The organism is Pseudochrobactrum saccharolyticum, assembly GCF_008801715.1.
Classification (GTDB): domain Bacteria; phylum Pseudomonadota; class Alphaproteobacteria; order Rhizobiales; family Rhizobiaceae; genus Pseudochrobactrum; species Pseudochrobactrum saccharolyticum.
The window spans coordinates 634388-748633 of sequence record NZ_VZPG01000002.1 but is presented as its reverse complement, the minus strand read 5'-3'; the positions used below and the strand labels follow the sequence as shown (position 1 = coordinate 748633).

Annotated in this window: 111 protein-coding genes and 6 tRNA genes (1 of these 117 running past the window's edge); 73 read left to right on the top strand and 44 right to left on the bottom strand. The window is 50.5% G+C overall.

Features of this window, described 5'->3' with window-relative positions; all coding sequences use genetic code 11:
• The first annotated feature begins 105 nt into the window (after positions 1–105).
• The 17 genes from F7P81_RS10045 to F7P81_RS17200 all read left to right on the top strand — a co-directional run bounded on the left by F7P81_RS10045 (position 106) and on the right by F7P81_RS17200 (position 17529).
• A tRNA-Gln gene (locus F7P81_RS10045) sits at positions 106–179 on the top strand.
• 141 nt (positions 180–320) lie between these two features.
• Positions 321–713 (top strand): hypothetical protein, encoded by a 393-nt coding sequence (locus F7P81_RS10040; protein WP_151159347.1) that lies wholly within the window; start codon positions 321–323, stop codon positions 711–713.
• A gap of 659 nt (positions 714–1372) precedes the next feature.
• Positions 1373–1864 carry a terminase small subunit-like protein gene (locus tag F7P81_RS10035; protein ID WP_151159346.1) on the top strand — a complete coding sequence of 164 codons (492 nt, stop codon included), beginning with the start codon at positions 1373–1375 and terminating at the stop codon, positions 1862–1864.
• Entirely contained in the window at positions 1827–3134 is a 1308-nt protein-coding gene (locus F7P81_RS10030) for a PBSX family phage terminase large subunit (protein WP_170265236.1), read from the top strand. The genes F7P81_RS10035 and F7P81_RS10030 overlap by 38 nt, the downstream gene beginning before the upstream one ends.
• Complete coding sequence (locus F7P81_RS10025) at positions 3131–3631, top strand: hypothetical protein (protein WP_151159344.1); 501 nt, start codon at positions 3131–3133, stop codon at positions 3629–3631. The genes F7P81_RS10030 and F7P81_RS10025 overlap by 4 nt, the downstream gene beginning before the upstream one ends.
• Positions 3621–3824, top strand: a complete 204-nt coding sequence (locus F7P81_RS10020; protein ID WP_022710425.1) for a hypothetical protein — start codon at positions 3621–3623, stop codon at positions 3822–3824. Before F7P81_RS10025 ends, F7P81_RS10020 begins: the two co-directional genes overlap by 11 nt.
• A gap of 1 nt (position 3825) precedes the next feature.
• Positions 3826–5541, top strand: coding sequence for a portal protein (locus tag F7P81_RS10015; RefSeq protein ID WP_151159343.1), 1716 nt, complete (start codon positions 3826–3828; stop codon positions 5539–5541).
• Positions 5538–5846, top strand: coding sequence for a Bbp19 family protein (locus F7P81_RS10010; RefSeq protein WP_116088206.1), 309 nt, complete (start codon positions 5538–5540; stop codon positions 5844–5846). The genes F7P81_RS10015 and F7P81_RS10010 overlap by 4 nt, the downstream gene beginning before the upstream one ends.
• 15 nt (positions 5847–5861) lie before the next feature.
• The gene (locus F7P81_RS10005) at positions 5862–6716 is read left to right on the top strand and encodes a scaffold protein (RefSeq protein WP_022710428.1); all 855 of its coding nucleotides are present in this window, start codon (positions 5862–5864) and stop codon (positions 6714–6716) included.
• A 32-nt stretch (positions 6717–6748) separates the two neighbouring features.
• On the top strand, positions 6749–7768 hold the full coding sequence (locus F7P81_RS10000; RefSeq protein ID WP_151159342.1) for a major capsid protein: 1020 nt from the start codon (positions 6749–6751) through the stop codon (positions 7766–7768).
• Between the two features lie 45 nt (positions 7769–7813).
• Positions 7814–8014, top strand: coding sequence for a hypothetical protein (locus tag F7P81_RS09995; RefSeq protein ID WP_151159341.1), 201 nt, complete (start codon positions 7814–7816; stop codon positions 8012–8014).
• Positions 8015–8018: 4 nt separating this feature from the next.
• Positions 8019–8141, top strand: a complete 123-nt coding sequence (locus tag F7P81_RS17220) for a hypothetical protein (RefSeq protein ID WP_281348906.1) — start codon at positions 8019–8021, stop codon at positions 8139–8141.
• Positions 8138–8713, top strand: a complete 576-nt coding sequence (locus F7P81_RS09990; RefSeq protein WP_151159340.1) for a phage connector family protein — start codon at positions 8138–8140, stop codon at positions 8711–8713. The genes F7P81_RS17220 and F7P81_RS09990 overlap by 4 nt, the downstream gene beginning before the upstream one ends.
• On the top strand, positions 8713–11103 hold the full coding sequence (locus F7P81_RS09985) for a phage tail protein (RefSeq protein WP_151159339.1): 2391 nt from the start codon (positions 8713–8715) through the stop codon (positions 11101–11103). Before F7P81_RS09990 ends, F7P81_RS09985 begins: the two co-directional genes overlap by 1 nt.
• Positions 11104–11150: 47 nt before the next feature.
• Positions 11151–11624, top strand: coding sequence for a hypothetical protein (locus tag F7P81_RS09980; protein ID WP_151159338.1), 474 nt, complete (start codon positions 11151–11153; stop codon positions 11622–11624).
• A complete protein-coding gene (locus F7P81_RS09975) occupies positions 11624–14428 on the top strand; it encodes a lytic transglycosylase domain-containing protein (protein WP_151159337.1) in 2805 nt (934 codons plus the stop codon). Before F7P81_RS09980 ends, F7P81_RS09975 begins: the two co-directional genes overlap by 1 nt.
• On the top strand, positions 14428–17529 hold the full coding sequence (locus F7P81_RS17200; protein WP_246176086.1) for a hypothetical protein: 3102 nt from the start codon (positions 14428–14430) through the stop codon (positions 17527–17529). Before F7P81_RS09975 ends, F7P81_RS17200 begins: the two co-directional genes overlap by 1 nt.
• On the opposite strand, the gene F7P81_RS09965 is transcribed toward F7P81_RS17200, so the two are convergent.
• Positions 17526–17828, bottom strand: coding sequence for a hypothetical protein (locus F7P81_RS09965; RefSeq protein ID WP_151159336.1), 303 nt, complete (start codon positions 17826–17828; stop codon positions 17526–17528). The two genes, F7P81_RS17200 and F7P81_RS09965, sit on opposite strands and share 4 nt — an antisense overlap.
• 141 nt (positions 17829–17969) lie before the next feature.
• Here F7P81_RS09965 and F7P81_RS09960 point away from each other — a divergent pair, with 141 nt between their 5' ends.
• The gene (locus F7P81_RS09960) at positions 17970–19964 is read left to right on the top strand and encodes a right-handed parallel beta-helix repeat-containing protein (RefSeq protein WP_151159335.1); all 1995 of its coding nucleotides are present in this window, start codon (positions 17970–17972) and stop codon (positions 19962–19964) included.
• Here the strand turns inward: F7P81_RS09960 and F7P81_RS09955 are convergent.
• On the bottom strand, positions 19918–21066 hold the full coding sequence (locus F7P81_RS09955; protein WP_151159334.1) for an acyltransferase family protein: 1149 nt from the start codon (positions 21064–21066) through the stop codon (positions 19918–19920). The genes F7P81_RS09960 and F7P81_RS09955 overlap by 47 nt on opposite strands.
• A 533-nt stretch (positions 21067–21599) precedes the next feature.
• Here F7P81_RS09955 and F7P81_RS09950 point away from each other — a divergent pair.
• From F7P81_RS09950 to F7P81_RS09940, 3 genes are all read left to right on the top strand, one after another.
• Complete coding sequence (locus tag F7P81_RS09950) at positions 21600–22352, top strand: glycoside hydrolase family 108 protein (protein WP_246176085.1); 753 nt, start codon at positions 21600–21602, stop codon at positions 22350–22352.
• Positions 22349–22609 (top strand): hypothetical protein, encoded by a 261-nt coding sequence (locus F7P81_RS09945; protein ID WP_151159333.1) that lies wholly within the window; start codon positions 22349–22351, stop codon positions 22607–22609. Before F7P81_RS09950 ends, F7P81_RS09945 begins: the two co-directional genes overlap by 4 nt.
• A 96-nt stretch (positions 22610–22705) precedes the next feature.
• Entirely contained in the window at positions 22706–22999 is a 294-nt protein-coding gene (locus tag F7P81_RS09940; RefSeq protein ID WP_151159332.1) for a hypothetical protein, read from the top strand.
• Here F7P81_RS09940 and F7P81_RS09935 read toward each other — a convergent pair.
• From F7P81_RS09935 to F7P81_RS09910, 7 genes are all read right to left on the bottom strand, one after another.
• Positions 22986–23273, bottom strand: a complete 288-nt coding sequence (locus tag F7P81_RS09935) for a hypothetical protein (RefSeq protein ID WP_151159331.1) — start codon at positions 23271–23273, stop codon at positions 22986–22988. The genes F7P81_RS09940 and F7P81_RS09935 overlap by 14 nt on opposite strands.
• Before the next feature lie 58 nt (positions 23274–23331).
• Positions 23332–23541, bottom strand: a complete 210-nt coding sequence (locus tag F7P81_RS09930) for a cold-shock protein (RefSeq protein WP_028233511.1) — start codon at positions 23539–23541, stop codon at positions 23332–23334.
• Between the two features lie 242 nt (positions 23542–23783).
• A complete protein-coding gene (locus F7P81_RS09925; protein ID WP_151159330.1) occupies positions 23784–23981 on the bottom strand; it encodes a hypothetical protein in 198 nt (65 codons plus the stop codon).
• Positions 23982–24199: 218 nt separating this feature from the next.
• Positions 24200–24403: a CsbD family protein gene (locus F7P81_RS09920; RefSeq protein WP_122009143.1), complete on the bottom strand. Its 204-nt coding sequence runs from the start codon at positions 24401–24403 to the stop codon at positions 24200–24202.
• 96 nt (positions 24404–24499) lie between these two features.
• On the bottom strand, positions 24500–24661 hold the full coding sequence (locus F7P81_RS17050; protein WP_170265235.1) for a hypothetical protein: 162 nt from the start codon (positions 24659–24661) through the stop codon (positions 24500–24502).
• Positions 24658–24912 carry a hypothetical protein gene (locus tag F7P81_RS09915; RefSeq protein WP_075656814.1) on the bottom strand — a complete coding sequence of 85 codons (255 nt, stop codon included), beginning with the start codon at positions 24910–24912 and terminating at the stop codon, positions 24658–24660. Before F7P81_RS09915 ends, F7P81_RS17050 begins: the two co-directional genes overlap by 4 nt.
• Complete coding sequence (locus F7P81_RS09910; RefSeq protein WP_151159329.1) at positions 24912–26186, bottom strand: Y-family DNA polymerase; 1275 nt, start codon at positions 26184–26186, stop codon at positions 24912–24914. Before F7P81_RS09910 ends, F7P81_RS09915 begins: the two co-directional genes overlap by 1 nt.
• Positions 26187–26487: 301 nt before the next feature.
• Here F7P81_RS09910 and F7P81_RS09905 point away from each other — a divergent pair.
• Together F7P81_RS09905 and F7P81_RS09900 are read left to right on the top strand one after the other, a co-directional pair.
• Positions 26488–26564: transfer RNA gene (locus tag F7P81_RS09905), tRNA-Pro, on the top strand.
• Positions 26565–26779: 215 nt separating this feature from the next.
• Positions 26780–27064, top strand: a complete 285-nt coding sequence (locus F7P81_RS09900; protein ID WP_151159328.1) for a hypothetical protein — start codon at positions 26780–26782, stop codon at positions 27062–27064.
• Positions 27065–27137: 73 nt separating this feature from the next.
• On the opposite strand, the gene F7P81_RS09895 is transcribed toward F7P81_RS09900, so the two are convergent.
• The 3 genes from F7P81_RS09895 to F7P81_RS09885 form a co-directional block, all read right to left on the bottom strand.
• A complete protein-coding gene (locus F7P81_RS09895; RefSeq protein ID WP_151159327.1) occupies positions 27138–27656 on the bottom strand; it encodes a DUF3060 domain-containing protein in 519 nt (172 codons plus the stop codon).
• 40 nt (positions 27657–27696) lie between these two features.
• Positions 27697–28041 (bottom strand): DMT family protein, encoded by a 345-nt coding sequence (locus F7P81_RS09890; protein ID WP_028233603.1) that lies wholly within the window; start codon positions 28039–28041, stop codon positions 27697–27699.
• Positions 28042–28288: 247 nt separating this feature from the next.
• Positions 28289–28588: an XRE family transcriptional regulator gene (locus F7P81_RS09885; protein WP_151159326.1), complete on the bottom strand. Its 300-nt coding sequence runs from the start codon at positions 28586–28588 to the stop codon at positions 28289–28291.
• 446 nt (positions 28589–29034) lie between these two features.
• Here F7P81_RS09885 and F7P81_RS09880 point away from each other — a divergent pair, with 446 nt between their 5' ends.
• Positions 29035–30669, top strand: a complete 1635-nt coding sequence (locus F7P81_RS09880) for a phosphoethanolamine transferase (RefSeq protein WP_151159325.1) — start codon at positions 29035–29037, stop codon at positions 30667–30669.
• 64 nt (positions 30670–30733) lie between these two features.
• Here the strand turns inward: F7P81_RS09880 and F7P81_RS09875 are convergent, their stop codons facing one another.
• Positions 30734–31027, bottom strand: a complete 294-nt coding sequence (locus F7P81_RS09875) for a hypothetical protein (protein ID WP_022710787.1) — start codon at positions 31025–31027, stop codon at positions 30734–30736.
• Between the two features lie 53 nt (positions 31028–31080).
• Entirely contained in the window at positions 31081–31332 is a 252-nt protein-coding gene (locus F7P81_RS09870; RefSeq protein ID WP_022710788.1) for a GlsB/YeaQ/YmgE family stress response membrane protein, read from the bottom strand.
• Positions 31333–31683: 351 nt separating this feature from the next.
• Here F7P81_RS09870 and F7P81_RS09865 point away from each other — a divergent pair, with 351 nt between their 5' ends.
• Complete coding sequence (locus tag F7P81_RS09865; RefSeq protein ID WP_151159324.1) at positions 31684–32820, top strand: GGDEF domain-containing protein; 1137 nt, start codon at positions 31684–31686, stop codon at positions 32818–32820.
• 165 nt (positions 32821–32985) lie between these two features.
• Here F7P81_RS09865 and F7P81_RS09860 read toward each other — a convergent pair whose 3' ends face one another.
• The 4 genes from F7P81_RS09860 to F7P81_RS09845 form a co-directional block, all read right to left on the bottom strand.
• Complete coding sequence (locus tag F7P81_RS09860; protein ID WP_246176084.1) at positions 32986–34332, bottom strand: O-antigen ligase family protein; 1347 nt, start codon at positions 34330–34332, stop codon at positions 32986–32988.
• Positions 34329–35873, bottom strand: a complete 1545-nt coding sequence (locus F7P81_RS09855; protein WP_151159323.1) for an undecaprenyl-phosphate glucose phosphotransferase — start codon at positions 35871–35873, stop codon at positions 34329–34331. The genes F7P81_RS09860 and F7P81_RS09855 overlap by 4 nt, the downstream gene beginning before the upstream one ends.
• A 243-nt stretch (positions 35874–36116) precedes the next feature.
• Positions 36117–37256, bottom strand: a complete 1140-nt coding sequence (locus F7P81_RS09850; protein ID WP_246176083.1) for a glycosyltransferase — start codon at positions 37254–37256, stop codon at positions 36117–36119.
• A 46-nt stretch (positions 37257–37302) separates the two neighbouring features.
• On the bottom strand, positions 37303–37866 hold the full coding sequence (locus F7P81_RS09845) for a polysaccharide biosynthesis/export family protein (RefSeq protein ID WP_151159322.1): 564 nt from the start codon (positions 37864–37866) through the stop codon (positions 37303–37305).
• A gap of 437 nt (positions 37867–38303) precedes the next feature.
• Here F7P81_RS09845 and F7P81_RS09840 point away from each other — a divergent pair, with 437 nt between their 5' ends.
• Positions 38304–40526: a Wzz/FepE/Etk N-terminal domain-containing protein gene (locus tag F7P81_RS09840; protein ID WP_151159321.1), complete on the top strand. Its 2223-nt coding sequence runs from the start codon at positions 38304–38306 to the stop codon at positions 40524–40526.
• 7 nt (positions 40527–40533) lie between these two features.
• Here the strand turns inward: F7P81_RS09840 and F7P81_RS09835 are convergent, their stop codons facing one another.
• Positions 40534–41679, bottom strand: coding sequence for a GNAT family N-acetyltransferase (locus tag F7P81_RS09835; protein ID WP_151159320.1), 1146 nt, complete (start codon positions 41677–41679; stop codon positions 40534–40536).
• 2 nt (positions 41680–41681) lie between these two features.
• Complete coding sequence (locus tag F7P81_RS09830; protein ID WP_075655607.1) at positions 41682–41894, bottom strand: DUF2842 domain-containing protein; 213 nt, start codon at positions 41892–41894, stop codon at positions 41682–41684.
• A 264-nt stretch (positions 41895–42158) separates the two neighbouring features.
• On the opposite strand from F7P81_RS09830, the gene F7P81_RS09825 reads away from it, so the two are divergent.
• Complete coding sequence (locus F7P81_RS09825) at positions 42159–43172, top strand: COX15/CtaA family protein (protein ID WP_374828082.1); 1014 nt, start codon at positions 42159–42161, stop codon at positions 43170–43172.
• A 29-nt stretch (positions 43173–43201) separates the two neighbouring features.
• Here the strand turns inward: F7P81_RS09825 and F7P81_RS09820 are convergent, their stop codons facing one another.
• The 3 genes from F7P81_RS09820 to speB form a co-directional block, all read right to left on the bottom strand.
• Positions 43202–44053, bottom strand: a complete 852-nt coding sequence (locus F7P81_RS09820) for an aminoglycoside phosphotransferase family protein (protein WP_151159318.1) — start codon at positions 44051–44053, stop codon at positions 43202–43204.
• An 18-nt stretch (positions 44054–44071) separates the two neighbouring features.
• Positions 44072–45004 (bottom strand): N-acetyl-gamma-glutamyl-phosphate reductase, encoded by a 933-nt coding sequence (gene argC, locus F7P81_RS09815; RefSeq protein WP_121992749.1) that lies wholly within the window; start codon positions 45002–45004, stop codon positions 44072–44074.
• A 191-nt stretch (positions 45005–45195) separates the two neighbouring features.
• Entirely contained in the window at positions 45196–46146 is a 951-nt protein-coding gene (gene speB / locus F7P81_RS09810) for an agmatinase (RefSeq protein WP_151159317.1), read from the bottom strand.
• A 178-nt stretch (positions 46147–46324) separates the two neighbouring features.
• Between speB and F7P81_RS09805 the strand changes: the two genes are divergently transcribed.
• Complete coding sequence (locus F7P81_RS09805; RefSeq protein ID WP_151159316.1) at positions 46325–47131, top strand: 5'-nucleotidase, lipoprotein e(P4) family; 807 nt, start codon at positions 46325–46327, stop codon at positions 47129–47131.
• A gap of 11 nt (positions 47132–47142) precedes the next feature.
• Here F7P81_RS09805 and F7P81_RS09800 read toward each other — a convergent pair whose 3' ends face one another.
• From F7P81_RS09800 to rplM, 4 genes are all read right to left on the bottom strand, one after another.
• On the bottom strand, positions 47143–47601 hold the full coding sequence (locus tag F7P81_RS09800) for a GNAT family N-acetyltransferase (protein ID WP_151159315.1): 459 nt from the start codon (positions 47599–47601) through the stop codon (positions 47143–47145).
• Positions 47598–47957, bottom strand: coding sequence for an antibiotic biosynthesis monooxygenase family protein (locus F7P81_RS09795; RefSeq protein ID WP_151159314.1), 360 nt, complete (start codon positions 47955–47957; stop codon positions 47598–47600). Before F7P81_RS09795 ends, F7P81_RS09800 begins: the two co-directional genes overlap by 4 nt.
• A gap of 167 nt (positions 47958–48124) precedes the next feature.
• A complete protein-coding gene (rpsI, locus tag F7P81_RS09790; RefSeq protein ID WP_022710804.1) occupies positions 48125–48604 on the bottom strand; it encodes a 30S ribosomal protein S9 in 480 nt (159 codons plus the stop codon).
• The gene (gene rplM, locus F7P81_RS09785; RefSeq protein WP_022710805.1) at positions 48604–49068 is read right to left on the bottom strand and encodes a 50S ribosomal protein L13; all 465 of its coding nucleotides are present in this window, start codon (positions 49066–49068) and stop codon (positions 48604–48606) included. The genes rpsI and rplM overlap by 1 nt, the downstream gene beginning before the upstream one ends.
• 367 nt (positions 49069–49435) lie before the next feature.
• Between rplM and F7P81_RS09780 the strand changes: the two genes are divergently transcribed.
• The 3 genes from F7P81_RS09780 to F7P81_RS09770 all read left to right on the top strand — a co-directional run bounded on the left by F7P81_RS09780 (position 49436) and on the right by F7P81_RS09770 (position 51677).
• Complete coding sequence (locus F7P81_RS09780) at positions 49436–49852, top strand: CoA-binding protein (protein ID WP_225687627.1); 417 nt, start codon at positions 49436–49438, stop codon at positions 49850–49852.
• A 194-nt stretch (positions 49853–50046) separates the two neighbouring features.
• A complete protein-coding gene (locus tag F7P81_RS09775; RefSeq protein ID WP_151159312.1) occupies positions 50047–51333 on the top strand; it encodes an O-acetylhomoserine aminocarboxypropyltransferase in 1287 nt (428 codons plus the stop codon).
• Complete coding sequence (locus tag F7P81_RS09770) at positions 51333–51677, top strand: cupin domain-containing protein (RefSeq protein WP_151159311.1); 345 nt, start codon at positions 51333–51335, stop codon at positions 51675–51677. The genes F7P81_RS09775 and F7P81_RS09770 overlap by 1 nt, the downstream gene beginning before the upstream one ends.
• Before the next feature lie 57 nt (positions 51678–51734).
• Here the strand turns inward: F7P81_RS09770 and F7P81_RS09765 are convergent, their stop codons facing one another.
• The 8 genes from F7P81_RS09765 to F7P81_RS09730 all read right to left on the bottom strand — a co-directional run bounded on the left by F7P81_RS09765 (position 51735) and on the right by F7P81_RS09730 (position 59812).
• Positions 51735–52991, bottom strand: a complete 1257-nt coding sequence (locus F7P81_RS09765) for a cytochrome P450 (protein ID WP_151159310.1) — start codon at positions 52989–52991, stop codon at positions 51735–51737.
• 306 nt (positions 52992–53297) lie between these two features.
• Positions 53298–53489, bottom strand: coding sequence for a Flp family type IVb pilin (locus F7P81_RS09760; RefSeq protein WP_151159309.1), 192 nt, complete (start codon positions 53487–53489; stop codon positions 53298–53300).
• Positions 53490–53814: 325 nt separating this feature from the next.
• Positions 53815–54789, bottom strand: a complete 975-nt coding sequence (gene nrdF / locus F7P81_RS09755; protein ID WP_022710811.1) for a class 1b ribonucleoside-diphosphate reductase subunit beta — start codon at positions 54787–54789, stop codon at positions 53815–53817.
• Between the two features lie 69 nt (positions 54790–54858).
• Positions 54859–56964 (bottom strand): class 1b ribonucleoside-diphosphate reductase subunit alpha, encoded by a 2106-nt coding sequence (gene nrdE, locus F7P81_RS09750; RefSeq protein WP_116088138.1) that lies wholly within the window; start codon positions 56962–56964, stop codon positions 54859–54861.
• 257 nt (positions 56965–57221) lie between these two features.
• A complete protein-coding gene (nrdI, locus tag F7P81_RS09745; RefSeq protein ID WP_022710813.1) occupies positions 57222–57632 on the bottom strand; it encodes a class Ib ribonucleoside-diphosphate reductase assembly flavoprotein NrdI in 411 nt (136 codons plus the stop codon).
• A gap of 271 nt (positions 57633–57903) precedes the next feature.
• The gene (nrdH, locus tag F7P81_RS09740; protein WP_022710815.1) at positions 57904–58125 is read right to left on the bottom strand and encodes a glutaredoxin-like protein NrdH; all 222 of its coding nucleotides are present in this window, start codon (positions 58123–58125) and stop codon (positions 57904–57906) included.
• Positions 58126–59559: 1434 nt separating this feature from the next.
• Positions 59560–59635: transfer RNA gene (locus F7P81_RS09735), tRNA-Val, on the bottom strand.
• Positions 59636–59736: 101 nt separating this feature from the next.
• A tRNA-Val gene (locus F7P81_RS09730) sits at positions 59737–59812 on the bottom strand.
• A gap of 411 nt (positions 59813–60223) precedes the next feature.
• Here F7P81_RS09730 and F7P81_RS09725 point away from each other — a divergent pair.
• Positions 60224–60300 (top strand) — tRNA-Asp (locus F7P81_RS09725).
• Positions 60301–60499: 199 nt separating this feature from the next.
• Positions 60500–60576: transfer RNA gene (locus F7P81_RS09720), tRNA-Asp, on the top strand.
• Between the two features lie 115 nt (positions 60577–60691).
• On the opposite strand, the gene F7P81_RS09715 is transcribed toward F7P81_RS09720, so the two are convergent.
• A complete protein-coding gene (locus tag F7P81_RS09715; protein WP_151159308.1) occupies positions 60692–60913 on the bottom strand; it encodes a hypothetical protein in 222 nt (73 codons plus the stop codon).
• A gap of 483 nt (positions 60914–61396) precedes the next feature.
• On the opposite strand from F7P81_RS09715, the gene F7P81_RS09710 reads away from it, so the two are divergent.
• The 17 genes from F7P81_RS09710 (at position 61397) to F7P81_RS09630 (ending at position 79700) form a co-directional block, all read left to right on the top strand.
• Complete coding sequence (locus tag F7P81_RS09710; RefSeq protein WP_022711745.1) at positions 61397–61762, top strand: NADH-quinone oxidoreductase subunit A; 366 nt, start codon at positions 61397–61399, stop codon at positions 61760–61762.
• Between the two features lie 35 nt (positions 61763–61797).
• A complete protein-coding gene (locus F7P81_RS09705; RefSeq protein ID WP_033316155.1) occupies positions 61798–62367 on the top strand; it encodes a NuoB/complex I 20 kDa subunit family protein in 570 nt (189 codons plus the stop codon).
• A 12-nt stretch (positions 62368–62379) separates the two neighbouring features.
• Positions 62380–62988: an NADH-quinone oxidoreductase subunit C gene (locus F7P81_RS09700; RefSeq protein ID WP_028233835.1), complete on the top strand. Its 609-nt coding sequence runs from the start codon at positions 62380–62382 to the stop codon at positions 62986–62988.
• Positions 62989–63016: 28 nt separating this feature from the next.
• Entirely contained in the window at positions 63017–63457 is a 441-nt protein-coding gene (locus tag F7P81_RS09695) for a GFA family protein (RefSeq protein ID WP_022711742.1), read from the top strand.
• Positions 63450–64640: an NADH-quinone oxidoreductase subunit D gene (locus F7P81_RS09690; protein WP_022711741.1), complete on the top strand. Its 1191-nt coding sequence runs from the start codon at positions 63450–63452 to the stop codon at positions 64638–64640. The genes F7P81_RS09695 and F7P81_RS09690 overlap by 8 nt, the downstream gene beginning before the upstream one ends.
• Positions 64640–65269, top strand: a complete 630-nt coding sequence (nuoE, locus tag F7P81_RS09685; RefSeq protein WP_022711740.1) for an NADH-quinone oxidoreductase subunit NuoE — start codon at positions 64640–64642, stop codon at positions 65267–65269. The genes F7P81_RS09690 and nuoE overlap by 1 nt, the downstream gene beginning before the upstream one ends.
• Positions 65270–65272: 3 nt before the next feature.
• Positions 65273–66580 carry an NADH-quinone oxidoreductase subunit NuoF gene (nuoF, locus tag F7P81_RS09680; protein ID WP_075655572.1) on the top strand — a complete coding sequence of 436 codons (1308 nt, stop codon included), beginning with the start codon at positions 65273–65275 and terminating at the stop codon, positions 66578–66580.
• Between the two features lie 127 nt (positions 66581–66707).
• Positions 66708–68789, top strand: coding sequence for an NADH-quinone oxidoreductase subunit NuoG (gene nuoG / locus F7P81_RS09675; RefSeq protein ID WP_151159307.1), 2082 nt, complete (start codon positions 66708–66710; stop codon positions 68787–68789).
• A 225-nt stretch (positions 68790–69014) separates the two neighbouring features.
• Positions 69015–70061 carry an NADH-quinone oxidoreductase subunit NuoH gene (gene nuoH, locus F7P81_RS09670; RefSeq protein ID WP_075655568.1) on the top strand — a complete coding sequence of 349 codons (1047 nt, stop codon included), beginning with the start codon at positions 69015–69017 and terminating at the stop codon, positions 70059–70061.
• A gap of 11 nt (positions 70062–70072) precedes the next feature.
• The gene (gene nuoI, locus F7P81_RS09665) at positions 70073–70564 is read left to right on the top strand and encodes an NADH-quinone oxidoreductase subunit NuoI (protein ID WP_022711736.1); all 492 of its coding nucleotides are present in this window, start codon (positions 70073–70075) and stop codon (positions 70562–70564) included.
• A 314-nt stretch (positions 70565–70878) separates the two neighbouring features.
• Positions 70879–71499: an NADH-quinone oxidoreductase subunit J gene (locus F7P81_RS09660; protein WP_022711735.1), complete on the top strand. Its 621-nt coding sequence runs from the start codon at positions 70879–70881 to the stop codon at positions 71497–71499.
• 13 nt (positions 71500–71512) lie between these two features.
• On the top strand, positions 71513–71821 hold the full coding sequence (gene nuoK / locus F7P81_RS09655; protein ID WP_022711734.1) for an NADH-quinone oxidoreductase subunit NuoK: 309 nt from the start codon (positions 71513–71515) through the stop codon (positions 71819–71821).
• A gap of 7 nt (positions 71822–71828) precedes the next feature.
• A complete protein-coding gene (gene nuoL, locus F7P81_RS09650; protein WP_075655566.1) occupies positions 71829–73811 on the top strand; it encodes an NADH-quinone oxidoreductase subunit L in 1983 nt (660 codons plus the stop codon).
• Positions 73811–75316, top strand: coding sequence for an NADH-quinone oxidoreductase subunit M (locus tag F7P81_RS09645; RefSeq protein WP_022711732.1), 1506 nt, complete (start codon positions 73811–73813; stop codon positions 75314–75316). The genes nuoL and F7P81_RS09645 overlap by 1 nt, the downstream gene beginning before the upstream one ends.
• Positions 75317–75333: 17 nt before the next feature.
• On the top strand, positions 75334–76770 hold the full coding sequence (nuoN, locus tag F7P81_RS09640; RefSeq protein WP_151159306.1) for an NADH-quinone oxidoreductase subunit NuoN: 1437 nt from the start codon (positions 75334–75336) through the stop codon (positions 76768–76770).
• A gap of 64 nt (positions 76771–76834) precedes the next feature.
• Positions 76835–77614, top strand: coding sequence for a biotin--[acetyl-CoA-carboxylase] ligase (locus F7P81_RS09635; RefSeq protein ID WP_246176082.1), 780 nt, complete (start codon positions 76835–76837; stop codon positions 77612–77614).
• Positions 77615–77981: 367 nt separating this feature from the next.
• Positions 77982–79700, top strand: a complete 1719-nt coding sequence (locus F7P81_RS09630) for a ribonuclease J (RefSeq protein ID WP_075655558.1) — start codon at positions 77982–77984, stop codon at positions 79698–79700.
• 55 nt (positions 79701–79755) lie between these two features.
• On the opposite strand, the gene F7P81_RS09625 is transcribed toward F7P81_RS09630, so the two are convergent.
• Positions 79756–80565: a hypothetical protein gene (locus F7P81_RS09625; protein ID WP_210307597.1), complete on the bottom strand. Its 810-nt coding sequence runs from the start codon at positions 80563–80565 to the stop codon at positions 79756–79758.
• A gap of 295 nt (positions 80566–80860) precedes the next feature.
• Here F7P81_RS09625 and F7P81_RS09620 point away from each other — a divergent pair, with 295 nt between their 5' ends.
• A complete protein-coding gene (locus tag F7P81_RS09620) occupies positions 80861–81127 on the top strand; it encodes a DUF1467 family protein (RefSeq protein WP_151159305.1) in 267 nt (88 codons plus the stop codon).
• A 58-nt stretch (positions 81128–81185) separates the two neighbouring features.
• Here the strand turns inward: F7P81_RS09620 and F7P81_RS09615 are convergent, their stop codons facing one another.
• A complete protein-coding gene (locus F7P81_RS09615) occupies positions 81186–81887 on the bottom strand; it encodes a hypothetical protein (protein ID WP_151159304.1) in 702 nt (233 codons plus the stop codon).
• 147 nt (positions 81888–82034) lie between these two features.
• Here F7P81_RS09615 and F7P81_RS09610 point away from each other — a divergent pair, with 147 nt between their 5' ends.
• The 7 genes from F7P81_RS09610 (at position 82035) to map (ending at position 92597) form a co-directional block, all read left to right on the top strand.
• The gene (locus F7P81_RS09610) at positions 82035–83105 is read left to right on the top strand and encodes an AraC family transcriptional regulator (protein WP_151159303.1); all 1071 of its coding nucleotides are present in this window, start codon (positions 82035–82037) and stop codon (positions 83103–83105) included.
• Between the two features lie 737 nt (positions 83106–83842).
• On the top strand, positions 83843–85171 hold the full coding sequence (gene proS, locus F7P81_RS09605) for a proline--tRNA ligase (protein WP_022711724.1): 1329 nt from the start codon (positions 83843–83845) through the stop codon (positions 85169–85171).
• A gap of 143 nt (positions 85172–85314) precedes the next feature.
• Positions 85315–86541: a lipoprotein-releasing ABC transporter permease subunit gene (locus tag F7P81_RS09600; RefSeq protein ID WP_225688404.1), complete on the top strand. Its 1227-nt coding sequence runs from the start codon at positions 85315–85317 to the stop codon at positions 86539–86541.
• An 8-nt stretch (positions 86542–86549) separates the two neighbouring features.
• Positions 86550–87254 carry an ABC transporter ATP-binding protein gene (locus F7P81_RS09595; RefSeq protein WP_075655849.1) on the top strand — a complete coding sequence of 235 codons (705 nt, stop codon included), beginning with the start codon at positions 86550–86552 and terminating at the stop codon, positions 87252–87254.
• 756 nt (positions 87255–88010) lie between these two features.
• On the top strand, positions 88011–91514 hold the full coding sequence (gene dnaE, locus F7P81_RS09590) for a DNA polymerase III subunit alpha (RefSeq protein ID WP_151159302.1): 3504 nt from the start codon (positions 88011–88013) through the stop codon (positions 91512–91514).
• Positions 91515–91590: 76 nt separating this feature from the next.
• On the top strand, positions 91591–91803 hold the full coding sequence (locus F7P81_RS09585; RefSeq protein ID WP_022711719.1) for a ParD-like family protein: 213 nt from the start codon (positions 91591–91593) through the stop codon (positions 91801–91803).
• The gene (gene map, locus F7P81_RS09580; protein ID WP_151159301.1) at positions 91800–92597 is read left to right on the top strand and encodes a type I methionyl aminopeptidase; all 798 of its coding nucleotides are present in this window, start codon (positions 91800–91802) and stop codon (positions 92595–92597) included. Before F7P81_RS09585 ends, map begins: the two co-directional genes overlap by 4 nt.
• Before the next feature lie 45 nt (positions 92598–92642).
• Here map and F7P81_RS09575 read toward each other — a convergent pair whose 3' ends face one another.
• Positions 92643–93284, bottom strand: a complete 642-nt coding sequence (locus F7P81_RS09575; RefSeq protein WP_151159300.1) for an NAD(P)-dependent oxidoreductase — start codon at positions 93282–93284, stop codon at positions 92643–92645.
• 190 nt (positions 93285–93474) lie between these two features.
• Here F7P81_RS09575 and F7P81_RS09570 point away from each other — a divergent pair, with 190 nt between their 5' ends.
• Entirely contained in the window at positions 93475–93927 is a 453-nt protein-coding gene (locus F7P81_RS09570; protein ID WP_246176081.1) for a winged helix-turn-helix transcriptional regulator, read from the top strand.
• A gap of 146 nt (positions 93928–94073) precedes the next feature.
• Here F7P81_RS09570 and F7P81_RS09565 read toward each other — a convergent pair whose 3' ends face one another.
• On the bottom strand, positions 94074–94469 hold the full coding sequence (locus tag F7P81_RS09565) for a BspC domain-containing protein (protein ID WP_075655544.1): 396 nt from the start codon (positions 94467–94469) through the stop codon (positions 94074–94076).
• Positions 94470–95352: 883 nt separating this feature from the next.
• On the opposite strand from F7P81_RS09565, the gene rpsD reads away from it, so the two are divergent.
• Positions 95353–95970 (top strand): 30S ribosomal protein S4, encoded by a 618-nt coding sequence (gene rpsD / locus F7P81_RS09560; protein ID WP_022711609.1) that lies wholly within the window; start codon positions 95353–95355, stop codon positions 95968–95970.
• 157 nt (positions 95971–96127) lie between these two features.
• Complete coding sequence (locus F7P81_RS09555) at positions 96128–96673, top strand: single-stranded DNA-binding protein (protein ID WP_151159299.1); 546 nt, start codon at positions 96128–96130, stop codon at positions 96671–96673.
• A gap of 284 nt (positions 96674–96957) precedes the next feature.
• On the opposite strand, the gene F7P81_RS09550 is transcribed toward F7P81_RS09555, so the two are convergent.
• Positions 96958–97590, bottom strand: coding sequence for a MarC family protein (locus F7P81_RS09550; protein ID WP_022710390.1), 633 nt, complete (start codon positions 97588–97590; stop codon positions 96958–96960).
• Between the two features lie 326 nt (positions 97591–97916).
• Here F7P81_RS09550 and gyrA point away from each other — a divergent pair, with 326 nt between their 5' ends.
• Positions 97917–100718 carry a DNA gyrase subunit A gene (gene gyrA / locus F7P81_RS09545; RefSeq protein ID WP_075655536.1) on the top strand — a complete coding sequence of 934 codons (2802 nt, stop codon included), beginning with the start codon at positions 97917–97919 and terminating at the stop codon, positions 100716–100718.
• A 202-nt stretch (positions 100719–100920) separates the two neighbouring features.
• On the opposite strand, the gene F7P81_RS09540 is transcribed toward gyrA, so the two are convergent.
• On the bottom strand, positions 100921–101100 hold the full coding sequence (locus F7P81_RS09540) for a hypothetical protein (protein WP_022710388.1): 180 nt from the start codon (positions 101098–101100) through the stop codon (positions 100921–100923).
• A gap of 291 nt (positions 101101–101391) precedes the next feature.
• On the opposite strand from F7P81_RS09540, the gene coaD reads away from it, so the two are divergent.
• The 5 genes from coaD (at position 101392) to tgt (ending at position 105597) form a co-directional block, all read left to right on the top strand.
• Positions 101392–101886 carry a pantetheine-phosphate adenylyltransferase gene (gene coaD, locus F7P81_RS09535; protein ID WP_151159298.1) on the top strand — a complete coding sequence of 165 codons (495 nt, stop codon included), beginning with the start codon at positions 101392–101394 and terminating at the stop codon, positions 101884–101886.
• 26 nt (positions 101887–101912) lie between these two features.
• On the top strand, positions 101913–102512 hold the full coding sequence (locus F7P81_RS09530) for a peptidylprolyl isomerase (protein WP_151159297.1): 600 nt from the start codon (positions 101913–101915) through the stop codon (positions 102510–102512).
• A 163-nt stretch (positions 102513–102675) separates the two neighbouring features.
• Positions 102676–103182, top strand: coding sequence for a peptidylprolyl isomerase (locus tag F7P81_RS09525; RefSeq protein WP_022710385.1), 507 nt, complete (start codon positions 102676–102678; stop codon positions 103180–103182).
• 134 nt (positions 103183–103316) lie between these two features.
• Complete coding sequence (gene queA / locus F7P81_RS09520) at positions 103317–104393, top strand: tRNA preQ1(34) S-adenosylmethionine ribosyltransferase-isomerase QueA (protein ID WP_151159296.1); 1077 nt, start codon at positions 103317–103319, stop codon at positions 104391–104393.
• A gap of 70 nt (positions 104394–104463) precedes the next feature.
• Entirely contained in the window at positions 104464–105597 is a 1134-nt protein-coding gene (gene tgt, locus F7P81_RS09515) for a tRNA guanosine(34) transglycosylase Tgt (RefSeq protein ID WP_116088114.1), read from the top strand.
• A 34-nt stretch (positions 105598–105631) separates the two neighbouring features.
• Here the strand turns inward: tgt and F7P81_RS09510 are convergent, their stop codons facing one another.
• Both F7P81_RS09510 and F7P81_RS09505 read right to left on the bottom strand, forming a co-directional pair.
• Complete coding sequence (locus F7P81_RS09510; protein WP_151159295.1) at positions 105632–106441, bottom strand: class I SAM-dependent methyltransferase; 810 nt, start codon at positions 106439–106441, stop codon at positions 105632–105634.
• A 22-nt stretch (positions 106442–106463) separates the two neighbouring features.
• Positions 106464–107180 carry an HAD family hydrolase gene (locus F7P81_RS09505; protein WP_151159294.1) on the bottom strand — a complete coding sequence of 239 codons (717 nt, stop codon included), beginning with the start codon at positions 107178–107180 and terminating at the stop codon, positions 106464–106466.
• A 273-nt stretch (positions 107181–107453) separates the two neighbouring features.
• Here F7P81_RS09505 and rpiA point away from each other — a divergent pair, with 273 nt between their 5' ends.
• The 6 genes from rpiA to F7P81_RS09475 form a co-directional block, all read left to right on the top strand.
• On the top strand, positions 107454–108152 hold the full coding sequence (gene rpiA / locus F7P81_RS09500) for a ribose-5-phosphate isomerase RpiA (RefSeq protein WP_151159293.1): 699 nt from the start codon (positions 107454–107456) through the stop codon (positions 108150–108152).
• A 94-nt stretch (positions 108153–108246) separates the two neighbouring features.
• Complete coding sequence (locus tag F7P81_RS09495; protein WP_022710379.1) at positions 108247–108774, top strand: DUF2059 domain-containing protein; 528 nt, start codon at positions 108247–108249, stop codon at positions 108772–108774.
• Positions 108775–109029: 255 nt separating this feature from the next.
• Complete coding sequence (gene gor / locus F7P81_RS09490) at positions 109030–110424, top strand: glutathione-disulfide reductase (RefSeq protein ID WP_075655521.1); 1395 nt, start codon at positions 109030–109032, stop codon at positions 110422–110424.
• A 260-nt stretch (positions 110425–110684) separates the two neighbouring features.
• Positions 110685–112064, top strand: a complete 1380-nt coding sequence (locus F7P81_RS09485; protein ID WP_075655519.1) for a class II 3-deoxy-7-phosphoheptulonate synthase — start codon at positions 110685–110687, stop codon at positions 112062–112064.
• Positions 112065–112144: 80 nt separating this feature from the next.
• Entirely contained in the window at positions 112145–112510 is a 366-nt protein-coding gene (locus tag F7P81_RS09480; RefSeq protein WP_028233502.1) for a diacylglycerol kinase, read from the top strand.
• Between the two features lie 82 nt (positions 112511–112592).
• Positions 112593–114246, top strand: partial view of an NAD+ synthase gene (locus F7P81_RS09475; protein ID WP_151159292.1) — the 5' portion only. The gene runs 29 nt beyond the window's last position; only the first 1654 of its 1683 coding nucleotides appear in the window; its start codon is at positions 112593–112595; the stop codon falls past the right edge of the window.

Here is a 114246-nt window from a genome sequence, read left to right as displayed (position 1 = left end):
GGCTGTGTGAATTGCTGTGAGTGATTAATGAGGCCGTACGGCGCTTAAAATAGGAATAGGGGGATTTCTATATTTGTTCTTTTCTTTGGTGAGACGATCTTATTTTCCGCCTTCGCCTAAAGGTAGGGCAGCGCACTTTGAATGCACCGGTCGTGGTTCGATCACATGAGGCGGAACCAGTTCAACTCTGTCAACAACGACGGTTTTTGTTATTCAATATAATGCTATAAAATTACACAATAATTTATTGAAAACATAAGTTTAGCAGATCGTATTGACGCCGTTAAAATGAGTGTTAATGATTATCACGCTCGTTTTTTATGAGCTATGACAGCATTAAACGAACCCTGACAGTTTACCCCCTGTCGGGGTTTTTTATTGCCCAAAACCTGAAAGGAAAACACATGAAGCTTATGCGAAGTATGTTCTTCGGCTGCATTGCTATGCTTGCTGCCGCCTTCTGCCTAAGTACACCAGCCGCTGCACTTGATGTCAGTCCAGCCGTGTATGCTGTGAAGCTCACCATTGCTGACTATGATGTGCCGGACGTTTTCAAGGCAAATCCGATCACTGTAGGCATCACATCGCTGCCTGACCGAAGTACCAACTCCCATGCGGTTGAGTACAATATCCAGAACCAGCCACACTCGGCCTTCCGGCTTGCCGTCGATGCTCACAAACATATCGACCCGCACATCGCGGTAAAGCGTTGAGCTTTTGATTTGCCGGTTTCACCCCGCCGTTCCTCGCGGTTCGGCGCGGGTGCTCATTTCTATCTTCTCAGAAGAGGGGATTGATGTGAGTTTAGATCATATTGCCAGAGCTTGATTTTAAAGGCTGGATGCAACTGTTGCTGCGCCTGCTGCTACAGCTCCGATTACAGCGACTGTACCAACTGTTTTAGCTGTTGTGGTTGTTGTTGTAGCTGCTGTGTCGGTGACCTTGTTGACCGTTCCACATGCACTGAGGGCTGCGACGATAGACAAGAGGAATATAGGTTTCATTTGCTGTTGATTCTCATACGGTTAATACAGCTTACAGCAACTGAACTGTTTTATTCATCGTTACAACAACGAAAACAGCCCATATGAATAATTAGCAAATTCTAACGATAGTTATAAAATTAAAATGATAAGTATTACACTCTATAATACGTATTCTGGCGCTTTAGCGGCAGGGGCATTTTCACGAAGACTATTTTGCTCTGTATCGCATGGATTGCCGCTGCAGCAAGGGGTAAATGATGGCAGTTAAATACACGCGGAACAATCGTGACGTCGAAATCGGATTTTCAGGTTGGCATGCCACGCTGATAATCTGTGTTGTGTTCATTCTCGGTATTGCTTTTGGTTGGAGCCTATAAGGTGAACGCATGAGCATCCCACCGGATCGCGTTAAACAGATAGCGGATAAGGCAGAGGCAAGAGCAGGGCAGCAACCAAAGATTGGGCGCCCTTCTGATTATACAGAGGCAATGGCAAGTCATATATGCGCTGAGATGTCAGCGGGGCGTTCTTTGCGCTCAATCTGTGAAGATACCGGCATGCCTGATCGGGTTACTGTGTTCCGATGGCTTGCTCGTCATGAAGAGTTTCGCAACCAATACGCGCGAGCACAAGAAGACCGTGCCTCTGCAATGGCTGAAGATATCCTTGATATCGCTGATGATGAAGAATGCTCAGACGTTCAGAAAGCCAAACTCCGTATCGATACACGCAAATGGCTTATGTCAAAAATGGCGCCTAAAAAATACGGTGACAAGGTAATGAATGAGCATTCTGGCCCCGGTGGTGGGCCAATTCCTGTAAGACGTTTTGAGGTTGAATTTGTCGAGCAATCTAAACCATCGGATACGGATACCTGAGGTATTCAAGCCGCTCTTTCGTTCCGGCGCTCGCTACTATGGCGCATGGGGTGGTCGCGGCTCAGGTAAATCCCATGCATTCGCAACCCGTCTTGTGCTTGAGTGTGCGAACCAGCAAATCCGTGCTGTGTGTCTTCGTGAAGTGCAGAACTCAATCAAGGATTCCGTTAAGCAGCTGATTGAGGATAAGATTGCTGAATATGGCCTTCTTGATGACTTCGATATCACTGATCAGGAAATACGCGGGCCAAATGATAGTCTGATAATTTTCCGTGGCCTAAAGAGCCATAATGCTGCATCCATCAAATCGCTGGAAGGCTTCAATCGTGCGTGGGTAGAAGAAGCACAGACGGTTTCCCAAAAATCGCTTGATCTGCTCATTCCTACTCTTCGCGCGGCCGGTTCGGAATTGTGGTTCTCGTGGAACCCTGACCAGCCGACAGATCCGATTGATAAACTGTTGCGCAACTCAGCGAATGACAATGCTGTTGTTGTTCGCGCAAATTACTCAGATAATCCGTTTTTCCCGCCCGCTCTCCGCGAGGATATGGAGCGCGATAAACGTGCTGATCCTGCAAAATATGCTCATGTCTGGCTTGGCGAGTACCAGACGCTTGCCGATATGCAGTTTATCTCATGGGATGATGTGAACGCGGCGCAGCAACGACAGTTTCGACGCGGTGCAAAGCCCGTTCTGTTTGGCATCGATGTTGCGCGATTTGGTGATGACCGTTCAGTGCTGGCAATCCGTGAAGGCGATGTTCTCACAGACCTAATGAAATGGGAACGATTGGATACGCAGCAACTATCCGGCTATATCGTTGAAGTTGCCCGCAGCAGAAGCCCGCAGGCGATATTCGTTGATGGCGTCGGCGTTGGTGGCGGTGTTGTTGACCGATTGCGTGTTCTCGGCCTCAATGTGATTGAGGTGAATGGCGGCGCGAAAGCGGGGCAAGACAACCGCTATTTCAACAAACGCGCTGAGATGTGGGGGCGCATGCGGGAATGGCTACGGGAGCGCGGTGTTCTGCATGGCTCTGATATTGATCTCGCCGCTGAATTAACGGGGCCACAATACAAGTTTGATCCATCCAACCGCATTATGCTGGAAAAGAAGGATGATATGAAGAAGCGCGGTCTACGTTCTCCTGATCTGGCTGACGCATTGTCACTCACATTCGCGGAGCCTGTGGCAGCACCACATCAAAATGTGGGCTATTATGAGCCTCAGTTCGTAGCCGCTGACGAAAACATACTGGATAACTGGTGAGCGTTGAAATCAGAGCTGGAACGCTGCGAGACATTTGTTTCGTGGCGGCGAACCTGCGTGAGCAAGACAGACGCGAGATATTCGCTACTGCAATATTGGAAAGCGGTACGCAGGCAGGCGCAACGTCTTATCTCTCATCGCCTAACTGGTGCTGGACTGCTTGGATTGATGGGCAGCCGGTCGCTGCCTTTGGTGTATCCATTGGCAATTACATATACCAGCCGCATCTGCGATATGCGTGGGCTTACGGCACAGAAAAGTTCAAGCGGGCAACGCCTGCAATCACACGATTTTGCTTAAATGAATGGCCTGAGCAGTTAATCGCTGAGGGCGTAACGCGCGTTGAGATCAGATCATTAGCTGATCATGACTTCGCGCATAAATGGTTATCCAGCATCAGAGCGCGAAAAGAAGCTGACATGCTAAATTATGGCGTGAACGGTGAGGCTTTCGAGCTTTGGGCGTGGTTGAAAGAGGACTGGCAAGATGTGCTTTAAACCTGATACCCCGAAAATCCCTGATGCACCGGCAGTGCCTGACGCGGATGCAGAGGCAGCAAAGTCTCGTCGTGCCAATGAAATGGCCGCTGCAGAGCAACAGCAGGGACGTGCAGCAACAATCATTACCACGCCGCTCGGTGCGCAGGATTATGGCAAGAACCTGAAGCGCACAACAATCGGCGGTATGTAATATGGGTATTGCTGACGACATCATGCGTATGCAGCAGCAAATGGCTGTTGAGCGCTATTATTGGGAAGCCACATGGCGCGATGTTGTCACTCTGTGCATGCCTTATGCCTCCCATAAATACGAATTGAACGGGATGAACATTGCTTCATCGCTGACCGGTACAGCGCAGCAACCGCAAGCAGCTCAGCGCAGCAAAGAAATATTCGATGCAACCGCTGCATGGTCTCTCGACCGGTTGAATGCTGGAATGGAAAGCCTGATTGCACCGCGTGCCCAGAAATGGCACGCGTTCTCGCTTGATGATCCGTTTTCACCAGATCCGACTGATCTTGAAGAGGAATGGCTTGACCGGCTGCGGGATTACCATTTCACAGCGCGGTATGATGCGAAGAGCAATTTCGCGCTGGCTAATCAGAAGGCAATTCGCGGGGCGTGCGGACTTGGCACAGGTATTCTGTATCTGGAAGAGAATATCGGCCGCCGTGGCATTGATCCGGTCAAAGTACCGTTTTTCTACCGCTCTATACCGGTGGTTGAAACATATCTGGGCATTGATGCTTACGACGATGTTGATAAGTGTATCCGCGTCTTTGAACTGACAGCGCGGGCTGCTGAGGGCTATTTCTCACAAGAAGGCGACAGCCTGCCGGAAAAGGTGAAATCCGCTCTCACCAACAAACCAGACCAGCCATTCACGTTCATTCATTGTGTTATGCCGCGTGAGGAAGCAGGAGAGCATAAAGACAAGCGTCGTCATCAGCCATATGCCTCATTCTGGTTAGAGGTTGAAAGCCGTCATCTGATCCGGTCGAGCGGCTTCTTCACATTCCCGTATCAGGTGATGTGGTGGGATCAGACGGACGGTTCGCCTTATGGCCAGTCTCCTGTCATGGCTGCGCTCTCTGAAATCAAAATGCTGCAGGTGATGGGCAAGACTGTTGCTCAAGTCTCGCAGCAGATGATTAAACCGCCGATGGCAACTATGCGGGGTATTTATAATCAGCGTCTCAATCTGAATGCTGGGGCAGTTAATGCCGGTATGCTGGATGAACAGGGGCGCTTGCTGGCACAGCCAATTATTCAGGCGCAAAACCCGACATTTGCCGAGCGATTGATCGAAGCCAAACGCCTGTCCGTCCGTGAGAGCATGTACATTAACCTTTTCCAGACAATGGTTGATAACCCTCAGATGACAGCGACAGAGGCATTGCTTCGTGCGAATGAGAAGGGTGAATTGCTCGGCCCTGCTGGTGCAAAGATCGAAACAGGTATTGCTGGTGCGATTGATCGTGAGGTTGATATTGTTCAGCGCAAGGGCGCGTTTGAACAAGGCTCACCACTTGAGCCGCCTTCATCTGTTGGTGGCAAGAATGTGGGTGTGAAATTCACTGGCCCTCTAGCTCGTATGCGTCGCATGGCAGAAATGCAGGGCATCGAACGTGTTTTGCAAATGGCAACTGTTGTCGGGGAATACGATCGTTCAACGCTCATGAAAATCGATGGTGACGAAACACTCGAACTGACCCGTGAAATCAACGGCGCACCACGTAAGATGTTTAAACATGATGAGGAAGTGGCTGAGCAGCGCCAAGCAATGGCACAGCAGCAGGAAAGCCAAGCAGCCCTTGCCATGATGCAGGGAGCTGCAACAGCTGCCAAGGATGCAACGCCAGCGATGCAGGCGATGGCGCAAGCTAAAGGGATGATGCCAGCATGACGTGGCGCAACGTTTCCAAAACCCGCCAAATACTTCCGGCACAAACAGAGCAGCAACTTCATGCCGCTTATCTTGAAGTGTTCGGAAAACACACTGAGGCAGCCCAAATTGTGTTGGCTGATCTGGCCGCGCAGACCGGTTTTTATATGGTTGAGCCGCCTGATGCCGATCTCTCACTTTACCAAGCCGGTTATAGCGCCGGACAGCGAGCCGCCTTCGGGCGGCTTTTTCATTTCCTGTCTCTCAGTGATGAACAATTGAGAGCTTTGGAAGAAGCCGCTCGCGCAGAAGCCGAGCACCTCTAAACAAGGATAATCATTATGGCAGACGAGAATGGGCAGGTGGAAACATCTACAACCGCTCCGAACGCAACCGTTGTTACTGATCAAGGGTCAAATGGTAACAGCGTTGACTGGGTGGCTGGCCTTCAATTTGAAGATAACCGCACTTTAGTCGAAGCGAAACAGTGGAAGACGGCAGATGATGCGATCCGTTCGTATCGTGAGCTGGAAACCCACGCAAGCAAGGCCTTGAAAGTGCCGGAGGCAGATGCCTCGGCTGATGATTGGAACGCGTTCTACGGCAAGTTGGGACGACCTGAAACGCCGGATAAGTACGAGCTTAAGCTCAACACTGAAGCTGTGCCGGAAGGTTTCCCTTATGACGAAAAGAGCGCGATTGAATTCCGTACATGGGCGCATGAGGCCGGTTTAACGCCTGCGCAAGCCCAGACATTGCATGACAAATTCGTTGGGATGCAAGCCGGAGGGTTTACTGCGGCACGCGATGCCATGGCAAAAGCCGAAGGCGATACCCACCGTGAAATCGTTATGCAGTGGGGCGATCCGGATACTGACGGCTACAAGCAGAACCTCGAATATACGAGCCGAGCTATTGGCCAGCTAGGTCTAAAGGATGAACTTACCCGCCTTGGAGCTTTGTCGGCCGATGGAGCTGTTCTCAGCCCGAAGATCGCCTTTGCACTCTCCAAAGTTGGCAAGGAAATGTACGGTGAGGACACAACCGTTCTCAATGCTGGTGGCACAATCAGCAATCCATTCTCAGCGGAGCATGAAAACCTGACGCAACAGGGGCAGCTCGTTCGTGACGACCCGTCAAAAGCCAGATCACTAATCCGTGCAGCAGGTGGTAACCCTGCTGATTACGGACTGTAAGTGACGGCAGCCATTCAGGAAAGGTTATAGCAATGGCTACTACCCGCATTTCGGACGTTATCGTCCCAGAAGTTTTCTATCCATACATGATCAAGCGCACAAAAGAGCGTGGCGCAATCTTCCAGTCCGGTATTCTTCGGAACGATGCCAATATGGCTAAATTCCTGATCGGTGGTGGCAAGACGTCGAACGTGCCTTTCTGGCGTGATCTGACCGATGTTGACAGTGATATTGGTTCTGATGATCCGACACAGCTCAGCGTTCCGGGCAAAATCGAAGCCGGTAAAGATGTGGCTGCTCGTCATGTCCGCACCAAGTCGTGGTCATCTATGCGCCTGTCTGGTGTATTGGCTGGTGACGACCCAATGAAGGCGATTGGCAATCTTGTCTCAGACTGGTGGGTCCGCAATCTGAATACGCTGTTGGTTGCCTCACTCCATGGTGTGTATCTGGACAATGTGGCCAACGACTCCGGCGATATGGTCAATAATATCGGGCTCACAACTGGTACACCTACAGACGCAAATCTGATTTCTGCTGAAGCTATTCTTGATACAAAGCAGACAATGGGCGATGCAGCTGAAGATTTGTCGACACTGATTATGCACTCGGCAATTTACACCCGCCTGCAGAAACAGAACCTCATCGACTTTATCCCTGATGCGCGCGGAGAGGTTCGCTTCCCGACATATCTCGGCTATCGTGTTGTTGTGTCTGATACTGCAAAGATCATCAACAACGGTGCCGGCAACCCAACAAGCTATGTGACGTATCTGCTGGGGAATGAAGCAATCTGCTTCAACGAACAGGCGATGAGCACAAGTCCGAATATCGAAATTGACCGTAAGCCAGAACAGGGTAACGGCGTTGGCGGGGATATTCTCTATACGCGCCGTCAGTTTGTTCTGCACCCTTATGGCATCAAATGGACTGATGCCAGTGTGGCGGGAGAGTTCCCGACAACCGCAGAAATGGCAACGGCTGCGAATTGGGATCGTGTTTATCCAGAGCGCAAGCAGATTCCGATCAGCTTCCTCGTCACCAACGGCTAATCGAACTGGAGGGCAATTGCCCTCCTTTTCTTTTTGGAGATTTCCATGAGCAAAGATATCGAGCCTCAGCGCGAAAAGACGTTGCACGAATTAAATTTGGAGCAGCGCGAGATCGACCGTTCTATTCGTGAAACGAATATCGAAGCGGCTAATGCAGCAGGCAAAGCCACTCTCGATGTTTTGAACAGACACAGACCAGACGGTAAGCGCATGCAGAAACCCGTCCGTTCACCTGTGACGGAATAGAGCAATGGCTGCATATAGCCCTCCGTTATCATGGTGGTATCTGAAAAAGCAGAAGCAGCGTCGTGACGCACAGCAGACACAGGCGCCACCGCCTCCTGAACCAGAGCCAGAAGGTGAGGAAGCATGACCCCCACTGATATCTGCAATCAGGCTCTCGACATTCTCAAAGAGGCTGAGATTACCAGTCTTGAGAATGATAATCGGCCAATTGTTCGCTGGATGAAGCGCAACTTTGATACATCACGAGATAGCTTGCTTTCTCGTTATGATTGGAATTTCGCACTTCAGCGTGTGGCACTGGCTGCGGATACGGTTGCACCTGCGTTCGGCTGGCGACATGCTTTCACAGTTCCTCACGACTGCCTGCGGGTGCTGCCGGTAACAGCTTGCGGGAAGTCAGAAGGTTCACCGATCCGCCATGAGGTTGAAGGCCTTCGGATACTCACCGATGCGCAAGGCCCGCTCAAGGTTCGGTATGTTCGACGTACCGAGGATTATGATCGGTATCCAACCGCATTCGTTGAGGCGCTGGCAGCTTACATCGCGATGAAATGCGGCCACTGGGTCACTGGGAAAGTGTCCTATGTGCAAGTAGCCCAAGGCCTCTACCGTGAAGCGATTGATGCAGCATGGCGCATAGATGCAATAGAAGGCACCAGTCCGCGTGCCGCTGATGATGATTGGGTGGCACAGCGCTAATGGCTTATTATTCACATACGGCTACATTTGATAAAGGCTGGACGACCCCACTTCTAGGGTCTCGCTCTGACGTTGATTTCTGGCTATCGTCACTGTCGTACTGTGTGAATTTTAATGTACTGACACATGGCGGGCTTCGTCGTCGGTCTGGTACAGTATTTATTGCAGAAGTAGCCGACAGCAACCAGTTAACGCGCTTACTGCCATTCCGTTTTTCAGAAGATCAGGCATATGTCCTTGCGTTAAACGGAAACGGGACGATGCGCTTCCTGTCTGAAAGAGCACAGTTATATTCTGGCGCTTCTCCGTACTCCATTTCGCACCCGTATTCCGCTTCGAACCTGCAGAGAGTGAGCTATGATCAGTTCAATGATGCTGCATATTTTGCGCACAAAGATGTAAGCCCGAAAAAACTGCTCCGCGCCGGTGATGTGAACTGGTCAATGGAGGATGTCGTTTTCAATGATGGCCCTTATATGGAGGCTGAAGATGTTTCAACGACTTTACGCCCAAACGGTACTGGTTCATTAAGTATTAGTGGATCATCCAGCAGTGGATCTGCGACAGGGGCTTTTTATCAAGTAGATTTAACATCAGCACAAACACTGGATAGTTATTGGGTGAAAGCGCCAGATAAAGAGCCAGGGCATAGTCCGAGCGGGTGGGATTTACTTGGGTGGGATGGCCTTGCATGGGTAGTGCTGGATACAGTTGAGGGTCAGGGCGGCTGGAGGAACAATCAGAGATACTACTTTCAAGTCAATAATAAGCGAGCGTTTACAAAGTATCGACTTAATTTCGTCGGCACTCAAAGTTCATTTGACGGTGATAACAGTGTTTGGTGGGGAGGTTTCGGCTTTCATCAATATGGAGGTGAGCAGTCACCCGTAACTATGACTGCCTCCTCAACTGCTGGAATTAATAATGGAGCCGGCTTCCAACCATCAGATATTGGTCGATCTATCAGAATAATGGGGCCATCATCCAAATGGATGTGGGCGAAAATTGCATCATATTTCTCAGCTACTCAGGTTAGTGTGCGGTTATACGGTCATGCTTTGTTAAATACTTCACCGATATCGATGTGGCGTATGGGCGCTTTTTCACAAGAGTCCGGTTGGCCTGCCACAGTTCGACTGTTCAATGAGCGATTGATGTGGTCTAGGACGAATAGCCAGCCGGTAACTGTCTTTGGCTCTAAGCAAGGTCAATTTGAGGATTACGGGATCAGCGATCCCAATGTAGAAACAGACGGCCTTTCAATTACATTGCTCTCATCAAATCAGAATGAAATCCTATGGTTGGCCGACGACGAGGATTTGGTAACAGGCTCAGCAGGTCAAATTCGAACCGTTGGCCCTGCTGATCTGAATAAAACATTCTCGGCAGTGAATATATCTCAACGCAAAGGCCCCACGAGCGGCGCTGCGGCTCTCAAACCTCTGTCGATTGGTGGCGTTACAATTTATGCCGGTATAGGTGCGACGAAGATTCGTGAACTCGTTTTGGGTGACCAAAACCGTTATGTCGCACCGGAATTATCTCTGCTTGGGGAGCATCTGTTTAAAAGCGGGATAATCGATTGGGGATATTGTGAGCGCCCTGATCCGCAAATTTACTGTGCGATGGCAGACGGCTCTCTCGTTTCCGTCACTTATGACAGGGAGCAGAAAGTTGTCGGTTTTGCAAAACATGAAATCTCTGGCGGCGCCGTTGAAAGCTTAGCAATTATTCCGGGGGAGGAAGAGGGCTTTGACGATGTTTATCTCTGCGTCCGCCGGTCAATCAATGGGCAACTAAAGCGTTATATCGAAGTTCTTGAACGACCGTTTGATGGCGATATTGATACTGTCGAAAATGCATTTCATGTCGATTGCGGGGCCAAGTATAACGGCTCTGAGATCAGTACGATTTCCGGTCTGGGACACCTTGAGGGTGAAGCAGTTGTGGCTCTGGCTGATGGCAGCGTGGTCAACGACTTGCAGGTTGTAGGCGGGAGCGTAACGCTTCCTTTTCCCGCTGCGAAAATTAGCATTGGCCTTAAATATCAGAGTCGAGCGATCACACAGCCTATAGCAGGACCTCAACAAGATGGCACGTTATTCGGACGTAACCGCACCATTATTGCGGCAAGCATTGATGTTTTGAACTCAGGCGCGGCAAAAGTCAGAGCTGCTGGCGGTGAGAATTGGCAGCCGAGTTTACATGAGCAGCTGCTGAAAACAGGTGATAGCCTTTTCGGAAGCGCGAGTGAACTCCGCACGGGCTTTGTGCCTTGCGACTTATCCGGATCATGGATGGAGGGTGGGGGCAAACTTATCTTTGAAACAGATGAGCCGCTGCCTTTGCTCGTCCGATCTTTGGTCTTGCAATTGGAGAGTACCCCTTAATGTGCTTCGACCCACTCTCAATGACGCTCATAGGTGCAGGTGTCTCCATGGCGGGACAGGTAGCCGGAGCCAGCGCGCAATCTGCCTCATATAAATCACAAGCAGCATATGCTGACCGTCAGGCGCAAATGGCAGCGGAGAAGGGGAACTATGATGCGAACCTTCAAAGCCGCTCCAGTGACCGGCAACTCGCATCTATGCGGGGGCAATATCTATCAAACGGTATCGCGCTTTCCGGCTCCGCGATAGATGTGCTGCAGGACAGCGCAACTGAGGCAAGCCTAGATGAGCAGGCTATTCGCTACGGCGCTCAGGTACAAAGCGACAATTACCGGTTCCAATCAGGTCTCGCTCGGTCAAATGCAAAGAGCGCGATGACAGGCGGGTATATGGGGGCATTAGCGACCGGTGTGAATGCTTTCACAGGAGTAAGCCAGACGAACCAGCAGCGCACAATGATTTCAAATCCTTATACTCAATATCAACGTGCTCGTAGTGGCGCGATCCAAGGTATGTTTTAATGGTTCAAATCCGTCCGATTGAAGCTGGCCGTACCATTGATATTGGCGGCGTTCCTGACACACGCGTAGATAACAGCATTGGTCAGGGCTTGGCGCAGGTTGGTAACGCAATCAGCAATCATGCAGACATGCAGAACCAGATGGCATTACGTCGTCAGCAGATGGAGGAGCAGGTTGATGATTTTGCTACCAATCAAGCTTTTCAGCGCTGGCAGGATGATAATGCATTAGATTTCGCCAAGCAGCAGGAAGGCATGGCCCCTTCAGGTAAAGGGTTCACCGATAATGTGTCAGGCATCTATACCAAGCGGTCAGAGGAATTTTTGAAATCTGTACCGGATAGCCTCAAACCCAAATTTGCTGAGCTGGTTTCCACTGCACGAAACCAATGGATCGACAAAGGAGCGGCGGCAGAAATCGATCAGCGAAATAACTGGTATCGCACAAGCATTACAGAACGCCAGCAGACACTGCAAAATCAAGTATTTAACGATCCGACCATGTTTGACGCGGCAAAGCAGGATGCTCACCGTACTATTGATGCTTCTGGCCTGTCACCAACTGAAAAAGAAAAGCTCAAAAAACAGGCTGACGAAATGTTTTCGCTGACCATTGGTGAGCGGGAAGTGCGTGAAGCTCAAGCAAATCCTGCTTCAATTACTGGTGCGGCTGATCGACTTGGGGTGCCTGCAGTAGGTAGTGATGCGATTGGTGTTGTGGTCGGGAAAATCATCGGCGTTGAAAGCGGCGGTAATGCCAAGGCAAAGAACCCGAACTCATCAGCAGCCGGTTTGGGGCAGTTCATTGATAGCACATGGCTCAATATGGTGCGTAAATACCGCCCAGATATTGCCGGCGGAAAATCTAATGCGGAACTCATTGCCCTAAAAACAAACCCGCAACTCTCCCGCGAGATGACAACAGCCTATACACGGGAAAACGCTCAATTTCTTGCAAACCAAGGCATTCAGCAAACCCCGGGGAATATTTACCTTGCCCATTTTCTGGGGCCACGCGGCGCTGCTCAAGTTCTTAAGGCTGATCCGAATGCTTCAATAGAAAGTATTGTTGGGCCAGCGGTTGTTCAGGCGAATGGTTTTCTCCGAGGTAAGTCTGCCGGTGATGTAGCCGCATGGTCAGCAGGCAAGATGGGAGGCAAAGCCTCTTCGGCGGGGCAGACACCTGCTGATCCGCGCTTTGCTAATTTGTCGCTGTCTCAACGTCTATCACTATATGATCAGATGAATGCCGCCGCACAGCGGGGGCAGACAGCTATCGATGCGCAGGCAACCGCCACCTACAATAGCGAGAAAGGTGCTTTGCAGCTTGGTATCCAGACGGGTGAAATTTCCAGTGATCAGCAAATCTTATCGAGCCGGATGAATGATAGCGATAAAGCTACGCTTCTGTCGGCTTTGCGATCCCGTCAGGGCGATCAGGTTATGACAGCTCAGGCGATGGCTGACTTCCAGAATGGTGTACTCAGCCTTGATCCGTACTCGTCGGATGGAAAGAAGAAGGTTGATGCAATTGGCGGGGTTATCAATCAGGCTGTTGCGCCCGAGAATAGACAGGCGGCACTGGAATCATTGGTAGTTCAGTCTGGTACAGTGCCGCAATCAACGATGAACCAACTCCGCGCTGGGGCAGAAAGTCAGGTTCCTGCTGAAGTCGAAGCCGCTTTACAAGCAGCCTCACGATTTTCGCAGATCAATCCGTCTGCACTTGGTCGCCGTGACGGCGGGAGTGCAGTTCAGAAGAAAGTTGATGACTTTGACTATTATGTAAATACGCTTAATCTGTCGCCGTCTGATGCGGCGCGACGCATCGCTGAGCAGAATGATCCGAATAAAATTCGTGAGCGTAAAGCATTAGAGCCAGCTGCCAAAGAGTTCAGGAAGCAGATCGAGAACACGGATATTGGAGCAATTTTCGATGATAGCTGGTTGCCTTTCAATGACCCGAAATTAGGTTTCAACGAGCAGCAAGCCGCGGGGATTGCGGCTGATTATCTAGCGATTGCAGAAGAGCAGTTTTACGCATCTGGCGGCAATCCGGAACTTGCAAAGAACCGCGCCGATGCTGAAATGAAGAGGTTGTACGGGACAACAGAAATCACTGGCACGAAGTCCGTGATGAAATACCCGCCGGAAAAGTTCTGGCCAGCAAAGCCAAATGACGGCGACCCATATGGATATGTGAAAGATCAGCTTATCAATGATTTGGCGCAGGCATTCCCAAATGACCAATTGCTCAATCCAACAAAGGGGAATGATGGCTATCGCGGATTAGTTGAAGGGCGCGAAGTTTTTATCCGGAATGAAGGCGGGCTGACGGAATATCGCACAATGACACGCGATAGCATTATGAGCCGCATTGTACTGGTTTCAACACCTGAGACTGGCTCTGAGATTAAATCCAATCAATTGCCCGGCTACACCGTTCTTTACAAGGATGAGCAAGGGAATTTGCAAACCCTTTATGGCAAGCAATGGCGACCAGACTTGTCTGTTGTGTCAGCTGCAGCACGAAAACAACAAGATAAGCGACTTGAAACAGCTACGCGAAATCAAGTCAGTGGCCTCGGAATGGCTGAGTATATGAACGGCGGCGATATCCCAATGGGTGCAAGTTCTGCATGGGATAGCCCGGAGGCACAACAAGTTTTACCTCAGCCAACAGTTCCTAATATTCCTGTGCCGACAAGCCAAACGCCGACTGTGAAATCCGGTCTGGATCAGCAGCGTACTCAACTATTCCAGAACGCCAAAGATAGCGGCTTACTGAATGCAGGTGGGAACTGATGCCTTTTTATGAACCTGCAGTTCGTGTGCAAAACCTGACAAATGTCGCGCCTGCTGATGTACCGCAAGACCCGACCATGAGCGAGACAATGGCAGCAGCCTTTCGTTCGGATAATATGGTCACATCTTATATCACTTCGCGAGGCATGTCAGACCCTTACGAAATCGAACAAGGTTTCAATGCCATCGATTATGTCAAGGATGATCCGGATTTTGCACCTTATGTGGAGCGCTTCTCAGGTGTGTTTAATCAGAGAGCGGCGGATGCGTTGAAAATCCAAATTCAACGCGAAGTCTCGGATCGCAGAACTCTGGATGCTGCTGGCATCCAAGGCACAATTGCTTCACTTGCTGCTGGCGTGTTTGACCTTCCAACGCTTTTGCCTATTGGCGGTGGTGTGCTTGGTGCAGCAAGGAGCGCGGCCGGAGCTGCGACAGGGGCAGCAATTGGTGCTGGTATTGATGCTACTGTGTCCGAAGCTGGTTTGCAGCTGACACAGCAGACACGCACTGGCGAAGAAAGCGTCTTTAATATTGGTGGTTCAGTTCTGCTGGGTGGAGCGCTTGGTACGCTGGCTGGGCGATATCTATCATCTGCTGAGCTATCTGGGCTTAGCCGTAAGATAGAACAGCAGAATAAAGCATTTGAAGAAGCTGACACGGCTGTGTTTGGTGGTGGCAGTGCACAATCAGCTGGTGCTGCGGCCGTTAATAAAGGCCCAACTGAAATTAAAGATGAAGCGCTGATAAAGAAGTTTTGGGGTGTACGCTCTCAAGACCCTCTTATCCGCTCGCAGCTTTCAGACTTTGATGAGGCGAGATCGACTGTACGGCAGCTGGCTGAAACCCCGCTGGAATACAAAGCCAATGCTGAAGGTGTTGCGACAGAAATCGGGGGGTCTGTAGAGACCCGTATGAAGATGTGGCAGGCGCCGCTGGCGGACACGCTGCAACAGATCGATACAGCATACGCCAAATATTTTCACAATGCACCAGATCCGACCGGATGGCAGCGCCGTCTTGCTCCTATGCGCTCTGAAATGCAGCGCATAACCGGTGGTGATAAAATGACATTCAAGCAATTTAAAGAGGAAGTGGGGCGGGCAGCGTTTAGCGGCGACGTGCATGCCGTTCCTGAAATTGCGGAAGCGGCAAAAATCTACCGGCAGACTGACGATGCAATGAAGCAAGCCGCAATTGAAGCCCGCTTGCTGCCCGATGATATTGCCACTGCAGGTGATGTATCGCACCTGTTTCGCATGTACAACAAAGATAAAATCGCGGCGTACCGAACTGATTTTGCACGTATCCTGAACGATTATTTTGTGTCGAAACGTGATGCTGCTGCGCGGATCAGTGATGCTGAGAATGTCGCGAGGCAAACTAGTGCAAAGGCTGATGCAGTAGCCAAGAAGGCGGAAGAATTCTCACGTCTCTCGGATGATGAGGTCGCCGATATCGTCGACCAAACTATAGATACAATTCTGGGGAATGCTGATGGTCGCATCCCATATGACAGCATTGTCTCGGGGCCACGTGGCCCATTGAAAGAGCGTCTTCTGCGTATTGAAAGCAAAAAGATACAGGAGTTCCTCAACACCGATATTGAAGAGGTGCTCCACGCTCAGGTGCGCACTATGTCTGCGGATATTGAGCTGACCAATAAGTTCGGTTCACCGGATATGGCAGAGCAAATCCGCAAGATCAACGATGAAGCCAATCGTAAGATTGCTGCTGTCGACGGTATGCTCGATAAAGAGGGGAAGGCAGCTACTCCCGAGGTGAAAGCCAAGGAACGAGCACGACTTGAGAAAGCACGTAAAAGCGCTGTGCGGGACATTGAGGGCATGCGCGACCGTATCCGTGGCCAGTATGCATTGCCATCAAATCCAGATGGTATTGTGCTTCGCGCCGGTCGCGTAGCACGTAACCTGAATTACTTGCGCTTGCTTGGCGGCATGACCCTTTCAGCCTTTCCAGATATGGCCGGTATCGTTTTCAAGCACGGTCTGACATCGACATTCCGCGATGGGTTTGTGCCGCTTGTATCCAACATAAAAGCTGTTCGCATGGCAGGCAAAGAGGTCAAGGCATCCGGTACAGCTCTCGATATGATCCTTGATAGCCGAGCGATGTCACTGGCTGAAATTGGCGATGACTTCGGCCGTGGCAGCAAGTTTGAACGTGCCGTTAAATCTGCCGGAACGCGATTTGGCGTGGTGTCACTTATGGCTCCTTGGAACGCCGCGATGAAACAGTTCAGTGGCATGATCGTTATGACCAATATGCTTCATGCAACCGAAGCTATTGCCAAAGGTACAGCAACAGCAAAGCAGATCAGGAAACTTGGCGCTGCTGGCATCAATACCGATCTTGCTGAGCGAATTCATAAACAATTCAAGAAGTATGGCGAAACTCAGGGCGGCGTGCTGCTGGCAAAAGCGGCAGATTGGGATGATCGTCTGGCACGAGAAGCTTTTCGAACGGCCGTAGTGCGAGATGTTGATCGCATCATCGTAACTCCCGGGCAAGATAAACCGCTCTGGATGAGTACAGAGCTTGGGAAGACAATTGGCCAGTTTAAAAGCTTCAACGTGTCTGCCATGCAGAAAATCACCCTATCGGCTATCCAGCAGCGTGATGCGGATACATTGGCAGGCATTGTGACAGCTCTCTCACTTGGTGCGATGACCTATATGGTCAAGCAAATGACAGCAGAACGAGAGCTATCAGATAATCCCATTGTCTGGGCAACCAACGCATTTGACTGGTCTGGTCTGAGCGGCTGGATGATGGATGTAAATAATATTGCTGAGAAGGCTAGCCGTGGCCGCATTGGGCTATCTGGCATCACCGGTGAACAAATGAGCCGCTATCAATCACGTAATGTGATTGGCGCATTCCTCGGCCCAACCCCTGACGCTGTATCAGACATATTCCAAGTGTCTGGCTCTATCTTCGCAGGAGATACCACTAAATCTGATTTGCATAAGATCAGAGGTCTGATGCCGTTTCAAAACCTGTTTTATATCCGCAGTTTGTTAAATCAGGTTGAGGACGCGACTGGCGATGCGATTGGTTTACAAGAAAAAAGTAATTAATAATCTACTAACTTTGCCCAGTTAAGAGCGAATAAGGCATTTTTGACATTGGGATTTCTAGGGTTAATTTTCCTTTTTCTAATCCACTTCATGGCAGTCCGCGGGTCAAGTTGGATCGTATATTCAAGTGGTAGTTGACTGGCTAAAACAAGCGCCATTTCTTGTGGGGTAGCCCCAAATTCTTTACCAGAAATCTGAGCCGATTGGCGTATCGTTTCGTTTATATGCTGAGGATTTACCCCTAGCATAGCTAAGGCGTGATTGAAGCGTAATACATAAGAAAGCTGACCAAACATCATCCCCCTCCGTTTCTGACATCTTGCTTAATTTGCCTAGAAATGTCGAGTAGGGGATGAATGACATCTTATTGCCTCGCGTGTGCGGGGCTTTTTTTGTTTTGGCCGCTCAGTTTTTGGGCGGCTTTTTAATTGGAGCATTACATGACCGTTCCTGTACCTGATCAGCTTGAATACATCTCAGATGCAGATGGCACGACAACTGAGTTCCCGTATCCGAAGCGTTTTTTACAGTCGGATGAAATTGTTGTCTTACTGCGTGATGCTGACGGGGTAGATACTCAACAGTATCTTAATCAACATTATTCTATCGCTGGCAGTGCATGGCCAAATGGTGGTGCGATCTCATTTTATGTCGCGCCAGCTGTTGGGGTGAAAGTTGTTCGCTATCGAATGACACAGGCTAAACAAACTGTTGATTTGGAAAACCGACAACGCAATGACGCGCCAAGTGTTGAACTTCAACTTGATCGTACGGTCATGGCAATTCAGGACACTCGCCGATCTGTATCCAAGCTGGAAGCTATGTCTGATGAAATTGGATTGGCTCAAGGGTATGCAGAGCAGGCAGCGGAAGCGCGTGATAGTGCACGCGATGCACGAGAGGACGCAGAACGAGCAGCCGAGCGTAACTGGTTCGCTTTTGAAACACGTGATCAGGTAGCCCTTACCATCGTTCCATCGTCAACACATTATATCCGAACAGCAGGCGAAAGCATGCGGGGAGATGGCAAGGGAGGGCTGTACATTGATGAGCCAAACGGCACTGCGAACACGGTGGATAGTCTAGACGGGCGCACTTGGTATAAGGTTGTAGATGTCGAGGCCGAACGTGTCCTTCAGGCCCCAGCCTATACACGCATGACCGCGCGCATTGTTGCCGATGCATTGTCGGGACAACCAATCTCACCGTTTCACTTTGGCGGCAATGGGCTTGCAATAGACCAGTCAAACGCACTCCAAAACGCGCTTGAATTCACGCTCCTAGACGACACTAACCCTCAGTCATGTACTCTTGATTTAGTCGGACGCAATTGGCGGACAAATAAGGGGCTGACTATCAGAGATGTACCGAAGACGAAGCGGACGATACAAAACGGCCAGCTTACTGCGATTGGTGCATACGCAGATGAAGCATTGCTTGATATACGTCCAACGGCGAATGGTGGCGCAGGTGGTAGCAATACCAACTGGGTTAACGCGCTTAAGATCAAAGACGTGCACATATTGGGAGGTCAGTCGGCTGGCGCTGTGTTGGTCAACGACAGTATAGCGGTCAAAAATGCACATGGCGTCGTTATTGAAGGGTGCTATCTACAATGGTTCCGTGGCCATGGGGTCATCGATTATACTGATAGAGCTGCAACGGAAACAATCGTCCGTCACAATCGCATTGTCGGGGCATACGGAAATTCAGAGGGTGTTCGCATATCAGGTGCGGATGCTGAGATTGGTGGTAAAAATATGATTTCTAATTGCAGGAGAGGGATTGTTTCTCTTATGCATTCAGTTAACATTGAGTATAATCATATTTACGACTGTACTGATGCTAGTATTTATTACAATGACACAGCTGCTTTGTGCCAAGGTAACTACATTGATAATGCGCCTATCGTCATCTGTAATCCGAGAGGCTTATTTACAGGTAATAAATTCCTACGCGCACTGACCTCTCCCATGGGAGAGGGTAGCGCTTTTGTAGTGCTGTTCCCCGCCGTACCCTCTTTATTTGTGCAGGGATTTAACTTTCAAGATAATTCCTTCGCAAACACAGCAGGTGGGCAGGTTAAGATGTTCGCTGTAAACGAAAGCAAGGGATCAATTGGCTCAGTGTATTCCAGCATCGTTGATGGTAATACTATAAGTTCAGTCACTGGTTCGGTTTTACCGCAAAGATCACGTCCTCGTGGGCGTCTACAAATCAGCGCGAGTGTGTCGGGCGACCTAGATATGTCGTCTCAACTTCCGTTCGGGCGGCTGCGCCACGCGGAGGTGACATGGAACAAGGATTCCGCATCTTCTGTAATTCCTGCTGTAGCTGTTACCAATATATCGGATGCCGGCGTAGTGACAATTGGATTGTCTCAAGCGGCTACAGGTCGCGCTTATATCCGAGGGGATATAAGCGAATTTGTTTAAGATTTTTTGTTCCGTTCACGAAAATTTTAGCACGTTCAATTATGGGGGTCTCAATATACTTGTAACTTGCCGCTGCTGCGAGTGTAGTAATTGGAAATGATACAACAAAAAGTATAGCTAAAGCTCCCCAATGGCCGAAAATATCAAATCTACCCCATATCACAAAGTATGAAATTACGAGCAAGAACGGCATGTGGTAAATATAAAATCCATAAGATCTATCACCAAACCATTTTATTGGTCGTAGGATAGCTGTCGACATACGAAGAATATTTGAATTCTGTGCCGTCGAAGCTAAAAACCAAGTAAAACCCCATATTGGGAGAGCTATTGAATAGCCGCGCAAGTATGATTGACTTAAAATAATCAAAATTATCAATGATAATTTCAGTGGCCAATGAATATAAGCAGAGGGCTTGAAAGCAACAGCAGATGCCATTCCGATAACAAAATAATCGAGCCGCAGTGGAAGAAATGAAGGTGATGAAGATGTCCAAAACCCTTTAATCCATATTGCAATTTGACCAAAGATGATGACAGCCACGATAAAAGATAGAAAGGTCAATGTTTTTTTCTTTGCAAGAAGAAAGAATAGCAACGGTGCAACCAAGTAAAACTGCCACTCCAGTGATATTGACCACAGCGGGCCGCTGAAGGCATATTCGCTTGACGGTATTATGCTATATGGAACCATCCCATGAAGCAAAGACAAGTGCAGTGCAAGATTTTGCCAAAAATTAGCAAATACTTCCCCATGACGTGAGGCGAACCACGGCATGTGTTTGGTATAGTCGGAGTTTCCGAGAACAGGCCCATAGAGATAAGAAGTTGCGATCCCCAAACACAACGCGATTAAATAGGCCGGATAGATACGAGCAAACCTTCTAAGGATATACCGTGGATAAGATTCCGGCTTATTAAGCCTCATGAGGCCTATTACAAATCCACTTAACATTACAAATACGTCAACAGCCAAATCGCCACGGCTTAATAGCGGGTGCCAAAACCCGCAAATTAATAGCAAATGAGATAAATATACCCAAAACGCTGCGATTCCACGCGTCACATCAAAGAAATCATACTCAGCATTCCGCAACGTCATTCCCCCAGCATTAAATTCCGTAACAGAAGGCCATCTAAATCACGTTTTTTCACCGACCGCTACCTTTCGATTGCACTACCACTGATGGGGCAACCCCAGCAAGCACCAAAAAGCCGAAACCACAGCACTGCCTCTGAAGCGGTTTATTGCCGAGTGGGAAACACAATGACACGACGTATCAGCGCGGCGTGACTTACGCTGACCCAGCCACCGAATGATTGACTGTATATTTCTACAATTAAGATCGGAAAAATCGTTCAGAGTAATCATTTTGAACAACCCCAATTCTCCATTATTGCATCTCTCTGATGCAGTCGGAGCGCATGTGAACAGCGTTTTCGGCATTTATTCGCAGGCTCTGCCGCAAATTCTGGATGGCACACTTACCGATCAAAACCAGATCGACACTGCATTTGCCTGACCGGCAATAATCACACTGGCCTGATAGTCAGGCACAATCACAGGAAAATTCAGATGGATAAAACCGTGCCAGCTGGCGCGGCGATCCTGCTTGTGTTTACGAAAGGAACGATATGCGTGAGACTTTAACAACCGCGCTTGACCTGATGTTTGGTCATGAGGGCGGATATGTGAATAATCCGAAAGACCCGGGCGGTGCTACGAAATACGGCATTACTCACAGGACATTGGCCGCTCACCGTGGTGTTGCCAGCGTTACACCTGCACAGGTCAAAGCCTTATCCAAAGCAGAAGCCATCGAGATTTACCGGCGCTCTTATTGGGTACAATCTGGCGGCGATCTGCTCCCAGTTGGCATCGACTTCATGGCATTCGATTATGGTGTGAACAGCGGCCCCGCTCAGGCGGTTAAATCGCTGCAGCGTGTGGTCGGTGTGACTGCGGACGGCATTGTTGGTGGCCAGACTGTCGCTGCGGTCAATGCCTATAAAGGTGATCTGATCGACGCTTATGCCGCTGAACGGCTCCGGTTCATGCGCACGTTGAAAACGTGGCCGACATTCGGGCGAGGTTGGCAAAAGCGAGTATCAGCAGTGGTATCGCAGGCTCGTCATATCATACGGGGAATGCAACCAACTACAGATGCCCCCAGCCACTCAGCTAAAGCCAACCCCAAAGATCAGTCAATCACGGAAACGCTGAAAAAACCAGAGGCATGGGCATCAATCGGCGGCCTTTTATCCGGTCTTGGCGGTATGGCCTCCGGTACCGGTCCCATGCAGTGGGCGCTTGCAATCATCATGGTTGGAGCGTTCGCTACAGGTGCATATTTCCTTATTAAGCGCATGCAGGATCAGGCAGCATGAAGATCAGTCTTCAACACATCATCGGCGCGGTAATCGGAGGGGCAGTTTCAGGCCTCTTTTTTTATGCGCTTGGGCAACATGACGGCAAGCAGGATGCGGCCTTGAAAGCCGCTCAAGCTGTGACACAGGCAATCCAGAACAGGGCAGGGATTAATGAAACAATCAACAATATGGATAGTGTTGCTCTGTGTGCTGAGCTTGGCGGGGTGCGCGACCAGTGCGAACAATTGCGCGGGATGGCAGAAGATCAGCCTTAAACCGGAAACCGCTGTCTATCTGGCAGGTAATGACCAGAGCGCAGGTAAGGGCATTGCTGGTCATAATGCATATGGGAACAAGGCGGGGTGCTGGTGATGTCGCCAACAGAGAATGATGTCGATCTTCGTTCCCGCGTTGTAAATCTTGAGCAGCAGCTAACGGGTATTCTCCCGCGCCTTGTGGTTCTCGAGAAGTTTCAGGTTCAATCTGAAATAGCAGATGCACGCAAAGACGAACAATGGAAGCATATGGACAACCGGTTTAACGATCTTGAGAAGAAAATATCCGGTGTAAGTGATACTCTGGCTAAGGTCGTTTGGCTTATAATAAGCGCTCTGATCCTTGGGGTTGTCAGCTTCATGATAAAGGGTGGTTTTAATGTGGCTTAATGTTGCTCTTTGGTTTTGATTTCTTTGTTTTTGAAGGCGGTGTGATCGCTGCTTGAGCAAGTCTTTGTGCTTTTAATCGCGCGGTCTTTTCATCGCGAAGTTTCACATTTTCTTCGATTTCATCGGAGATACGTGCATGAACACTGCTTTGATGCTGTGTTTTCTCAAAGGCAATTTCTGCATTTTGACGTAATAAGCTATGCATTGATTTCATCTGGTAGCCAATCTTGATGTGAGAAATAAAAAAGGCCAGACAAAATGCCTGACCTCTCATTTTGTGTATTCTCTCCAGTGCCAGTACATCCGTGGTCAAAGGAGTGAGTTACACCAAGTTATGCTGCTTGCAGATTGCAAGCTGACATTTTGCCCGACTTATTATCACGCTCAAGATCGTAACCGAGCTTCTGGCCTTCAACGATTTCACGCATGCCAGCGCGTTCAACGGCTGAAATGTGAACAAATACGTCTGCATTGCCGTTGTCAGGCTGAATGAAGCCGAAGCCTTTTGTGGAATTAAACCATTTAACTGTGCCGGTGGTCATAATGAACCCTTTCATAGCAACATAAGGTGCTCATAACGCAGGATAGCGTTACGAGTATGATAGCGATTTTTGAGATGAAAGGTTCGTTAAGGGCGCAGATGCCGCGCAAAAAGCAAAGCTAAACAAGTAAAATATCGATATTGGTAATGTAGCTGGTTTTAAAATTTTGTCAACTGTTGGTTTGAATAATTATTAAATGCTACTTTTGGTTGTTTTGTTGGGCTGTGTAGCAAACTTTTCAATTAACGAAATCTCGAAAGCCCGCCGCCGGTATTTTTAAGGATGGCACCTAAACTTCTGTTTTCATCATTAATATTGGGCATGCTAAGTTTTGTTATAATACCTTGTGCAGCTCCCAGTGGGGTATAATGCGGTTTTCTTTGTTGAGAAACAGCGCGTTCCGGGGTTGATTTATCAAAGTTAATAGGCAAATTATTCATGATACTCTCCTCCTATGTCCATCAATAAATTTTCATTAAAATCGTGACTTAGTATCGCTAATAACCGCTTGATTATTAGTGTGTCAGCGAATGTTATAATTTTAAATTGATGTATGAATTAAAAAATACTATTTAACACATAATGTGTAATTGCGACTTATTAATGTTTATTAATAATTTACTCAAAAATAAAAGCCCCCATAACGGAGGCTTTCAAATTACCAATTTTGGCGTGTATACCAGTCGTCAATGTCTTTTTTAACGCGGTCTTTTTCTATTCCGTAACGCTCCTGAATCTTGCCTTCCAGCTGCTCACGGCGACCGTTAATTTGGTCAATATCATCATCTGTGAGCTTTCCCCACTGCTCTTTGACCTTGCCTTTCAACTGTTTCCAATTCCCTTCAACGCGGTTCCAATCCATGGGATGCTCCTTTGTTTTTGGTTGTTGGTACATAGAAGTAACGGTACGATCAGCAAATGGTTCACCTTTTAATTGTAAAATAAATATTTCAGCTTTTTACAAAGGGGTTAGGTTGCCATCATCTTTGTGTTCAAAACAGAACCATTCAGTGCCGTAGCGTCCTTTGAAGCCATAAGCTCCCCACTTATTGCATCCTTTATGCATGCAATAATGAATGTACACGCCTTTCGATATGCGGGATTGTGTTTCGTCGCTCATGCCAGCCCTCCGGTAAAGCCGGACATTTCATCCAGCCGAACCATGGCCATGCGCATTTGACCTTTGCAGCCTCTAGCTTTGCATCGGGCACGCTTCTCGATCTCATCCAGATAGAGTTGTTCGCGCCCTTTGGCTGTGCAGATCGTGGCCTTGTTGATGTAAACAAGCCTGCTGCATTTCTTGCAGATCATTTCCAGCTTTTGAGTGTCAGATAAATCACTGACCCTGTAGTTTGTTTTCCAGTTACCCATTAGTAGAAGTCCTCCGCAGAGGGGATGCGCACATAGCTGATCTTGCCGCCGACATGTCCGCCTGCAGGCGGCTTCCATTCGCCCATGTGGACAATCGTGCTGGAATATTTGGAATTGAGCGCATCCATAGCGCCATTGGCTCTTTCCCATTTCTGCCGGATTGCATCATCATTGTTGAAGATATCTAGCTGACGGGCATTGGCCTCGCTCAAATCCATCAGAGTGACACCGACACGGAAAATGGTTGTGCGCCTCGGCAGCTCTCTCCGTGCGCATTCCCAAAGCGCTGTATGCGCTGTCATGATGGCTTGCTCATCATTCACGGTCGGCATTTTGATCGTGCGAAACCATGAGCCGCCATCAATTGCCATCCAGAGCCACAAGCCGCTGGCATAATATTCCTCGCGCCGCAATCGCCTGCCAGCTTTGACCAAGAGCAAGCGGGCAATCTCATAGGCTCCGTTGATACTACGGCTCTCCGGCGGCAATACACGAGCATGGCCATACATGCCACGCTTCTGCGGCATGGCCTGAATGTCATAGCCGTGCAGCGCCATCCACAGCCGCTCTCCGTTCACACTTCGCCAGATTTTGCGCATATGCTTTGGCTGCAAGTTGTATAGCTGCTCGGTTGTGATCACTTGACTATGAGCCAGCCGCATTTTCATGCTGTGGCCAACACCCGGAACATCTTCCAGCTTCACCTGAAACAATGGCTCCGGCATCATATGGGGATGCCAGATTGCTAAGCCATTGCCATACTGACCGGCTTTTTTGCTGGCATCCTTTCCAGCCTTACAGGCCATCTTTGCCAGCTGCCGGTTGGCTGCGAAGCCGATAGAGCAGGTGATAAACTCGCCTATGTTTTTCTCAATGGTGCTTTTGATTTGCTCAGATAGACCTTCCGGATCACGCCGTCCTCGGTCATCCAGAATGCATGTCAGCTCATCAATGCTCTTAGCCGTATCAATCGGGATAACCGTTTCAATTTCACAGAGCAGGGCGCTATGAGCGCGGCGATACAGGTCTGGCTTCTGCTCCACTAAAATCAGGTCAGGGCAGAGTGCTTTCGCATCCTTAATCCGCATGACGTTTTTTACACCATAGGCTTTTGCTTCTTTTGAGCAGGCAATGACTGCCGTGCGGTCTGTTCCGACAAACGGCACGACACCGACCGGCCTACCACGCAGGCGCTTATCGCATTGCTGTTCTACACTCGCAAAAAAGCCGTCAAAGTCGAGGTATAGGCGTTCAATGGTTTCTGGCTTACGCATGGCACAACAAATCCGTGGCGCAAACGAGTGCGCAAAACAGGGTATAAGTTTTAATAATCTCTAATTTGTTCTACAAATGTTCTCAAAATGAGAAAGAGTCAACAGGGATTATTTATGGCCGGTCGGGGCTGTGAATTGCTGTGAATTCAACACAGGAACGAAACAAGAAACCGCGTGGCGTTTCTCGTGGCGTTTATGGTTCCCATTGGTGCCACGCGATCCTTCTGTGTCCCTTATGTTCTTTTGGTTGTTAAATGGGACTTGCCATAAAAGCCTTTATAATCTAGGGCTTTTAGGTGTTCGGAGCGTAGCGCAGCCAGGTAGCGCACTTGACTGGGGGTCAAGGGGTCGTGGGTTCGAATCCCGCCGCTCCGACCATGTTTTACTGATTTAAATGTGTTTTTCTGCGTAACCGGCTTATTGTTTTAAGACCGGTTTACAGCTTTGTTTTGCTTCATACTACAGAGAAATAGCTCTTAGTTCTGCTATGCAATATTGCTGAACGGCCTATTCATCACACATTCATTGTGACCGGTTTACCTTTGAAATACTCCGATGGGGAGGAAGTATTAACAACAGAGGGAGGACTACCAATGTTTATCAAAGATTTGCTTAAAGTAGTAATGACATCTGCAATTGTTCTTATTCCTGCAGCCGAAGCTTACGCCTATAAAAACATTTCTCAAAAAGACAGCTCCGGCAGAACAGTTCATTGGGTACGGTGTGATAATGGTTATCAGTTTATTGTCGGAGATGGCAGCAGTGCGCCATCAGCTGCATTTGCTGAGCGTATCTGTGCAAAGCAGGGAAGTGGCCTGACGACAGGCGCAAAAGACAAAGTGAAAGAATTCAAAGGGCTGGAAGCCGTTTCCAAGTAAAAACAGGCATTTACCCGTCAAATGAATGAAGCCCCGTTCGGGGCTTCATTCATTTTATAAACTATAGGCGAAATCAGTTTGCTTTTTTAACTTCGTGATCGGCACCGTAAATTGAAATCGCCGGATCTTTAACACCTGATGCGACAGACCAATTGATTTTATGGCCAACCCCGCCGACTTCGATTTTGGTGGCACTTTCCAGGGTAACATTCACCACATTTTGTGCACCGCTCACTTCAAGCTCGGCTCTGTCATTATCATTGGAACGTAATGTGGCTGTGACTTCATGATTGGCCACGTCCACAGAGAGGTCTTTCACGCGGCCGCCGGTCACTTTATTGTCGGAGCCGGACACCGAGACATCATCAGCTTCTTCAAATGTAACCTGATGATTGGTGCCGTGAATGACAATATCATCGCATTTTCCGGTCAGTTTGATGATATTCTTTGCACCATAAATGCCGATATCATTCGATGAACAGGCAATATCACGTGTAATGCCGGAGCCTTCAACTGTCAGCTCTTCTGCGTATGCAGCACCTGAAATAAGAACACTCATTAAAGTGATTGCGGAAATTTTGAGTTTCATCATGTCACTCTCTGTTGAGGGAGGGGAGGTATTCTGTATATCTCTAAAATGGCCCTTTAAATACAAAAAAAGCGCCAAGGCAGATAAATGCGAAACCAATCATATGATTGATGGTTATGCTTTCTCCCAGATACAGCACAGAAAATCCGGCAAATACGCTGAGAGTGATAACCTCCTGAATGGTTTTGAGCTCTGCCGCACTATAGATGCCATGCCCCATTCTGTTGGCCGGAACCGCAAGGCAATATTCAGCAAAAGCGATCAGCCAGCTAACAATAATGACCAGCAAAAGCGGCTTATTTGTAAATTTGAGATGCCCGTACCAGGCAAATGTCATGAAGATATTGGATGCGCAAAGCAGTAAGATCGGCTTGAGATAATCAGCCATATGTGCCTCGGTGTGATCGGCGGCAGCCGCACTCAGCGTGCAATCATTGTGACGGGCTGAGCGTTCTGGCAGGCCGGAACGGGATAAAAAGATGGTGCGAACAGCAAGATCTTTTATCGGTTTGTTTTACCTTTGAACAGATCGCCCGCGAGGCCGAAAACCCATTTTCACGGACAGAAAAAGACAGACAATTCCTCTGCTTTGTTCTGCCCGTGACGGATTTCTTTAATCAGACAGATGTTTCCGTTTAAGGAACTTCATCATAGGCAACAATGCCGCCTTCGCTTTCCAGCGTAGAGAGGCGCCGTGCTTCGGATCGTGTAAATTTCAATCTGACGCCGATACCGCCGCCATTTTCCGGAATGAACACGGCTCCGGCATCTTCGAGCGCTTTTTGCAGCGCTACAAGGATAGTCTCGTCCGGTGTTTCAAGTTTACGTTCAAATAACTCAATCACACGGATATCAATGCCTGAGAATGATGACAGTCTTTCACGGCTGAGTTCAATTAATGCGCGGGCAGCTTTAGATTGCGGGCCGGTAATCATTACAAGTCTGTCCTTCTGATTGCGGTGCCGTCGGGAAGATATTGGCGGGCACCGTAAGCGTTTGAGAAATAGAACTTTATTCAATCCATCATAGCTCAGTTGCTGGAAGTTGAAACAAGACTTTTTGAAGCGGCAGGGAAATTCAGTGAGGTGCATTCCGGGGCAGAAAGCTGCTTTGTAATATAGGAATTGCAAAGGAATATATTCTTATTCTGATTGCAATGTCACAATTTTGCCCGGAAGCTGGCGCTTCAATCTTCAGGAGAAAATCTCAAGTTTGAATTTGATAAGTAATTGTAATTTCTGTCTTTTCGTAAAAAAAATATTTCAAAAACGCGCATACTTACTCAGCTGGTTTTGATCTGCTTTGTAGCTTGCTCAAAAACGCGTTGTTTCTTGATGAAGATATTGAATCTGTGCGTTTTTAAACGTCGAACAGGTGAGTTATGAAATTCAAAAGAATTTCTGTTGCAAGTAATCTATTATGCTTCATAACAGCCATTTATATTACTGTATTTTTTAACCGCGCAGCTTTTGTTTTCATCGCAGACTATCTCAAAGGAGATTTTCTGAGCACCGGCATTATCGCTGCAACATTGTTTTTATTGACCTATTGTTTGCTGGTTTTATTTTCAGCGCCATATCTCATCAAGCCTGCATTGATTTTCTTTGTCACGGTGTCTGCATCCGCGGCATATTTCATTGACCACTTCGGTGTTTTGATTACGCCGAATATGATTGAAAATGCTGCGACAACCACAAGGGCTGAATCCGGTCACCTGATGAATGCGCATTTTGTAACGAATATGCTGCTTTATGCCGGTTTGCCGTCTCTTCTGATTATCTGGGTTGAGGTCAGGCACCGGCCTTTTGTGCAAAAATTATGGGTCAACACGCTGCTGATCAGCGGCTGCTTGGTTGCCGGTGTTGCTCTGCTTCTGACAAATTTTGGCACTTTTTCTTCGATGTTTCGTGAAAAGAAAGCGGAAATCACCGGCAGGTTCAACCCGCTGGCACCGCTCAGCAGTACCATCCGTTATTTCGTGAAGGTCAATGACGAGCGCACCTATATTGCTCAGCCGCTCGGTACGGATGCTGTACAGACCAAGCCATATCAAGAGGGTAGTAATAAAAAGCGCCTGACGGTGATTGTGGTTGGCGAAACAGCACGCGCACAGAATTTCAGTTTCAATAATTATTACCGCGATACAAATCCGATGCTGCGTGAGCGCGATGTGCTGAACTTCACCGATGTCAGCAGTTGCGGAACAGAGACATCTGTTTCTGTGCCATGCATGTTTTCTCCGTTCCCGCGTACGGAATATAGCAGCAAGAAATTCCGCCAGTCTGAAAATCTGCTGGATGTGCTGAAACATGCCGGCATTCAGCCTTTGTGGGTTGAAAATAACACCGGCAGTAAGCGTGTGGCCGATCGTATTGAAACAATTGATATGAGCCAGTTGCAGGAAGGTAATCCGAATTGTGCAGGTGGTGAGTGTTACGATCAGGTGCTGGTAGACACGCTGGCATCCCGTCTCGATAGTTTTAAGACTAACACGGTTGTTGTGTTGCATATGCTCGGCAGTCATGGGCCTGCCTATTACCGGCGCTATCCGCCGGAGCAGGAAGTCTTCAAACCTGCCTGCCGCACGTCAAATTTTGCTGACTGCACTCAGCAGGAAATTGTAAATGCCTATGATAATACAATCGCTTACACCGACAAAATATTAGCGGAAATCATTGACCTGCTGAAATCGAGAGAAAGCGAGTTTGCTTCATCGATGATCTATATGTCCGATCATGGTGAATCCCTTGGCGAGAAAGGGCTGTATCTTCATGCCATGCCTTATTTCATCGCGCCGCGGGAGCAGACGACGATTCCGTTTATCAGCTGGTTTTCACCGGATTTTATGAAGGAGAATGATCTGAAACAGGCTTGCCTCAAGACTCTGAGTGATCATCCGGCATCCCATGATAATCTGTTCCATACGGTGCTGGGCTTGATGAATGTGAAGACGACCGTCTATGACAAGGATATGGATATATTCAACAGCTGTCGCGGTGACGGCGCGGCCTCCTGAATATCAAAACAGCGCCGGAATTTCCGGCGCTGTTTTATTGAACTCGCAGGGAGCGTTGCGGCTGTTACCAGCGCGTGTCATTCCGGCAGCTGGCAACCAGAAAACCGAGCACGAAACCGGCAATACCGGCTGTGCTCAGAATGGTTGTTGCGGTGCCCGGATTTTCACGGATGACAGATACGGTTGCCTGCCCCTGTTCTTTGATGGTTGAGGCTGCACGGTTCAGGCGGGTGCGGGCTTCTTCTGCGGCTTCCTCGCCGCGCTGTTTCAAAGATTTGCTCATCGCATCAATCTGCGCGCGCAGTTCTGCAATCTGTTCTTCCATTGCCTGACGGGCATTGTCAGCATTCTCTGCCATTTTCATTCTCCGTTATCTTGACTGTGGAATAGGCGCTTACAAAGGCGTGGGAGTTATCGCCGGATCATGCGCCCCGCTGCAATCAGAATACATGCCCCGATAAAACCGGCGATCAGGTAGCCGAGCCAGCCTCCGAGAACCACGCCGAACATGCCGAGCAGGGCATTGGCGACAGCAGCGCCGATAATACCCAGAATAATATTCATGAAAACGCCGTGGTCACTTTTCATGAACATTTCGGCCAGCCAACCGGCCAGACCACCGATGATAATAGCTGCAATCCAGCCTATCTGAGCATCTTCCATGGTATTTCCCTCATTGTTGACGTTCAGCACATAGTAAAAAGATGGTCTTTGTCTGCCGGAATTTAAGGCGCAGACAAATGCAGCGTTAAATATCTGCTATGAAAGAAAACGTTCAGGGTGCGTTTTGGTTCCCGTAAAGACAGTGATCCATGCATTGAAAGACATGCAGATACTGTTTTGCATAAAATAAATTTTATGTTGCTTGATGAAAGCCGTTAAAATAATTATCAGAAACATAAAGACCGGCATGCGGGAGTGCATCCTGAAATACAGGCGCATGTGGTCGTGAGGATGTGGGATGGGTAAATCCGGTCAGTTTTCCGGCTCAGAGAAAAAGAAAACTGCTTTGCTATGATTTATCTGCCGCCGGTTTTCTTCTTTTTATTTTCGCTGATGTTTTTCGGTGTGTGGTTCCTTGAGCGGACACGGCCGCATCTCGGACTGTTCGGCTGTGCCTTTCTGCTGGTTTCAATCGGTGTTTTAGCTCAGGTTACATTTACACCGGCTGATATCGGGCAGAATGCAGTATTGTCTGCAACTCTATATGTTGCAGGTGTTCTGTTCTTTTCCCATGGCATTTTAGTCCGGTCAGGCAGACAGCTGCCTTATTGGTTCTATCCTTTGTTTCTGATCTCTATTGTCGGCGGAACGATTTATTATTTTTACATCGAGCGAAACCTGTTTTACCGGATCTACATTATCAATCTGGGGGTGGGGACGATTTTTCTGGCCACAGCCCTGCAGGCACGCTTTTTACTGCGCGGGAATTCCGGAGATAAATTATTATTCTGGCTGATATTGGGGCTTGGTCTGCATTTCTTTCCGCGCACAATTCTGACTGCGGAAAGAATGATGACATCACCTGTCATCGAATTTTCTGCCGGTTCGTTCTGGCTGGTGCTGCAATTCACCATTTCTGTGATCGGTGTCGTGACCGGTATCGGACTGCTGGCCGTGACATTTATGGATATGATTGCGGAGTTGCGCAAAGAACGCGACACGGATTCACTGACCGGTCTGGCAAATCGCCGTCTGTTTTCCCAGCATGTTGAGACCATGATGAGCAGGGGGCGTTCACAGGGGAAACCCATGTGTTTTGCAATGATCGATGTGGATCATTTCAAACTGTATAATGATATTTACGGTCATGCTGCGGGGGATGAGGCTCTGAAACATGTTGCCGGTACAATCAGTGCTACGCTGCGTCGTAGCGAGGATATGGCGGCGAGAATTGGCGGTGAGGAATTCGCACTGTTCTTTTATGATTGTACAACAGAACAAGCCAGACAGTTTCTGGAAAAACTGCGCACGCAGATAGCTGCACTGAAAATCGAGCATGAAGGCTCACAGGTCTCAGCTGTTCTCACAATCAGTGTCGGCGTTGCGGAGCTTGAAAGGAATGAAGACTTTGAAAGCCTTTACCGACGGGCTGACGTGTCACTTTACAGCAGTAAAGCGACCGGCCGCGATCAGGTAACTTTTGCCTGATCTCTGCTGCGGATCAGAAGAAGAAATACCAGATCAGGACTACGACAAAAAACGGAACACCCATCATCCACAAAATACCGGCTCTTAACATCTTTGTTCTCCCTGATTGTCTTGATTTGCTTACAGGGATGTAACGCCGGTGCCGGTGTTTTGGTTCCGCAGAAATTAAACCGGTCTTGCAATGCGTGCGTTGCTATAGGGGCGTGGTTCTGAAGTCAGATGATGCCGTGCCTGTTGCTGATAGCGTTGTTCAAGCCCTGCACAGCCCCAGATAATACCGACGATCAGATAGAAATGCCGCCAGTGATCGATATCGATCACATTGCCGATCAGTATATGGCCGATAAATGCCACATAGGCGCAGAGCAGATAAGGTTGCCATGGCCGCTCACGCAGCATCAGCCTGAAGCCGAAACCCAGCGTAAGCATTGTCAGGATGATGAAAGACAGAAAGCCGAGCCAGCCATAATCCAGCAACGCTTTCAGCCAGATATTATGGGTATCCTCGCCAAACATAGGGCCGAATTCCAGCGGACCGATACCGAAGGGTTTTTCCATGGACAGAAGAAAACCCAGCCAATGCCGTGCAAAACGTCCCGTACGGGCGCTGTCATAATCCTGTTCAAGGCGCGCACGCTGGAAAAATACCTCACTGATCTGCGGGAACTGCAAGGCAATCAGCAATACAAGGGCAAGAACAACAATCGCCGCAATGCTGATCAGCATGATCTTGCTGCGAAAGCGCTGGTTCTTGCTGCCGATAAACAACAGAGCCGGAATGAGCAATAAGGATACGGCATACATGCCCCATGCTGCGCGGGAGAAGGACAGCAATACCGCAAGTGTCAGCACCAGAAATAATGCCCAATAGAGCAGGCTTTTCTGAAAAGGGCGGGTCAGAACCTGATAGATGCACCAATTGATAGGCAGGATCAGAAAAGGGCCGAAGACATTCGGATCTTGAAATGCACCTTTGGCACGGCCATAAAGCGTAAACAGATCCGCCGCAGGTATCAGGTTGAGATAACCGCCGATACCCAGCATTCCTGTAATGACGGCAGCCGCCAGATAGCCGGTGAAAAGCGGCTGTAATCTGCGCCAGTCGCTTTCGGTGACAGCGGCGAAGAACACACTGGTCAAGGCCAGAAAATATGACACGGCAATGTAAAGCGGTGCCTTTTTCAGATCAGCCATCTGAAAAATCGAAAGCACACCGCCAATATTGAACAAGGTGAGCAGGAGCAGCAATGCCAGTGAGTTAACACTCAGCCTGAGGCCGAATAACAGCCACAGGCTGATGAGCACCAGCATCAGTATTTCATAAGGCCCCGGTTCGAAGAGAACGAAGCCACTGAAAAAAACACCTGTTGCCAGTGACAGCCGCGCAATCCATTGCATTGCAGCTTGTCGCTGACCGCGCTCCGCCAATGCATAGAATGCTGCATCTGATGCGGATGACGCCTGCACAGATCGGGGCACAGATCGGGGCACAGGTTGGGACGGATAGCTCAATAGGCGTTTTCCGTGTTCATCAGGCGCACTGGGGTCAGGAACAGGATTTTCAGGTCGAACAGCAATGACCAGTTCTCAATATAATTGAGATCATATTCCGTACGCATGACGATTTTCTCAGGCTTGTCGATTTCGCCGCGCCAGCCATTAATCTGCGCCCAGCCGGTTACGCCCGGTTTAACTTTGTGGCGGGCAAAATAACCGTCAACCACATCATTATAGAGCATGTTGTTGGAATTGGCGCTGATCGCATGCGGGCGAGGGCCGACAAGTGAAAGACTGCCGCCTAAGGAATTGAAAAATTGCGGCAATTCATCAATCGATGTTTTGCGGATGAAGCGACCGACACGGGTAACGCGGCTGTCATTTTTGGTGACGGCCAGTTTTGCGGTCGGATCGCACTGGTCGCTATACATCGAGCGGAATTTCCAGACATTGATCACTTCATTATTAAAGCCGTGCCGCTTCTGCTTGAAGATTACAGGGCCTTTGCTGTCGAGCTTGATCGCAATAGCCGTCGCCAGCATGACCGGCGAGAACAGCACAATTCCGAACAGGCTGAAGACAATATCAAACAAGCGCTTGGCAATCGCATCCCAATCGTTGATCGGCTTGTCGAGAATATCCAGCATCGGTACCGAGCCGATATAGGAATAAGCACGCGGGCGCAGACGCATATTGGCAGCATGGGCAGAAAGACGGATATCGACCGGTAATACCCAAAGCTTTTGCATCAGCGTCAAAACCCGTTCTTCCGCTGAGATCGGCAGAGAAACGATCAGCATATCAATGCGGGCAACACGGGCAAACTCGATCAACTCGGAAATATTGCCGAGTTTCGGATAACCGGCAACAATCGGCGGAGAACGACGGTCGCCGCGATCATCAAAAATGCCGCAGATACGGATGTCATTATCCGGTTGTTTGTTGAGTTCAAGAATAAGATCTTCCGCATTCTGACCGCCGCCGACAATAACCGCGCGTCGTTCCATGCGACCACTGCGGGCGAGAATACGCATCAGCTTGGCTGCGAGAAAGCGCGATATTGTAAGGGCGATAAAACCGGAAATTACAAATCCGGCAAACCAGATGCGGGAATAAACCGCAGAAATTTTCAGCAGGAAGGCCACAATAGCCAGAACAGCAAAAACGCCGGCCCAGCAGATAATCAGCCGGCCGAGATAGCGAAACGGCTTGCGCAGCACAGAAGGGCGATAGCCGGAGCTGAACTGGGCGAAAATAACATAGAGCGCGGCAGCAAGAATATTTGCAAACAAATATTCCAGCATATGGATGCTTTCAGCGCCGACATAGCTGAGATAGACAGCGATACCGCACAGGGCGACAACAGCAAATTCCCATATGCGCATAAGCCCTGTGAACAGAGCCGGTGAAATACTTTCATTCTTGTATTGAGCGGCCACTTTCATGGCCAGCGGGCTCAATTCAACTTTTTCAGCAGGTGTGGAGGCTGCGCCGGAGTCATGCTGCTTTTGCAGCGCCTTCCTGTCGAAACTTCCTTTATGTTTTTTCTCACTCATGGGTACACCGGCATATTAAAATTTTGCTCACAAGAAAATATAAGCAATCTATCCGTGATGAGGGTTGCTATTTTCTTATTTTTTTTAAGAGAATGCGCAGTTTAGGCCGCTATACGGGCTTTTTACGTATTGTGGTTGCCGGATAGTAAATATCCGCAATATTGCTTTATTACAGTAAAATTAAACGAATGATATTTGTATTTTAATGAAACAAGGAAGCTTTACATAGTGCTTATATGTAATTTAGTTGATGCGATAGAATTGTTCAACTGCATGAGCCATATTTTCCCGGCTGAAGCGTGAGCGCAACAGCAGCGGATCAGGCATAGTTTGCTGATAATTGGCAGGGAAGGTCAGGGCTTCGCACATTTTTGCGGCGATGGCACCGGCGTCAGGTTTGCAAAGGGCATTGCTGTCTGTGCCGAATATTTCAGCAAGACCGCCGACATCTGTGGCGATGATGCTGCGCTGTGCGGCCAGAACTTCCAGTGCAATATATGGCAGAGATTCCGCACGTGAAGGCAACACAAAGATTTGCCCGTGTTTGAGTGCTTCACGCACCGGCATTGCCGGATAAAAACATATGTGGTTTTCCAGTCCGAGTTGCGCAGCAAGAGCCTGATAATTCTGTTTTTGCGGCCCGTCTCCGACCATGGCACCGGTGGCAAGAGGCCGGTTGTTGGCTCTTGCTACCTTGTTCAGCTCAGCCAGCGCGCGGATAAACAAATCCGGCCCTTTCAGGTCGCGCATCATGCCGGTAAAAAGAAAGTCGGCGGCATCTGCTTCCGGTGTAACCGGTGCAAATTCATCTTTGCTGATACCGTTGCGGATCACAATATGCGCGCAGCGCGGATTTCCGACTTTTTCCTGATAGGTGTTTTCCTCATAGGCCGAGACAAAGATCAGGCCGTTGGTGATCCGTTCTTGCAGGCGCTCCGCCGTGAACATGATTTTACCGGCAAGGGTTGCCGGATCAAAATGCAGGCTGCCGCCATGAGGAGAGTAAAATTTGTGCGGGCGCTGAGCCTGACTTTTATGGATGCCTATTGTGCCGAGACGGGCATAAGTCCCGCCTTTTGCACCATGTCCGTGTACAATATCCGGCTGAAGCTGCTTCAATATTTTGCGCGTGCTTAAAATAGCACCGATGTCACTGAGGCCTATTTTGCGGCTGATGGGAATACGGTGCAAACCCAGTGCCAGATCGGGCAGCATGGCAGCAAATTGCTGTTGTTCAAGTGCGCCGTCTTCGCATAATTCGCAAATCACACCGACCTGATGACCGGCTGCATTCTGCATGGCAGCCAGATCGCGTATATGGCGAAACACACCGCCTATAGGGGAACGGAAGCAATGGATAATCCGCAAAGATTTTTGCTTCACAATAGCCTCGTCTCAGGAAGGATGAATTCTGGTCTGTCCGTGATGATCAGAATAACCGTTCGCGGACATAGATTGTATCGCCTGGCAGGATAGGATCTGTAATGCGTACCCGTCCGGTAAAGATTTTGCCGTTGATCTGGCGGGTAATGTCCACGCTTTCCTGATTGGCGCGTGGTGTAAAGCCGCCGGAAGCTGCAATAGCCGTTTGTGCAGTCATGCCCGGTACGTAAGAATATTGTCCGGCGCCGCCGACTTCACCCATGATGAAGACAGGGCGGTAGCGGTCGATTTCCACGCTGACGTCAGGATTGCGGATATAGCCGCCGCGCAGTTTTGAAGCGATGGTGGATTCAAGCTGTTTTACTGTTTTGCCGCGTGCAGGCACGCTGCCGATCAATGGGAAGGCAATATAGCCGGACTGGTCGACGGAATATGTATTGCTTAAACCTGTCTGTTCAAAAACGGTGATGCGCAGACGGTCGCCGGAACCGAGAATATAAGGCTGGTTCAGCGCTTCGTGGAATGCCGGAGGAGCAGGGCGATAGCTGGTGCAGCCTGACAATACCAGACAGGTTACGCCCAAAGCTGCCATAAAAACACGCGTTTTCATTCTGCTCTTTTCCTTATCCCGTTCTGATTGCTTTGGTGTCAGAACCCACCAAAGCATGTCGCAGCTAAATGGTTTCATTTAGCGTTCGCGCACATGCGACAATTAAAAGAATCTAGAGCGAGCGCTGTGAATTTGATTAAGCACGACACGCTCTAGTTCATTATTATATATATTCAGGCTCCGTTGCGCATTTCATAGCTATGCAACGGACATCTGTCTGATGGTGATTATTGAATTATTAGGGTTAATATGGCGTAAAGACTAAAAGCTAAAATCTGTTGTACTGATAAAATTATCTTTAAATACAAACTGCTAAAGTAAAGTCCTGATACGCCCTTAGTATGAAGGGTGAGGGGAAAATACAGGATTTAACCCTATAGTTACCTTGATGATTTACCATAAGAGTCCTGTGCAGGATTATGGGGATCGGGTCAGTGATGCGTGATGCAGCAGAAAATGCGGAAATTGATATCGGAGCGCTGTTTGCCGCTCTGAAGCGCAACTGGCTGTTCATTCTACTGGGCGCACTCCTGTTTGCTTTGCTGACATGGGGCGTTGCGCAATTTCTCCCGCCTTATTACCGTTCCGAAGCGCGTATTCTGATTGAAGCACGGGAAACTGTCTTCACGCGCCCGAATGTCGGATCGGAAACGGATCGTCCGCTGCTGGATCCGGAGGCTGTGAAATCGCAGGTAGAGCTGATCAGCTCTGCTAAAATCCTTGCAAAAGTAGCCGCCGATCTGAAGCTTGAAGATTATGCGGAATTCTATCCGAAAACCATGTCGCCGGTGAAACAGGTTCTGGTCTTGCTGGGATTGCGCCCTGATCCGCGCATGATTCCGGTATCAGAGCAGGTTCTCACCCGTATGCGCGAGAATTTACAGGTCTATGCTGTAACCGGCTCGCGGGTGATTGTGGTTGAGTTTGTCTCCAAAAATCCGCAAGTCGCAGCCGATGTCGCCGATAAAATTGCGGATGAATATATTGCAGCACAGGCCGCTGCCAAGCGCCAGCTGACAGGCGATGCAACCGGTTGGCTGGAACCGGAAATTGAACGACTGACGAAGAAGGTGCGTGAGGCAGAAACCAAAGTCGCTGATTTCCGCGCGGTAAGCGATCTTCTCAATACCAGCAATAATACTTCTCTTGCCACGCAGCAAATGTCCGATATCTCATCGGAACTGTCGCGTCTGAAAGCTGAGCGTGCTGCCAGTGAGGCTAAAGCCGAAAGCATTCGCACTGCGCTTAAAAACGGCGTGCCGATCAATAGCCTGCCGGAAGTCATGTCTTCCGGCATTATGCAGCAGCTGAATGAGCGCCGCGGAGCGCTGATGGCCGAGATTGCCAATCTCTCGACAACATTGCTCGACGGGCATCCGCGTATTCAGGGCTTGCGTGCGCAGCTCGCCGATCTTGACCGGCAAATCCGGCAGGAAGGCAATACAATTCTGAAAAGCCTCGATAATGAGGTGACGATTGCCCGCAGCCGCGAGCAGGAGCAGACCCGTGAACTCAACCGTCTGAAAGCACAAGCTGCCGAGGCTGGCAGTCAGGAAGTTGAACTGCGTGCTTTGGAGCGTGATGCTGCTGCCCAGCGCGATTTGCTGCAAGCCTATCTGGCGCGCTATCGCGAGGCTTCCAGCATTGCTGATCGTACAGATCAGCCTGCAGATGCACGGATTTTCTCAACGGCAACTGTTGCAGGGGCACCGTATTTCCCTAAAGTGCTGCCTATGGTCAGCATGAGTTTCGTTGCTGGCCTGTTGCTGTTGTCGGTTTTTGTTTTGCTGCGTGAGCTTTTCAGTGGTCGCGCTATGACAACAAATCCTGCCAGAGCTGTCAGGGGACAAAATCTCTGGGGCGATGAATATGGTGCTGTTGCACAGAACTTTAGCCCTGCGCATAATAAAACCGCACAGATTGATAATAAGCTGATTGTGCAGCCGGCTCCCGAGCCTGTTTCCGATAAAAATGAGATGGTAGAGCAGCCTATGGCCCGTCCTGAAATTGATGTTGAAACAATTCAGCGTATCTATGACAGCTATACTGTGTCCGAGCCGGATGCCACGGAAGAACCTGATCCGGCATCGGATGATATTTATGCGCCCAACGGTGTGGCGGCAATTGCCAGCCGTCTGATGTTGCAGGAGCTCCGCCGCATCATTCTGATCTCGCCGGAAGGCGATGCCGGTTCTGCCGGTAGTGTGCATCTGCTGCGTGAACTGGCTGACCGCAGCCTGCGGGTATTGCTCGTGGATATGACCGGCAATGGTGCTGTCAGTCAGGCAATGCTGGATGGCAACAGGCCTGCAGGCATTACCGACCTGCTGCTCAATGTGAAACAGTTCACCGATATTATTCACGGGGATTTATATTCGGATGCGGATGTGATTCCGACGGGTCTTTCTGATCCGAAAACCGCTATGGCGCAGGCCGAGCGTCTGCCGGTAATTTTTGAAGCGCTGGAAACGGCCTATGATTTCGTGCTGGTGGAAACCGGTGCATCCTCTGCCGAACAGGCGCTGAACCTCGACAGCGATACATCCGTCTTTGTGATGAATGTGTTTGACAGCGAAGATCAGGCTGTGGCGCAGACGGCACTGGCATTCCATGAGGCGGGTCAGGATGATGTGACCATTCTGATGGTACCGCACGCATAAAAACGGATTAAGTGCTCCTGCGCAACTTGCTGCGCAGTTTTTTCACCAGCGGCCAGAGATGTTTGTTGGTTTTAATACGATAGACAAGACCTGAGCGCAGCTGATTGAATGTTGCGCTCAACCGGCCTTTGAATGTCAGCGCGATATGGCTGTCATAAAGCGGTTGCTCAATATCACACCAGTCGCGCTTGTATTTCTCCTCGCCGATACCGAAGCTGAAATAATCCAGCTTGTCATCAATGGCACCGGCAATCGCTTCGTAAAACAGAAAGTCTCCGGGGCTGGCTGTAACCAGATCATCATCGGCAAAGGCACCAAATTCCACAGTCAGACCGCGTTGCAGTGGTGTCTGGCCGTCTGGGCTTTGCCAATAGGCGCAACCAATGACCGCACGTGGTTTTCCGGCAACTTCAAGAACATGCAGGCGATATTGTCTGCGCGTGTCATTTTCCGGTGCAGCGAAGAGTTTCTGGAAAAAACGGTTCAGATCATCGCCGGTAAAGCTGTTGGCAATGCCCTGTTTGGCAAAGCGCTGGCTTTTCATCGCATAAAAATCATTGAATGCAGCGCTGTTTTCCGCATCACCTTCTGCGGTATAAATCCGCCATGCACCTGTTTCATCATAACGGCGGGCATGCTGGCGGTGCTTTTTGCGTTTGCGTGAAGCATTGCTGCGCTCAAGCACGCTGTCAAAATTGTCTGGCAGTGTGGCAATCAGAGCCGGATTCGGATTGCGCTGATGGGGGAGGCTGAGCAGCGGATTATTATATCCGAGCCAGCTCTGCATCTGACGGGTGAGGGATAGCAGCGTAATATCCGGCCGCGCTTCTTTCAGGCAGGCAATCAGTGCAGTGATATGGTCTTTGCTGATGTGTTGCGCAAAGGTCGGAAACAGAACCGGAAAATTGCAATTGGCATGGGAGCCGCCGGCAAAGCGCGCAACATGCTTGTGGTTTTGTTTGATAACCTCAAGCGGCAATAACAAGGCAGGGCTGTCATCAATAAACAGCGCCAGCACAAGACAGTCAGGATTCACATTTTGCTGCCAGAGCCGAGTCCAGAGAGCGGACTGGGCTATACCATGCACCGTCTTGTCATTGCTCCAGAGTGGCAGAGCCTCATGAATGTCGGAATAACAGACTGTGCGGATCATAATCAGCGGGCTTTAGGCGGCTGAACCATCCACCACAACAGATACATGGCCGGAAGTATCCACAAAAAGCCGGTGAAGAAGAAATAAGCAAGCTGTACCCAGACCGAAGACTGGCCAAGATGGGCAACCGCAATCATGGTTGCAAGCAGCGCATAAACTGCAATCAGCAGAACAAGCAGCACAGTTCCGATCAGTTTCTTTAGTCTTACAGGCATATTTCTCTCTCCGTCACCACTCTCATACACCAGACAGCCCTGAATCTGAAATGATTTTCGTCTCCGCTTCGTCACTGGATTTATGAAAGGGGTAATAAAAACAGCGTCTGCGTGTCGCGTGTTGTTGTCTTGTATTCGCGGTGCGCATGCGGCATGTATCTGCGGGGGTAAAACTCAGTCGGAGCAGGATTGATGATAACAGATTATGCCGCATTACCGGCAACACAACAGCCGGTCAGTGCCAACCACGACAAGAACCGCAAGATGGTGCGGTGGTGGCTTTATGCGGTATTCGTTGTATTGATCGCAATTGTCATGGTGGGCGGTGCAACCCGTATGACCGGCTCCGGTCTGTCTATTACCGAATGGAAGCCTATCCATGGCGTTATCCCGCCGCTGAACCATGCGGAATGGCTGGAAGAATTCGATAAATACCGCCAGATCCCGCAATATCAGCAGATCAACAAGGGTATGGCGCTGGAAGAGTTCCAGTTCATTTTCTGGTGGGAATGGGCGCATCGTATGCTGGCGCGTTTCGTCGGCTTTCTGGTGGCTGTTCCGCTGATTTTCTTCTGGGTAACAGGCCGCTTGCAGGACGGCTTGAAAGCACGGATGCTCGGCATTCTGGCGCTGGGCGGCTTGCAGGGCGCTATCGGTTGGTGGATGGTGGCATCGGGCTTGAGCGTGCTGACATCGGTGAGCCAGTATCGCTTAGCTGTGCATCTCACTATGGCCTGTATTATTATTACTGCCGTGTTTTATGTTGCGCGCGGGCTTGCCGAATATACGGAAAAACCAGCGCCGCGCGGCCTGCAACGCTTTGCAGGCTGGCTCGTTCTGGCAATTCTGGTGCAGATTTATCTTGGCGGGCTGGTTGCGGGGCTGCATGCCGGTCTGACCTATAATACATGGCCGCTGATGGATGGCGCGATTATCCCTTCAGACCTGTTCATCCATCAACCTTACTGGCGCAACCTGTTTGAAAATCCGAAGACCGTGCAATTCATTCACCGGATGTTTGCCTATACGGTGCTGGTGCTGGCTGTGCTGCATGCTGTACAGGCGCGTCGCCATGCTGCCGGTACAACTCACGCGCGACGCTCTGTCGTACTGCTCGGCCTGATCCTGATGCAGGCGGCGATCGGAATTATCGCCTTGCTGACAATGGTGCCGATTGAATGGGGGCTGGCGCATCAGGGCTTTGCATTGGTGGTGCTGAGCTTTGCTGTCGCCCATTGGCGCGCCTGTAAAGGTGCATATGAGATGCGTACAGCGTAACAAAAAGCCCCGCAAATGCGGGGCTTTTTTTATGGGTAAAGCTGCAGCCTTAATCTGCGCAGCGCGGTAGCAATTTTCAACTCGCGCTCCTCATCTGCAGCATTGCCGTCTTCATGATGCCATGCGGCTGAGAGGCAGCCATAGCAAAAGGCATAATCAAGAATATAGGCCGCAGGCTTGTTGATGATCCCTGCGAAATATTGCGTCATTTCTGCAGCACGCTGCATATTGAGGCACAAATCATCACGGTCGAGCGGATTGTAAAACAGATTGGCACAATCAAAGGCAGCATCACCGCATAATCCGTGCGGATCAATTGCCAGCCAGCCCCGTGCACTGCGAATGATATTCTCATGATGAAGATCGCCATGCAGGGCGATGATTTCATGAGGTTGTCTGAGCAGGGATGCCGCGAGATCGGCTGCTTCCGTGTAAATATCCGCTTTCTTTCCCGCCAGATCAAACAGGCTTTTGAAATGCTTGAGCAGCGGCTGTAATTCAGACGGCAGAACCCGACCGGAGGGACTGTGTAAAGCACGGATCACTTCACCGGCAATGCGGATAGCATCTGCATCATGTCCGGCTTCAAGATGGGCTTTGAGGTCATAATCACCGGCATATTCCAGCAGCATCATCACCGGATCATGCGTGAGGCCGAGCAGCCTGATCGCACCATGTCCGTCACGCTCGCGCAGATAATAGGCGCCGCGCAGCTCCTCATGACCTGCAGGCTTGAGCACTTTAACAATCACCGGAGACTGTTCCTCTCCGGTGATTGTTGCTTTCCAGATATGGCTGGAATTGGTGTCAGCGAGCAGTGTTGCAGAGGCAATCTGCCAATGTGCCGGAAATACCGGCTTTATCACTGCTTGCTGTTCCATAGGCGATGAATGCTCCGGTTAACGCAGCCCCAGCATCAGGTTCATATTCTGCACGGCTGCACCCGATGCACCTTTGCCGAGATTATCCAGCACGGCGACCAGATTGATCTGCTTGCCGCCTTCAGAACCGAAGACATAAAGATTCATACCATCTGTATCTGCCAGCATTTCGGCATCCACACGCGCCATGGCGCTGCTTTCTTCAAGCGGGACAACGCGCACGATTTTCTGACCGGAATAATGTGCCTTCAGCTCATTATGCACGTCTTCCATTGTCGGTTTGCCTTTGAGCAGATCGAGATGGACCGGAACCTGTACAATCATACCCTGCGCAAAACGGCCGACACTTGGTGCAAAAATCGGCGCATGGTCGAGTTTGCCATACATCTGCATTTCCGGCAGATGCTTGTGCTTGAGTGTCAGACCATAGAGGAAATTGTTTTCCTTCATATGTTCCGGATGGTTCACATCTTCCATCTGGGCAATCATCTGCTTGCCGCCGCCGGTATAGCCGGATACCGCATTGACGGTGACAGGGTAATCGCTGTTCATCAGCCCTGCATCACGCAGCGGACGAATGAGCGAGATTGCACCGGTCGGATAGCAACCCGGATTGGCAACCAGACGGGCTTCGCGGATACGCTGCGCCTGCAAGGCTTCCAGCTCGGCAAAACCATAGACCCAGTTTGAATGGGTACGGTGCGCGGTTGACGTGTCGATAATACGCGTGGAATGGCCTTCAAGCAGGATCACCGCTTCACGCGAGGCATCATCCGGCAGGCAGAGAATAGCAATATCAGCCGAGCGCAGCAGGTCAGCGCGCAAATCTTTATTGCGTCGTTCTTCTTCCGGAATAGACAGGACTTCCAGATCAGTGCGACCGGCAAGGCGGGTGCGGATCTGCAGACCCGTTGTGCCATGTTCGCCGTCAATAAAGATTTTCGGTTTCATTTGAATTTTGCCTTAATGGTAGAGAATTCAGAGTGTTAGGAGTTATTGCTGAATCATTCTGTCAAGCAGTTGATTCATTCTGTGAGACTAAAGCATTTCCGGCAAAAGCGGGAACCTGTTTTACCGGAGGACAATGCGTAAAATCAAACAGTTGGAACGGTGCCAGTGATTCAATATTCACCGGAACCGCTTTAGCGCGCGGCTTTCTTTTCCGCAAGCAGCCCCAGATAATGCATGGCAATTGTCGCGCCTGCAATGGCTGTTATATCGGCATGATCATAGGCCGGTGCAACCTCTACAATATCAGCGCCGACAATATCAAGTTTGCCGAGCTGACGCAGCACCGAGAGCATTTTTGCCGAGGACGGGCCGCCCGCAACCGGTGTGCCTGTACCGGGCGCATAGGCCGGATCAAGGCAATCAATGTCGAAAGTGACGTAGGTTTTGCGCCCCTGTGTACGGGTTTCAATCGCCTGCACAATGTCTCTGGCGCTCATATTTTCAACATCGTGACCATAGAGAATCTGAATGCCGCAATCTTCCGGTGCATGGGTGCGGATACCGATCTGGATGGATGCGGTTGGGTCAATAATGCCGTCGCGTACAGCACGGGCAACAAAGGAGCCGTGATCGATACGCTTGCCGTCATCAAACCATGTGTCCTGATGGGCATCAAACTGCACTAAGGCCAGCGGGCCATATTTCGCGGCATGGGCTTTGAGGATCGGCCATGTCACAAAATGATCGCCGCCAAGCGACACCAGAAAAGCATCATTGGCGATCAGTTTAGCGGCTTCCTGCTCAATGGTGGCCGGTGTGAGCTGGTGATTGCCGTAATCGAGCAGGCAGTCGCCGTAATCAATTACTGCCAGATTTTCAAACAAATCGCGCTGAAACGGATATTGCGGGTCATTATCAAAAATCGCTGCAGCACGGCGGATAGCCTGCGGGCCAAAACGGGCGCCCGGCCTGTTGGAAACAGCTGCATCAAACGGAATGCCCCAGACCACCGCATCGGCATTGCTCACATCTTTACTATAGAGACGCCGCATAAAGGAGAGGGCACCGGCATGAGTAGGGTCGGTTGCGGCTCCCTTGATCGTCTGAGCCGTAAAAGCATTGTCGATGGATTTATGCGCCATGAAGTAACACCGTAAGCTGAAACAAAACTGACGATACAAGCTGTAGCGTCTTTTGGCGGGCTGATAAAGCGGGCGTCCGATATTTAAATTGCTGAGAATTATCGGGCGCAGAGTTGCGATTGTGATGTGTCCCGTTCTGCCTGCAGATAGTGCTTTTCTATTCATCCGAGGGGACATTATGCAAAGCAGGTTAATCAATGTTTTTGTGGTTTCAGCACTGGCGGTTTTAGCAGCAGGCTGTGTCACGGATCAGAAAGCGGCGCAGGCTCAACTTGAGCAGCAGTCTGTGCTGGGTTTGAACTGGGTGCAGCAATCAGGTGAATATGAGGCACTGGCTTATCAGGCTTTCAATACTGCCCGCAGAGCGTTTGACACGGCAAAGGTGGAAGACGGACGTAAGAAGGCTGTGATTGTTGATCTGGACGAGACAATGATCGACAATTCCGCCTATGCCGCATGGCGGGTGGAGAATGGTGTACCTTATACCAAGCCGACATGGGCGCGCTGGATGGCGGCGCGACAGGCAACGACCATTGCCGGAGCGGTGTCTTTCGCCCGTTATGTCAATTCCCATGGCGGGCGGATGTTTTATATCTCCAATCGTGATGACACATCTTATGCTGCTACGGTCGAAAACCTGCAAAAACTCGGTTTTCCCGGTGTATCGCGTGAAACGGTTCTTCTGCGCACAACACAGTCAAACAAGCAGCCGCGTTTCGATTGGGTAAAATCCAAAGGCTATGATGTTGTGGTTTACGCCGGTGATAATCTCAATGATTTTGGCACTGAATATTACGGCAAGAATAATAGTGAGCGCCGGTTGCTGGTTGCTGCACAACAGAACAAGTTCGGCTCAAAATTCATCATGCTGCCAAACCCGAATTACGGTGACTGGATCAGTGGCATGGCAACAGAATATTACAAGCAAACACCGGCGAGACAGCTGGAAATCAACCGTGAGAATTTAGAAGTCTGGAAGGGCTGATTTGGATAAGTTCAGGAACCGGCTCTGCGCCATTCATAGAGCATATCCGGTTCTTTTTCTTCATTGCCGCTGCCGTCGGTTTTACCAATCGCGATAAAACCGTGTTTCTCATAGAATTGCTGTGCCTGAATATTTCGCTGAAATGTCCATAATTGCAGATGCGGAAATGTTGTTTGTGCCTGTCTGAGTAAAGCACTGCCAATACCGTGCCCCTGAAAATCCGGCAGAATATAGAGTTGCTCAATCCAGCCTGTTTTAAAGGCAATAATACCAGCCATATCAGGGGAAAATGCTGCCCAGACCTCGCATTGTTCAAAAACGCAGTTTTCATAAAACCATTGATCTTCTTGCGGTGTATGCAAGCCTTTCAGCCATGGCAGGCTATTGTCGAAGGCCGCCCGGTGGATGCGGGAAGCCTGCGCCATATCCTGCAAGTCCAGACGCCGGAACGTAAAACGATTGGCTGTCATCGGGCTTGTGTCCCGTGCGTATTGAAGCCATAGGCGCGTTCAACGCGGGCAATCCGTAAAGCATAGGTTTCATACCATGCTGCGCGTCCCTGTTTCTGCGCTGCCAGATGGTCGACATTGCGCTTCCAGTTGCGAATGCTTTCTTCATCGCGCCAGTAGGAGTTGGTAATGCCGAAGCCACTTGCATCCCGCACGCTTTCAATGCCGAGAAACCCGTCCTGCTTTTCCGCTAGTTCAACCATCTGACCGGCCATTTCGCCATAGCCCGTGTCATCATCTGTCGTGCGCTGCGATGAAAAAGCAACGATGTAATAAGGTGCAGCGGGAAGTGTGGCGAAAGGAGAGCGATTGTGCATGAAACAGAATCCTGCGGCTTGATGATGTCGAACATAAGAGACACAAGACGCAGGAGACAGCGGCTATGCTGTCGCATGAAATAAAAAAGCGGATCCGAAGATCCGCTTTCTTAATATTGGAAGTGCTAAAGATATTAGCGCTTGGAGAACTAAGCCCCAGAGCGCGATTAGCGCTTGGAGAACTGGAAGCTACGACGGGCTTTCGCCTTACCGTATTTCTTACGTTCTACAACACGGCTATCGCGTGTCAGGAAGCCGCCCTTCTTGAGGACTGCGCGCAGAGCTGGTTCGTAGTAGGTCAGGGCTTTTGAAATGCCGTGACGAACCGCACCAGCCTGACCGGACAGACCACCGCCGGCAACAGTCGCAATAATGTCAAACTGACCAGTGCGGTTTGTTGCAACGATTGGCTGCTGCAGAACCATCTGCAGAACCGGACGAGCAAAATATGCGTTGAACTCTTTGCCGTTCACGATGATTTTGCCTGTGCCTGGCTTTACCCAAACGCGTGCAATCGCATCTTTACGCTTACCGGTCGCATAAGAACGTCCGAGAGCGTCGACTTTTTTAACGTGAACAGGAGCTTCAGGAGCAGCAGCTGCTGCAACTGTGCCAAGTTCTTCGAGCGAGTTGAGCTGCTCAGCCATTATGCGTTCCTCTTATTTTTGCTGTTCAAAGCGCCGATGTCGAGGACTTCTGGCTGCTGTGCTTCGTGCTGGTGGTCAGCGCCTGCATAAACGCGCAGGTTTTTCATCTGACGACGGCCGAGCGGACCGCGCGGAACCATACGTTCAATCGCCTTCTCAACGACGCGTTCCGGGAAACGGCCTTCGAGGATCTGACGAGCTGTACGTTCTTTAATACCGCCTGGGTGGCCAGTGTGCCAGTAGTAAACCTTGTCGGTGTACTTCTTGCCGGTCAGAACAACCTTGTCAGCATTGATGATGATGACATTGTCACCGTCGTCAACGTGTGGAGTAAAGGTTGGTTTGTTCTTACCGCGCAGAATGTTGGCGACCTGAGAAGCGAGACGACCGAGAACAACGCCTTCAGCGTCGATCAGGATCCACTTCTTCACCACTTCTGCTGGCTTCTGGGAAAAAGTTGCCATTGAAGTTATCCTTGGAAATAATCCTTGCAACAGAGACTGGAGCAAGGCTTTTTTTGTTGCTTGTGTTGCGGCAGAAATCTGCGCGTAACAAATGAAAACCGCTCATCTTTGACAGATGCACGCTTTCTGGCTGTCCAATACAGTGCCTGTGAGTGGGCGTCAAGTGTGTTGAATTTGCATATACTTGTAATTATCTTTTAAAATCAATGTGTTAAAATTGCGGTATTATGTTACCCTATAAAAATCCGGTGATTTTTACTCTATATTTCCGTCCGGCCTGCCGCATCACTTCAATTGCCCGCATTTTATGCCTAGATTATATCTTCTGCACAATGTGATGCATAGCAGCATGAAAACGGAGAATGCCATGAATGAAACGGAAGTCAGATCTATCCTGCAAACCAAGCATGTGATCGCGCTGGTCGGCGCTTCTCCGAATGAGGATCGTCCAAGCTTTGGTGTGATGAAATATCTGCTGGAGCATGGTTATAAAGTTATTCCGGTTAATCCGGGGCAGGCGGGGAAGCAGATATTGGGGCAGACAGTTTATGCCTCGCTCTCCGATATTCCGGAGAAGATTGATATTGTCGATGTCTTCCGCGCTTCCAATGCCGTACCTGCAATTGTCGATGAAATTCTGGCACTGAAAACACAGCCGGATGTTTTGTGGTTGCAGCTTGAAATCACTCATGAAGAGGCTGAGGCCAAAGCCCGCGCTGCCGGAATAAAGGTGGTGACAAATATGTGCACCAAACAGCAGCATCAGCGTCTGATCGGCGCCTGATTTTAGCTTTATGTGACATTGCGGTTCAAAATTTCTGTTTTGCCGCAATGTAAATCTGCGGGTAATTTATAGATGTGCCTGCGGAAAAAGATAATAGTTTGCGTGTATTATAGTGATAAGCGGAATCTTTTTCTTTGCTTGTGCGGGAGTAAAATTCTAACCTGACCCAAATTGTTTATTTTGGGGAGTAGAGAATGTCTAAGCGCAGCCCGGGTTTTGATACACTTGCTATTCATGCAGGCGCAAAACCGGATCCGACCACCGGTGCCCGCACCACGCCGATTTATCAGACCGCATCTTATGTTTTTGATGATGTGGATCATGCTGCCGCTTTGTTCGGCCTGCAGGCATTCGGCAATATCTATACCCGTCTGACCAACCCGACCACAGCCGTACTGGAAGAGCGCGTTGCAGCGCTTGAAGGCGGTACAGCTGCCGTTGCGACTGCATCCGGTCATGCTGCCCAGCTGCTGGTTTTCCATAATCTGCTGCGCACCGGTGATAATTTCATCGCTGCAAACAAGCTTTATGGCGGTTCGATCAACCAGTTCGGTAATGCTTTCAAGTCTTTCGGATGGGAAGTGCGCTGGGGTGATGTGGACGATGTTTCCAGCTTCGAGAAACAGATCGATGACAAAACCCGTGCGATCTTTGTTGAAAGTCTGGCCAATCCGGGCGGTATCGTTGTTGATATCGCAGCGATTGCGGAAATCGCGCATAAGCACGGTCTGCCGCTGATCGTTGATAATACAATGGCATCGCCATATCTGATCCGTCCGATCGAACATGGCGCAGATATTGTTGTGCACTCGCTGACTAAATTCATTGGCGGTCACGGCAATTCCATGGGCGGTATTCTGGTCGATGGCGGTACATTCGACTGGTCGAAATCCGGCAATTATCCGATGCTGAGCGAGCCGCGTCCTGAATATGCCGGTGCGGAACTACACAAAACTTTCGGCAATATTGCTTTTGCCATTGCAGCACGCACACTCGGTTTGCGTGACTTTGGTCCGGCGATTTCTCCTTTCAACTCGTTCCAGATTCTGGCCGGTATTGAAACTCTGCCGCTGCGTATGCAGCGCCATTGCGACAATGCGCTGAAAGTAGCGAAATGGCTGGAAAAGCACGAGAAAGTTTCATGGGTGCGTTATGCCGGCCTGCCGACCGACAAATATCATGCTTTGCAGCAGAAATATTCGCCTAAGGGTGGCGGCGCTGTTTTCACCTTCGGTCTGAAGGGCGGTTATGAAGCCGGTAAGACTTTTGCGAACTCGCTGGAACTGTTCTCACTGCTGGCCAATATCGGTGATACGCGCTCGCTGGTTATTCATCCGGCATCCACGACGCATCGCCAGCTGACGGATGAGCAGAAAGTTGCTGCCGGTGCAGGTCCTGAAGTGGTGCGTTTGTCGATCGGTATTGAAGATGCTGACGATATTATTGCTGATCTTGAACAGGCTTTGGCAAAGATCGCCTGATGAAGTCGCTGTTGCTGCCAGTCAATACAGAGTCTGAACCGGAAATTGGTGCGCCCGCAGAAGGGCGTATCATTTTTGGTGATCCGCAGTTCAGAACATGGAATGCGGAGGAGACCTCAGACGGGCTTTATGCCGGTATCTGGGAGTCGACGGTTGGTAAATGGCATGTCGCTTATGATGAGTGGGAGTTCTTCCAGCTGATCAGCGGTGAGTCTGTGCTGACCGAAGAGGGCAAAGAGCCGGTCACTTTGCGAGCAGGCAATAGTTTCATCATCAGACCGGGCTTTAAAGGCACGTGGGAAGTGATTGAAACGACTCGTAAAACCTATGTGATAAAGCTTTAAACTTATATTGTCTGAAATAGAAAACGCCGCGTTCCATAGGACGCGGCGTTTTTGTTTTTACCATTCCAGTTTCAGGCTTTGCATGCCGTGGAAATGATAGGTGTCGCCATAGAGCGGCGGTTCTGCAAAGCGGATATTTGGCAGACGTTTGAACAATGTTGCCAGTGAAACCTGCATTTCCAGACGAGCCAGCGGTGCGCCGATACAGAAATGAATACCCGCTCCGAAGGAGACGTTCTTCTGATCCGGACGCTCCGGCCAGAAACGATCCGGCTGCTCAAAAGCCTGATAATCGCGGTTACCGGAACCAAGCAACAGACCAAGCTGCTCACCGGCTTTGAGCGTTACGCCTTCGGCAATTTCAGTCTCATTATAGGCATAGCGGGTGAACATATGCAGCGGTGCATCAAAGCGCAGGCTTTCCTCGACCGTGGCAGCGGTTGATTCCGGCGTTGCAAACAGGGTGCGATGATCCAGACCGCTTTGCAGAATGCTCTTAACCGCATTACCGGTCTGGTTGACCGTTGCTTCATGGCCGGCATTGAGCAGAAGGATACAAGTGGTAATCAGCTCATCTTCCGAGAGCTTGGCACCATTTTCCTCAGCGGCAAGCAGCAGGCTTAGCAGGTCATCACCCGGATTTTTGCGGCGCTGGGCAGCATAGTCGCGCAAATAGTCGGAGAATTCTTTAGCCGCCTGATTAGCACTGTCTTCCACTTCACGGGTGGCATTGTGCATATACATATTGACCATGCGATGCGACCAGTCGAGCAGCTGCGGGGCATTGTCTGTCGGCACACCCAGCATCTCCGCAATCACCACCACCGGAATAGGGGTGGCGAAAGCCGGCATCAGATCAACATGGCCCTGATGCTCAAAACCGTCAATCAGCTCATTGGCAAGTTTTTCGATACGCGGGCGCAGGCGCTCGACCTGACGGGACACAAAAGCGCGATTGACGAGGGTGCGCAGGCGGGTATGTACCGGCGGCTCAATCTCGAGCATGGAGTGGCGCTCAACACCGTCGAAATCTTTGAGATGTTCGCGATTGATTGCATTGGCACGATAACCGCCCGGCTCTTCACGCCCAAAACGGCGGTCGCGGAACAGCTTGTTGATATCGTCGTAACCGGCAAAGCACCAGAAACCGTAATCTTCCCAGAAAAATACCCGCGCATTGTGATGCAGCCATGCGTAAGCCGCATAGGGATTCTGTACAAATTCCGGTTGATGCGGATCAATCCGCACGTGGCGGGTGGCAGGATCGAAATGAAGATAATCAGGTTTTACAGGGGCGCTTGGGAAATGACTCATCAGGCTTTCATCGCATTGGCATTAAAAGAGAATTTGCTATGCGACTATAAAGGCAGATTATGAGAAAATGCAGCGTGACAAAGCGCGGCATGGCTAAATAGATAGTGTTTACTTGGCCAAAGCAACATTCAATCATCTATAAGCATATTCTGCCAGATGGGCTCATTTAAAAATCGTGAGCATGTGACTATTTAAGAACGCAGCGAGTGCAATGAATATGAGTAATCACAACATTTTTTGGGCTATAAAAATAATAGCGCCCGATTATAAATCGGGCGCCTTATGAATATTTTTACTTAGGAATTATTAGCCACCGGATGGTGGTGTTGCAGTACCTGCCATCAGGTCAGCCAGACGCTGGAATAAATCACCCAAATTGGTGCCCAGTGCTGTAAGACCGCCAATAATCATGATCGAAACGAGCGCTGCAATCAGGCCGTATTCGATTGCAGTTGCACCGTCTTCATTTTTGCGGAAGCGCTTAAAAATTGCTTTCATTGCCTTAACTCCAGATAGTTCTTTTCGTTATGGTCTTGCTGACCTGTTACGACTTATAGCCTGAAGAGTGTTTTTCAAGGCTTAAATTACATAGTAAATGAAGTTTAAGCATTGAACTTGCTTAATGAATTACTTTTATTGTGTCTGTCGAGAAGTGTTTTATATATTCAAAAATTAAAATGTGACTGTGTTTTCAATATCTTAAATGATGATTTAAAAAAGAAATGCCCCTGAGACGTTGCTTGGTCTCAGGGGCATAAATATTCGGATCATCGGAAAGCAGACGGAATATCAATGAAAAACCGTTTATTTCCTGACGGAAGAATTAAAAATCCCAGTCATCATCTTCTGTAGCAACGGCTTTACCGATCACATAGCTGGAGCCGGAACCGGAGAAGAAGTCGTGATTCTCATCAGCATTCGGTGAAAGCGATGACAGGATCGCCGGATTAACATTGGTTACAGTGCTCGGGAACAGCGGTTCGTAGCCAAGATTCATCAGCGCTTTATTCGCATTATAGTGCAGGAACTTTTTAACATCTTCGGTCAGACCGGTGCCGTCATAAAGCGCTTCTGTATATTTGGTTTCAACTTCATAGAGATCAAGCAGCATCGAGAAGGCGAAATCTTTCAGCTCCTCCTTGCGGGCTTCGCTCTCTTTTTCCAGAGCCACCTGATATTTATAGCCGATATAGTAGCCGTGCACGGCCTCGTCACGGATAATCAGGCGGATAAGATCGGCAGTATTGGTCAGTTTCGCACGGCTCGACCAGTACATTGGCAGATAGAAGCCGGAATAGAACAGAAAACTTTCCAGATAAACACTGGCGATTTTACGTTTCATCGGATCATCAGATTTATATTCATTGATGATCAGAGCTGCTTTGCGCTGCAGATGCGGGTTTTCCTCACTCCAGCGATAGGCATCATCCACATCCGGTGTCGAGCACAGAGTGGAGAAGATCGAGGAATAGGAGCGGGCATGAACCGCTTCCATGAAGCTGATATTCGACAATACAGCTTCTTCATGCGGGGTCACAGCATCCGGCATCAGGCTGATTGAGCCGATAGTGTTCTGAATGGTGTCCAGCAGTGTCAGACCGGTGAAAACACGGATGGTCAGTGTTTTTTCTGCCGGTGTCAGCGTGCCCCAGGACGGAATATCATTGGACAGCGGAACTTTTTCCGGCAGCCAGAAATTACCGGTCAGACGGTTCCATACTTCGAGATCTTTATCATCCTCGATACGGTTCCAGTTAACAGCCTTTGTGGCGCAGACGAGTTTAGGTTGGGCGTTCATAACGTGCTCTGATCTGTTCGGATGAACCGTCTGCACTGCGGCAGACGGTTTTATATAAAAGGATAGGGTTTACAGGGTGCAGGAAACGCAGCCTTCTACCTGTGTGCCTTCCAGAGCCATCTGGCGCAGGCGGATATAGTAGATTGTCTTGATTCCCTTGCGCCATGCATAGATCTGCGCCTTGTTGATATCGCGTGTTGTTGCGGTATCGCGGAAGAACAGCGTGAGCGACAGACCCTGATCCACATGCTGCGTCGCTGCTGCATAGGTATCTATGATCTTCTCGGCACCGATCTCATAGGCATCCTGATAATAATCGAGATTATCATTACTCATGAACGGGGCAGGGTAATATACGCGGCCGATCTTACCTTCCTTGCGGATTTCAATCTTGGACGCAATCGGATGAATCGAAGAGGTCGAATTGTTGATGTAGGAAATCGAACCTGTCGGCGGAACAGCCTGAAGGTTACGGTTATACATACCATGCGCCATCACAGATTTGCGCAGTTCTTCCCAGTCCGCCTGTGTCGGGATCGTAACACCTGCTGTTTCAAACAGTTCACGAACGCGGGCAGTTTCCGGTTCCCAGACCTTGTCAGTATATTTGTCGAAGAAAGTGCCGTCGGCATATTTTGAATCTTCAAAGCCGACAAAGCTCGACTTGCGATCCATCGCAATGCGGTTGGACGCTTTAATCGCGTGATAGGTCACGGTGTAGAAATAGATATTGGTGAAATCCACACCTTCTTCAGAACCGTAGAAAATGCGTTCACGTGCCAGATAGCCGTGCAGGTTCATCTGACCCAGACCGATCGCGTGTGATTCATCATTGCCGCGGGCAATCGATGGCACGGAATTGATCTTGCTCATATCCGAAACAGCGGTCAGCGCACGGATCGACGTTTCAACAGTCTTGCCGAAATCCGGTGAGTCCATGGTCATCGCAATATTGAGCGAGCCGAGGTTACAGGAAATATCCTTGCCGATATGTTCGTAATTCAGATCGTCTTTATAGGTGCTGGCTTCGCTGACCTGAAGAATTTCCGAGCAGAGATTGCTCATGGTGATGCGGCCGGCAATCGGATTGGCTGCATTCACGGTGTCTTCGAACATGATATACGGATAGCCGGATTCAAACTGAATTTCCGCCAGTGTCTGGAAGAAGGCGCGTGCCTTGATCTTCTGCTTGCGGATACGGCCGTCATCAACCATTTCGCGATATTTATCGCTCACGGAAATTTCCGTGAAAGGTACACCGTAAACGCGTTCCACATCATATGGCGAGAACAGATACATATCCTCGTCATTCTTCGCCAGTTCAAAGGTGATATCCGGAATCACCACGCCGAGCGATAGGGTTTTAATGCGGATTTTTTCATCGGCATTTTCGCGCTTGGTGTCGAGGAAGCGCATAATGTCCGGATGGTGGGCATTCAGATAAACCGCACCGGCACCCTGACGTGCACCGAGCTGGTTCGCATAGGAGAATGCATCTTCGAGCAGCTTCATGATCGGAATAATACCGGAAGACTGATTCTCGATCATTTTGATCGGCGCGCCATGCTCACGGATATTGGTGAGCGAGAAGGCCACACCACCACCGCGCTTGGAAAGCTGCAGCGCGGAATTGATCGAACGGCCGATCGATTCCATATTGTCTTCCATGCGCAGCAGGAAGCAGGAAACCAGCTCGCCGCGCTGTTTTTTACCGGCATTGAGGAAGGTCGGTGTCGCAGGCTGGAAACGTCCGGACAGCACTTCTTCCATGATCGAGATCGCCAGAGCCTCGTCACCATCGGCAAGCGCCAGCGCAACCATGCAAACGCGGTCTTCATAACGTTCCAGATAGCGCAGACCGTCAAAAGTCTTCAGCGTATAGCTGGTGTAATATTTGAACGCGCCGAGGAAGGTCGGAAAGCGGAACTTCTTTTTATACGCGAGATTGAAGAGATTCTGGACGAATTCAAAAGAATACAGATCCAGCACTTCTTTTTCGTAATAATTCTGGGTCACCAGATAATCGAGCTTCTCTTCCAGATTGTGGAAGAAAACCGTGTTCTGGTTCACATGCTGGAGAAAATACTGGCGAACGGCCTTGCGATCCATATCAAACTGGATCTCACCATTCGGACCGAACAGGTTCAGCATGGCATTCAGCGCATGATAGTCCATTGCCGGAGTGTCCTTTTTAGAACTCCCGTTGTTTGAACTGTTGGTGTTGTTCTTTTCTGTCCGTTCAAGCTCAAGAGTCGCCACAGTTTTTCCAATTCATTTTTCGGCCAATATGTGTTGGCCAATTTATTTGTCGGTATGTGCAAAACAAAGACCGGCTTCGCTTTCACATCTGTTCACAATACTGATCCGGCTTTTCGTTTGAGAAAGCGGACAGCAATTTAATTTCGTTGTTGAACCCTGTATGGGGTCAGAAGTCAGGCAGCGAGGTCTGCCTGCCAGAATTTGCGCAGACCATTCCGCACATTGATAACGTCATCATCCGTTCCGGCCAGTTCATAGCGATACAGAAACGGCACCTGACATTTCTCGGATATGACATTGCCGGCAAGACAATAGGTTGCACCGAAATTACGGTTGCCACCGGCAATCACACCGCGAATAAAGGAACGGTTGGCACTGTCATTCAGAAAACGGATCACAGGTTTGGGAACAGCACCGCGTCCGTCCCCGCCGGCATAGGTTGCGACAACCAGCACAAAAGGTTGTGTCACCTGTAAAAGATCGGCCTTCATGCTGCACGGAATACGCAGAGCAGGCAGTCCGGTTTTTGTGACAAAGCGATGCGTATTTTGCGTGCCGCTTGAAAAATAGACGAGCATGCTCATAGCCACTTCCTCATGTTAAATCTCCAGTGAGACACTGAAGTCAAACAAAGACCCTCTATATATAGTGGCACCAGTCCGGCTTTGCAGCCAATGCTGTGCATTATACAGGAAGAGGGCATAGCTTTTGTGATTTGCCTGAAATGCCGTTTCTGGTTCCGGTTTCTGCCCGTCTTGCAAAGCGAAAGACGGGCAGAGAATTACCGGCCAGATCGAACAGTCAGGCAGATTGTCCGGATATGACAGTCAAACCGGAACGCTCAGGCCATTATAATTAAGCCAGCGCGCTGATCATGTCAGGGCGGAAGCCTGCCCAATGTGTGTCACCGGCAACAACAACCGGAACCTGCATATAACCGAGACGTTTAACTGTGTCGTAGCCTTCTGCATCAGCAGAAATATCAATGATGTTGAAATCGATTCCCTGACGTTCCAGAGCGCGATAGGTGGCGGTGCACTGAACGCAGGCTGGCTTGCTGTAAACAGTAATGGACATCGGATTCCTCGTTTCTTGATCGCCCTGATATTTTTCAGAGACTGATATGCGTTATATGCCTGTTGATTATTCCGGAGAGAATAGTCAGCGGACATTGTAGCGGGGGCTACAGTTTCCCTTGGCAGGGCCTCATTGGTCTGCACCTTGCGGTGCCTTCTTGTATATGCACCTGACGGTGCTCTTCTCTTTTTGCACCTTGCGGTGCGGGATTCTTCGTTCTCCGGAGCGTTGTGCCCTCAAAGAACTTCTTGTTTACGCTTCCCTGTATTCCTCACCGGTATGGTTCATCCAGAGACGCACCGGCGGTGATAAATCCGAGCATTGTGGTTCCGCCGCTTTTGAAACGAGAGGGCGGAGGCCTTTCAGGTGCAAAGCGCACCTTTAAATCTGCTGCACAAACTGCGGCTATTCCGCAAAACGCATGCTGAACTTGCTTAAACTGATAAGAACGGAACGGACGGCGGGAGAGGCTGGAAGGAACAGCTCACAGAGGAGCCGGATGCGTCATCAGAGATGGTCGTATAAAGCCATCGGGCGAAGATTCGCTCTGACCGCTGACAAATCTGCTGAAACAGGTTTCTGAACGACAGATGCAGACATCTGTTTGTTTTCCGATTCCTGAAAAGCAGCTCTGACCTTGCGCATAACCTGATTCCTGTTGCCTTGCTGAACTGTGATCTGTGTGCCTGCGATACTGAAAACAACACCGGCGCAACGGATCACATTTCTTCCGTCTTCAACATTCCCGGAGCCTGTTGATAACAACAAGTTCCGATTCTCCGCCGGAAAGGAGTTACCTCCCGAGAACCGGCAAAAATTTCGACGCAACTATCCCGGATCGCATTGCGTATCGCCGGTTTCATTGTGCCTGATAAAGCCGTTTTGAGCGTAGTTACGAAGCTGCGGTTTGCAGAATCGAAGAACCGCTCAAGACACTATATATGGTATATGTTATGAATTTTTCGTCAATACCTATGGTGTCTCTCTGATAATTTTACCCGCTATACACAGGGCTGAATTAATATGTGGAGATGTGCCAAAAGGGCATCAGCAGGGTCGGCAGGCGTGCTGCCACCGCTCAGCTTGATTCTTAACTGCAGCATATAAGATATGAGCGGTTTTGGGGCGGAATCTTTGCTGTTTCCGGGCAGATTCTTTTCTTTACAAAAGCGGCTGGAGCGGGCAGGCGATTCTTAAATGAGGCGGAGAAGAAGTGCAGAAAGGAAGATGTGAGGATAGAGCATTTCACAGTCAAGTTGGATCAACTTGACGCCCGTGATAATGCGACCAAATAAAGAATCTAGAGCGAGCACTGTGATTCAATTTGGGCGTAAACCGCTCTAGTCAGCCATGAGACTGCGATTCTGCATGAAACAATTTCCGCCGAAAATCAGCGTAAGGTACAAAATGTTGATTTGCAGAAGAGGGGAGAAATGGTGGGCGATGAGAGACTCGAACTCCCGACATCTTCGGTGTAAACGAAGCGCTCTACCAACTGAGCTAATCGCCCGCTCGCTAAAAGCGGTATGTGCTGACTTTAGTCTTCAATTATAAATATGAGCACAACATATCTATAATTGTCATTCACTCATCTGATTTCTCAGAAATGAATGGTGGGCGATGAGAGACTCGAACTCCCGACATCTTCGGTGTAAACGAAGCGCTCTACCAACTGAGCTAATCGCCCGCTCGCTTTGAAGCGGCTGTGAGGCTCGTTTAAGGAATTCTTTGACTAAGCGCAAGAGCAAAAATCAAAAATAAAACAGAAATTTGAATTAATTTTTGTTTCTTCACATTCCTGATGCCATCCCGTCATGTGTTTCGGATGATTCTTTGAATTCAGATGCTTATAGGGAGCGAGGGGGCTCGTCTTTTTATCCAGTGCTGTGCATAAAATCAGTCATTTGTGGACTGCCTATATATATAAAGTGCTCTGTTCGGGCTTTGCGCATTTTTATCCTCTTTTCGGTGAAAAACTTTCAAAAGCTCGCTTGACAGTTCATAGTGAACACATTAGACAGCGCCCATACCGAACGGAAACGTCACGGTGCCTCAAGCGAATAGCTTAAGGCTTTCAGATAATCTCTGAAAATACTGCGCGGGTGTAGCTCAGTTGGTTAGAGTGCCGGCCTGTCACGCCGGAGGTCGCGGGTTCGAGCCCCGTCACTCGCGCCACTTTCTCTTCTTACAATATACAGTTTATGAGAAAGTGGCGCACCCCGCCTGCTTTATATTTCCCTTTGATGTCCCGATTTAAGCATTTGTTTTTAAATGCAAATTTTCTTCATTTATTTGTAAAATTTGTAAGAAAACCCTTTGATTTTAAAAATGAATCAGGGTACATACCAAATCACTTCAGCACATGAAGTACTGCGCGGGTGTAGCTCAGTTGGTTAGAGTGCCGGCCTGTCACGCCGGAGGTCGCGGGTTCGAGCCCCGTCACTCGCGCCACTTTCTCTTCTTTAAAATACAGTTCAGAGAAAGTGGCGCACCCCGCCAATTATCCTTTTCTATGATCTATCTATTATAATGCATATCCGCAGGGGCGGGGATTGCTGCCTGTTTTTCAATTTTGGCAACAGGGCTGCTGAAGTGGTTTCGTCGGTTTCCGTGGGATGGTGGCGAATGCGATCAGGCTGATGAACAGGAATCTGACGGCGATGATTTCGATAATTGTCGGTGTTCCGCTGCCGTCCATCAGAATATAGGCAAATATCCCGGTGGTTGCGGACAGGACTGCGGCGGTCAGGGTGAATAATTCTGCACTCACGCCAAGTGGTGTGTGCATTGGCATTTCCCATAAAAATAAATCAAAAAAATATCAGGTTTTAAAATACATTGATTCACCTGCAGGCTGATTGTGCATTTTGTTAAGTACGCCGCATGAGGTGAGGGGCGACTCGCCTTGCGGCGTGAAACAGATTCTTTTTAGCCTGCAAATCAGAGCTGAATGATTTTTACGGAAATTTGTGTAATATAGTGATGTAATGACTGCTGGTGTCTGCGCAAATCGCGGGCGGCACGGAGTTGTTAACAGGATGGCTTTTATTAATCATATCCGTGTGAGCGCAGGGCAGTCATGTGCTTTAAAGGCTTGCGCAAACGGGTTGACTGCGGTAACCGTCCCCACACAAAGCACTGTATTCGCACGGCACGCCATTTGAAGCTGTTTGGGCGAGATTGATTGTAAGGTGCAATGTGTCACATGGCTGTAGCCGTCAAATGGCTTATGTAGTGCACAACTTTACATCTTGAAGCCGGAAATAGGGTAATGAACGAGCTTTTAAGTTCCTATCTGCCGATCGTCATTTTTATTGGCGTGGCAATGGTGATCGGAATTGCGTTGCTGGTAGCGCCGTTCCTGGTCGCGTACAGACAGCCGGATCCAGAAAAACTGTCCGCCTATGAGTGCGGATTTAACGCATTTGACGATGCGCGCATGAAATTCGACGTGCGTTTCTATCTGGTATCCATTCTTTTCATCATCTTCGACCTCGAAGTTGCATTCCTGTTCCCGTGGGCTGTGTCCTTCGGTGAAATTGGCATGTTTGGTTTCTGGTCCATGATGGTCTTCCTTGGTGTGCTCACCATCGGCTTCATTTATGAATGGAAGAAGGGAGCCCTCGAATGGGATTGACCTCTGGCCAAAACACTATGTCTTCTAATGCCAATATGGGTGGCGGGACGCTGATAGCTCCCCGCCCTAAGGGTATTATTGATCCGAATACCGGTAAGCTGATCGGTCAGGACGATGCGTTTTTCGGTGAGCTGAATAATGAACTGTCCGATAAGGGTTTCATTGTTACCTCTGCTGATGCATTGATTACATGGGCGCGCACCGGCTCGCTGATGTGGATGACTTTCGGTCTGGCCTGCTGCGCTGTGGAAATGATGCATATTTCCATGCCGCGCTATGATGCCGAGCGTTTCGGTATTGCGCCGCGTGCGTCTCCGCGTCAGTCCGACGTGATGATTGTTGCAGGTACGCTGACCAATAAAATGGCTCCTGCGCTGCGCAAGGTTTATGACCAGATGCCGGAGCCGCGTTATGTGATCTCCATGGGCTCCTGCGCGAATGGCGGCGGTTACTACCATTACTCCTATTCTGTTGTGCGTGGTTGTGACCGTGTTGTTCCGGTTGATATCTATGTGCCGGGCTGCCCTCCGACCGCTGAAGCGCTGCTCTACGGCATTCTGATGCTGCAGAAGAAGATTCGCCGCACCGGTACGATTGAGCGTTGATTGGGGGATATGATGATTCAAGAAGCTCTCAATGAACTCTCGGCCTATCTGTCCGAACGCCTTGAAGGCAAGATCGATGAAACATCACTGCGTTACGGTGAGTTGAGCATAACTGTGCCGGGCAGCCAGATTATTTCTGTGCTGACATTCCTGCGCGATGATGTGCAGTGCCAGTTCGTGAATTTCACCGATCTGAGCGGTGTGGACTATCCGGGCCGCGTCAATCGTTTTGATGTGGTCTATCAGCTGATGTCGCCACGTCATAACCTGCGTATCCGCATTCGCGTAATCACCGATGAAGATACACCTGTGCCGTCAATCACCGGCGTTTATCCGGGTGCATTGTGGTACGAGCGTGAAGCTTACGACATGTACGGCATTCTGTTCTCCGGTCATCCGGATTTGCGCCGTCTGCTGACAGATTACGGTTTTGAAGGTCATCCGCTGCGTAAGGATTTCCCGCTGACCGGTTTTGTCGAAGTCCGTTATGATGATCAGGTCAAACGCGTTGTTTACGAGCCGGTTGAGCTGCGTCAGGAATTCCGTAATTTTGATTTCTTGTCCCCGTGGGAAGCAACAGATTATGTGCTTCCGGGCGATGAGAAAGCGAAGTCAAATTAATCTGTCACGTTAGCCGAAGGATTTAAAAATGTCTGATGGTGCTAAGTTGGAAGGTCGCTGCCTCTGTGGTTCAGTGCAGTTTTCGGCGAAGCCTGTGAATGACGAAATGGGCGCCTGCCACTGTTCAATGTGCCGCCGTTGGTCCGGCGGTGTGTTTCTCTGTGTGGATTGCGGAGACAGTCTTGAAATCACCAAAGGTGATGATCTCGGCTTTTACGGTTCATCCGCATGGGGTGAACGCGGTTTCTGCAAAGTCTGCGGCTCCACTCTGATGTGGCGCATGCAGGATGGTTCCCATAATGTTGTTTCCGTTCAGGCGTTTGAAGATCCTTCGCAATTCAGGTTTACAACAGAGATTTATATCGACTGTAAGCCTGATAGTTACGCTTTTGCCAATGATACGAGCAAAATGACGGAAGCAGAGTTTCTGGCAGCTTTTGCCTCTACACAGGATGCCGAGAATGGCTGAGACACAAGTAAGAAATTTTAATATCAACTTCGGCCCGCAGCATCCGGCGGCGCACGGCGTTCTGCGTCTTGTGCTCGAGCTCGATGGTGAAGTTGTGGCGCGTGTTGATCCGCATATCGGTCTGCTGCATCGCGGTACCGAAAAGCTGATGGAAGCCAAAACCTATCTGCAGGCTGTGCCTTATCTCGACCGCCTCGATTACGTGGCGCCGATGAATCAGGAACACGCCTATGCACTGGCGGTTGAACGCCTGCTCGGTATTGATGTGCCGAAGCGCGGTCAGTTGATCCGTGTACTTTACTCGGAAATCGGCCGTATTCTCAATCACCTGCTGAACGTAACCACACAGGCTATGGACGTTGGTGCACTGACACCGCCGCTCTGGGGCTTTGAAGAGCGTGAAAAGCTGATGGTGTTCTATGAGCGCGCTTGCGGCGCCCGTATGCACGCGGCCTATTTCCGTCCGGGCGGTGTTCATCAGGATCTGCCTGAACAGCTGGTTCAGGATATTGCCAACTGGATTGATCCGTTCTTCAAGACGCTGAACAATCTGGACAATCTGATTACCGGCAACCGTATTTTCAAACAGCGTAACGTTGATATCGGCGTTGTGTCGCTGGATGATGCATGGGCATGGGGTTTCTCCGGTGTCATGGTGCGCGGTTCGGGTGCAGCATGGGATCTGCGTAAATCGCAGCCTTATGAATGCTACAATGAAATGGAATTCGACATTCCGATCGGTAAGAACGGCGACTGCTATGACCGCTATCTGATCCGTATGGAAGAAATGCGTCAGTCCGCTTCCATCATGCGCCAGTGCTGTGAACTGCTGCTCGGCAAAGAGCGCGTCGGCCCTGTGTCGAACATGGACAATAAGATTGTTCCGCCGAAACGCGGCGAAATGAAACGCTCGATGGAAGCTCTCATCCATCATTTCAAGCTTTACACTGAAGGTTACCATGTGCCGGAAGGCGAGGTATATGCCGCAGTGGAAGCACCGAAGGGTGAATTCGGTGTTTATCTGGTGTCTGACGGCACTAATAAACCGTATCGTTGCAAATTGCGTGCACCGGGTTTTGCTCATCTTCAGGCCATGGATTTCCTGTGTCGCGGTCATATGCTGGCCGACGTCTCCGCGATCCTTGGCTCGCTCGATATTGTGTTTGGTGAGGTAGACCGCTGATGTCCGTCCGTCGTCTCGCAGATGATTCCGTTCAGCCGGCCAGCTTTTCGTTTAATGCGGAAAATCAGGCCTGGGCTGAAAAGACAATTAAGAAATTCCCTGAAGGTCGCCAGCAGTCTGCGGTTATTCCGCTGCTGATGCGTGCGCAGGAACAGGATGGCTGGGTCACCAAGGCGTCGATTGAGCATGTTGCAGCTATGCTGGAAATGCCGCTGATCCGCGTTCTGGAAGTGGCAACATTCTATACCCAGTTCCAGCTCAAGCCGGTTGGTACACGCGCCCATATTCAGGTTTGCGGTACAACACCATGCGCATTGCGCGGTGCTGAAGAGCTGATGAAAGTGTGCAAGCACAAAATTCATCATGATCCGCTGACACCAAATGCTTCGGGCACACTGTCGTGGGAAGAAGTTGAATGTCAGGGTGCTTGCGTCAATGCGCCGATGGTCATGATCTTCAAAGACGCTTATGAAGACCTGACACCTGAACGCCTTGAAGAAATCATTGATGCTTTTGAGGCAGGCAAGGGCGATACCATCAAGCCGGGTCCGCAGATCGATCGTGATTTCTCTGCGCCGATTGGTGGCTTGACATCTTTGACTGATGGCAATCCGAAAGCGGAGGGCTGATTGATGCTGGCTGATAAAGATCGCATCTTTACAAATATTTATGGTCTGAAAGACAAGTCGCTGAAAGGCGCTATGTCCCGTGGCCATTGGGACAATACCAAAGGTTTTGTCGAAAAAGGCCGTGACTGGATCATCAATGAGATGAAGGCTTCGGGCCTTCGCGGTCGTGGCGGCGCGGGCTTCCCGACCGGCATGAAATGGTCCTTCATGCCGAAGGAAAGCGACGGTCGTCCGCATTACCTCGTTGTCAATGCCGACGAATCGGAGCCGGGCACCTGTAAAGACCGTGATATCATGCGCCATGATCCGCATACGCTGATCGAAGGCTGCGTGATTGCCGGTTGCGCAATGGGCGCACATACAGCTTACATCTATATCCGCGGTGAATTCATGCGTGAGCGTGAAGCCCTGCAGGCAGCAATTGATGAATGCTACGCAGCCGGTCTGCTTGGCAAAAACAACAAGTGCGGCTGGGATATGGACGTGTTCGTTTCCCATGGTGCGGGCGCTTATATCTGCGGTGAAGAAACTGCGCTGCTGGAAAGCCTTGAGGGCAAAAAAGGCCAGCCACGCCTTAAACCTCCGTTCCCTGCGAATATGGGTCTTTACGGCTGCCCGACCACTGTGAACAACGTGGAATCGATTGCTGTTGCTCCGACAATCTTACGTCGCGGCGGTGCATGGTTCTCTTCTATCGGCCGTCCGAACAATGTCGGTACCAAGCTGTTCCAGATTTCCGGTCATGTGAACACACCATGCACAGTTGAAGAAGCACTTGGTATTCCGTTCCGCGAACTGATTGAAAAACATGCCGGCGGTATCCGCGGCGGTTGGGACAATCTGCTGGCAGTTATTCCGGGTGGTGCATCCTGTCCTGTGGTTACCGCAGAAAATATGATGGACGCCATCATGGATTTCGACGGTATGCGCGATGTTAAGTCGTCTTTCGGTACCGGCGGTCTTATCGTTATGGATAAGTCAACCGACATTATCAAAGCGATTGCCCGTCTGTCGGCCTTCTTCAAGCACGAAAGCTGCGGTCAGTGCACGCCTTGCCGTGAAGGTACAGGCTGGATGTGGCGCGTTATGGAGCGCATGGTTACCGGTAACGCGCAGAAGCGCGAAATCGACATGCTGTTCGACGTGACCAAGCAGATTGAAGGTCATACGATTTGTGCGCTTGGTGATGCGGCTGCATGGCCAATTCAGGGTCTGATCCGCAATTTCCGTCCGGAAATTGAAAAGCGTATTGATGATTATACCCGCAATGCTGTTCAGAGCCGTAATATCCGGCTCGAGGCTGCGGAATAAGCTTCAGGGCAGGCCGGTTGCGGTCTGCCCGTTCAGTCATGAAGCGGCATTGCCGCAGAATTAATATGATGCGGCGGATGCCGCGGGTTTAAAAGAATGCGGCAAGTGCCGCAGGTTTGGACAAGCGATGGCAAAGATCAAAGTTGACGGTAACGAGATCGAAGTACCCGATCACTACACGCTTCTTCAGGCAGCCGAAGAGGCTGGCGCTACCGTGCCGCGTTTCTGTTTCCACGAACGCCTCTCCATTGCCGGCAATTGCCGCATGTGCCTGGTTGAAGTTAAAGGCGGACCGCCGAAGCCGGCTGCATCCTGCGCTATGGGCGTACGCGATCTGCGTCCGGGCCCGAACGGCGAAACACCTGAAATCTTCACCAACACACCTATGGTCAAAAAGGCCCGTGAAGGTGTGATGGAATTCCTGCTCATCAATCACCCGTTGGATTGCCCGATTTGCGATCAGGCCGGTGAGTGCGATCTGCAGGATCAGGCGATGGCTTTCGGTACCGATGGTTCGCGTTACCGCGAAAACAAACGTGCGGTTGAAAACAAATATATCGGCCCTCTGGTCAAAACGATCATGACACGCTGCATTCACTGCACGCGCTGCGTTCGTTTCACCACGGAAGTTGCCGGTATTTCCGAGCTCGGCCTCACAGGTCGTGGTGAGGATGCTGAAATCACCACCTATCTCGAACGCGCAATGACCTCTGAACTGCAGGGCAATGTGATTGATCTGTGCCCGGTCGGTGCGCTGACATCCAAGCCTTACGAGTTTCAGGCACGTCCTTGGGAGCTGAACAAGACCGAATCTATCGACGTGATGGATGCTCTTGGTTCAAACATCCGCGTTGATACCCGTGGTCGTGAAGTGATGCGTATTATGCCGCGTCTGAACGAACAGGTGAACGAAGAGTGGATTTCCGACAAGACCCGTTTCATCTGGGATGGTCTGCGCACCCAGCGTCTTGACCGCCCTTATGTTCGCGTTAATGGTCGTCTGCAGGCAGCAAGCTGGAGCGAGGCATTTGCTGCGGTTAAAGCTGCTGTTGCCAAGACTTCGGCAGCCAAGATCGGCGCGATTGCCGGTGATCTGGCCAATGTGGAAGAACTCTACGCATTGAAGAGCCTGATGACCAAACTCGGTTCCGTCAATATTGACGCCCGTCAGGATGGTGTTGCGCTCGATCCTAAATTCGGCCGTGCTTCTTACATCTTCAATCCGACGATTGAAGGTATCGAACAGGCTGATGCGATTCTGATCGTGGGTTCCAACCCGCGTTTTGAAGCTTCGGTGCTCAATGCACGTATTCTGAAGCGTCAGCGTCAGGGTGGACTGCAGATTGGTCTGATCGGTGAACAGGCAGATCTGCGTTATGCTTACAACTATCTCGGCGCCGGTTCTGATACGCTGGCTCAGGTAGCAAGCGGCAAAGACAAGTTCTTTGATGTTCTGAAAAACGCACAGCGTCCGCTGATCCTGATTGGTCAGGGTGCACTGACCGGTGAAAGCGGTGAGGCTGTACTGGCTCAGGCTGCTGCTTTGGCGAATGCCGTTGGCGCAGTGAGCGAAGAGTGGAACGGTTTTGCAGTTCTGCACACTGCTGCTGCCCGCGTCGGCGCACTTGATCTCGGCTTCGTGCCGGGTGAGGGCGGTGCTAAAGCTGCTGACATGGTCGGCCAGATGGATGTGCTGTTCCTTGCCGGAGCAGATGAACTGGATCTGTCCAACAAAGGTTCGAGCTTCGTGGTTTATATCGGCACCCATGGTGATGCCGGTGCCCACGCTGCTGATGTGATCCTGCCAGGTTCCACCTATACAGAAAAATCCGGTACCTATGTGAATACGGAAGGCCGCGTACAGCTGGCAAACCGTGCCGGTTTTGCTCCGGGTGAAGCCAAGGAAGACTGGGCAATCCTGCGTGCATTGTCTGATATTCTGGGCGCGAAACTGCCGTTTGACAGTCTGGCTCAGCTGCGTGCAGCGCTTTATGCGGACTATCCGCATATGGCTCAGATTGACGCAGTGGCTGCCGGTCAGGTTGCGGATATCGCATCTCTCGGTGCAAAAGCAGCTGCAGTTAAAGGCGTTGCATTTGCTTCGCCTGTCACAGATTTCTATCTGACAAACCCGATTGCCCGTGCTTCAGCTGTGATGGCTGAATGTTCCGCGCTGGCAAAGGGTGGCTTCCAGCAGGCAGCCGAATAAGTATTGATGCATACAGCTCCTTAAGCTTTCGGGTTTAAGGAGCTGGTTTTGCAAAGCAATTTCGAGGCAAAAGTGGGAACCGGTTTTCCGTCCGAAATTGCGTAAACAAAAAAAGAGCATTTTCACTTTTTCATTAAACTGGAAATGCTCTGAATAAATAAGGTTTACAGCTTGCCCTTGCGTGGGACTAAAAACCACGCAGTGCTGTAAGAGAGAGACGGGAAAATGGACGGTATTTTTGCAGCTTACGTCTTACCGGCGCTGATCATAGCGCTGAAGTCAGTCGTTCTGCTCGTCGTATTGCTGATTGTTGTAGCCTATCTGCTTTATGCGGATCGTAAGATCTGGGCTGCGGTACAGTTGCGTCGGGGACCAAACGTTGTCGGCCCTTGGGGACTGTTTCAGGCTTTTGCGGATCTTTTGAAATTCGTATTCAAAGAGCCGATCATCCCATCGGGTGCCAACAAAGCCGTGTTCCTGCTGGCGCCGTTTATTTCGGCACTGCTGGCACTGGCAACATGGGCAGTTATTCCGGTCAGTGAAGGCTGGGCAATTGCCAATATCAATGTCGGTATCCTTTATATTCTCGCTATATCTTCACTTGAAGTTTATGGCGTGATTATGGGTGGCTGGGCTTCAAACTCGAAATATCCGTTTCTCGGCGCACTGCGCTCCGCAGCGCAGATGGTTTCTTATGAAGTTTCGATCGGCTTTGTGATTGTAACAGTATTGCTGGTTGCCGGTTCCCTGAACCTGACCGACATCGTGCTGTCTCAGTCCACAGGTCTTGGTACTTCGCTGGGTCTGCCGAACTCGTTCCTCGACTGGAACTGGCTCGTGCTGTTCCCGATGTTCGTGATCTTCTTCATCTCGGCACTGGCGGAAACCAACCGTCCTCCGTTCGATCTGGTTGAAGCGGAATCCGAACTTGTTGCCGGTCATATGATCGAATACTCGTCGACACCGTTCCTGCTGTTCTTCCTCGGTGAATATGTTGCCATCACTCTGATGTGCGCATTGATGACCATTCTGTTCCTTGGCGGCTGGCTGCCAATCGTGGATGTATGGTTCCTCGCATGGGTGCCGGGCATTGTCTGGTTCATGCTGAAGCTCTGCATGTGCTTCTTCATGTTTGCGATGGTGAAGGCATTCGTACCGCGTTACCGTTATGACCAGCTGATGCGTCTGGGCTGGAAAGTATTCCTGCCGATCTCGCTGTTCATGGTTGTGGCAACCGCTGCATTCCTCAAATTTACCGGCCTCGTAGGTTAAGGAGACATCACATGGCTTCTATCGCTCAAGCCGCTAAATCACTGCTTCTGAAAGAATTCGTCGGAGCATTCTTTCTCTCCATGCGTCAGTTCTTTGCGCCTAAGGCAACATTGAACTACCCGCATGAAAAAGGTCCTGTTTCACCGCGCTTCCGCGGTGAACATGCCCTGCGCCGTTATCCGAATGGTGAAGAACGCTGCATCGCCTGTAAGCTTTGCGAAGCGATCTGCCCGGCACAGGCAATTACAATTGAAGCCGGTCCGCGCCGCAATGACGGAACCCGCCGCACCGTGCGTTATGACATTGATATGGTCAAATGCATCTATTGCGGTTTCTGTCAGGAAGCTTGTCCGGTTGATGCGATTGTTGAAGGGCCGAATTTCGAATTCGCCACGGAAACCCGCGAAGAGCTTTACTATGATAAAGAAAAGCTGCTCGCCAATGGTGACCGTTGGGAACGTGAAATTGCGCGCAATATCGCGATGGACTCACCTTATCGCTAAGATGGGCTAAGCCCATCGGATCGCTAAGATGAGTTCCTCTGTCCGGAAAGGGCAGGGCTGAAGCGCATCCCGAAAAGTGCGAAGCGGTTTTCGGAAAAGATGCGCGTCGGAAAACAAAAAGATAGAGCATTTCCTGCGGTTCAATTTAAACCGGAAATGCTCTGAATATTTAAGTTGGTGCAATAGCCGGAGCTTTTGGTGCTCATGGCTGTTGTGCTTGAAGTTTTGCCTCATGTCGCGGTTTTTGGCTGTGGGATATGAGGTGGTAGGACAGGCAAGTTGCCTTGCCAAGTTAAAGGATATTGGGGAACCCCATGCTGACAGGTATAGCGGCGGCGTTTTTCTATTTATTCGCCTTCATCATGATTGCGAGTGCGCTGATGGTTATCACCGCACGCAATCCCGTTCACTCGGTCTTGTTTCTGATTTTGGCTTTCTTCAATGCAGCGGCTTTGTTCCTGCTGACGGGCGCTGAATTCCTGGCAATGATCCTTGTGGTTGTTTATGTCGGTGCTGTGGCGGTTCTCTTCCTCTTCGTCGTCATGATGCTGGATGTGGATTTTGCTGAGCTCAAACAGGGCGCGCTTAAACATGCGCCGGTTGGTGCTCTGGTCGGTGTGGTTCTGCTGGCAGAATTGATTTTGGCTTTCTCCGCCTCGATCTTCTCGCCGAAAATTGCAGCAAATGCCGCTTATCCGATCCCTGATGTGGCGACACGCCAGAATACACAGGCGCTTGGCGACATTCTCTATACGGATTTCGTTTTCTACTTCCAGATTGCCGGCCTGATCCTGCTGGTGGCGATGATCGGCGCGATTGTGCTGACCCTGCGTCATAAAGAAGGCGTCAAACGTCAGTCGATCCCTGCGCAGGTTGCCCGTACACCGGAAACTGCGATCGAGATCAAAAAAGTCGAAACAGGCAAGGGTATTTAACAGGAGCCTCATGATGGTAGTCGGTATCGAACATTATCTGACCGTGTCGGCGATCCTGTTTACGCTTGGCGTTTTCGGGGTTTTCCTCAACCGTAAGAATGTGATCGTCATTTTGATGTCGGTCGAACTTATTCTTCTCTCGGTCAATCTGAACTTCATTGCGTTCTCCGCAACGCTCGGCGATTTGGTCGGGCAGGTTTTCGCACTCTTCGTCCTGACTGTTGCAGCTGCTGAAGCGGCAATCGGTCTTGCTATTCTTGTCGTGTTCTTCCGTAACCGTGGTTCTATCGCGGTGGAAGATGTCAATGTCATGAAAGGTTGACGGGCAGATGCTCTACTACGCGATCGTCTTCCTTCCGCTGCTGGGCTTTCTTATTGCCGGACTTTTCGGCAATAAGATCGGAGCCAAAGCCAGCGAATATATCACTTCCGGCTTCCTCGTGATTGCGGCTGCGCTGTCATGGGTTGCGTTCTTTACTGTTGCAATGGGCTCCTCCGAGCCTGTCCGTGTGCCGGTTCTGCACTGGCTGACTTCCGGTACCCTGTCTTTTGACTGGGCGATCCGTGTGGATACACTGACCGCGATTATGCTTGTTGTTATCAACAGCGTGTCGGCGCTCGTGCATATCTACTCGATCGGCTATATGCATCACGATCCGCACCGTCCGCGTTTCTTTGCCTATCTGTCGCTGTTTACCTTTGCGATGCTGATGCTGGTAACTTCTGACAATCTGGTTCAGATGTTCTTCGGCTGGGAAGGCGTGGGTCTTGCATCCTACCTGCTGATCGGCTTCTGGTATAAGAAACCTTCGGCCAATGCGGCTGCGATGAAAGCTTTTGTGGTCAACCGCGTTGGTGACTTTGGCTTCCTGCTTGGTATTTTCGGTATCTTCGTTCTGTTTGGCGCTGTGGATTATGCCACGATCTTCTCGACAGCCCAGAATTATGCTGCCGGTGAAAATGCATCGCAGGTTGTGCTGAGCTTCCTCGGTTTTGAACTCGATAAGCAAGGCGCTTTGACCGTTGTTGCATTGCTGCTCTTCATGGGCGCGATGGGTAAATCGGCACAGTTCCTGCTGCACACATGGTTGCCTGATGCGATGGAAGGCCCGACACCAGTGTCGGCTCTGATCCACGCGGCGACAATGGTGACCGCAGGTGTGTTCATGGTTGCGCGCATGTCGCCGATCTTTGAACAGTCTGAAACAGCTCTGCTGGTTGTAACCATTATCGGTGCGATCACTGCATTCTTTGCCGCGACCGTTGGTCTGGTACAGAACGACATCAAGCGCGTGATTGCTTATTCGACCTGTTCGCAGCTCGGTTATATGTTCGTGGCACTCGGCGTCGGCGCTTACGGCGCTGCCGTATTCCACCTGTTCACACACGCATTCTTTAAGGCTCTGCTGTTCTTGGGCGCCGGTTCGGTGATCCATGCGGTATCTGATGAGCAGGATATGCGTCGTATGGGTGGTCTGCGTAAGCTGATCCCGACCACTTACTGGATGATGATCATTGGTACTGTGGCGCTGACAGGTCTTGGTATTCCGGGCACTGTTATCGGTACTGCCGGCTTCTTCTCCAAAGATGCGATTATTGAATCTGCATTTGCTTCGCACTCAGCTGCGTCAGGCTTTGCCTTCACGCTGCTGGTGATCGCTGCTGCATTCACATCTTTCTACTCATGGCGTCTGATTTTCATGACTTTCCACGGTAAGCCACGCGCCACCGCTGAAGTTATGCATCACGTTCATGATTCACCTCCGGTGATGCTGGTTCCGCTGTTCGTTCTCGCAGTTGGTGCACTTTTCGCAGGCTTCTTCTTCGTTGGTTACTTCTTCGGCGATCATTATGATGCCTTCTGGAAGGGCGCTTTGTTCACCGGTGCGGATAACCACATTCTGCATGACTTCCACGGTGTGCCGACCTGGGTTAAATTCTCGCCGTTCATTGCAATGGTGCTGGGTTTCATCTTTGCATGGGCTTTCTATATCCGCTCGCCGGAAACACCGAAGGCAATTGCAGCCCGTCATCCTGGTCTGTACCAGTTCCTGCTGAACAAATGGTACTTCGACGAACTCTATGATTTCCTGTTCGTTCGCCCGAGCATGGCTCTTGGCCGCTTCCTCTGGAAAACCGGCGATACCAAGATCATTGACGGCATGGGTCCGAATGGTGTGGCGGCTCGTGTAGTCGGCATTACCAACCGCGTTGTTAAGCTGCAGAGCGGTTACCTTTATCACTACGCATTCGCGATGCTTATCGGTGTCGCCGCGCTCGTCACCTGGATGATGATCGGGAGCTCTTTCTGATGACCGACTGGCCAATTCTCTCAACGGTCACGTTTCTGCCGCTCGTAGGTGCGTTCTTGATCCTCTTGATCAAGGACGACAGCGAGGCAGCGCGCCGCAATATCCGTAATGTTGCATTTCTGACCACAATCTTTGTGTTTGCATTGTCTCTGGTGATCTGGGCAGGCTTTGATAATTCAAATGCCGGTTTCCAGATGGTTGAGAAACATGCATGGTTCGGTGAAGGCATCAGCTATCACATGGGCGTGGACGGTATTTCCATGCTGTTTGTGGTGCTGACCGCATTCCTGATGCCGTTCTGTATTCTGGCGAGCTGGAAGTCCGTGGACTTCCGCGTCAAGGAATATATGGTTGCGTTTCTGATCCTTGAAACGCTCGTTATCGGTGTGTTCTGCGCACTGGATATGTTCCTGTTCTACGTGTTCTTTGAAGCAAGCCTTATTCCGATGTTCATTATCATCGGTGTGTGGGGTGGTCAGCGCCGCGTTTACGCCAGCCTGAAATTCTTCCTCTATACGCTGCTGGGCTCGGTGCTGATGCTCATTGCTATGATGGCAATGTATTTCACCGCCGGTACAATGGATATTCCGACCCTTCTGGCTTACGACTTCCCTGCATCAATGCAGACATGGTTGTGGCTGGCCTTCTTCGCTTCTTTCGCGGTGAAGATGCCGATGTGGCCGGTTCATACATGGTTGCCTGATGCGCACGTTGAAGCACCGACAGCCGGTTCGGTTATTCTGGCCGGTATCCTGCTGAAACTCGGTGGCTACGGCTTCCTGCGTTTCTCGCTGCCGATGTTCCCGCTGGCTTCCGCAGACTTTGCACCATTCGTATTCTGGCTCTCGGTTATCGCCATTGTTTACACCTCTCTGGTGGCTCTGGTTCAGACCGATATCAAAAAGCTGATCGCCTATTCGTCCGTTGCCCATATGGGTTATGTGACCATGGGTATCTTTGCTGCCAATGCACAGGGTGTGCAGGGTGCATTGTTCCAGATGCTGTCGCACGGTATCATTTCCGGCGGTCTGTTCCTTTGCGTTGGCGTGGTTTACGACCGTATGCATACACGTGATATCTCGGCCTATGGTGGTCTGGTCAACAACATGCCGAAATATGCGGTTGTGTTCCTGATCCTCACCATGGCCAATGTTGGTCTGCCAGGGACTTCCGGCTTTATCGGTGAATTCCTGACACTGTTCGGTGTATTCCAGGCCAATACATGGATTGCTGTGATTGCAACAACCGGTGTTATCCTGTCGGCTGCCTATGCGCTCTACCTCTATCGCCGCGTCATTTTCGGTGCGCTTGATAAGGAAAGCCTGAAAGCGCTGCTGGATCTGTCTCCGCGTGAGAAAGCAATCCTGTATCCGCTCGTCATTCTGACGATCTTCTTCGGTGTCTATCCGGTTCCGGTCTTTGATGCGACTGCGAGTGCCGTTGACGCTCTGGTCACCAACTACAATGCGGCTGTGGCAAGTGTTGCCATGCCTGTTGCAAATTAAGACGAAGGCATCGAGCGATGTACACCGATCTGATTGCCCACCTTACTCTCGCTGCACCGGAGGTGCTGCTCGCAGTTGGCGCCCTGGTGCTGCTGATGGTGGGTGTATTTTCCGGCGATCGTGCCAACACCATTGTTACGGGTCTTTCTGTAGCATTGCTGCTTGGTGCGCTCGCACTCGTGCTGGTTTTCCCTGCTGATGGCGCTGCTTTCGGCTCGGCATTTATCAGCGACAGCTTCACCCGTTTCATGAAAGTGCTGACGCTGATCGGTTCGGTCGTCACGCTGATCATGTCGGTCGGCTTTGCCAAAGACCAGAAATTCAACAAGTTTGAATTTCCGGTTCTGGTTGTGCTGTCGACTGTCGGTATGTTGTTGATGGTATCCGCCAACAATATGCTGGCTCTCTATCTCGGCCTTGAAATGTCGTCGCTGGCGCTCTATGTGCTGGCCGCTTTCAACCGCGACAGCGTGCGTTCCACAGAAGCCGGTCTGAAATATTTCGTTCTCGGCGCTCTGTCTTCGGGTATGCTGCTTTACGGTATTTCTCTGGTCTATGGTTACACCGGCACAATCAACTTTGCTGATATTGCTGCTGCTGTTACCGGTGGCGAGCGTCAGCTGGGTCTGGTTTTTGGTCTGGTCTTCATCATGGCCGGTCTGGCATTCAAAATTTCCGCTGTTCCGTTCCATATGTGGACACCGGATGTTTATGAAGGTGCGCCAACCCCTGTAACCGCTTTCTTTGCTGCGGCTCCGAAAATGGCTGCTATTGCATTGCTGGTACGCGTGACCATGGGTGCCTTTGCACCGCTGACCGCTGACTGGCAGCAGATCATCGTCTTCGTGGCTCTGGCCTCGATGATCCTCGGTGCTTTCGCGGCGATCGGTCAGAAGAACATCAAACGCCTGATGGCCTATTCGTCCATCAGCCATGTTGGTTATGCTCTGGTTGGTCTTGCTGCCGGTACTGTAGACGGTGTGCGCGGCGTTGCTATTTACATGCTGATCTATCTGGTGATGACACTGGGTACATTCGCATTCATTCTGGCAATGCGTAACAAGAGCGGCACTGTTGAAGAGATCAATGATCTGGCCGGTCTGTCCCGCACCAATCCGGTGATGGCGACAATCATGACCATCTTCATGTTCTCGCTTGCAGGTATTCCTCCGCTGGCCGGTTTCTTCGGTAAGTGGTACACATTCCTTGCAGCAGTTCAGGCTGGTCTGGTGCCGCTGGCGGTTATCGGTATCGTGGCTTCCGTTGTTGGTGCCTTCTACTATCTGCGCGTTATCAAAATCATGTGGTTTGATGAGCCTGCAGGCGGTCTTGAAGCACCTGCCGGTGAGCTGAAACTGGTGATGGGCGTATCCGCAGCTTTCGTTCTGCTCTATGCGCTGATCGCTTCGCCGATCATGATCTGGGCGACAAATGCTGCCAAAGCATTTTTCTGATGCGATCTGAATAAGCATGTTATAAACGCCCGGTTTATGCCGGGCGTTTCTTTTTGTAAGGTGCATGATGAGTTTTGTTCTGAGTGAAAAAACAATTGCTGCCGGTTACGGGCTAAAGGAATTCGAATATATCGGTTCAACCAATGCCGAAGCTTTGACAGAAGCACAGACAGGGGCGGAAAGTGCTGTCTGGTATGTGACCAAGGATCAGCGCTCCGGCCGTGGTCGTCGTGGTCGTGAATGGTCAACACAGACCGGTAATCTCGCTGCAACCTTGCTGCTTATTCATGATTATCCGTTGGAACTGGCTGCCACACTGAGCTTCGTCGCCGGTCTTTCACTGGTTGAAGCCGTTGAGCAATTGCTGCCGGAGACAGAGACACGGTTTCAGCTGAAATGGCCGAATGATGTGCTGGCTGATGGTGCGAAACTGTCGGGTATCCTGCTGGAATCTGCTTTGCTGAAAGACGGGCGCAAGGCTCTGGTTATCGGTATTGGTGTGAATGTGCTGCATATTCCGGAAGGCGTGCCCTATGTGGTGAGCAGTCTGAAAGCCAATGGCTATACACAGGGTGCAGAACAGCTTTTGCAGGCGCTGGCAGAGCGCTTTGCTGTGAACTTTGCTTTGTGGAATAACGGTCAGGGACTGGAAACTATCCGCACCCATTGGCTGCGCCATGCGGCAAGGCTGGGTGAAGTCATTCGGGTGCAAAGTGGCGGCGAGACATTGGAAGGTATCTTCTCCTCGATCGATCCACAGGGACATCTGGTTCTGAGCCTGCCACAGGGACGTAAACAGACGATCTCAGCGGGTGAGGTTTTCTTTGGTGCTGAAACACGCTAAAGCATCCTGTAATGAAGTGCAGGCCGTGAACTGATAAAAGGCCGGTATTGCTATAATTGTTAAGTTGAAGTGCAAAACTTCAGTTTTCTTTTTGTAAGTTGAGAATTTTTGAGAACTATTCTTGCTTCAAATCACTTTAGCGGTCATGAAATTAGAGCGCTTCCAGTTATGACTGAATCGTTGGAACCGCTCTAATTCTTTGTTTTACGCATTATCCGGCGCAAAACCGGTACCCACTTTTGCTGGAAATGCTTTAATATGTTGAATTTGCATTGTCATGTCACTGCGCATCCGGCTCTGTCTTTAAAAGAGCATGGAAAACGCCACATGATAATGTGTCGGAAGTAATATTTATTGAGGAGGGGGAATGCCCCAGTCCCGTTTGGATGATGTGCAAAACGATAGTGCTGTGAATGGCAAAGCGGAACTGGTGTTCCTGCCATTGGGCGGCGTAGGCGAAATCGGTATGAACCTCGCAATGTATGGCTACGGGCCGGAGCATGCGCGTGAATGGATCATTATCGATATGGGCGTGAGTTTTGCAGGTCCTGAATTGCCGGGGGCTGACCTGATCCTGCCGGATATCCGCTATCTGGAAGCCGAGCGTAATAATATCCGCGGCATTATCATTACCCACGCGCACGAAGATCATTATGGCTCGCTGCTGGATCTCTGGCCGCGTCTGCGCCTGCCGGTTTATGCGACCCCGTTTACCGCCGGATTGCTCGAAGCCAAACGTCAGGCTGAATATAATGCGCCTGAAATTCCGGTAACTGTGTTCCGCGCCGGTGAAAGTTTTGAGGTAGGCAGCTTCAAGATTGAAGCGCTGGCCGTTACGCACTCCATTCCTGAGCCGGTATCGCTGGCGATTACCACGCCGCTTGGTCGCGTGATCCATACGGGTGACTGGAAGATCGATCCGGAGCCGTCGCTCGGCCCTGTGCTCGACGAAACCCGTTTTGAACAGCTGGGTAATGAAGGTGTGCTGGCACTGGTCTGCGACAGTACCAATGCGATGCGCGAGGGTGAATCGCCGTCCGAGCGTCAGGTATCGGAAAGCCTGCGTGAGCTGATTGAAAATGCCAAAGGTCGTGTGGCAATCACCACATTCTCTTCCAATGTCGGCCGTATTCGCTCGATTGCCGAAGCTGCACGTGATGCCGGTCGTCAGGTGCTGGTGGTTGGCCGTTCGATGAAGCGCTGTATCTCGGTGGCTACCGAACTCGGCTATATGGAAGGTCTGCCGGAATTCCTTTCCGAGGAAGACTATGGTTATGTCCCGCGTGAAAATGTGGTGATGGTACTGACCGGTAGTCAGGGTGAACCACGCGCTGCGCTTGCCAAACTGGCACGCGATGAAATGCGCTCACTGGCACTGACCGCCGGTGATACGGTGATTTTCTCGTCCCGTACTATTCCGGGTAATGAAAAATCGATCATTGAAATCAAAAACATGCTGATCGAGCAGGGCATCAAGATCATTTCGGATGATGATGCGCTTGTGCATGTTTCCGGCCATCCGCGCCGTAATGAGCTGAAGCGCATGTATGCGTGGGTACGCCCGCAAATTCTGGTGCCGGTGCATGGTGAAGCCGCGCATCTGGTTGCACAGGGCACATTGGGCATACAGGCTGGTATTCCGGATGTGGCACAGGTGCGTAACGGTGATGTGCTGCGTTTGGCTCCGGGGCCAGCGAAGATTATTGATGAAGCGCCTTATGGTCGTATTTATAAAGATGGTCGCCTGATTGGTGATGAAGATGAAATGGGCATCACCGAGCGCCGCAAGCTGGCCTATGTCGGCCATGTGGCAGTGTCCATTCTTCTCGATAACCAGCATAAAATCTATGATGAGCCAGAGGTTGTAGCCTTTGGTTTGCCGGAAGAAGACAGTCAGCGCAATCTGATTGAAGACCTGCTTTATGATGCAGTCGTTAGCGCTGTAGACAGTATTCCGCGTGCGCGTCGCAAGGATATCGAGCTGGTGCGTGAAGCCGCGCGGCGTGCAGTGCGTGCTGCGGCCAATGATGTCTGGGGCAAAAAGCCGGTGACCACAGTTTTTGTCACCCGTATTCCGGAAGCCTGATCGTTTCTGTTCAGCATAAATATTTCGCCGCCGGTGAGCCATTCACCGGCGGTTTTTATTTGGGAAACAGGAATGTCGCTGTAAAACGAGCGCCCCAGTCAGGACCGTTATCCGGCTTGCTGGCGAAATATTGGCCGGTAACACCAAGGCTGACATGCTGCTTACCGAAAGTGAAGACTTTGGAAATGCCGAGATCAACCGGTATTGTCCATTGCTCATTCGTCCAGTCATAGGTCATTTCGCTGTTGAGCGATAAGCCGACCGTATTGGGAAAAGTATAGCTGATAAAAGGCTGGATCAGTGTGGCACTGACATTCTGCCGGTCGCTCTCACCGGCAAAGGACCAGATATGATTGGTCAGCATGCCCATCGTCCAGCCGTGCATTTGTTTGAGCGCGACAGCTGTCGGGCCTGCGCCCCATTTTTGGTTGCCAAGCATGGCATTGGTGGCGGTCGGCCACAGAAAGGCCGACCCCACACCCCAGATGATGCCATCTGTTTTCTGAACCGGAGACAGGAAAAAACTCTGTACCGTATCACCAAGCCCGAATTTCGCTCCGATATCCGGCGCAGGGGAGCTTTGATGAATGATTGGCACAATGGTGCGCACGATCAAATTCCAGTCGGCATTGAGGGAAAAGGGAATAACCGGCTGAATATTGGTGGTAAAACGACCGGCATTATTTGCGCCGGTACAACAGGTATATGTGTTTTGAATAGGTACGCTTATAAGACTGGAAACCGGATTGGCCAGTTTCTTTGCCAGTTGTTGTGCGTCGGATTCTTGCGCTTGGGCAGCAGGAATGAAACTGACAATGCTGCATAATATGAATGTTATAATGTAGGGAAATATATTGCGTATCATCGGCTAATGACCTGATATTATTCGAAATAATAAGCAGGTTAAGCGCATTGCCTGAAATTTGAAGCTGGCATTTTTATGCGTATCATTGTGAGAAACTGCGTGATGCTGGAGCGTATCCCGAAAAGTGCATAGCGGTTTGCGGATAAGATACGCGTAAAAACAAAAAGACAGAGCATTTCCCATGTTTCAAGAGCAACTGAAATGCTCTGTCTCTTGCCCGTGTTCTTTCGCTGCTCTATGCTGCGGTCAATAATGATGCATAATCCTTTAAGAGAATTATGCGGGGAGGAAACATATGTCTGTTATGTCCGGAATGGCGATCTATTTTATCATCTGGTGGACAAGTCTGTTTGCCATGCTGCCTTTCGGTCTGCGTACACAGGCAGAAGAGAATAATATTGTGCGCGGCACAGTCGCGAGCGCACCGGCGCGCCCGCGGATCTGGCTGGCTTTTCTGCGTACGACCATCCTTGCGACAGGGATTTTCGGCCTGTTCTGGTTTGTGACGCAGAAACTCGGTTTCGGTCTGGATGATATTCCGCACTTCTTCCCTGAACTGTGAATCTCATTCTGAAATATTTGCCATAAGGCACTGTAATTATAGCGCTATTCGATAATTATTATCGGATTTCTGTGCGCGCATAATCACCTGAAATCACGATTTCCGGCTTTGCTCCCTGTGTATTCGGCAGCTTGGCATCGAGCAGGGAGGCTTTGGCATGAATACGATAGCTGACTGCAGTGCCTTTCGGAAACTGCAGGCTTGTATCCAGCGCACGGCCTGCAATATCAATCTGTTGCGGTTCTGTTGTGCCATCAAATTGCAGTCTTGTGCGAAAAGCATCGCCGCGAATTCTGACAGAGGTGGCAGAGCCTTGCAGGCTGATATCTGCGGCGCGGGTCTCTATATTCAGATCGGCAAATTGTCCCTGTAAGTCCCCTTTGAAAGCAGGCTGATTAATCGTCACGCCTGCATTGCGCGGCAGATTGATTTGCAGATAAGTGCTGCATTCGGACAGGTCATACCAGCCGCTGTTTTGCGCTTTAATCAGCAATGTCTGGCCGCTGACAATCATCTCGCCTTTGGATTTACAGTCATTATAGAACCAGCCGGAAAGCCAGCCCGATGGCTTGGCACTCATGACAGCCAGTTGTTTCTGATCGTCTTTCGCGATCAAGCGGATAAGGCTGGCATCACCGCTGATCGTTACGCTCTTTATGCCGTCGGTTGCCACGGATTTTTCCGATGTACTTGTTCCATTGCTGCAACCGCTGAGCGTGAGAATGGCTGAAAGTAAAATTGAGAGAAGCATGTAGTCCATTATTTTGATCCTGACTGCGTTGATAATGCAGGGATCATTTGCCGGGCTGTGTATTTCTGCGACCTGAAACAGGATCAAGGTCGACGCATAACGCGTTTTGCTTCATGTTCCTGATCGCAAGATAAGACATGACCGAGATATTTGCCGATGATTTTTATTCCGTTGCCATTTGTGCTGACAATATTGCTGGTGATTATACTGATGCAGCTGTTGCGTAATCGCGAGGCGGGAAGTCGTGCGGATATGTTTTTCATCGCGCTGATCGGCACCTATATGCTGCAATCGGTTCTGCTCGGCTTGCGCTGGGGCTATGACATTCTTGCTGTTCTGCCCGTGCAGATTTTACTGGCGTCGATAATTGCCGGATTGTCATATTTAAGTTTTCGCAGTCTCACGGTGCAGAATAGTGATGATGCTTTGCGGGCGCATAAAATCTGGCCGCATTTGCTGCCGGTATTGGCGGTGTTTGTGTTGCTGCTTATACGCCGTGATCTGGCGGCGCTGGCAATTATCGTGATATTTTTGGCCTATGGTCTGGCTCTGCTGCGCCTGAGTTTTGCGGGGCCGGATGTGCTGATTGCTGCGCGGTTGGACGGGGTCATGCGTTCCTATCGGGCGATGCAGATAACTGCCGCTATGCTGATCGGCTCTGTGATCGTTGATATACTGATTAATTTCGATTTTCTCTGGAATAGCGGCCGCTATTCCCCCTCGATCATTCTGGTCACCAATATTCTGTCGCTGCTGGTATTGGGCGCGGCGGCCGGTGTGGCACTGAATAATCGCACAAATGCTGATGAAGATGAGCGGGATGAGGGGAAGGCACCTGCGCTTGTATCTGAGACTGCGCTGACAACAGATGAGCATCTGGCCATTGTGACTGAGCTGGATGCGCTGATGCGGGATAAACAGCTTTATAAGGATATGGAGCTCAACCTGAAGCGCATTGCTCACCGGCTTCGCAAACCACCACGCCATGTCTCTGAGGCGGTTAACCGGTGTCGCGGGATCAGCGTATCGGTTTATGTGAATAATTTTCGTGTCGAAGAAGCGTGTCGTCTGTTGCAGGAGACGGATGAGCCGGTGACGCAAATCACATTTGCCAGCGGTTTTCTCACCAAATCGAATTTCAATCGCGAATTTTTACGGGTGACGGGGATTGCACCTAAAACATATCGTAATCAAATAATTATGTCCGGCACCAGCATCACTGAATAGCACGGCTTTGTATGACATGAGTTTTGAGGAGAACTGCTTTATTATCGTGATGAAGCAAAACCGGAGTTTATAATCACACTATATTTGTATTATTAAGATGTAAAAAAAAGCAAGGCGTTAGCCTTGCTGATAAAATACGCGTCCAACTCGTTTCCTTGTTACAGGCGGCTGCGAAATACCGCGCCTGAGTTGCATCCTCCCAAGACTTTGACCGCGTGAGAGAGTAGTTAAGCCTGCTCTCTGTTGTCGTTGCTTGGAAAATAGAATGAGAAATATCAGTTGTCACGCGTTTTTTTAAGCGGGGACACAAAAATGCCATAAGAATTGAAGCCGAAAAGCAAATTTCAATGTTTTTAATTCGATTTAAAATGAAATTTTCATAAGAATTGCAGTTTTTAGAGTGATTTTTGGATGAAAATCAAAAATGTAAAAAAATTGTCACAAATAAATAAAACTGAAGCTGAACCTGTCTTTTGCCGTTCAGGCAGCGGGAAATACTGTAAAGCTCACATTATTTTTATCCCGATCTCCTGAAATATAAGGAATCATCGGGCGCTGCCATAATTTGGCAGGCTTTATCCGTCAGGTCTGCATGCCTTCGTGACTGAAGATTTGCTGGCTCCGCTCTGCGTGAGACGGGTTTTCATTGCCATGATAAGTGGTTAATAAACACGAGAGATTTTATGTGTTTTTTCCTGATTCTAACGGGATCGGGAGCAATTTCCGGTGGTTCCTCCATGCGTATGTCGCGATTCTTTTTGCCGATCCTGAAAGAAAATCCAAAAGAGGCAGAAATTGTCTCCCATCGTCTGATGCTGCGTGCGGGGATGATCCGCCAGCAGTCAGCCGGTATTTACACATGGCTGCCGCTGGGTCTGAAGGTTCTGAACAAGGTCAATACGATCATTCGTGAAGAGCAGAACCGCGCAGGCGGTAATGAAATTCTGATGCCGACAATCCAGTCCGCTGATCTGTGGCGCGAAAGCGGCCGCTATGATGCTTACGGTAAGGAAATGCTGCGCATTAAAGACCGCTCCGAGCGTGAAATGCTGTTCGGCCCGACCAATGAAGAAATGGTCACCGATATTTTCCGCTCCTATGTGCGTTCATATAAAGACCTGCCGCTGAACCTTTATCACATTCAGTGGAAATTCCGCGACGAAGTGCGTCCGCGTTTCGGTGTGATGCGTTCGCGCGAATTCCTGATGAAAGATGCTTATTCTTTCGACCTGAATTACGAAGGCGCGAAAGCCGCTTACTACCGCATGTTCGTTTCTTATCTGCGCACATTCTCCCGTATTGGTGTGCAGGTTGTACCAATGCGTGCTGATACCGGCCCGATCGGCGGCGATCTGTCCCATGAATTTATTATTCTGGCGGATACCGGTGAAAGTCAGGTTTTCTGTGACCGCGCTTATCTCGATCTGAAAGTGCCGGGTGCGGATATCGACTTCTTTGATGATGCTGCAATGGCATCTATCGTTGACCAGTGGACAACGCCTTACGCTGCGACTGAAGAAATGCACGATGAAGCCGCATGGGCAAAAGTCGATGCAGGTAATCAGGTTGCTGCACGCGGTATTGAAGTTGGTCACATCTTCCATTTCGGCACCAAATATTCCGAGCCAATGGGCGCGAAAGTGCAGGGACCGGACGGCAAAGAACATCTGGTTTCCATGGGGTCTTACGGCATCGGCCCTTCACGCGTGGTTGCTGCAACGATTGAAGCATCCCATGACGAAAACGGTATCATCTGGCCGAAAGCCATTGCGCCGTTTGGTGCAGGTATCGTCAATATGAAGCCGGGCGATGCGGCTTGTGATGCAGTCTCTGAAAAACTCTATGAAGCCCTGACCAATGCCGGTCTCGATCCTCTGCTTGATGACAGCGACGACCGTCCGGGTTCGAAATTCGCAACCATGGATCTGATTGGCGTGCCGGTACAGATCATTGCCGGCCCGCGCAGCGTTGCCAATGGCGAAGTTGAAGTCAAAGATCGTAAAACCGGTGAACGTCAGACTATGACTGTTGAGGCCGCAATCAATCTTCTGACTGCGGGGCAGTAATGTTCAAAAAGCCTGCGACAGGTGGAAATCAAGGCAACGGGGGAGCGCAATTGCTCGATAAATTGCCAAAGAAACAACAGGAAAAGAAACCGGCAGCTCAGGCACAGCGTCAGGGCACCGGACCATTCTCCTCACTGGAACGTATGATTGCATGGCGCTATCTGCGTTCCCGCCGTCGCGAGGCTTTTATTTCTGTGATTGCCGGTTTTTCATTCACCGGCATCATGCTCGGCGTGGCCACACTCATCATCGTTATGGCGGTGATGAACGGCTTCCGCACGGAATTGCTCAACCGTATTCTCGGTATCAACGGCCACCTGATTGTTGCGCCGATCGACAGCCCGTTGGAAGATTACGATCATCTGGTGAAGCGTATGGATGCGCTGCAAGGCGTGAAATTCGCTATTCCGGTTGTTGAGGGGCAGGCTCTGGTGCAGGGCAGTATCGGTGCCGGCACCGGTGCGCTGGTTCGTGGCTTGCGCGAGCAGGATGTGAATAAACTTGAACTGATCGCCAAGAATGTGAAATCCGGTACTTTCGCGAGCTTTGACACGTCTGACGGTGTGGCCATTGGTACCCGTATGGCGCAGAATCTTGGTCTGGGCGTGGGCGATGATCTGAAAATCATTTCGCCGGATGGTGACGTAACGCCGTTTGGTGTGAATGCCCGTACCAAAGCCTATCCGATCAAGGCCATCTTCGAGATCGGCATGTCGGAATATGATGCGTCTATTGTGCTGATGCCTTTGGGCGAGGCACAATTGTTCTTCAATCAGGAAGATCGTGTCCAGTCGATTGAGGTCTTTGCCGATAATCCGGACAAGGTTGATGATCTGCGTGCCGGTGTTGAAGAGGCGGCAGAGCGCCCTGTGATGCTGACAGACTGGCGCCAGCGCAATGCCACATTCTTCTCAGCCTTACAGGTTGAGCGTAACGTGATGTTCATGATCCTCACGCTGATCGTTCTTGTCGCGGCACTCAATATTATTTCCGGTCTGATCATGCTGGTGAAAGATAAGGGGCGTGACATCGCGATCCTGCGCACAATGGGCGCAACCCGCGGTGCAATCATGCGTATTTTCCTGATGACCGGTGCGGCGATCGGTGTCACTGGAACGCTGGCAGGCGTGGTGCTCGGCGTTGTGGTGTGCCTCAATGTGGAGCGTATCCGTGCGTTCTTCTCATGGTTGTCGGGCACAACTTTGTTTAATCCGGAGCTTTATTTCCTGAGTCAGCTTCCTGCTGAAATGAATCTCAGTGAAACGCTTTCTGTTATTGGTATGGCGCTGTTCTTGTCATTTATTGCAACGATTTTTCCGGCTTGGCGTGCGGCCAAACTCGATCCTGTTGAAGCGCTGAGGTACGAATAATGGCTGCTATGTCCGGAGAGCCGATCCTTCAGCTGAAAAATGTCTGCCGCAGCTATCATGAAGCAGACCGTGAGCTGACTATTCTTAAAGACGCGAATTTCACGCTGATGCGCGGTGAAATGGTGGCGCTGGTTGCACCATCCGGTGCCGGTAAATCCACCTTGCTGCATACGGCAGGACTGCTGGAAAAGCCGGATTCCGGTGATGTAATATTAGGCAAAACCTCCTGCGCACAGCTGGATGACGATGAACGTACAGCCATGCGACGCAATGATCTGGGCTTTGTCTATCAGTTCCATCATCTGCTGCCGGAATTTACCGCGCTTGAAAATGTGATGGTGCCGCAAATGTTGCGTGGCCTGTCATCCAAAGTTGCATCACAGCGTGCGCAGAACTTGCTGGATTATATGCGTATCGGGCCCCGCTCTTCGCACCGCCCGTCGGAGTTGTCCGGTGGTGAACAGCAGCGTGTGGCCATTGCCCGTGCAGTTGCTAATGCACCGCTGGTGCTGTTTGCGGATGAACCGACAGGCAATCTCGATCCGTCAACATCATCCTATGTGTTTCAGGCACTGGAGGCGCTGGTGCGTCAGTCCGGCCTGTCTGCGCTGATCGCAACGCATAATCATGATCTGGCACGACGGATGGATCGTTGCGTTACATTGAAAGACGGCAAGATCGTTGATCTCGATTTGAGAAAACCTGCCGCCTGATTGCAAGACAAGCTGAATTATTGAATGCCGTATGCTGAAATATGCATGCGGCATTTTTATTTGTTCTGTAGATACGGAAAAAAGAGCTGCGGCTTAAATAGCTGAAACTACACTCAAAAATAAAACAGACGCTGTCTACATAACCAGGCGGCAAATCAGCGGTTCATATTTCACTAACTATAGATGTTCTTACGTGAACAAAGAGGGGTTGACTGCGGAACAATAATGGAACAAATTGCATACATACAGGAACAAATGGAGTTCATATCATGTCTGATCTGGTTCGTGATGTTATGTCATTCATTTCCATCGGTTTGTTTGTAGCAACTTTTGCTATGTGGCTGGCAGCGTTCTGAGGCTGCTCAAAGCCTGATTTAACCAGAGCATGTCGCGGAAAAGTGGGCACCGGTTTTCCGATACGACATGCGTAAAACAAGAAGATAGAGCGAGCAGAGCGGATAGAATTAAACGCGGCACGCTCTGTGTAAAGATGTAGCGGGCTGAAGATATAGCCAGCTAGACATATAGAATGTGTAATGATTGACGGAATGCGCTTATGCATCTGGACATCATGACGGCATTGCGGGAAAAAGGATATGATGAATGGGCGGAGTCTGACAGGCTTCAGTTCATTATCCGGTTTGATTTTCCCGTCTTACAGAACTGTTATTTTTGTAATGCAGTTTCTATGTAAGGCTTTGTACTGCGATACATCACTGCACAAACGGGCAGGCGATGATTGCAATGACGGAGTATATGCCTTTGCCTTCTGATGTTTCTGCCGTAGCTGCTTCTGAATTACCTGCGGGTGCGCCGGTATTTATTCATTTGCGCACGCATTCGGCTTACTCATTGCTGGAAGGGGCATTGCAAATCGGCAAAATTATCGGCCATGCCAAGGATGATAATGCGCCTGCAATTGCCGTAACAGACACGAATAATCTCTTCGGCGCATTGGAATTTGCGCAGAAGGCGTCGAAAGATGGTGTGCAGCCGATTATCGGCTGTGTTGTTGATATTGCCTTTGGCGATCATCAGCCGGAAGGCCGTGCGATTAACCGCCGTGATGCGCTGGATTTGTCGCCGGTGGTGCTGCTGGCTTCCAGTGAGGAAGGCTATGCCAATATGGTGCGGCTGGTCAGCCGTTCCTATCTGGAAACAGAAGCCGGTGATCCGGTGCATATCCGCGCCGACTGGCTGCCGGATTTGTCAGAAGATGTGATTTTTCTGACCGGCGGGGCAGAGGGGCCGATTGGCAAACCGCTCAGCAATGAACGGGAAGAGCGTGCGCGCAGCCGCCTTGAGTTTTTAAAAAACATCTTTGGCGACCGTCTTTATGTCGAGTTGCACCGCCAGCGCGGTTATGACCGTGTACTTGAATCCAAACTGGTTGATCTGGCTTATGAATATGAGCTGCCATTGGTTGCAACCAATGAGGCTTTCTTCAAGCAGAGCGGAGATTATGAAGCGCATGATGCTTTGCTGGCGATTGCCGACGGACAGGTCATTGCTTCGGATGATCGCCGCCGCCTGACACCGGATCATTATCTGAAATCCCAGAGCGAAATGGCGGCATTGTTTGCCGATTTACCGGAGGCTCTGGAAAATACCGTCGAGATTGCACGCCGCTGCCATTGGTACACGCAAACCCGTGCGCCGATCTTGCCGCGCTTTACCGGTGAATCCGACGATCCGGAAGCCGCTTTGCAGGCAGAAGCGGATGAAATGGCGCGTCAGGCGCGTGAAGGTCTTGAGGAGCGGTTGAAACTGTTCGGCCTTGCCGAAGGCCATACCCACGAGGACTATATCAAGCGGCTGGATTACGAAATCGGCATCATCGTCCGTATGAAATTTCCGGGTTACTTCCTGATCGTTTCGGACTTTATTAAATGGGCGAAATTGCAGGATATTCCGGTAGGGCCGGGGCGTGGTTCCGGTGCGGGCTCGCTGGTTGCTTATGCACTGACCATTACGGACGTTGATCCGCTGCGTTTCTCCCTGCTGTTTGAGCGCTTTCTTAATCCGGATCGTGTGTCGATGCCGGACTTTGATATCGACTTTTGTCAGGATCGCCGTGAAGAGGTGATCCGCTATGTGCAGCAAAAATATGGTCGCGATCAGGTAGCGCAGATTATCACTTTCGGTACGCTGCAGGCGCGCGCGGTGCTGCGCGACGTTGGCCGCGTGCTGCAAATGCCTTACGGGCAGGTCGACAGGCTGTGTAAATTGGTGCCGTCGAACCCTGCCAATCCGGTATCGCTCGGACAGGCGATTAATGAAGAGCCGCGCATTAATGAGGAGCGTGAGAAGGAGCCGGTTGTCGGACGTCTTCTTGATATGTCGCTGAAGCTTGAAGGACTTTATCGTCACGCTTCCACGCACGCGGCGGGTATTGTTATCGGTGACCGGCCGTTGTCGGAGCTGGTGCCGATGTATCGCGATCCGCGCTCAGATATGCCTGTCACCCAGTTCAATATGAAATGGGTTGAGCAGGCCGGTCTGGTAAAGTTCGACTTTCTTGGTCTGAAAACGCTGACGGTTCTGAATACGGCTGTGAAGCTGATTGCCCGTAAAGGCGTTGATATCGATCTGCAAACGCTGCCGTTTGACGATCAGCTGACCTATGAAATGCTATCGCGCGGTGAAACGGTCGGCGTGTTTCAGGTGGAATCGGTGGGTATGCGTAAAGCGCTCATCGGGATGAAACCTGACCGTATTGAGGATATTATTGCGCTTGTGGCGTTGTATCGTCCGGGCCCGATGGAGAATATTCCGACCTATAATGCGCGCAAGCATGGTGAGGAGGAGATTGCCTCTATTCACCCGAAAATCGACCATCTGGTGAAGGAAACGCAGGGCGTTATCGTTTATCAGGAGCAGGTGATGCAGATCGCGCAGGAGCTTTCCGGCTATTCGCTTGGTGAAGCGGATTTGCTGCGCCGCGCGATGGGTAAGAAAATCCGTGAAGAAATGGACAAGCAGCGCGTCCGTTTCGTCGATGGCGCGATTGAAGGCGGTGTCGGCAAGGCGCAGGCCAATACGATTTTCGACCTGCTTGCCAAATTTGCTGACTATGGTTTCAACAAATCCCACGCGGCGGCTTATGCGATTGTTTCTTATCATACTGCCTATCTAAAGGCGCATTATCCGGCGGAGTTTCTCGCCGCGTCGATGACCTATGATATGAACAATACGGAAAAGCTCAATGATTTCCGTCGTGATGCCTTGCGTCTAGGCATCGAAGTTGTGCTGCCGTCGGTCATGACTTCTTATCGTCCGTTTGAAGTAGGGGAAGGCAAGATTTTCTATTCGCTGGCAGCGATTAAAGGCGTTGGTGATGCTGCCGTTGAACATATTGTCGAAAAGCGGAAAGAAAAACCGTTTGAAAGCCTTGAAGATTTCTGCGAGCGCGTTGATCCGCGCATGGTCAACCGCCGTGTTTTTGAAAGCCTGATCAATGCCGGTGCGCTGGATTGTTTCGGTGTAGACCGTTCGGCTCTGAGTTCCGGTATGGACAGCCTGATGGCCTATACCCAGCGTACGCAGGAAAACGCCAATAGCGGGCAGTCGGATATTTTTGGCACCGGTCTGGTGCCGAAAGAAAAGCTGCAGTTACCGGTGGTAACACCTTGGACATCATCAGAGAAACTGCATCGCGAATTGCAGGCCGCAGGCTTCTATCTCTCCGCGCATCCGCTGGATGATTATAATGAAGCGCTGCAGAAAATGCGTGTTCAGAGCTGGGCTGATTTCTCCAATGCGGTGAAGAAAGGCGCAACCAACGGTCGTCTTGCCGGAACGGTTATTAGCAAGCAGGAGCGCAAGACCAAGACCGGCAATAAAATGGGCATCATCGCCTTTTCTGATGCGACAGGTCAGTTTGAATCGGTGCTGTTCTCGGAAGCGCTTCAGCAGTTCCGCGACCTGCTGGAACCCGGTCGCTCGGTAGTAATTACTGTTTCCGCTGAGAACCGGCCGGAAGGTGTGAGCCTGCGTATTGCTACAGTTGTGTCACTGGAAGATGAGGCCAGCCGCCTGCAAAAGGCGCTGCGTCTGTTCCTGCGCAATAGCGATGCACTGGATCAGATTGTGCCTTATTTCAAAACCCGTGGTGACGGTGAGGTCAGCTTTATCGTGATCAAGGATAATGGTCAGCGCGAGGTCGAAGTTGCCTTGCCGGATCGCTATCGCATCAGCCCGCAGATTGCCAGCGCGATGAAGGCCATCAGCGGTGTGGTCGATGTGGAACTCATCAGCTGATCGCTGACTATTATTCGCCTTGAGACTCAATATATGTTTCGTATATAGTATGTATATGGAACATATGTGAGGCCTTATGGGTATTGTGAATATTGAAGACGAGTTGCATGAGCAGCTGCGTCTTGCGAGCAGGGTGACTTGCCGCTCTATTAATGCGCAGGCTGCTTTCTGGATTAAGATCGGCATGTTGTGCGAGACCAATCCCACGCTTAGTTTTTCAGAGATTATGCGCCGTGAGCTGAATGCTGCCGGTGTTGCTGTGTCTTCACTGAGTGTGAGTGAAGCATGATTAAGCAACCACAGGAACTGGCGCTGATGGCTGAGGCAGGGCGTTTGCTGGCTTCTGTCTTTGATATGCTGGATAAAACGCCGCTTGAAGGTGTCTCAACGCTTGAGATCAACGACAAAGTCGAGCGCTTTATCATTGAGGATTTACAATCCCGTCCGGCGAGTAAAGGCCAGTATGGCTATGGTTTTGTGCTGAACTCTTCAGTCAATCATGTGGTTTGTCACGGTGTGCCGTCACAAACGGATGTGCTGAAAAGCGGTGATATTGTCAATTTTGATATTACGCTGGAAAAGAACGGCTATATCGCGGATTCCAGCAAGACCTATTGTGTCGGCGAGGTGAATGTTGCCGCTAAAAGACTGGTGCGCACAGCTTATGAAGCAATGTGGATGGGTATTGCTGCTGTGCGTCCGGGTGCGCGGATCGGCGATATCGGCTGGGCGATTGAACATCATGCCAAGCGCAACGGCTATTCGGTTGTGCATGATTATTGCGGTCACGGTATAGGCCGTGAAATGCATGAAGAACCGCAAATTCTCAATTTTGGCAAACCCGGAACCGGCCTGTTTCTGCAGCAGGGCATGGTTTTTACCATTGAGCCGATGCTCAATCAGGGGCGGCGCAATGTAAAAACTGAAGCGGATGAATGGACTGTCACCACTAAGGACGGGTTACTCTCGGCTCAGTTCGAGCATACGGTTGCGGTGACGGCAACAGGCGTTTCGGTGCTGACCTTGCGTGCGGATGAAAAGAACTCACCGCAGGCGAAACGATTAGGTTTGATAGCAAGTTGATGTGAAAAAGGCCTGCAGTGACTACAGGCCTTTTTATTCTATGTTTTAGTATGCTGCGGTGAAGCGCTGGCGGATATGTTTGCCCTGTTCTGCTTCATCAAGAATGGCGACAGCCAGATCGCCGACGGTGATTTTGCTTTCGCCATTGTCATCAAAGACCGGAGCATCCGTGCCAAGACGGAATGTGCCGGTGGCTTCACCCGGCACCAGCAGAATTGCCGGTGAGACAAAAGACCAGTCTAGTTCATTCTCGGTTTTCAGATCATTGAGTGCCTGACGGGCACCCAGCGCGCCTTCTTTATATTCCGCTGGAAATTCAGGGGAATCCACCAGCTGAGCGCCGTTGATTTCAAGGCTGCCTGCGCCGCCAACGGCGATCAGGCGTTTGATGCCGGCTTTTTTCACAGCTTCAGTGATAGATTTGCTGCCTTTGATGTGAATATTGCGGATGTCGGCTTCCTGCCAGCCCGGATTATAGGCGGAGATCACCAGATCATGGCCTTTTAAAAGGGTGGCCAGTCCGTCTGTGTCCAGAACATCGGCTTTTACAGCAGTGACATTGGTATTGGCAGTGATTTTTTCCGGATGGCGCACATGTGCGCTCACCTGATGGCCGCGTTTCACTGCCTCATTAAGTAAAGCTGTACCGACATAGCCGCTGGCGCCGATGATTGCGATTTTTGACATAGGACTTACCTCATATTATAAGATTGATAAGAATTATTTTTAATCAAGTTACGATAAGTAACTATGTAATATGATTTGAAATGACTGTGAAGAATGCACTTTAAAGTCAGCAAGTCACTTCAAAGTAACCACCTGCAAATGCGCGCTTTACCGTTCAATTTTACGGTCGCGTGCAATGAAGGAGAAGGTAATGACCTCTCAGATGAATGCCGCTCTGAAGAAAAATTCAGCAGAGCCACAGCATGATGATGGAAAAAATACCCCGCCGATTCTGGCTGATACCGCAGGATTTACAGCGGATGAGAACGGTACATGTCCGATCCGTGAAGTGCTGGATCGTGTCGGCGATACATGGAGCCTGCTGGTTATTCTCAATCTTCAGCAGGGTACAATCCGCTTCAATGCGCTGCGCCGTCTGATCGAGGGTATTTCGCAGCGCATGCTCACAGTGACTTTACGCTCATTGGAGCGTGACGGTTTGGTGTTGCGCACTGTACGTCCGACTTCACCGCCGGAGGTGGAATATTCGCTGACTGCATTGGGAATGTCGCTGGCAAAGCCGATTGACAATCTGGGACAATGGGCGGTCGATAACCGCCATACCATGCGTGAAGAGCGCGCGCGTTTCGATGCGCAACAATAAATCAAAGGCGCATTGTCAGAGCGTATCCTGAGAAATGGGAACCGGTTTTTGGATAAGATACGCATAAAAACAAAGAGATAGAACGAGCGCCGTGATCCGGTTTGAATGCAGGCCGCTCTGACAATGCGCCTTCCTTTCTTATCGTGTTATTTTTTCACGGTAACGGATACAGAGCGGACTTTGTTTTTGCTGACACTGCAGTCGACTGTAATTGCATCCCATGCAGCACTGCCGTTGCGCTGACGGGCTTCGCCGTTGAGCCTGACGGTTACATTGCCGTTGTTGCGGTTCAGTTGCGCAGCATCATAATCGGCTTGCGTAAAGCCGAAGCGGTCATATTTATATTTCTTGTTTTTGGTCAGATCATGCGCTGTTGCAGAGCATAAAGCGGTTTCCGGCTTTGCCTTGCTGTCATTGATGGCCAGATTGTAATTGGCTTTAAAGTCAGAGCTCTGTTTTGGCACAGCTTCCGCCTGAACAAGGGAGGATGAACCGATAAGAGAAATTATTACAACAGAGGCTTTAAAAGGAAGAGTTAACATAGCAAATCCTGCCGGTTATTGATTGAATGTAATATACCTGTTGATCGTGATGATCTGATTAATATTGGTTCTTAAAATATCGCTGAAAACTATGATCTATTTTAGTGCAAATGAGGGTTAAACGCTGCCTTCTATATCGTTTTACAGTAATATGTATCGAGAAGTCCCTGTTTTTCACTTCAGAAACATTTCTAATGATGTGGGGTGTTAAGAATAAACAAGCAAAAGAAATGAAGCCACCATCAGCGGAGGAATGAATAAGGCCGCAGCAATGAGAATATTTGAAACAGGCCGGTGAATTGAAATCTTCTTTTTATAAAACTCAAAATTTCTCACGGATTTTATAGTTTGATAGAGTAGCAGATAGGTGCTTATGGCGAAAAACCCGATGTTCCAGCCTGATAATTGAGCCGGTGTCGGCCGCCCGGGAACGCCGAGTATCCACGGGATAATGAGAAGGCCGCACAGAACAGCGATTACATCAGGATATATGCGTATTATAAATTTTATCATGCCGATCTCTGTTCTTGGAATGCCGGATATTTAAGTTGAGGCAAGATTCAAAGAATGGCAATGTTGCAACGCAAGAAACCGGCATGTGTTCCGAAACATAAGTGGCCGGTTTCGGATCAAGATACGGAAACAATCCGCTGTCTGCGCCGCAGGCCTTGACAAGACAGGCTTTCACTCCTTAAAAGCCGCTCAGGATTTCAGGGCGTCTTTACAGATTCCCCGTATCTGTTGACGTGTCCCGTGAATAATTGCCACATTCGCTGTCGCAATATTCTGTCAGTCTTCACAACAAGAAGGCAGAGGAGGGCGCGTTTCCTTCGAGCGAGGCAGACAAGCTGCCGCGCCGGTATAACTTTTAAAGGGAAATGCGATGAGTAAGCGCGAATCTTCCAAATATAAAATTGATCGTCGTCTTGGTGAAAACATCTGGGGCCGTCCTAAATCCCCTGTAAACCGTCGTGAATACGGCCCGGGTCAGCACGGTCAGCGCCGTAAGGGCAAGCTGTCCGACTTCGGTATTCAGCTGCGCGCAAAGCAGAAGCTGAAAGGCTTCTACGGCGATATCTCCGAAAAGCAGTTCCGTAAAACTTACGAAGAAGCTGCTCGTCGTAAAGGCGATACCGGTGAAAACCTGATCGGTCTGCTGGAAAGCCGTCTGGACGCAGTTGTATACCGCGCCAAATTCGTACCGACCATTTTTGCTGCCCGTCAGTTCATCAACCACGGTCACGTAAACGTAAACGGTCGTCGCGTTAACATTCAGTCCTACCGCCTGAAGGCTGGTGACGTTGTTGAAGTTCGCGAAAAGTCCAAGCAGCTGGTTATCGTTCTGGAAGCTGTTCAGCTCGCAGAACGCGATGTTCCTGACTACATCGTTGCTGACCACGGCAAGCTGACTGCAACTTACAGCCGCGTTCCAGGCCTGTCCGACGTTCCATACGCCGTTCAGATGGAACCAAATCTGGTTGTTGAATATTACTCCCGTTAATCGTGAGTATGGCGGAATTATCCGCTGTGAAATCAGAGCCGCTGCGGATTTCCGCGGCGGCTTTTTTGTTTTGGATAAGCTATCTTTCCCTTTCTTCGGGGAGCTGCCTTATGTATTGTCACGCAAACTGTAAGAAAAAAATCTGGAGTGCAGGTCTATGGCAGGCTCAGTCAATAAAGTTATTCTCGTCGGTAATCTCGGAGCGGATCCTGAAATCCGCCGTCTGAACTCCGGTGAGCCGGTTGCAAACCTGCGTATCGCAACATCGGAAAGCTGGCGCGACCGCCAGTCCGGTGAGCGTAAGGACAAGACCGAATGGCACAGCGTTGTAATCTTCAACGAAAATCTGGCCAAAGTTGCAGAACAGTATCTGAAAAAAGGCGCCAAGGTTTACATTGAAGGTCAGTTGCAGACCCGCAAATGGACAGACCAGAATGGCAATGAACGCTACACAACTGAAATCGTGTTGCAGAAATTCCGCGGTGAGTTGCAGATGCTCGACAGCCGTGGCGAAGGCGGCGGCGGTGGCGGCGGCCGTTTTGAAGGCAGCGGCAGCGGCGGTGATCGCTTTGCCGGTGGTGGCGGTTCATCGCGCGGCGGTGACTATGGCAGCAGCGGTGGCGGCAATGATTTCGGCCGTTCCAGCCCGCAGCAGCAGTCCGGCGGTTTTAGTCATGACTTGGATGATGATATTCCGTTCTGAGTATCTGATCCAAAAGTCGCCCGACTTGGCTGCAAATGGCGATTTTCTGTACTTCGGTACTCACGTACACATGGCGCCGCACATCCTATGGATGTGCAAAGGACGTCATGATCTTTAGGTGCCGCATAATCTTATCTCTCATCGGCATGATGAAAGGATTATGCGGAAGTACGCTCCGTTCCGATGCTCGCAAATCACCATTTTCGCTGGCGTCTGTCGCTTTTTGATTCAGACACTTAAGTGTTCACAAAAGAAAAGCCCGCGTTTGACGCGGGCTTTTTTATTTAGCTTCCTACGATCAGTGACCGGATACCATCTGCAACAAATTGCACTGCCAGAGCCGCAAGGATCACGCCGAGCAGACGGGTGAGGATGGAGCGGCCTGTTTCCCCTAAGAAACGATCCACGCGCTCTGCAAGCAGAAATACGATGTAAGAAAGTACGATACAGGCGAGCAGAATGCCGAGCAAAGCAAGTCTGCTGCCAATGGTCGGAAATGTTCCGCCGAGAAGGACTGTGGCGGAAATAGCACCCGGGCCGGCAATCAGCGGAATGGCCAGCGGGAAGGCGGCAACATTGCGGATATGGTCTTTGGTGATGGCAACTGTCGCGCTTTTCTCGTGGCGTTCCTGACGGCGTTCAAAGATCATTTCAAATGCGATCCAGAACAGCAAAAGACCACCGGCAACGCGGAACGCGCCGAGCGTGATGCCGAACAGCATGAGAATTTGCGCGCCGGCAATGGCAAAGAGCGCAAGGATGATAAAGGCGATGATGCTGGCGCGCTTGGCAACCTGTGCCCGTTCGCGGCGATCCATGCCGGTGGTAACGGCGAGAAACAGCGGTGCAAGCCCCGGCGGATCAATGGTTACGAGCAGTGTGACAAAGGCGCTGAAGAGACTGTCATAAAAGCTCATCCGTGTTCCTGTTCTTGTTCTTTATGAATGATTGTAAGAATTATGCCTGTCTTTGCCATATAAGCGCAAGATGGTTCTTGTGCCGGTTCTGAAAGGCCGATTGATGAAGTATTCTGATGCATTTGCCCCCGTCCCGAACGGGAAACAAGAATATTCTCTGATTTATGCGTGACAGGGTGATAAATATGCCAAAAAAGCACAAAATCGGCTATATTTGGTGTGTATGAAGGCCGCCGCAAGGCAGTCGAAATTTCGTGATTTTGATGTTATGGGATAGAGTACAATCTATCAAAACTAATCGATTCTTTATGAAAGATATTTGAATAGTGACAGACCTTACTCCGCCGCCCGGTTCAGACGAATTTAACGGTATTGAACCGATTTCTATTGTGGAGGAGATGCAGCGGTCCTACCTCGATTACGCTATGAGCGTTATCGTCAGCCGCGCGCTTCCTGATGTTCGTGACGGGTTGAAGCCGGTCCACCGGCGTATTCTCCATGCCATGAATGAGATGGGGCTTGCCTGGAACCGCTCCTACCGTAAATCTGCCGGTGTCGTCGGTGAAGTGATGGGTAAATACCATCCGCATGGTGACGCCTCTATCTATGATGCGCTGGTGCGTATGGCGCAGGACTTCTCCATGCGCGAACCACTGGTTGACGGGCAGGGTAACTTCGGTTCCATCGACGGCGACAGTGCCGCTGCGATGCGTTATACTGAGTGCCGTCTGGAAAAAGTTTCCTCGGTTCTGCTCGAAGATATCGACAAGGACACTGTTGATTTTCAGGACAATTATGATGGCCGCGAGCAGGAGCCCAAAGTGCTTCCGGCGCGCTATCCGAACTTGCTGGTCAATGGTTCCGGCGGTATCGCCGTTGGTATGGCCACCAATATTCCTCCGCATAATTTAGGTGAAGTGATCAATGGCTGTATTGCCCTGATCGATAATCCTGAAATGTCGCTGGAAGAAATGATCGAGATCATTCCGGGGCCCGATTTCCCGACCGGTGGTTTGATCCTCGGCCGCTCCGGCATTTATTCGGCTTACAGTACCGGTCGCGGTTCTGTGCTGATGCGTGGTCGTGTGACCATCGAGCCGATGCGCAATGACCGCGAATCCATCGTGATTACGGAAATCCCGTATCAGGTCAATAAAGCGAGCATGATCGAGAAAATGGCCGAACTGGTACGCGACAAGCGTATTGAAGGCATTTCCGATCTGCGCGACGAATCTGACCGTGACGGTTACCGTGTGGTTGTTGAACTGAAACGCGATGCCAATGCTGATGTGGTGCTGAACCAGCTTTACCGCTACACCCCGCTGCAGACCTCTTTCGGCTGCAATATGGTGGCGCTGAATGGTGGTAAGCCGCAACTTCTGACCCTGATGGAAGTGCTGAATGCGTTTGTGCATTTCCGTGAGGAAGTTGTCAGCCGCCGCACCAAGTTCCTGCTGAATAAAGCCCGCGAACGTGCGCATGTCTTGGTTGGTTTGGCGATTGCCGTTGCCAATATCGACGAAATTATTGCGCTGATCCGCCGTGCGCCGGATCCTGCAACGGCGCGTGAGCAGTTGATGACACGTCGCTGGCCTGCAGCCGATATCGCACCGCTGATCCGTCTGATCGACGATCCGCGTCATGTGCTGAATGATGACAGCACCTATAACCTGTCGGAAGAGCAGGCACGCGCTATTCTTGAACTGCGCCTGCAGCGCCTGACAGCTCTCGGCCGTGATGAAATCGCTGATGAACTGAACAAGATCGGCGAAGAAATCAAAGACTACCTGTCTATTCTGGCGTCGCGTGAGCGCATTCTCGGCATTGTTAAGGATGAAATGGCTGCGGTTCGTGATGAATTCGCCACGCCACGCCGTACTGAACTGACCCTTGGCGGCGCTGAAATGGATGATGAAGATCTCATCGCCCGTGAAGATATGGTCGTTACTGTCAGCCATGCCGGTTACATCAAGCGCGTGCCGCTGAATACCTATCGTGCACAGCGCCGCGGCGGCAAAGGCCGCTCGGGCATGGCGACGAAGGACGAGGATTTTGTTACCCGTCTGTTTGTGGCCAATACCCATACGCCGGTACTGTTCTTCTCCTCGCGCGGTATCGTCTATAAAGAAAAAGTCTGGCGTCTGCCGATCGGTACTCCGCAATCCCGCGGTAAGGCATTGATTAATATGCTGCCTTTGCAGCAGGGTGAGCGTATCACCACGATTATGCCGTTGCCTGAGGATGAGGCAAGCTGGGCAGAACTCGACGTGATGTTCGCTACAACGCGCGGTACTGTGCGCCGTAACAAGCTGTCCGATTTCGTTCAGGTCAACCGCAATGGTAAGATTGCGATGAAGCTGGAAGAAGAGGGCGATGAAATCCTCTCGGTCGATACTTGTACGGTTAATGACGACGTGCTGCTCACCGCTGCCGGTGGCCAGTGTATCCGCTTCCGTGTGGATGATGTGCGCGTCTTTGCCGGTCGTAATTCGATTGGTGTACGCGGTATCAATCTTGCGGACGGCGATAAAGTTATCTCCATGGCTATTCTTGAGCATGTGGAAGCGACACCGGCCGAGCGTACAGCCTATCTGAAGCGCGCTGTTGCTGAGCGCCGCAGCCTTGGCTCGGATGATGTGGAAGATATCGCAGTCGTCGGCGAAGACGTGACCGAAGATGCGGAACTCAATGATGAGCGTTATGAAGAGCTGAAAGCCCATGAGCAGACTGTTCTGACAGTCAGCGAGTTCGGTTACGGCAAGCGTTCTTCGTCCTATGAATTCCGTATTTCCGGCCGTGGCGGTAAGGGTATCCGCGCCACTGATACATCGAAGACTGATGAAATCGGTGCGCTGGTTGCGCTGTTCCCTGTGGAAGCAAGTGACCAGATCCTGCTGGTGTCGGATGGCGGTCAGCTGATCCGTGTGCCGGTTGGCGGCATCCGCATTGCCGGTCGCTCCACCAAGGGCGTAACCATCTTTAACACCGCTGATGGTGAAAAGGTTGTGTCGGTAGAACGGATTTCTGAAACCGATGATGAAGAGGATGAAACCTCGGAAACCGCCGGTGAACAGACACCGGTTCAGGAAGCGCCCCAAACGGGCGGTGATGAACCTGCCGCAGAATAAGCTCTGAGACAAAAAAACGCCCCGTCATTTTGACGGGGCGTTTTTTATTGTGCTCACATAAAGAAAAAGGCGGTGTCTTCTCACACCGCCTTGAAATAAAAGCCTGGACTGGAGGTTCCGGCTGCAACTGCCCTCTGATTAAAGAGGTATTTTGTATCTATTTAGGCCTGATTTAGGCGAAACCAAGATATTATCACTTCACTTATGCGTGTGTAATGCGCTTTGATCTGGTGCCGCGGGCGACACGCCGTACAGAGCGCAGGTCGAAGACTGATTTCTGATTGCTCAGACGCCTGGAGGCACTTTCTTCGATCATCAGGATAATGGCTGCAAACATCATCGCGACGATCATTGAGATTGCGAGAATAAATAGCATCATCATTTTATCCTTTCGCTTATATTACGCGCAAGCGACACAAAGGTTGCATAAAATCTTTCATTTTGTGGCATGTGAGATCTGTGCGGTTACTGTGTTGCCCGTAATATAGGCGTTTTCACTTGAATTATTTCTGACCGGTCTATTCATGCTAGGTTCACTTTGGGAGCGCGTAAACCTATGCTTTTGATGTAAGACTGAGGCTTAGAGAGGTTCTTGCTCCGCTCTTTGCTGAACCCGTTATGTACTTCGCTTTAGAGATTGAAATTGGTCAGTATAATGATTAATTCATAGGGTATGAAAACAGCTCTCTATGCAGGATCATTTGATCCGGTCACCAATGGTCATCTTGATGTTCTGCGCGGGGCTCTCGGGCTGGCTGACAAGGTGATTGTCGCTATCGGCGTCCATCCGGGTAAAACCCCGATGTTCAGCTTTGAAGAGCGGGTTGAGCTGCTGCGCGAGGTCGGAGAGCAGGCTTTCGGCAAAGATAATAGCCGTATTGATTATACCAGTTTCAGCGGTCTGGTGGTGGACACTGCCAGAAGTTTCAGCGCAACGCTGATGGTGCGCGGTTTACGCGATGCCACTGATTTTGATTATGAAATGCAGATGGCCGGTATGAATACAGGTATGGCACCGGATGTGCAGACTGTGTTTTTGCCCGCTTCCCCCGATGTGCGTTTTATTACTGCCACACTGGTGCGCCAGATTGCGGCAATGGGGGGCGATGTCAGCCGCTTCGTGCCGCCTGTTATCGAAAAAGCCCTAAAGCATAAGCTTAAAAAATAAGAATTTAGCTTCACACAGGAAAAATCATGTCCTTTTTGCGTAAATTTCTGGCTGTCACAGCCTTTCTCGCATTTTCAGCAACTGCCGCTTTGCAGCCGGTTAATGCGCAGGCCGCAGACCCTGAAAATACAGTGGTTCTGACTCTGAAAGACGGTGATGTCGTTATTGAACTGCGTCCTGATCTGGCACCGAAACATGCAGAGCAGATCAAGAAACTGGTGCGCGACGGTGCTTATAACGGCGTTGTGTTCCACCGCGTGATTGACGGCTTTATGGCGCAGACCGGTGACGTAGAGTTCGGTAATGCGGATAAAGACTATAATCCGGGTCGCGCAGGCACCGGCGGTTCTTCCTATGGTAATATTCCGGCAGAATTCTCCAAGCAGCCATTTATGCGCGGCACCGTCGGCATGGCACGCAGCTCATCGCCGGATTCTGCCAATTCGCAGTTTTTCATCATGTTTGATGAAGGCTCGTTCCTGAACGGCCAGTATACTGTTGTCGGCGAAGTCGTCAGCGGCATGGAAACCGTCGATAAAATCAAAAAAGGCAGCAAATCTGCCAATGGCGCGGTTGATAATCCTGACCGTATCGTTAAAGCCATTGTTCTGGCTGATCGTAAATAAAAATAAGATTGCTTTTTGTTAGGCGAAAAGCATTCTGTTTGTGACTTACGCATTATCCAATGCTCCTGAACGGGATGAGATGCTTGTTCAGGCTTTGCAGGAAATGCTCAAATTCTAACAGGACTGCCGGTTGAGCAGTCTGACAATATACAGGAGAGGCCCTATGGCTTATAAAGATCCGGAAAATACACTGGTACTGGAAACCACCAAGGGTACTGTTGCAATTGAACTTTACCCTGATCTGGCACCAGGTCATGTTGCCCGTATTAAAGAACTGGCACGTGAAGGCGCTTATGACGGCGTAGTATTTCATCGCGTGATCGATGGTTTCATGGCGCAGACCGGCGACGTGAAGTTCGGTAAGCAGGGCGGTTCCAGCTTTAATCCATCCCGCGCCGGTATGGGTGGTTCGGACAAACCTGACCTGAAAGCTGAATTCACTAACACCAAGCATGTACGCGGTACCTGCTCGATGGCGCGCAGCCAGAACCCGAACTCGGCTAACTCCCAGTTCTACATCTGCTTTGCTGATGCTCCTTGGCTGGATCGCCAGTACTCCGTATGGGGTCAGGTTATCGAAGGCATGGACAATGTTGACAAGATCAAGCGCGGTGAGCCGGTAACTGATCCGGATTCAATCACTTCAGCTAAAATCGCTGCCGACATTTAATCTGTCAGCTTGCTGATTTGAGGGCGCGTTATGGTTCAATCCGTAACGCGCCCTTTATTTTTTGCCCGCTGTTCTGTATTGCAGGGCAATGCGAATTCTTGAAAAATTTGAACTCCCCGAAATTGAGGCCAGTGATGCGCGTCGATCTGTTTGATTTTGACCTGCCGGAAGAGCGTATTGCGCTGCGTCCGGTTACCCCGCGCGATCATGCAAAACTGTTGCGCGTCATTCCGGATCAGCCTTTGCAGGATCTGCATGTTGGTGATCTGCCGGATTTGCTGCGCGAAGGTGATGCGCTGGTCTTCAATGATACCAAAGTTATTCCAGCGCAGCTGGAAGGCACACGCGAACGTGACGGCACAGTCGCAACCGTGAGTGCGACCTTGCATATGCGCACCGGCGCTGACCGCTGGAAAGCATTTTTGCGCCCTGCAAAGCGCGTGAAGGAAGGCGAGCGCATTCGTTTCGGCCATTCGGGTTCCAGCTGTTTTTTAGGCACGCTGGATGCTCTGGTTGCAGAAAAGCACGACAGCGGTGAAGTGCTGCTGGTGTTTGATGTCTCCGGTGCCGTGCTGGATGAAGCGATTGCTTCGGTCGGGCATATTCCGCTGCCGCCTTATATCGCGTCCAAACGGGCGGAAGATGCGCAGGATAGACAGGATTATCAGACTGTCTATGCGCGTGAAGAGGGCGCTGTTGCAGCACCGACTGCCGGTCTGCATTTCACTCCGGAACTGCTGGAGCGTATCCGCGCCAAGGGCGTGGAAGAGCATTTTGTAACGCTGCATGTAGGTGCAGGCACCTTCCTGCCGGTTAAGGCTGATGATACTGCCGACCACAAAATGCATGCGGAAATCGGCTATGTCTCAGAGGAAACCGCAGCAGCACTTAACCGTGTGCATGAGCGGGGCGGGCGGATTATCTCTGTCGGCACCACATCGCTGCGCCTGATTGAAAGTGCAACCGGTGAGGACGGCATTATCCGTCCTTGGTCGGGCGCGACCGATATCTTCATCACCCCCGGCTATAAGTTCCGCGCGATTGATATGCTGATGACCAACTTCCATCTGCCGCGCTCGACATTGTTCATGCTGGTCTCGGCTTTCAGCGGTTTCGAGACAATGCAGGCGGCCTATGCCCATGCCATTAGCAATGAATACCGGTTTTATTCCTATGGCGATGCCAGCCTTCTGACGCGTCGCGACGCCTGAGCAGTTTCAGGAAAAGTGGAAGCCGGTTTTCCGTCCGAAACTGCGAAAAATAATACTAAGAGATTTTGATATGACTAGTGAAAATTTTGAATTTAAAGTGCTGGCAACAGACGGCAAAGCACGGCGCGGTGAAATTACTATGCCGCGCGGCACTATCCGCACACCGGCCTTTATGCCGGTTGGCACCGCAGGCACCGTTAAAGCCATGTATATGGATCAGGTCAAAGACCTTGGTGCTGATATCATTCTCGGCAATACCTATCACCTGATGCTGCGCCCGGGTGCCGAGCGCGTGGCACGCCTTGGCGGTTTGCATGAGTTTGGCGGCTGGCAGGGGCCAATCCTGACCGATTCCGGCGGTTTTCAGGTGATGTCACTGGCGCAGCTGCGCAAGCTGACAGAGCAGGGCGTAACTTTCCGTTCGCATATTGACGGCCGCGCTTATGAAATGTCGCCGGAGCGTTCCATTGAAATTCAGGGACTGCTTGATAGCGATATCCAGATGCAGCTCGATGAATGTACGGCACTGCCTGCATCCTTCAATGTGATGCAAAAGGCGATGGAACTGTCATTGCGCTGGGCAGAACGTTGTAAGGTGGCCTTCGGCGATCAGCCGGGCAAGGCGATGTTCGGTATCGTGCAGGGCGGCGATAATGTGCAGCTGCGCGAGCAATCTGCGCAGGCGCTGAAGGATATGGATCTCAAAGGCTATGCCGTTGGTGGTTTGGCTGTTGGTGAGCCGCAGCAGGTAATGCTGGATATGCTGGATGTGACCTGTCCGATCCTGCCGCATGAGAAGCCGCGCTATCTGATGGGTGTTGGTACGCCGGACGATATGCTGAAGTCGGTTGCGCGCGGCATTGATATGTTCGACTGCGTTATGCCGACCCGTGCAGGCCGTCATGGTCTGGCCTTTACCCGTCGTGGTAAGGTGAACCTGCGCAATGCGCGTCATGCGGAAGATCATCGCCCGCTGGATGAAATGTCTACCTGTCCGGCATCGAGCCAATATAGCCGCGCCTATCTGCATCATCTGGTGAAATCCAATGAAGCACTGGGCGGTATGCTGCTGACATGGAATAATCTGCATTATTACCAATATCTGATGCAGGGTATCCGCGATGCGATTGAGGCAGGCCGCTTCAATGACTTCTTTGAAGAGACAACAGCAGAATGGGCCAAAGGCGATATTTCGCCTCTGTAACAGGCAATAAAAAAGCGGGAGAAATCCCGCTTTTTTATTTTGTGTTGAGTGCTGTGACAGCCCAGACCCGATGGGGAATTGCCAGAGGGTCTTCAGGAAAGCCTTTCAGTAAAGCTTGAGAGAGTTCACTGTCAAAACGAACCGTTTCTTCAGCTGACAGGCTGGCTTTTACACCCGCGCTTGCACGAATACGTCCGCGCCATGCTTCATGGCTGTAATAAACCGGCAGATCAAAAGAGAAGGTTTCAATCGTAGAGAAACCAGCTTCTGCCAAGTCCTGTAACCATTGCGGATAAATTCCGCTGCCACCGCCCATTGTCCATTTCGGATTGTATTTCAGAATAAGCTGTTCTGTTGCTTCAACAACATTCCCTGCAAAGGGCAACCAGTCGAAATGAGCGATAATGATACGGCCATGAGGTTTCAGAACCCGTTTTGCTTCTTGAGCCGCTTTCGGACGATCAAACCAGTGCCAGCATTGTCCGGCTGTCAAAAGATCAAAACTATTATTCGCTTCGGTAAGGCTCTCGGCTGAGCCTGTCCGGTAATGGATGTTAACTCCTGTGTCTCTGTCCAGTTCTGCAGCTTCATCAAGCAAAGCCTGCGCCGGATCAACACCGGTAACAATCAGTCCTTTTTGTGCAAGGCCGCGGGCGACGGTGCCGGTTCCCGTGCCAATATCAAGCGCTGTCTGTTTAGGTTTGATATAGTTTTTTACACTTAAAGCGTCGAAAAACTCCGGCGGAAAACCGGCACGAAAATTCCGGTAATCAGAGGCAGTTTTGCCAAAATCAATGGTTTTGCCAAAGGATTGAGTAGCTTGAATATTCTGCTTACCGGTCATAGTGCCCACAGGTCGTATAAAATTATTCAGCAGCTTCTTTTGCAGCCTCCAGCAAGTCGCTGATCATATCCAATGTCATCTCGTCAAAATGTGAGATGATGCGGCTTGGCTCAAAATGCGAGACATGCAGATCGGTATAGCCGAAATCAACGGCAATCACCGGAATACCGGCAGCTTTGGCCGCGTCAATGTCGGCGCGGCTGTCGCCAACCATAACCGCCTGATAACGGTCACCTTTGGCTTGTGCAATTGTATCCGTCAGATGGCGCGGATCAGGCTTGCGGTACGGGAAGGTATCCTGTCCGCAGATCGCGGCAAAGCGATGCGCTTCACCCATGCGCTCCAGCAATGCCTTGGCACTGATTTCAAACTTGTTGGTGCAGACAGCAAGGACATAACCTGCGGCACTCAGCCGGTCGAGACTGTTTAGTACACCCGGATAAAAGGCTGACTTGCCCGGCATATTGCCGTTATAATGCTCCATAAACAGGGCAAACAGCTGCTTCATATCCTCATCCGTCAGCTGACGGTTCTGTGCCTGATAAGCACGCTCAATCATCACTTTCGCGCCGGAGCCGACAAATTTACGCAGAGAGACCGGATCGGCAGGTGTCAGACCACCGGCAATCAGGCAGTGATTGAGGCTGTCGAGCAAATCCGGAGCTGTATCTACCAATGTGCCGTCGAGATCAAAGACGATAACGGGTTGCGCTGTGGTGGTTGCGGAGGAATGAGACATATCTGCCCTTTGGCTTATCACTATTTTACAGAACACGGCACGGAAAGTGTGCGGCATTGGCAAAACCTACCTGAAATGCGGCTTATTGATAGTCTTTTTCGCTAAATAGATGAAATGGGAACAATAATATATTTGCCGCGCGTGATGCTCGTGCTACAGCAGTGCGGAAATAAGCAGTATTAACGGTGTTTTGCGCGACTACCGCGTGTGGCCTGTTAAGGCATAAAGCGTTTCGCAGCCAAAGCTGCAAATGGAAATACGGGAAGCAGATTTATGAGTTCAGTTGATCCGCGTCAGTTGAAAATTGCCGCCGCCGCTGAGGCTTTAACCCATGTGAAAAGCGGTATGAAGCTCGGTATCGGTACCGGCTCCACAGCTGAGGAATTCGTGCGTTTGCTGGCCGTTAAGGTGGCTGAAGGCTTCGAAATCATCGGCGTGCCGACTTCTGAACGCACCGCTGCTTTGTGCACTGAACTGGGCGTTCCGCTGACTACGCTGGAAGAAACCCCGCATCTTGATCTCACTATCGACGGTGCAGATGAAGTGGATGGCGATCTGTCGCTGATTAAGGGCGGCGGCGGTGCTTTATTGCGCGAGAAAATTGTCGCTGCCGCATCTGATGCTATGATCGTTATTGCTGACGAATCAAAAGTTGTGGACACACTCGGCCGCTTCCCGCTGCCGGTTGAAGTGAATCGTTTTGGTCTGGCCGCAACAAAGCTGGCAATTGAAAAGGCTATTGCCGGTCTCGGATTGGAAGCGCCGTTGAATCTTCGCATGAAAGACGGCGAAATTTTCGTAACGGACGGCGGACATTATATTCTTGATGCATCTTTTGGCCGTATTCCGGATACAAAAGCATTATCAGACGCACTCTTCGCCATTCCGGGTGTTGTAGAGCATGGTTTGTTTATCGGGCTTGCGCGTGCTGCGATTATTGCAGGCACATCAGGCATCCGTACATTGTCGTAATTTTAAATACATATCTGTCGGCTATTGCCGGAACAAACAGATTTCACGCCGTACAGAACGGTGTAAAGTGAATAAAAAACGGAGTATTGACCATATGACCAAGGCAACTGGCTATCGCCGTCTTATTGCGCCGCTGGCGGCGCTTACAGTACTGGCTGGTGTCAATCTCGCGCAGGCTCAGGAGGCTTCGCAGTCTCATCTGGCAGCCGCGCGTGCTGCAATTGCTGCAATCGGCGCTACCGAACAGTTTGACGGCATTCTGCCACGTGCAGCACAGGCTCTGAAATCTGAGCTGATCCAGAAAGACCCGAATCTCGAAGCAATCATCACCAAAACAGTTGATGATAAGGCTCTGGCACTGGCTGCCCGCCGCTCCGATCTGGAAACCGAAGCTGCCCGTGCCTATGCAAATTCTTTCAGTGAAGATGAACTGAAAGCAATCAGCGGCTTCTATACATCCGAAGCCGGTAAGAAGCTGATTTCCGAAGGCCCGATTGTAACCCGTGAAGTGCTGAAGGCTGCTGAAGTCTGGCAGAACGGCGTTGCCCGTGATCTGGCCATGCAGGTTGGTGAAGTGCTGGCGAAAGCCGCCGGCAGTGCAGCTCCGGCTGCTGCTGAATAATTCAGTCTCAATGACAGAAAAAGCCCGGTCTGAGTGCCGGGCTTTTTTATTGCATATTATTTGGCACGTTGAGCTTGTGACTTTTCGGCATTTCTAGCAAAACTGTGTGGGATGATACGTAAAAACAATGAGTTACATCGGTTTCAACGATTCAATCTCAAATTTGACTGTTGTAACGTTCTGTAACGGTTCCTCTTGTTAAGCCATTGTGCCGGTAACATATTCGGATAACGCGTAAAAAATTCGGAGACTAAAATGACCAGTTATGACTATGACCTGTTTGTGATCGGCGGCGGTTCCGGCGGTGTTCGGGCAGGGCGTCTTGCCGGAGCTATGGGAAAACGCGTCGGGCTGGCAGAAGAGTTTCGCATGGGCGGCACTTGTGTGATCCGCGGCTGCGTACCGAAAAAGCTTTATGTCTATGCATCCCAGTTTCCGGAACATTTCAGTGATGCTGCAGGTTATGGCTGGACTGTCGGCGAAACCAGTTTTGACTGGTCAAAGCTGGTTGCCAATAAAGAAGCTGAAATCACCCGTCTTGAAGGCCTTTATACCAAGGGGCTGAATAATGCGAAGACGGAGATTCTGCCTTATCGTGCCGTGCTGAAAGATGCCCATACGATTGAACTGGTCGGTAGCGGCAAAACTGTTACTGCGGAAACCATTCTGATCGCGACCGGTGGTCATCCGTTTATGGATGATGCCATGCCTGGGCACGAGCTTTGCATCAATTCCGATCAGGTTTTTGATCTGGCTAAGCTGCCAAAGTCGATTACTATTCAGGGCGGCGGTTATATTGCCGTTGAATTTGCCGGTATTTTCAACGGTCTGGGTGTTGAAACCACGCTGGTCTATCGCGGCAAACAGATTTTGCACCGTTTTGACGGCGATCTGTTCCGGCTGGTTACTGAGGCGATGATTGAAAAAGGCATCCGTATTGTCACGGAAGCCAATATTACCTCAGTTGCAGAAGCCGAAGGTGAGCACCGTCTGAGTGTTACACTGAGCAATGGTGAAGTGCTGGCTGCCGATCAGGTGCTGCAGGCAATCGGCCGCGTACCGAATACCAAGGGGCTTGGCCTCGAAAATGCCGGTGTGAAACAAGCGGAAGACGGTTCGATCATTGTTGACGAATATTCCCATACCAATGTGGAGAATATCTGGGCTGTCGGTGATGTGACCAATCGTGTTCAGCTGACGCCTGTCGCCATTCATGAGGCTATGTGCTTCCTTGAAACGGCATTTAAGGGCAATCCGATGCGCCCTGACCATGAGCTGATCCCGACCGCTGTCTTTTCGCAGCCGGAAATCGGCACTGTTGGCATGTCGGAGGAAGAGGCGGCGAAGCAATATGCCAATGTTGAAATCTATCGCGCGCATTTCCGCCCGATGCGCAATACGCTGGCCGGACGCTATGAGAAAATGCTGACCAAGCTGGTTGTTGATGGGGATACGCGTAAAGTGCTGGGTGCCCATGTGCTCGGGCCGGATGCCGGTGAAATGGCGCAGCTGCTTGGTATTGCTTTGAAAGCGGCAGCGACAAAAGATGATTTTGACCGCACAATGGCGCTGCACCCTTCCGCTGCGGAGGAGTTCGTGACCATGTACACACCAAGCTACAGGCTGGTCAAAGGGCAACGTCAGGGCTGATTATTTGTATCGCAAATGAGACAGAGTGACAGACCGGCGGTGGTAATCGCCGGTTTTTTTGTGAGTTTTGATGGATTTCGTCATAAAATTACAAGATGTGACTTAAATCTTGGCAAAAATGACAAGGCTGGAGCCTGTCGGCTTAATTGCGGCTGGTACATTGTCTTCCGGTGGACTATATACGCAAGGCTGTTACTGCAATGGTGCGGTGCAGCAGGGGATAACTCTAAATAAAATCAGAATATATTACAGGTGCTATAATGACGAAGAACTGGACACCGCAATCCTGGAGAGGCATGCCGATTAAGCAAGTGCCTTCTTATCCGGACGCGCAGGCTTTGGCCGATGTCGAGGCTCGTCTGCGTACATATCCGCCTTTGGTTTTTGCAGGGGAAGCGCGCAAGCTTACCAGGCAACTGGCCGAAGTGGCTGAAGGTCGCGCCTTCCTTTTACAGGGTGGCGATTGTGCAGAAAGCTTTGCGGAACATGGCGCGGACAATATCCGCGACTTTTTCCGCGTGTTTTTGCAGATGGCTGTTGTGCTGACTTTCGGCGGATCACAGCCTGTTGTTAAAATTGGCCGTATTGCCGGTCAGTTTGCCAAGCCGCGCTCAAGCGACATGGAAACCGTGAATGGTGTGGAACTGCCTTCTTACCGTGGTGATGTCATCAACGGTATCGAGTTCAATGAAGCATCGCGCATTCCGGATCCGAACCGTCAGGAAATGGTTTACCGCCAGTCTGCGGCAACGCTCAACCTGTTGCGTGCTTTCGCACAGGGTGGCTATGCCAATCTGGAAAACGTGCATAAATGGACGCTCGGCTTTGTTTCGGACAGCCCGCAGAACGAGCGTTATGTTGCCGTTGCCAACCGCATTTCCGAGACCATCAATTTCATGCGCTCTATCGGCATTACCGCAGACAGCAATCATGCGCTGCGTGAAACCGATTTCTACACCAGCCACGAAGCTCTGCTGCTTGGCTATGAAGAAGCGCTGACCCGTGTGGATTCAACCTCGGGTGACTGGTATGGCACATCCGGCCACATGATGTGGATCGGCGACCGTACCCGTCAGCTGGATCATGCGCATATTGAATATTGCCGTGGTATCAAGAACCCGATCGGTATGAAATGCGGTCCGTCGCTGGAAGCTGATGATCTGCTGCGCCTCATTGACCGTTTGAATCCGGAAAATGAAGCCGGTCGTCTGACCCTGATTGCCCGTTTCGGCTATGACAAAGTGGAAGATCATCTGCCGCGTCTGATCCGTGCGGTTGAGAAGGAAGGCCGTAAGGTTGTCTGGTCCTGCGATCCGATGCATGGCAATACGATTACTGCTGCGGGTTATAAGACCCGTCCGTTTGACCGTATTCTGAAAGAAGTTCAGAGCTTCTTTGCAGTGCATCAGGCCGAAGGCACTCATGCCGGTGGTATTCATATCGAAATGACCGGTAAGAATGTGACCGAATGCACCGGTGGTGCACGCGCCATTTCTGCAGAAGACCTGTCCGACCGTTACCACACCCATTGCGACCCGCGCCTCAATGCGGATCAGGCTCTGGAGCTGGCATTCCTCGTGGCGGAACTTTTGAAGAAAGACCGTGATTCACAACCTCAGAAAATCGCGGCAAATGCCTGATTTTCAATAGATAAAACTATACGGGCGGGGCTTGGTTTCCCGCCCGTATTTTTATGATTTCCGGTTTATTGCGGGGCAATATGGAACGCATTTTTAAAGCATTTATCAATTCTATGCGGTCGCTGAACCATCTGGCGCGCCATGAAAAGCCGGTGCAGCAGGAACTGCTTCTGCTGCTTGTCTCTCTGCCTGTGGCATGGTTTGTGGCTGCGGATATGGCAGCCTATCTGTTGCTGGTCGGCGCGGTATTATTTCTGTTGCTGGTGGAAGTCATCAATACGTCCGTTGAAGCTACCTGCAACGCTATCAGCCGTGATTTCAAGAAAGATATTCAGATTGCCAAAGATGCAGGCTCACTTGCGGTGCTGATCGCGTCGATCATGTGTGCAACCATCTGGATTTATCATCTCTGGCCGCTTGTGCGACCGCTGATTTTTTCTGCTTAAATAATGATATGGGTGCCTGTATTCACTGATCTGCCCCCGTTTCTCATTGCAAGAAAAAGGCAGTCGCGGTAATGCTTGTGCTATGAGCACACAGACCACATCTCCCGATAAATTACGTATCGCAATCGCCCAGCTGAATCCGGTTATGGGCGATCTTCAGGGCAATCTTGTCAAGGCGCGCGCAGCCCGCAAAACTGCGGCTGATGCCAAGGCTGACCTGATCCTGTTTACTGAATTGTTCATCTGCGGCTATCCGCCGGAAGATCTGGTTTCCAAGCCTGCTTTTGTAAAAGCCTGTGAAAAAACAGTGCAGGCCTTTGCGCTGGAAACCGCTGACGGCGGACCGGGAGTGATTATCGGCACGCCTTTGCAGCGCGTTACCGGTCTGCATAATGCGGTGATGGTGCTGGATGGTGGTAAGGTCATTGCCGAGCGTTTCAAAGTTGACCTGCCGAATTACGGTGAGTTTGACGAGCAGCGCAATTTTCAGGCTGGCGCTATGCCGGGGCCGGTGAATTTCCGTGGTGTGCGTTTAGGTATTCCGGTTTGCGAAGATATCTGGGGTGAGCTCGGCGTGTGTGAAACGCTGGCAGAGAGCGGCGCGGAAATTCTGCTGGTGCCGAATGGCTCGCCATATCACCGCTCCAAAATGGAAGTGCGCCATCAGATAGCTGTACGTCAGGTTGTCGAAACCGGTCTGCCGCTGATCTATGCCAACCAAACCGGCGGGCAGGATGAGTTGCTGTTCGATGGCGGTTCATTTGTTATCAATGCTAATCATCATCTGGCGGTGCAACTGCCGCAGTTTGAAGAACTGGTCTCCATGAGTGACTGGACACGCGGTGCGGATGGCTGGTCTTGTGCAGACGGCGACCGCAACTGGGTGCCGGAAGGTGAAGAGGCGGACTATCTTGCCTGTATGCATGGCCTGCGTGATTATGTGAACAAAAACGGTTTTAAAAGCGTCGTGCTTGGCCTGTCCGGCGGTCTGGACTCAGCAATCTGTGCGGCGCTGGCTGTTGATGCTCTGGGTAAAGACCGCGTGCATACAGTGATGCTGCCTTATCGCTATACCTCTGAAATGTCGCTTAAAGACGCTAAAGACTGCGCTGAAGCACTTGGATGCCGTTATGACATCGTGCCGATTGCAGAACCTGTTGAGGGCTTTCTCAATGTGCTGCAACCACTGTTCGCCGGTACTGAGAGCGGCGTCACGGAAGAAAATCTGCAGAGCCGCGCCCGTGGCGTTATTCTTATGGCGATTTCCAACAAATTCGGCTCGATGGTTGTGACCACCGGCAATAAATCGGAAATGGCTGTCGGCTATGCCACGCTCTATGGCGATATGAATGGTGGTTTTAATCCGATCAAAGACCTCTACAAGATGCAGGTCTATGCGCTGGCCGACTGGCGCAATCATCATCTGCCGGAAGGTGCTATGGGACCTGAAGGCGTGGTCGTGCCGCAAAATATCATCGACAAGGCGCCGAGTGCGGAACTGCGCGATAATCAGACCGATCAGGACTCCCTGCCGCCATATCCGGTTCTGGATGCGGTCTTGGAGGCGCTGGTTGAACATGAGCGCAGTGTGGATGAGATTGTCGCTGAGGGCTATGATCGCGCTGTGGTCGAGCGTGTGGAGCACCTGCTTTACATCGCTGAATATAAGCGCAGACAATCGGCGCCGGGTGTGAAGATTACCACCAAGAATTTTGGCCGCGACCGTCGTTATCCGA

Bases quoted from the DNA above. Each gene is read 5' to 3' on its own strand.
- F7P81_RS10040 (WP_151159347.1), top strand. From the start codon at position 321: ATGAGCTATGACAGCATTAAACGAACCCTGACAGTTTACCCCCTGTCG.
- F7P81_RS10035 (WP_151159346.1), top strand. From the start codon at position 1,373: ATGAGCATCCCACCGGATCGCGTTAAACAGATAGCGGATAAGGCAGAG.
- F7P81_RS10020 (WP_022710425.1), top strand. From the start codon at position 3,621: ATGTGCTTTAAACCTGATACCCCGAAAATCCCTGATGCACCGGCAGTG.
- F7P81_RS10015 (WP_151159343.1), top strand. From the start codon at position 3,826: ATGGGTATTGCTGACGACATCATGCGTATGCAGCAGCAAATGGCTGTT.
- F7P81_RS10010 (WP_116088206.1), top strand. From the start codon at position 5,538: ATGACGTGGCGCAACGTTTCCAAAACCCGCCAAATACTTCCGGCACAA.
- F7P81_RS10005 (WP_022710428.1), top strand. From the start codon at position 5,862: ATGGCAGACGAGAATGGGCAGGTGGAAACATCTACAACCGCTCCGAAC.
- F7P81_RS10000 (WP_151159342.1), top strand. From the start codon at position 6,749: ATGGCTACTACCCGCATTTCGGACGTTATCGTCCCAGAAGTTTTCTAT.
- F7P81_RS09995 (WP_151159341.1), top strand. From the start codon at position 7,814: ATGAGCAAAGATATCGAGCCTCAGCGCGAAAAGACGTTGCACGAATTA.
- F7P81_RS17220 (WP_281348906.1), top strand. From the start codon at position 8,019: ATGGCTGCATATAGCCCTCCGTTATCATGGTGGTATCTGAAAAAGCAG.
- F7P81_RS09990 (WP_151159340.1), top strand. From the start codon at position 8,138: ATGACCCCCACTGATATCTGCAATCAGGCTCTCGACATTCTCAAAGAG.
- F7P81_RS09985 (WP_151159339.1), top strand. From the start codon at position 8,713: ATGGCTTATTATTCACATACGGCTACATTTGATAAAGGCTGGACGACC.
- F7P81_RS09980 (WP_151159338.1), top strand. From the start codon at position 11,151: ATGGCGGGACAGGTAGCCGGAGCCAGCGCGCAATCTGCCTCATATAAA.
- F7P81_RS09975 (WP_151159337.1), top strand. From the start codon at position 11,624: ATGGTTCAAATCCGTCCGATTGAAGCTGGCCGTACCATTGATATTGGC.
- F7P81_RS17200 (WP_246176086.1), top strand. From the start codon at position 14,428: ATGCCTTTTTATGAACCTGCAGTTCGTGTGCAAAACCTGACAAATGTC.
- F7P81_RS09965 (WP_151159336.1), bottom strand. From the start codon at position 17,828: ATGATGTTTGGTCAGCTTTCTTATGTATTACGCTTCAATCACGCCTTA.
- F7P81_RS09960 (WP_151159335.1), top strand. From the start codon at position 17,970: ATGACCGTTCCTGTACCTGATCAGCTTGAATACATCTCAGATGCAGAT.
- F7P81_RS09955 (WP_151159334.1), bottom strand. From the start codon at position 21,066: ATGACGTTGCGGAATGCTGAGTATGATTTCTTTGATGTGACGCGTGGA.
- F7P81_RS09950 (WP_246176085.1), top strand. From the start codon at position 21,600: ATGCGTGAGACTTTAACAACCGCGCTTGACCTGATGTTTGGTCATGAG.
- F7P81_RS09945 (WP_151159333.1), top strand. From the start codon at position 22,349: ATGAAGATCAGTCTTCAACACATCATCGGCGCGGTAATCGGAGGGGCA.
- F7P81_RS09940 (WP_151159332.1), top strand. From the start codon at position 22,706: ATGTCGCCAACAGAGAATGATGTCGATCTTCGTTCCCGCGTTGTAAAT.
- F7P81_RS09935 (WP_151159331.1), bottom strand. From the start codon at position 23,273: ATGAGAGGTCAGGCATTTTGTCTGGCCTTTTTTATTTCTCACATCAAG.
- F7P81_RS09930 (WP_028233511.1), bottom strand. From the start codon at position 23,541: ATGACCACCGGCACAGTTAAATGGTTTAATTCCACAAAAGGCTTCGGC.
- F7P81_RS09925 (WP_151159330.1), bottom strand. From the start codon at position 23,981: ATGAATAATTTGCCTATTAACTTTGATAAATCAACCCCGGAACGCGCT.
- F7P81_RS09920 (WP_122009143.1), bottom strand. From the start codon at position 24,403: ATGGATTGGAACCGCGTTGAAGGGAATTGGAAACAGTTGAAAGGCAAG.
- F7P81_RS17050 (WP_170265235.1), bottom strand. From the start codon at position 24,661: ATGAGCGACGAAACACAATCCCGCATATCGAAAGGCGTGTACATTCAT.
- F7P81_RS09915 (WP_075656814.1), bottom strand. From the start codon at position 24,912: ATGGGTAACTGGAAAACAAACTACAGGGTCAGTGATTTATCTGACACT.
- F7P81_RS09910 (WP_151159329.1), bottom strand. From the start codon at position 26,186: ATGCGTAAGCCAGAAACCATTGAACGCCTATACCTCGACTTTGACGGC.
- F7P81_RS09900 (WP_151159328.1), top strand. From the start codon at position 26,780: ATGTTTATCAAAGATTTGCTTAAAGTAGTAATGACATCTGCAATTGTT.
- F7P81_RS09895 (WP_151159327.1), bottom strand. From the start codon at position 27,656: ATGATGAAACTCAAAATTTCCGCAATCACTTTAATGAGTGTTCTTATT.
- F7P81_RS09890 (WP_028233603.1), bottom strand. From the start codon at position 28,041: ATGGCTGATTATCTCAAGCCGATCTTACTGCTTTGCGCATCCAATATC.
- F7P81_RS09885 (WP_151159326.1), bottom strand. From the start codon at position 28,588: ATGATTACCGGCCCGCAATCTAAAGCTGCCCGCGCATTAATTGAACTC.
- F7P81_RS09880 (WP_151159325.1), top strand. From the start codon at position 29,035: ATGAAATTCAAAAGAATTTCTGTTGCAAGTAATCTATTATGCTTCATA.
- F7P81_RS09875 (WP_022710787.1), bottom strand. From the start codon at position 31,027: ATGGCAGAGAATGCTGACAATGCCCGTCAGGCAATGGAAGAACAGATT.
- F7P81_RS09870 (WP_022710788.1), bottom strand. From the start codon at position 31,332: ATGGAAGATGCTCAGATAGGCTGGATTGCAGCTATTATCATCGGTGGT.
- F7P81_RS09865 (WP_151159324.1), top strand. From the start codon at position 31,684: ATGATTTATCTGCCGCCGGTTTTCTTCTTTTTATTTTCGCTGATGTTT.
- F7P81_RS09855 (WP_151159323.1), bottom strand. From the start codon at position 35,873: ATGAGTGAGAAAAAACATAAAGGAAGTTTCGACAGGAAGGCGCTGCAA.
- F7P81_RS09845 (WP_151159322.1), bottom strand. From the start codon at position 37,866: ATGAAAACGCGTGTTTTTATGGCAGCTTTGGGCGTAACCTGTCTGGTA.
- F7P81_RS09840 (WP_151159321.1), top strand. From the start codon at position 38,304: ATGCGTGATGCAGCAGAAAATGCGGAAATTGATATCGGAGCGCTGTTT.
- F7P81_RS09835 (WP_151159320.1), bottom strand. From the start codon at position 41,679: ATGATCCGCACAGTCTGTTATTCCGACATTCATGAGGCTCTGCCACTC.
- F7P81_RS09830 (WP_075655607.1), bottom strand. From the start codon at position 41,894: ATGCCTGTAAGACTAAAGAAACTGATCGGAACTGTGCTGCTTGTTCTG.
- F7P81_RS09825 (WP_374828082.1), top strand. From the start codon at position 42,159: ATGGTGCGGTGGTGGCTTTATGCGGTATTCGTTGTATTGATCGCAATT.
- F7P81_RS09820 (WP_151159318.1), bottom strand. From the start codon at position 44,053: ATGGAACAGCAAGCAGTGATAAAGCCGGTATTTCCGGCACATTGGCAG.
- argC (WP_121992749.1), bottom strand. From the start codon at position 45,004: ATGAAACCGAAAATCTTTATTGACGGCGAACATGGCACAACGGGTCTG.
- speB (WP_151159317.1), bottom strand. From the start codon at position 46,146: ATGGCGCATAAATCCATCGACAATGCTTTTACGGCTCAGACGATCAAG.
- F7P81_RS09805 (WP_151159316.1), top strand. From the start codon at position 46,325: ATGCAAAGCAGGTTAATCAATGTTTTTGTGGTTTCAGCACTGGCGGTT.
- F7P81_RS09800 (WP_151159315.1), bottom strand. From the start codon at position 47,601: ATGACAGCCAATCGTTTTACGTTCCGGCGTCTGGACTTGCAGGATATG.
- F7P81_RS09795 (WP_151159314.1), bottom strand. From the start codon at position 47,957: ATGCACAATCGCTCTCCTTTCGCCACACTTCCCGCTGCACCTTATTAC.
- rpsI (WP_022710804.1), bottom strand. From the start codon at position 48,604: ATGGCTGAGCAGCTCAACTCGCTCGAAGAACTTGGCACAGTTGCAGCA.
- rplM (WP_022710805.1), bottom strand. From the start codon at position 49,068: ATGGCAACTTTTTCCCAGAAGCCAGCAGAAGTGGTGAAGAAGTGGATC.
- F7P81_RS09780 (WP_225687627.1), top strand. From the start codon at position 49,436: ATGAATGAAACGGAAGTCAGATCTATCCTGCAAACCAAGCATGTGATC.
- F7P81_RS09775 (WP_151159312.1), top strand. From the start codon at position 50,047: ATGTCTAAGCGCAGCCCGGGTTTTGATACACTTGCTATTCATGCAGGC.
- F7P81_RS09770 (WP_151159311.1), top strand. From the start codon at position 51,333: ATGAAGTCGCTGTTGCTGCCAGTCAATACAGAGTCTGAACCGGAAATT.
- F7P81_RS09765 (WP_151159310.1), bottom strand. From the start codon at position 52,991: ATGAGTCATTTCCCAAGCGCCCCTGTAAAACCTGATTATCTTCATTTC.
- F7P81_RS09760 (WP_151159309.1), bottom strand. From the start codon at position 53,489: ATGAAAGCAATTTTTAAGCGCTTCCGCAAAAATGAAGACGGTGCAACT.
- nrdF (WP_022710811.1), bottom strand. From the start codon at position 54,789: ATGAACGCCCAACCTAAACTCGTCTGCGCCACAAAGGCTGTTAACTGG.
- nrdE (WP_116088138.1), bottom strand. From the start codon at position 56,964: ATGGACTATCATGCGCTGAATGCCATGCTGAACCTGTTCGGTCCGAAT.
- nrdI (WP_022710813.1), bottom strand. From the start codon at position 57,632: ATGAGCATGCTCGTCTATTTTTCAAGCGGCACGCAAAATACGCATCGC.
- nrdH (WP_022710815.1), bottom strand. From the start codon at position 58,125: ATGTCCATTACTGTTTACAGCAAGCCAGCCTGCGTTCAGTGCACCGCC.
- F7P81_RS09715 (WP_151159308.1), bottom strand. From the start codon at position 60,913: ATGCACACACCACTTGGCGTGAGTGCAGAATTATTCACCCTGACCGCC.
- F7P81_RS09710 (WP_022711745.1), top strand. From the start codon at position 61,397: ATGAACGAGCTTTTAAGTTCCTATCTGCCGATCGTCATTTTTATTGGC.
- F7P81_RS09705 (WP_033316155.1), top strand. From the start codon at position 61,798: ATGGGTGGCGGGACGCTGATAGCTCCCCGCCCTAAGGGTATTATTGAT.
- F7P81_RS09700 (WP_028233835.1), top strand. From the start codon at position 62,380: ATGATTCAAGAAGCTCTCAATGAACTCTCGGCCTATCTGTCCGAACGC.
- F7P81_RS09695 (WP_022711742.1), top strand. From the start codon at position 63,017: ATGTCTGATGGTGCTAAGTTGGAAGGTCGCTGCCTCTGTGGTTCAGTG.
- F7P81_RS09690 (WP_022711741.1), top strand. From the start codon at position 63,450: ATGGCTGAGACACAAGTAAGAAATTTTAATATCAACTTCGGCCCGCAG.
- nuoE (WP_022711740.1), top strand. From the start codon at position 64,640: ATGTCCGTCCGTCGTCTCGCAGATGATTCCGTTCAGCCGGCCAGCTTT.
- nuoF (WP_075655572.1), top strand. From the start codon at position 65,273: ATGCTGGCTGATAAAGATCGCATCTTTACAAATATTTATGGTCTGAAA.
- nuoG (WP_151159307.1), top strand. From the start codon at position 66,708: ATGGCAAAGATCAAAGTTGACGGTAACGAGATCGAAGTACCCGATCAC.
- nuoH (WP_075655568.1), top strand. From the start codon at position 69,015: ATGGACGGTATTTTTGCAGCTTACGTCTTACCGGCGCTGATCATAGCG.
- nuoI (WP_022711736.1), top strand. From the start codon at position 70,073: ATGGCTTCTATCGCTCAAGCCGCTAAATCACTGCTTCTGAAAGAATTC.
- F7P81_RS09660 (WP_022711735.1), top strand. From the start codon at position 70,879: ATGCTGACAGGTATAGCGGCGGCGTTTTTCTATTTATTCGCCTTCATC.
- nuoK (WP_022711734.1), top strand. From the start codon at position 71,513: ATGGTAGTCGGTATCGAACATTATCTGACCGTGTCGGCGATCCTGTTT.
- nuoL (WP_075655566.1), top strand. From the start codon at position 71,829: ATGCTCTACTACGCGATCGTCTTCCTTCCGCTGCTGGGCTTTCTTATT.
- F7P81_RS09645 (WP_022711732.1), top strand. From the start codon at position 73,811: ATGACCGACTGGCCAATTCTCTCAACGGTCACGTTTCTGCCGCTCGTA.
- nuoN (WP_151159306.1), top strand. From the start codon at position 75,334: ATGTACACCGATCTGATTGCCCACCTTACTCTCGCTGCACCGGAGGTG.
- F7P81_RS09635 (WP_246176082.1), top strand. From the start codon at position 76,835: ATGATGAGTTTTGTTCTGAGTGAAAAAACAATTGCTGCCGGTTACGGG.
- F7P81_RS09630 (WP_075655558.1), top strand. From the start codon at position 77,982: ATGCCCCAGTCCCGTTTGGATGATGTGCAAAACGATAGTGCTGTGAAT.
- F7P81_RS09625 (WP_210307597.1), bottom strand. From the start codon at position 80,565: ATGATACGCAATATATTTCCCTACATTATAACATTCATATTATGCAGC.
- F7P81_RS09620 (WP_151159305.1), top strand. From the start codon at position 80,861: ATGTCTGTTATGTCCGGAATGGCGATCTATTTTATCATCTGGTGGACA.
- F7P81_RS09615 (WP_151159304.1), bottom strand. From the start codon at position 81,887: ATGGACTACATGCTTCTCTCAATTTTACTTTCAGCCATTCTCACGCTC.
- F7P81_RS09610 (WP_151159303.1), top strand. From the start codon at position 82,035: ATGATTTTTATTCCGTTGCCATTTGTGCTGACAATATTGCTGGTGATT.
- proS (WP_022711724.1), top strand. From the start codon at position 83,843: ATGCGTATGTCGCGATTCTTTTTGCCGATCCTGAAAGAAAATCCAAAA.
- F7P81_RS09600 (WP_225688404.1), top strand. From the start codon at position 85,315: ATGATTGCATGGCGCTATCTGCGTTCCCGCCGTCGCGAGGCTTTTATT.
- F7P81_RS09595 (WP_075655849.1), top strand. From the start codon at position 86,550: ATGTCCGGAGAGCCGATCCTTCAGCTGAAAAATGTCTGCCGCAGCTAT.
- dnaE (WP_151159302.1), top strand. From the start codon at position 88,011: ATGCCTTTGCCTTCTGATGTTTCTGCCGTAGCTGCTTCTGAATTACCT.
- F7P81_RS09585 (WP_022711719.1), top strand. From the start codon at position 91,591: ATGGGTATTGTGAATATTGAAGACGAGTTGCATGAGCAGCTGCGTCTT.
- map (WP_151159301.1), top strand. From the start codon at position 91,800: ATGATTAAGCAACCACAGGAACTGGCGCTGATGGCTGAGGCAGGGCGT.
- F7P81_RS09575 (WP_151159300.1), bottom strand. From the start codon at position 93,284: ATGTCAAAAATCGCAATCATCGGCGCCAGCGGCTATGTCGGTACAGCT.
- F7P81_RS09570 (WP_246176081.1), top strand. From the start codon at position 93,475: ATGACCTCTCAGATGAATGCCGCTCTGAAGAAAAATTCAGCAGAGCCA.
- F7P81_RS09565 (WP_075655544.1), bottom strand. From the start codon at position 94,469: ATGTTAACTCTTCCTTTTAAAGCCTCTGTTGTAATAATTTCTCTTATC.
- rpsD (WP_022711609.1), top strand. From the start codon at position 95,353: ATGAGTAAGCGCGAATCTTCCAAATATAAAATTGATCGTCGTCTTGGT.
- F7P81_RS09555 (WP_151159299.1), top strand. From the start codon at position 96,128: ATGGCAGGCTCAGTCAATAAAGTTATTCTCGTCGGTAATCTCGGAGCG.
- F7P81_RS09550 (WP_022710390.1), bottom strand. From the start codon at position 97,590: ATGAGCTTTTATGACAGTCTCTTCAGCGCCTTTGTCACACTGCTCGTA.
- F7P81_RS09540 (WP_022710388.1), bottom strand. From the start codon at position 101,100: ATGATGATGCTATTTATTCTCGCAATCTCAATGATCGTCGCGATGATG.
- coaD (WP_151159298.1), top strand. From the start codon at position 101,392: ATGAAAACAGCTCTCTATGCAGGATCATTTGATCCGGTCACCAATGGT.
- F7P81_RS09530 (WP_151159297.1), top strand. From the start codon at position 101,913: ATGTCCTTTTTGCGTAAATTTCTGGCTGTCACAGCCTTTCTCGCATTT.
- F7P81_RS09525 (WP_022710385.1), top strand. From the start codon at position 102,676: ATGGCTTATAAAGATCCGGAAAATACACTGGTACTGGAAACCACCAAG.
- queA (WP_151159296.1), top strand. From the start codon at position 103,317: ATGCGCGTCGATCTGTTTGATTTTGACCTGCCGGAAGAGCGTATTGCG.
- tgt (WP_116088114.1), top strand. From the start codon at position 104,464: ATGACTAGTGAAAATTTTGAATTTAAAGTGCTGGCAACAGACGGCAAA.
- F7P81_RS09510 (WP_151159295.1), bottom strand. From the start codon at position 106,441: ATGACCGGTAAGCAGAATATTCAAGCTACTCAATCCTTTGGCAAAACC.
- F7P81_RS09505 (WP_151159294.1), bottom strand. From the start codon at position 107,180: ATGTCTCATTCCTCCGCAACCACCACAGCGCAACCCGTTATCGTCTTT.
- rpiA (WP_151159293.1), top strand. From the start codon at position 107,454: ATGAGTTCAGTTGATCCGCGTCAGTTGAAAATTGCCGCCGCCGCTGAG.
- F7P81_RS09495 (WP_022710379.1), top strand. From the start codon at position 108,247: ATGACCAAGGCAACTGGCTATCGCCGTCTTATTGCGCCGCTGGCGGCG.
- gor (WP_075655521.1), top strand. From the start codon at position 109,030: ATGACCAGTTATGACTATGACCTGTTTGTGATCGGCGGCGGTTCCGGC.
- F7P81_RS09485 (WP_075655519.1), top strand. From the start codon at position 110,685: ATGACGAAGAACTGGACACCGCAATCCTGGAGAGGCATGCCGATTAAG.
- F7P81_RS09480 (WP_028233502.1), top strand. From the start codon at position 112,145: ATGGAACGCATTTTTAAAGCATTTATCAATTCTATGCGGTCGCTGAAC.